Origin of the sequence: Rhodohalobacter halophilus, assembly GCF_001715195.1 — a bacterium.
Classification (GTDB): domain Bacteria; phylum Bacteroidota; class Rhodothermia; order Balneolales; family Balneolaceae; genus Rhodohalobacter; species Rhodohalobacter halophilus.
On sequence record NZ_MDWE01000036.1, the window covers coordinates 1 to 90,143 of the forward strand.

Below are 90,143 nucleotides of genomic sequence, written 5' to 3' on the forward strand. Positions count from 1 at the left end.
GATTATCGTCAAACCGGAAATGACCGACTGATATTACTTGTAATCTTAGTATTTTTGATTACGACTATTTTTATCTAAGCTCTTTTGATGTTTAAAGTCTCTCTGTTATTGCTCATTTTCTCTGTCTTTTCAGACTCAAGGACAGACTATATCCATCAGTTCCTGGACGAGCAAATTAATAGTGAGGTCAGCTCTGAAACCGTATGGGCTACGGGCACACTTTACTATTCAAGCCCGGATGAATATCAGGAAGTGATCCTTGATTACATTAAGGATGAACAAATAAAAAGTAATTTACAGGGGAATACTGAACTAAAAGACTACATTCAGCAAATGAGTTTCCATCTTGAAGATGAACATTTGCTCCTTTCATATCTGCTGCTCGAAGAAGATATCGAAAGACGTACAGAGATTTACGAGAGCTTCTATAACAACTACCCGGGTTTAGGTCTCAGGGAGTTAAATGATCTTGTTAAAGACGGAGAAAAATTAGACGAAAAAAGCGTTGCCAATTCAACCATAGGTTTTGAACATTTCTTGATTTCTTTCCACGTGAGCAACAATAACGTTACGTCAGATGATTTTTTCAATCAGGTTAAAGCTCTTTGGCAACAGACCGAAGGATCATCTGTTATCCCCACAGCGAGTAAAAGCTATCAGATTGCATCCATTCTAAAGGCATACTACGAAACCGGCGAATATGGATCCATCAATAGACTATACAATGAGTTTCATCATCTCCATAACTTACCGCATTCAAAAATTAAATTGAACTTGTTGTGGGGTGCTGAATTTGCATTATATCGATTGGGATATGTGGATAAAAGCCTTGAAACACAGAGAAAATTTACCATCCCAATCAGTAGGTTCCTTGAACTCAACTCCACGTTGAACTCAATCTTAGCTTCCCACGGAGGGTATCTTTATCAAATTGGGAAATATCAGGAAGCCAAAAACACATTTTTATCCATATTAGATCAGGCTGAAAATCTCCCTTTATCATTTCAAGCCAGCTTATACAATAATTTAAGTCTTGTACTCTACAAAACCGGTGAATCCTCAAATTATATTGAAACACAATTAAAAGCCCTTGAAATCGCAGATGAACTTGAAAATCATGATTTCAAAAGTAGGATTTTAAGAAATCTTCACATTTTTTATGCGCAAAACAAAAATTGGAGATTGGCTACTGAATATATTGACGAAGCTGCAAATTTAGCATATAGAGTTGATAATAAAGACGAATTAATTTCAATCCACATATCAAAAGCAGATTTCACATATAATAATCTTAACGATAGTGAAGCAGCCTTTCGATATTTAGAGATAGCAAGTTCATTCGTTGATGACAACACGTCACCTAGATTTGAACTCAGAATTTTATTTCAAAGAGCTCAATTATTAAAACGTGAAAACCGGTTTAATGAAAGTCTCAACGTTTTAAATGAAATAATTGCAATAACAGGTGGTCAATCGGATACTGTTAGATACTTAGAAGCAATGATTCGCTTGGTGCAAATCAACCTGGAACTGGGAGATCCTCTCGAAGCAAGGCAACTTATGCGTGAGGTTCGAGCTCATGATATGTCTGATCTTGATTTTTCTGTTCTTATTTTGGCTCAAACCGTTCAAGCACAGATTGCCCAGCATTTTGGAGATCCCCTGGAAGCGGACCGGTTGTATTCAGAAGCAGCTGATTTAGTGTTTGAACGTTCACGAAATACCTCTGAAGCCGAATCCGGATATTGGACCGTCGAAGAAGATTATCTTTACCTGTTTGAAAAATATGCGGATTTTCTCCTGAGTCACAATCGCAAAGGAGATGCACTGGTCCTGTTTGACCGCATCAAGACGATTAACGATGCCTCACTGACCGATAATCCTTTGGTACGCTCTTCCCAATTAAGTGAAGAGGCACTGACTCGCATCAGAAACCTGACTCGGGAGATGGATAGCGTGAGAAGACGTATTCTTACCGCTTCCGACGACGAAAGACTTTCCCTTCAGAACAGGCTGGAGAGATTGTCTGCAGAGCGCCGATCACTCTCCTCAAAAGTGGATAATACACTTTCCGGAGATGTAAATATTGGCTCTGTACAGAGGCAGTTACGTCCGTCCGAAACACTCCTTCACATTACCGAAGTTGGACGAAATCTCTACTATGCAGAAGTTCAGAGAAACGACATCTCTATCAAAAAGTTGGAGATGAATGGAGAAACTCTCGAGCTTTTCGAGGGCGCATTAGACTCCATTCTTAAAGGCAGAACCGATCTCATGAAGTTTTATCAGATTGGGAAAATGATTGGTATCGATAAGATTTCTGCAAATTCCCGATCCATCATCGTGATGCCTGACAGTTACTTCCATCAGCTTCCTGTCGATATCCTGCCAATCCGTGCGCCGGCCTCTTCCGTCAGTTACGGGTCTGCTGAATATGTGATTGAACATGCCGAAGTGAGAACGCTCAACAGCCTGCAGGACCTCACTACGCGCTACCGCGGTAATAACCACTCAATCGGGTTTTCAGGCTTTGGGGTTGAAGATTTCAATAATGAGAGGACATCCAGAAATTTGGTTTCTCTGCCAAAAGCACCGCAGGAAATTCTCTTGGTAAAGGAGCAGTTAAATCGCCTCAGTAACAACCGCTCATTTATCAATGCAACGGCTACGGCCGATGAGTTTCAGAAGAATGCCGGCCGGAGTAAGATTCTCCACATGGCAACCCACAGTGAAGTATCGGAAAGTGATCCGCTCTTCTCCACACTTCATTTCTACTCGGATGGAAACGAAGAGCAGGATCAGAGACTCAGTGGCCGTTTATTTGCCTATGAACTGTTTGAACTCAACCTTCAAAACGATTTAATCATGCTCAACTCGTGCGAATCGGGCGGTGATCGATTTCTACAGGGAAGCGGCGTGATGGGTATCAGCCGGGCACTGCGTTATGCAGGTGCCAAGAGTTTGGTTTTGAATTCCTGGTCGGTTAACGATCACTATGCGGCCGAATTTGCCGAAGAGTTTTACAGACATATCAACGATGGGAAAAGTAAGTCCAAAGCCCTTCAGCTTACGAAGGTGCACTTTATCAAAAACAAGAATGCCAACCCTCATTTTTGGGGCCCTTACATTCTGAATGGCGATCATCGGCCCCTAGTTCGAAATAACAACTGGTTTGCCGGAAGCTTACTGCTTGCCGCCATTTTTCTCTCCGGACTTGTTTTTACGGGACGAAACAGAAAGAGATCAGCTGCATAAAAACAGCAGCTGCTTATCTTACTAATATCCATAAAACAAAAAAGGCCCGCTTAATAGCGAGCCTTTTGTTATTGTGCCCCGGAATGGAGTCGAACCATCACGGCCGTTAGGCCACACGCCCCTCAAGCGTGCGCGTCTACCAATTCCGCCACCGGGGCTTATCAGTAAATAATTGATTCAAATATTCCATTTGAATCAGAGCTTCTAAAGATAGGGCATTTTCAAACTAAATGGAAAGTGCCTTTTTCAAATTTCCTCACCTTTTCTCCTGAGAGATGAATTGGTTTTTCGTAGTTTTGTGTTGATGAGTAAAAGTAAATAAGTGTACTCGTGGTGCGACTCAAAGGCGTACCACGAGTTTTTGAAAACAAAACCAATATACTCCATGACCAATCAGGAAGTTGCCGAAAAACTCCGAGAAATTTACAATCTCATGCAGCTCGCCGGAGAGAATCGTTTCCGAGCCATCGCATTTGATCGTGCAGCACAAACCATCGAGGGACTCAATGACGAAATTGCCAAGCATATCGAGGATGGCACACTCACCGATATCAAGGGAATCGGCAAGTCGATTGCGGAGGATATCCAGGCGTATGCGGAGACCGGGACCATGCCGGTACTCGAAGATCTCAAAGAGCGAGTGCCAAAAGGGCTGATTGAGTGGCTGAATATCTCCGGACTCGGCCCCAAAAACATTGTGAAGATTCACCAAAAACTGGGAATTACCGAAATCACCGAACTGAAAGAGGCGTGTCAGAGCGGAGCGGTGGCCGATCTTCCGGGACTGGGTCAGAAATCGGCTGATAAGATCATAAAATCGATCGAATACCTGGAGAAGTTTGGAGAGCGGGCAAGGCTGGATCAGGCACTTGAAATCGCTGAACCGGTCTTTGAATTCGTCAAAAATCTGGAGGGGGTGCAACAGTGTGAGATTGCGGGATCGCTCAGAAGATCACGTGAAACCATTGGCGATATCGACATATTGGTTGCCGCAAAACCCGAAGATGCTGAATCCATCTTTGATCAATTTGTGAATCATGAGCTGGTCGTGGAAGTTTTGGGACGTGGAGACACCAAGAGTTCGGTTCGAACCGAGAACGGACGCCAGGTGGATCTGCGGATTGTTAAGCCTGAAGAGTATCCCGCAGCGTTGATGTACTTCACCGGAAGTAAAGAGCACAATATTGTGATGCGCCAGCGAGCCCGTGAGCGCGGCATGGCGCTGAATGAGTATGGGCTTTTTAAGCTGAACGATCAGAACGATACCGATTTTGATCAGCCTGTAAAAACCTCCTCTGAGGAAGAGATCTACGAGAAACTCGGGCTGAATTTTGTTCCGCCGGAGCACCGTGAAGACCGAGGTGAGTTTGAGTTTTATGAAGAACACAAATCGATGGAGCTAGTTTCGGAATCCGACATCAAAGGCGTGGTGCATGCCCACAGTACCCGGAGTGACGGAAAATATACCATCCGTCAGATGGCCGAAGCGTGCATGGACCGTGGTTACGAGTATCTTGGACTGACCGATCACTCCAAAACGGCAGCCTACGCCGGAGGTTTGACGATCGAAGAGGTAAAACAGCAGTGGGATGAAATAGATCAACTCAACAGTGAGTTTGAGTCTGAAGGCAAGAATTTCAAGATTTTTAAAGGGATGGAGTCGGACATTTTAAGTGATGGATCTTTAGACTATCCTGATGAAATCCTCGCCGAATTCGATTTTGTAATTGCAAGCGTACACAGCGGCCTCAGTATGCCTCTCGAGGAAATGATGATGCGTTTCGAGAATGCCATTAAAAATCCATACACACGAATTGTGGGCCACCCAACGGGCCGTTTACTGCTGAAGCGTGAGGAGAGCAAACTGGACCTAAACCGGCTGATTGAGCTTGCGGCTGAACACAACACCGTTATCGAAATCAATGCCAGCCCGTGGCGCCTGGATCTCGACTGGAAATACGGAAACAAGGCGAAAGAGGTTGGCCTGATAACTTCCATCAACCCTGATGCACACTCCGTAGAAGGAATAGACGACATTCGCTACGGCGTGATGATTGCCCGAAAAGCGAAATTTGAACCTGCCCGAGTGCTGAATACGAAATCTGTTGAGGAGTTTGAAAAGTGGTGTAAGGGAGAGTAGATATGAGTCGTGAGTCTCGAGTCGTGAGTTTTGAGGGATGTTTATGCCCTGAATTGGCTTGATGCTCTGACACACCCCTTGCTTGTTCGCTGAACGCTCTCTGCACATTTCCCCTCCCGAGAGGGGACGGATGATGAAGCGTCCAGCGAAATCATCAGGGGTGTGTTGAAAACGTGACTCCAGACGCTGTCAGAGTCAGCCAACGCTGAATTTTGACTGCCCTTCACTCTCATGACTCAAATCTCATGACTCACGACCAAGTTTTCCTATATTCCCCCAAACCTTGAATCTCACTCTCTGCCAAACACATGAGCGAATCGAAAAGCCTGACCTACACCTCCTACCTGAAAGTAAAAGAGCTGCTTGAGCTGCAACAGCCGGAATCGAAACCGGAGGAACACGACGAGATGCTTTTCATCATCATTCACCAGGTGTACGAATTATGGTTCAAACAGATTATGCACGAATTTGACAAGCTTCGGGCTGATCTGGAATCCGGAAATACATGGGGAGCTACCAAAACGATGCGACGCGTGCTCACCATTTTAAAAACGATGGTTTCACAAATTGACATCCTCGAAACCATGACTCCATTAGAGTTCAACAGTTTCCGGGGATTTTTACAGAGTGCCAGCGGATTTCAGTCGGTACAGTTCCGGGAGATGGAGATCGTTTGCGGAATGCGATCAAAACACATTATTGACGTCCACAAAGATCAGCCGGAGCTTCAGCAGAATCTGCTCGACCGAGAGAAAGAGTCCACTCTCTGGGAAAGTTTTTGCAAATACCTTCAGCACCGCGGTCATGATATTGACACGCCGGCCCGGGTAAATGAGCAAGGATTGGTATTTAAACCCTCAGAACACAATCAAACCGAGTTGGTCAACATTATGAACAACGACCCCGAAGCGGCCATGCTTTGTGAGCTCTTTGTGGATTATGATGAGGGACTGATGGAGTGGCGCTACCGTCACGTAAAAATGGTAGAGCGAACCATCGGCACCAAGAAAGGAACCGGTGGATCTGACGGCGCAGGATACCTCCACAAAACATTGAACAATCCCATCTTCCCGGATCTCTGGGCAATACGATCGAAATTTTAGGTATCCATATTCAAACCTGACAACACCTACTGGATTTGTCAACGTTGGCTTTAAGAGCAGATCCCCGACGCATGCAGATCATAATCTCGGCGGATCTCCGCGAAATTATCTGCGCAAATCCGCGAGAACCTATGCTCAGGATTAATTTCTCGACGCTTTCAGGATCAGCTATCGCTGAACGCTGCCAGGTCTCATCACCCGCCAATTTTCTTGAGCAACTTACCCAAAAACTTCCCTCCGTACACTCTCTCCACATGCTCCATATCGGCAATGACCACCAGCTCTTTCCGACTCCTTGAAAAGGCTACATTCAGCAATCGCGGTACACTCAACCCATTTTTCTCCTCGTCGAGCGGACGCACCGAATAGTGACGTTTGGTACCTCTCTGTTTCTCACCGCTCATTACCGTATCAAAGATAATGTAATCCTTTTCACGTCCCTGAAAAGTGTGAATGGTTCCCACTTCCACGTTTCGGATACCGGCTTCATACAGCCGATTCCGAAGATCATAAACCGCACTTCTGAACGGCACGATCACCCCGATATCTTCCATGAAAATTCCGCGGCCACCCATATTTTTCAGAAGCCGCTCCACCACCTCCTGATGAACCATGTTGATCGGCTTGAATCCCCGTTCGCCGGATTTCTGCTCCAGAAAAGGTCCGTACTTTGAAGTGTTGACCAGATGAAAAGCGCGATCGGACAGTTCCCCAAGCGATTGATCCTGAATTTTGCCGGTTTTTAAACGGCCTTCATAAAATACCGTACTGATCACATCGGCAAGTGATTCTTCCAGGCGGTACTGCGTATCAAAAAAGGCGGTAAAATCAGGATGCTCATCGTGCCATCGGAAAAGTGCTTCAGAAGAGTCGGCGCCGGAAACCGTGGTAAAAATATCTTTCTCCAGAAATTCGCGGGACTTCCGGTCGCTCGTCAGCGCAATAGGCGGAAGCTGCATCGGGTCGCCCACCACCACCATATGCCACTTGGCGTGGGCCGCGAGAACCATCATATAGGGTAGGTTTGCCATCGAACACTCATCCACAACCACGGCATCAAATTCAAGGTCGTGAAACAGATCAGACGTACAAACCTTGGCAAGCGTCGTGGCAACAAGCTGTTTTTTCCAGAGCTCAGCGCGATCGTTTACCTGACTTAATTCTTCAAGCTTTGCCTCAAGTTCTTCCAGTCCGCCGGCATCTTTGACCTTCTGATCAATCAGTTTCATCTCCAGCTCCTGATTGTTGGTCGGTTGCTTACCATTTCGCAGCCGCTTCTCAACAGACTGCAGCGCCTGTTTTCTGCGCTCCATCAGCCCAATCCACTCTCCTGCTTCTTCCTGCCTTTTTTGAATGGTTTGTTCAAGCTGATTGGAAAAAAGAATCGGATCCAGTTCGGAAGCATCAAGGGCAGCCTCACCAAATCGAGTAATTCTTTGCTGAGGAATCGTAAGCCCAATTTTTTGAAGTGCATCAAGTGCACTCAGCAGGCCTACATCCACGGCCCGGTTGGTATTTGAGGCAAACAGAACCTTCTTTCCATTTTTCAGGTAGTTGGCGATGATGTACCCAAGCGTAGCCGTTTTACCCGTTCCCGGCGGACCCCAGATAAATGTCGCCCGGCGGTTCATCGACATGCGGATGGCATCTTCCTGCGCTTCATTTCTCAAGCCATCATGGTCCACTTCATCAGGCCCGGGAATGGCCTGACCGTTTGGTTCAAAAAGATGCTCAAGCCGATCCAGCTCACCTTTTTTTCGTCCGTCGAGCTTTACAATTTCTGACAGCGTTCGTTTGAGGATAAAATCGTTCTCCCACTCCACGTGCAATTCTGAAATAGAGATTCCAACATCCTCCGGAAACTGCAGGGTCACCTCCTTGTCCTCGTAAGACACAGGGTGAACCGTCCAGCTCTTCTCCCCGGCCATCGCCTTAATTTCCTCCGCAAACCGGATGGCCGGCTGATGAGATTCAAACTTATAATTCACATTTTCTGAGGCGGTTATTTTATCTCTCTTCCCTTCAAATAGTACGTCCGATGATGGTCTTTCCCGAACCGTTTCTATTTCCGATTCGAGGGCGGTAATGGCTTGATCAAGTAGTTTTTTTATATCCATTCTTTGGGTAAAACGGCAAACGTGAAAAGTGAAAAATCAAATTCTTTCTCACTCCTTATAATTCTTTTCAGAGTTAGAAACTAACGGTTTCAGTACGTACAATCGAATATTATCTGGCAATTTTTCACGTTTGCCGTTTCATTTTTCCGGTTTGCCTTTTGCCTTTTGCCTTTTGCCTTTTGCCTTTTGCCTTTTGCCTTTAAAAACTATTGATCCCACAGTTCAGATCGTATCATCTGTGCACTTTTCTCTGAGATAATATACTCCAGCTTGATCCGCTTCATCTCCGGTACTTTCTGCTCCACAAGACGTGCACTGGCGGGAGTATATACGATCAGGTCGGTATTTCGGACAAACAGCGGAAGGGATTTGCCGTAGGTTGCACCGGCCACAAACGCCCCTTCAAAATTCATGAGCGTTTTCAGCTCGTCAATAATCTTTGAGATCGACTCTTCCTCGGCCGTCACCAGACCAATCGCTTCAATACCCGATCGGTCAACTATCGATAGAAGCACATCCGCATCGTAGTGAAAAACCACCGGCAACAGACGAATGGTGTTACTTAACGAACGAAATTCACTCACCAGATGAATGGGAACAAAGAGTGCATCATACCTTACCAGCTCATCGTAATTTTCTGCAGAAATCGGTACACTTTTCACGCCAATCTGATTTTTGATGGAGTCTGAAAGGAGTTTCGCCAGCTCTGTGGTTTCACCTACGGTTGCGATGCTTTGAATCCGGTCGGGCCACTCCATGTAGCTGATCTGCTCTTCAAAAATCGCCTCAATCTCCTTTTCATCCAGACCGTAACCGATCAGCTCTTCCAGCAGCTCCTGCATCTTCTCGGTTCCCATCTCAATTCGCTGGGATTTATCGAGCGAGGTACTTTGTCGGTTTACTACGAAACCGCGTCCCTGTTCGGGTGTGATCAGCCCCTCATCCGCCAGCTGATGATACGCCTTCCGCACGGTGTGAAAACTGGCGCCAAGCTGACGGCCCAATTCCCGGGTTGAGGGAAGCAGCTCCCCTACCTGAAACTGCTTGGTGGCAATCATTAATCTAATACGATCGGAAATATGTTTGGCGGAGTGTTTCATTCCTGAGGCTTCACCAAACGCTTCAGTTCGCTCAGCATCAGCATCGCTTCAATCGGAGTCATCCGGTTTGGATCGGCGGCTTCCAGTTTATTCAAGAGTGTTTCCACATTGGGGTCCATTTGTGAGCCAAATAACGTCATCTGAGGCAATTCCGCCTGTTTCTCCACCTCTTTTGTTACTTTTTTTGCCGCTTCTTTCTTCTTCGCCGATTGAGCCATTGCCCCGTTTCCGTCGTGACTCACATCCAGCGTGTGGCTCTCCAGATTGGTTAAAATCTCCTTCGCGCGATTAATCACCACATCCGGCAAGCCGGCCATATTGGCCACCTGGATTCCGTAACTGTGATCGGCGCCGCCACGGACAAGCTTCCGCAGAAAGATCACTTTCCCATCGTGCTCCTTTACCTGTACGTTAAAATTTTTGATCCGCTCATAGCGCTCTTCAAGCTCGTTCAGCTCATGATAATGTGTCGCAAAAAGTGTTTTTGCCGCTACTTCCGGTTTGTTGTGCAGATATTCCGAAAGTGACCACGCGATACTCAGCCCGTCAAATGTACTGGTTCCGCGGCCTACCTCATCCAGCAGTATCAAAGATTTTGGTGTGGCGTTGTTCAGAATGTTGGCGGCTTCGTTCATCTCCACGAGAAAGGTACTTTCCCCTGCTGCGAGATTATCGGAAGCTCCCACCCTCGTAAAGATTTTATCCACGAGCCCAATCGTGGCTTTATCGGCCGGAACAAAACAGCCGATCTGCGCCATCAGCACCAGAAGGCCGGTCTGGCGCAAAATGATACTCTTACCGGCCATGTTCGGCCCGGTAATCATCAGAATCTGAAACTCGGAATTATCCAGGTAGATGTCATTCGGAATAAATGGCTCTCCGGCCTCCAAGGTTTTCTCCACAACCGGATGACGGCCTTTTTTTACGTCAATCACATCCTCTTCATTGATCTCCGGCTTCACATAGTTATTCCGAAAAGCCACCTCGGCAAAACTTTGGATGCAGTCGAGTTCTGCAATGGCCGTGGCAATCTGCTGCACATCCTCGGCAAATTCTGCAACATACAGTCGAAGCTCCTCAAAAAGCTCACTCTCAAGCGTTTTACTCTTGTCTTCAGCCGAGAGAACCTTCTCCTCAACTTCCTTCAGTTCCGGGGTGATATAGCGCTCGGAATTCACCAATGTCTGCTTGCGGATAAAATGCTCCGGCACTTTATCCTTGTGCGTGTTGGTCACCTCAATGTAGTAGCCAAACACTTTGTTGTACCCGATTTTAAGGGATGGAATCCCCGCCTCTTTTGCCAGCTTATTTTTAATATCGGCGATATACTTCTTCCCGTTCCGGGCAATTTCCCGCAGTTCATCCAGATCGTCGTTGAATCCCTCATCAAATATCCCGCCGTCGCGAATACTTGCGGGCGGGTCTTCCACCAATGCACCGTTGATGCGCTCCTGAACATCAATCAAAAGCTTTAAACGATTGTTGATTGATTTGATGAGTAAGCTTTCACTCCGACTTATGATTCTCTTAATTGCGGTAATCTGCGCCAGGGAAAGCTGCAACTGTTTTAAGTCACGCGCATTGGTACGCCCCACGCTAATCCGGCTGATCAGCCGTTCGAGATCGCCAACCTGATCCAGCTCTTCGCGAAGCTCTTCCCGCAATGTGTGATCGTTCACCAGTTCATCGACCGACTCAAGCCGGTTCTCAATTGTTTCGGCCTTCTTTAGAGGACGCATAATCCATTTCCTTAGCAATCGCCCACCCATCGCGGTTGACGTGGCATCCAGAATCGAAACCAACGTTCCATCGGTTCCTCCCTCCTGCATGCTGGATGTCAGTTCCAGGTTTCGCTTGGTGGCGCCATCCAGCGACATGTACTCACTGTTTTCGTAGGCATAGAGCCGTTTCAAATGGCCCAGCGAAGATTTCTGTGTCTCCTGCATGTAGTGAAGCAGTGAGCCGGCTGCTGTATGGGCAATTTCCAGATCCTCTACACCAAAGCCTTTCAGGGAGTGCGTATTAAAGTGTTCCGTCAGAATTTTATAGCCGTAATCTCCTTCATACACCCAATCTTCAACAAACGTAATGTTGTGGGATTTCAGAATCTCAGGTACATTGTTCTTGAGCTTTTTCTGAAGCAGAATTTCTGATGGCTGTAGGGATTGAATCAGACTGTCGAGCTCCGATTTGCCGACCTGGCTCAACCCAAACTCACCGGTCGAAATATCCGAAAATGCCACACCCGCGGTTCCGCCTGCCCAGAAAATGGATATAATATAGTTGTTCCGCTTGTGATCGAGCAGCTTTTCCGACATGGTTACACCCGGGGTGGTAATCTCCGTTACCTCCCGGTTCACGATTTTTTTGCCGGCTTTCTTCGCTGTTTCCGGATCTTCGGTTTGCTCACAGATGGCCACACGGAATCCACGTTTTACCAGTTTTGGCAGATAGGAATCGAGGGCATGGTAGGGAAATCCGGCCAGTGGTGTTTGATCTCCACCGTTGTTTCTCTTGGTCAGGGTAATACCCAGTTCTTTACTGATCAGTACGGCATCATCGGAAAACGTCTCGTAAAAATCCCCCACCCGAAATAGCAGAATGGTGCCGGGGTGTTTCTCCTTAATTTCAAAATATTGACGCATCAGCGGCGTCTGTTTTTTCTTCTTTTTAGCCATGAACTCCGTTTACAAACATCGATTCGAATTGCAGGTGAAAGGTATTGAATTTTCCGCTTTTTTAAAGATTTACGACAATCCCGGCTATACTTTTAATCCGAACATTTCACACATCCATTTTGTTGATTGGCTTTGAATTGATTTCCAACTATTTTTCAAATATATGCAATTGTTGGATAAACATAAGTTTCGGGAGTACTGGATCAGGGTTTGGAATTTGATTGTAAAAAAGCATGTTTTTTACAACGCTTCCGCGATAACCTTCAATTTAATTATCTGTTCAATCCCGTTTACACTGATCTTAATTTCCATTATTGGGTACGTTCTCTCTATTGATGCAGCCTTTGACGAGCTTATCAGATATGGCCGGGAGCTTCTCCCAAACCTAAATTATGAACGAGAATCGGGTGACGTAATCGGCAGTGCCATCACACTGGAGACAATTATAGAACCGCTTGTGAATGCTCGTACCATTTTTGGGGTGGCCGGTATCGCAATTTTAATGGTGTTTGCCCAGGGGCTTTTTCATACCATGAAACATGCTCTGTTTGAAATTTTTGACGTTGAAGACCGAAAACATCCGATTATGGAATTGATCCATAACTTTTTCGCTTTTGGCGTTATAGGCGGTGTTTTTCTCTTTTTCAGTATTGCAATCTCCATCATCTCACTTTTCTCATTTAACGAAATATCCATCCCCTACACCGAGATTATTATTGAACTCGGATGGATGGCCGATTTTCTGACCAATGTGATCCCGATCATTTTTATGATTCTGCTTTTTTATGCCATTTTCCGGTACATCAGCGAGCGCCGGATGCAGCCAAAAGTAGCTCTCTTATCAGCCATCACTTACACCATTCTCTTTGAAGTAGCAAAGTATGGAATCGGCTTTTACCTGGAGTATGCCCTCACGGCTTACCGCTATTTTTACCAGGGATACACAGTTTTAATTATCATTATTTTCTGGGTCTTCTATTCCGCCGTTTTATTTGTATTCACTTCCATCCTGGCCAGATCCTACCAGGAAATTTATCTTAAGGAACCCGTATCTGACAGAAACCCATACACCGACATCTCTTGATGTTTACTACGAAGAATCTATTGCCAACAGATTTTTATGCCAATCCCGATGTTGTTGATGCAGCTCAGAAACTCCTGGGTAAAGTCTTGTGCAGCCATATAAACGGGGAATTCACATCAGGAATTATTTCTGAAACAGAAGCCTACTGTGGCCGGAACGACAAAGCGTGCCATGCCAATAACGGCAAACGAACCGAACGCACGGAAGTCATGTTTGGCGAACCCGGTCACGCCTACATCTATTTGTGCTACGGAATCCACCATCTCTTTAATGTGGTGACCAATCAAAACGGACTGGCCGATGCCGTGCTCGTACGAGGCATCTTACCGCTGGATGGACATCATCACATACAGGAGAGGAGAAACATACAAGACAACCGCCAACTGTGCAACGGGCCGGGCAAACTGACACAAGCCCTCGGCATAACAACCAATCTGAATAAAACCAATCTGAGAAAACCGCCTGTCTGGATTGAAGATCGGGGTATTCATGTGCCTGAGAATGAGATCATCCCTTCAAAAAGAGTCGGCGTGGAGTATGCCGGAGACCACGCAGACAGGCTCTGGCGGTTTGAAATTTCTTCTCAGCTCCGTAAGAAAATATAGAACCGTCTCATCCAAAGGTTATAACCGATTCCTCTCCCCCGTTCAATTTTTTTCTGTTTAATCATTATTCAGGAACTGGGTTGAAAGGAATTGAGTTTCGACTTTAACAATCAAAAAAATAAATTCAAGAACCATGTTAAAAAAGCTATCTATTTATCTATCACGTCATTTTTATTTATCACACTAACCGCATTTACCGTTATCGACAGAGATGCAACCGACTGGCAACTTGACAAAGCACACAGTTCCATTAAATTCACCATCACACACTTTTTTACTCCTGTAACCGGTACGTTTGATGATGTGGACGCCACGATCAATTTTGACCCGGAGAATCTCGAAGAGAGCCGTATTGATGTAACCATTCCCGTCGAAAGTGTAAACACACGCAACGAACGCCGCGATAACCACCTTCGGTCTGAGGATTTCTTTAATACCTCACAATGGCCAAACATGCGATTTGTCAGTAGCTCGATTGAGCAAACCGGTGAAAATGAATTTGTAGCCCGTGGTGAACTCACCATTCGTGATGTAACCCGGGAATTTGATCTGCCCTTTCAGCTCCTTGGAGTGATGGATCACCCAATGCAAGAAAATACGCGCGTTGCAGGAATATCTGCCAAAGCCGAATTGATGCGAACCGATTTTGGTGTTGGCGTTGGCGACTGGGCCGCAACGGCAGTGGTAGGCGACAGAGTAAATATTGAACTTAACCTTGAGTTGACAACTTCGATTTGAGCAACACCACTACCTACTTATTTAAGCCCGGATTCATTTTCGGGCTTTTTTTATTTCAGGGATATGGGGAGTGCCTTACCAAACGGTTCCCGATTTCAAGCGAAGAGAAACTTCAACTATTATTGGGAAAAACTGATTTCTCGTTCTCACTTTTGCCAATCAACCCTTATATTTAATCCCGTTGAACCAAAAGGCTACCAGTTACATGAACAAGAATACATTTTACATACTTACCGGTTTCATTCTATTTGCAGCACTCTCGAGACTGCTGCCACATCCATACAATTTTACACCGCTCGGCGCAATTGCACTGTTTGGAGCTGCGTACTTTAAAAATAAAAAGTGGGCGTTTATTGTACCTATGGCAGCATTCTGGGTAAGCGACCTATTGCTTAACAACCTCGTTTATTCATCTTTCTATGAAGGATTTACATGGTTCACCGGTGGATTTTTCTACATTTACGGAAGCATCGCATTGATTGCGCTCTTAGGTTATTACCTTCTCAAAAAGGTTACAATTGGCCGTGTTATTGGAGGGGCATTTGGAGCATCGGCTATTTTCTTCATTGTAAGTAATTTTGGAGTATGGGTAACCAGCCCGCTCTACCCGCTATCAGCAGAGGGTTTAATGGCTTGCTATACTGCTGCTATTCCCTTCTTCCACAACACAATTGGAGGAAACCTGGTTTACAGCGCCCTACTTTTTGGTGCTTACGAGTGGATGAAAGTACAGTACCCATCCCTTCAGACTGTTGAAGCTAACGTCTAAACTCATTTCGCGTGAAGAAACGCATGGTCATTATCGGTGCCACATCCGGTATCGGAGAACAACTTGCCAGACTCGCCATCCGAAACGGATATATTGTAGGTGGTACAGGCCGGAGAGTTGCACGTCTAAAAGCACTGAAGGATGAACTGGGTGACAATTTTTATACCCACCAGATGGATGTCACCCTTTTTGATGAAGCGAAAACTGCACTTCACAACTTGATTGACCGGATGGGGGGGATGGATATCATTGTGCTCAATGCAGGTATCTCAAATCACCCCGCTTCGTCAATTGTAGCTATGGAGCAAAAAGTGATTGATGTGAACGTGAGTGGATTTGTTCAGCTTTTTGGGGAGGCCTTTCAATATTTCAGGAAGCAGGGGCACGGACAGATCGTTGGCATATCTTCCATCGCCGGACTTTTTGGATCGTCGCGTGCAGCTCCCTACAGTGCATCAAAAGCCTTTATATCTACTTACATGCAGGCATACCGACAGAGATGCAACCGCATAAAAGAGGATATCCCCGTTACTGATATTGTTGCCGGATTCATCAAAAGTGAGATGACGGAAGGAAAGAGAGGGATGTTCTGGGTAGCTGAAACAGACAAAGCGGTAGAGCAGATACTGCATGCTATAGAGAAGAGAAAGCCGGTTGCTTACATTACACGGCGGTGGCGCCTGGTGGCTTGGCTCATTCACCTGATGCCCGATCGTCTTATTGACAGGCTTTGGTAACTTCCGTTTTTCTACAGCAAAAGATAGAGCAGAAACAGAATAAACGGGAGTGTGAAGACCCAGTCTGATGATTGATATTTCGTCGTTTCTCTCATTTCCATGTTTTTATTTTCTTTAACTGATTCTACACAATTTTGTTTCACCTTCAGAATTAGATCAGCCTAACCAACCCTCCCGATCAAGGCTTCGATATTGAATTGCTTCGGCAATATGATTCGGAAATATCGATTCCGTTCGATCCAGATCAGCAATCGTTCGTGATACTTTTAGTATTCGATCGTATGCTCTGGCTGATAGTCCTAGAGTATTCATCGCTTTCTTTAACATGCTTTCTCCGGCTTTATCAATTCGGCAGATTTTCCGGGCCATTTTCGTATTCATCTGAGCATTACAGTAAACCCCTTCAATCCCCATAAATCTGCGGCTCTGTATCTCCCTCGCTGCCACCACACGCTCACGAATGTTTGCCGAACTTTCTCCTTTTGTTTTGGCAGATAACTCATCAAAACTGACTTTCTCAACATCCACATGTAAATCAATACGATCCAGCATCGGCCCACTGATTCGATTCAGGTATCGCTGCATCTGCATGGGTGTAGCACCATTCTCATCATCCGGATCGTACCAGTCGCCCGTTGGCGAGGGATTCATTGAGGCCACCAGCATAATTCTGCTCGGGTAGTTCACACTCATTCTTGCCCGCGAAATACTCACGCTTCCATCTTCGAGCGGCTGACGCATCACCTCAAGCGCGCTTCGTTTAAATTCGGGTAACTCATCCAAAAATAGAACGCCATTGTGTGCCATTGATATTTCACCGGGCATCGGTATGCTTCCTCCCCCAACAAGTGCCACGTCTGACACCGTGTGGTGAGGACTACGAAACGGACGGTGTGTAACTAATGATTTACCCGGCTCTAGTATGCCGGCTACAGAGTGAATTTTTGTTGTTTCAAGCGCTTCATCGAGAGTGAGCGGCGGCAGTATAGTCGGCAACCTTCGCGCCATCATTGTTTTACCTGAGCCGGGCGGACCAACCATAATTACATTGTGTCCGCCCGCTGCTGCTACCTCAAGGGCACGTTTCACATTCTCCTGACCTCTTACATCTTCAAAATCCAATACATCAGCTTTTCCGTTTGTACTGAACAGGCTTTTCGGATTGATACTCAATGGAGGTTTACTGTTTTCATTCTCAAACCAATTCATTACTTCTTTCAGATCCGAAAATGGCAACACCTTAATTCCATTCACAACAGCCGCTTCTGCACCATTTTTTTCGGGCAAAATAATATACTCTAGCCCACGCTCTTTAGCCTCTACCGCCATGGGCAACACCCCTTTTACCGGACGAAGTTTCCCGTCCAGTGCCAGCTCTCCGAGTATTAAACTTCGTTCAAGTTTTTCAGTCTCTATCTGGTCCGATACGGCCAATAAACTGACGGCTATTGGCAGGTCAAAGGCGCTCCCCTCTTTTGGCAGATCGGCCGGAGCAAGATTTACAGTAATTCGTCCGCGAGGAAAAAAGGCATCTGCATTTTTAAGAGCCGCATCAATTCTATCTTTCGATTCGCTAACTGCCCGGTCAGGCAGTCCTACTAAAAAATATTTCGGTAACCCACCGCTCCGGTTTACTTCCACTTCAATCAGCCGTGCATCCACGCCGATAGTCGAAGCACAGTATACTCTTGACAACATAATAACTCCTGAATCTTTTTGTTCTCTATCTCGTAGTAAGAAACAGGATTTGTTCAATCCTTACAGGTTAACATCAAAATTGAGGTAGAAAAATGGAAAAAACAGAGAAGACCATACTTGAAGAGCTTCAGGGAACCGTTCAGGAAATTATCGGACAAATCAAATCCCTGATCAAAAAGGGCGATGCAAAAAGGGTCATTGTAAAAAATAAGAGAGGCAAAGTGTTGCTTGAGAGTCGCCTCACACTTGGGTTGGCCGGTACTGCCGTATTAGCTATTTATGCTCCGCTTTTTACAGCGATCACTGCACTTGTTCTCTACGCCAGTGATGTCCGTGTTTTTGTTGAGCGAGATGCAAATAATGAGGAAACAGATGAGTATGAGGTGGATGCAGAAGTGATAGAAATTCAGGATGAGAGTGACGAAGAGTCCGATTCCAAAACAGACAAAACAGTTGGTAAAAAATAAAAAAGCGACAAGCAGCCGAGCCACTTGCCGTTTACATTCGTAATGAAGAGAAGATCACTTCCAGTGCTGCTGGGCAATCGCCTCTTCGCTCTCTTCCATATCGGAAAGAAACCGTTCGGCATCCAATGCAGCACGGCAACCGGTTCCCGCTGCAGTCACAGCCTGACGATAAATAGGATCCATTGCATCGCCGCTGGCAAATATACCGGGAAGATCTGTCTCTGTTGACTCACCTTTGGTCTTGATATATCCAACATCATCCATTGTCAGCACATTTTTGAACAGGTCTGTATTGGGTTTATGGCCAATGGCTACAAACACACCGGTTACATCTTCCAGTGTAGAGATTTCACCGGTTTTATTATTTTTGATCTTCACGCCTTGCACAACCTGGTCGCCCAGAACTTCCTGAAGCTCGGAATCCCAGATAAACTCAATTTTATCATTTTTAAATGCACGCTTCTGCATTGCTTTCGAAGCACGAAGCTCATCGCGCCGGTGAATGACTGAAACTTTGCTTGCAAATTTGGTCAGGAAAAGAGCTTCTTCCATCGCGGTATCGCCGCCGCCCACAATCACTACATGCTGGTCACGGAAAAAGGCTCCGTCACAGGTTGCGCATGCACTCACACCTTTCCCGCGAAGGCGCTGCTCACTTGGCAGGTCAAGCCATTTAGCAGATGCACCGGTTGCAATGATGATTGCTTTTGCAAAAATCTCTGTCTCTTCATCTACAGTCAGTTTATACGGACGCTCATCAAATTCGATATTTGTTACATACCCGTATCGGCAATCAGCTCCAAAACGTGTGGCCTGCTGACGGAAATCCTCCATCATTTTCGGCCCCATTACTCCTTCAGGGTAGCCCGGAAAGTTGTCCACTTCCGTTGTCTGTGTTAACTGGCCGCCGGGTTCCGGGCCTTCAAATACAATCGGGTTCAAATCGGCACGTGCTGCATAAATTGCCGCTGTTAAACCGGCCGGACCACTCCCAACAATTACCACATCAAATGTTTTTCCTTGAATGTCTTCCATTATTCTTAATTGATTTTATTTTTCTTTCCTACAAATGTAAGAAATATTGAACTCAAATTTGGTCAATCTTGTCTATTGAATCTATAGTCATTTACAAATATGACCCTGTAGCCATAACTCTTTATGCGTTGTAATTTATCCAAAATTAACTATGTTTAGTTAAACTAACCGAACGAGGTTTCCCATGAATGTTGGTGTTTTCCGCGAAACAAAACCGCTTGAAAAACGCGTGGCTCTAACGCCTGAAGGGGTTCAGAAGCTGATAGAAAAAGATCTGCGGGTGCATATTGAATTTGGAGCGGGCGAACAATCAAGCTATTCCGATCAACAGTATGAAGAAGCCGGTGCTCAGATGAAATCCAGAGAGGAGATACTCTCACAAACTGATCTTCTACTTGCTGTTCAGGCGCCGGACCCTGAGATTCTTAAAAAAATGAAGAGCGGGGCAGCTACAGTTTCATTGATGTGGCCGCTTCAAAACAGTGACTATGTAAAACAACTCTGTGAGCTGGGCATCTCCGGGTTGGCCATGGATACAATCCCCCGGATCAGCCGGGCTCAATCGATGGATGCGCTCTCCTCAATGAGTAACATCGCAGGGTATAAGGCTGCGCTGCTCGGGGCCAATCATCTGGATCGCTACCTGCCCATGATGATGACAGCCGCCGGAACCATTCCGCCTGCTAAAGTACTGGTCTTGGGTGCAGGTGTTGCCGGCCTTCAAGCCATTGCCACTGCAAAACGCCTTGGTGCTGTTGTAGAAGCGTTTGATGTGCGGCCTGCAGTGAAGGAACAGGTGGAGAGTCTGGGGGCAAAGTTTGTTGAAATGCCGTTTAACGAGAGTGCAGAAACAGATTCGGGATACGCGAAGGAACTATCGGATACCAACAAAGAACGCCAAAAGAATCTGATTCACGAGCATGTCAAAAAATCGGACATTGTGATCACCACGGCTTTAATACCGGGGAAACCTGCTCCTACTCTTATTACCAAACAGATGGTCATTGATATGTCTGCCGGGTCGGTAATCATTGATATTGCGGCAGAGCAAGGGGGAAACTGTGAGCTTACCAAGCCGGGGGAGATCAACCGCGAAAACGGTGTTATTATTGATGGCCCATTGAATATCCCCAGCACCCTGGCATTTCACGCCAGTAAACTATACTCTAAAAATATTCTGTCTCTTCTCAATCTTTTGATTGATGAGGGCCGTTTGAACTTTAACTTCGATGATGAAATCATCGCTAACGCTACGGTAACTCATCAGGGTAAGATTATCTCTCCTTTTGTGAAGGAGAACAGCTAACGGCAATTAACCCAATCCCCTTATGGAAGCATTTATTTTTAACCTGTTCATCTTTGTGCTGGCCTCTTTCGTTGGATTTGAACTGATATCCAAGGTGCCGCCAACACTCCACACTCCGCTCATGTCGGGAGCGAACGCAATTTCGGGTATTACCTTAATTGGTGCACTGATTATTGCCGGCGGTCCTGATTCACTTTATGCACAGTGGATCGGCTTTGCAGCTATCATATTTGCAACAATCAATGTAGTGGGTGGTTTTATGGTAACTGACAGGATGCTCGAAATGTTTAAAAAGAAGGAGGAGGATAAGCAATGAGCCATTTTCTCCCAGAATTCCTTCAAGATGTCTTACCCAATATCATCCAGATTTTCTACCTGGTTGCAACAGGCTTTTTTATCATCGGTATTAAGCGGCTTGGATCTCCCGCAACCGCCCGGTCAGGAAACCAGATGGCCTCCCTTGGGATGTTGATAGGCGTAGTAGTTACCCTTTTTGATCGCGAAATTATCGCCTTTGAGTTTATCATTGCGGGATTGGTTGTCGGGGCCGCAATCGGGATTTTTGCGGCCAAAAAAGTCCAAATGACAGCCATGCCCGAAATGGTGGCCATTTTCAACGGATTCGGGGGAGGAGCTTCGGCACTGGTTGCCTGGGGTGAATTTTCCAGACTGAGTCCTGCCCTTTTTGATACACAAAGCCTGGCTACAACCGGACTGAGTATTCTTGTCGGCTCCATCACCTTTACCGGAAGCTTTATCGCATTTGGTAAGTTGAAAGGCTTTATCGGTGGCGGGCGCATCGCGTTGCCGGGTCAAAACATCATCAATCTGTTACTTACCGCTGCCGCATTGGGAATGGTCGGTTGGTTTACAGTTGACCCTGAACATCAAGTTGTGTTCTGGACACTTTTCGGACTTGCATTGCTTATCGGTGTTTTAACGGTTCTTCCTATTGGAGGCGCAGATATGCCGGTGGTTATTTCATTGCTCAACTCCTATTCCGGTATTGCCGCTTCCATGGCCGGGTTTGTTTTGGGGAATAACCTGTTGATTATCAGCGGTGCGTTGGTTGGAGCCGCCGGACTGATTTTGACCAACATCATGTGTAAGGCGATGAACAGAACGCTTGTCAATGTTCTGTTTGGTGCGTTTGGCGGATTGGAAGACTCAACCGGGCCTGATACCGGAGATAAAACCTATCAACAAACCTTTGCTGATGATGTAGCCATTCAATGTGCATACGCTTCCAAAGTTGTCATCGTTCCCGGATATGGCCTTGCCGTGGCCCAGGCTCAGCATACGCTGAAAGAGGTCGCAAATATTCTGGAAGAAAGAAACGTAACTGTTAAGTACGGAATTCATCCTGTAGCGGGACGTATGCCGGGACACATGAACGTACTGCTCGCTGAAGCTGATGTGCCATACGATCAACTCTACGACATGGATGAAATCAACCCGGATTTCAAATCAACCGATGTGGTTTTGATTATCGGTGCTAATGATGTTGTGAATCCGGCAGCAAAAACATCTCCGGGAAGCCCCATTTACGGAATGCCCATTCTGAATGTCGATGAAGCAAAACGGACTATTGTTTTTAAAAGAAGTATGAGCCCGGGGTATGCCGGTATCGACAATGACTTATTTTACAGTGATAAGAACCAGATGTTTTTCGGAGATGCAAAAAAATCACTTCAAGAGCTGGCTACCGCGTTAAAAGAGCTCGATTAAACAAAAAAACCCCGAAGTATTTCTCTTCGGGGTTTGATATGGTTGTTCATAACCCTGCTTACTCTTCAATAGGGACAATTCGGTTCAGATGTCCGTTCGTTTCATCCAGGAAATAGATATACCCGTCAGGTGCTTCTATTACGTGACGAATCCGTCCAATTCCTTCAACCAGCCGCTCTTCTCTTACAAACTGATCCCCGTCAAGCACAACCCGGGAGATCGATTGATAAGCAAGTGCACCAATCAATGCATTTCCTTCCCATCCGGGATATTTATCAGATGTTACAAACGCCATACCCGCAGGAGCTATGGATGGTGTGTATTGATGAACCGGCTGTTCCATTCCTTCACGCTCGGTCTCTTCAGTAATGGTTGAACCGTCGTAGTTAATACCATAGGTGATTTCCGGCCAGCCGTAGTTCGCACCCGGCTTGTTGTTGATGTTTATTTCATCACCGCCACGTGGACCGTGCTCATTTGTCCAAACAACACCTGTTTCTGGATGAACGGCCATGCCCTGAATATTTCTGTGACCATAGGCGTAGATCTCATCCAATCCGTCTCGCCCTACAAATGGATTATCTTCAGGGATAGATCCATCATCGTGAAGACGCAGTACACTACCGTTCGATTTACTCAAATCCTGAGCAGTATCCATCTCTCCGCGATCTCCAATTGAGAAAAACATGTAACCGTCGTGATCAAACACAATTCGGCTGCCAAAATGGTGGCCCCGGTTTGTGAATGGGGTGCCTACGTAAAGTTCTTCCATATCCACAAGACTATGAGCATCTTCATCAAACCTTACTCGAATAATGGCGGTCTGTCCCTCACCATCTACTGGTTTTGAGTAGCTGATATAAAGCCACCCATTTTCAGCATAATTGGGATGGGGTTCGATATCGAGCAAACCACCCTGATTTCGTGCAAATACTTCAGGAACACCTGAAATTGGATCGCCGTGAAGTTCACCATTTTTAATTTTTCGAAGAGTCCCGTCACGTTCTGTAATCAGCACCAGGCCATCTGGCAGAAAAGCAGCCGCCCACGGCAGATCAAGGCCTTCCACTACCGTTTGAACATGAAAATTGAACTCCTCAGATTCATAAACATCACCGGGATTATCTGATAAAGCGAAGTATTCAGGATTATCGTCCTGAGTTGCTTCACCGTTATTTGCCTCGGTTTCCAGCGATTCTGCACACCCAACTGCAGAAAGCAGCAAAATGGTTGTCAGAATCGATAATAATTTTTGGGCTTTAAGAACTGTCATAGGTTGGGTATTTGAGTTGTGAGTATTGTAAACCGTTCAATTACACATGTATAACTGAAAAAATATTAAAATCAGTCCAGCCTGTACGTTCCGGATAGATCAAATGGAAATGTTTGTCCGTCGCGGAAACCCTGAAGATCAGCAGAAATATCAGCCGACCCTTTCAAGTCATATTCAAAAGAGGTATTCCCGCTCATAATGTCCATCAATGCTGACCCCATTTGCGACGAATTCAGGCGGATAGGTATCGTGATGGTTTGGCGATCTGAGGCACCAATTCTGATATTTTCACCAAGTGTGGTGTCGAGCCATTCACGACCATTTACAGCCAGTTCATAAGCAGTATTTGCAATGGAAATTGCAAATGGGTTTGGATTCTCGACCTGGAAACTAACTTCAATTTCAGCACCACTCAGCGAAATATTTTTCACATCAAAATCGCCCAATGATATTCTTGGCACCTTTGGAATCGGCAGTTCACCGGACGTTCGCACAGGAACTTTTCGGGTTCCAAGAACCGGGACCTCAAATTCGACTTCGGTAGCAATTGCATACGATAGGCTGTCCTGACGTATCACCGACCGGAAAGAGTCATAAACTTCCTGAAAATTTAGCGTTACAGGAACTTGTACAGTCTGCTTCGATTCCCGCCCAATACTGAAATTGTCCTCTTCAACTCCTGATAAGAATGAACTTTCATTGATGAAAAATTCATAATTATAGCCGGATGCAGACACTCCAAAACTGTTTGGGTTATCCACTTCAAAATCAAAAAGGAGCGTTACCCCGTCGGGGGTAATTCGGTCGATCGACATATCCTTAAATGAGACGTTCGGTTCCTGAACATTCGCCGCATCCCGAAGGGTACTGCAGGAAACCGCAAACATTGAGACCAATAAAATTAATAGTAGCTTTTTCATATTGTAGATCTAAATTTTAAAAATAGATAAATGCTTTACCCGCACTTTTGTTTCAATTCAATTGAGTAAGTTCAGATAACTGCCGTCGAAATTTGGGCGCCCCGCCATTTGCAGGATGCCGCACTCCGATGTAATCAACTCCAAGTTCCGACAAACTCTGTTCACACTTCCTGCCTACTGCCACAAGTTTTGGTTTATTAAACAGTCCAATAAACGTTTTTAAATGTTTCAAACCCGCCTCCATTTCACCTGCCAATGGTGTTCGGTTACTAAGCAGTCCTTTGTCGGGGTCATATGGATGCCACGGTACCGCATTCCATAAAACCACTTCGTACGGATTTATATTCATATCCGTTAAAGCACCCCACATAATTGTTGCTGTCGGTTCACTCATACCTTTCTCAATCAGATCGGGACGACTGGTTCGGTTGGGCCTCTCACTTTTAAAAACGTGCGCCGGTTTCACTCCGTATTTCTCCTGCTGGTACCCGAGTAGAATTCGCTCAGAGGTCATAGCAATACCGGTAAAATGTCCGCCCTGATAACCCAGTGCTTCCGCAATAAACAGGTATTTTGCCGTATGTTTGCGTTCCGACAAATACGTTTCGAGTTGTTTCCTCCGAATCTCCGGAGCGTTTGGGACAGCATCATGTTTTTTATCCTGATGGTACCAAGGATTGAACAAACCCTTTGGGGTTCGTTTTAAAGATTTAACAAATTCTGTAATTGCACTCTTTTCAGGCATAGAATAAACAGACAACTTTAATTATGACGATGCATTTTCTGCCAAGTACGCCAGCTGAATTACCCGAAGTTCACTGTAGTCTACGGTTTTATTCAGGTCTTCGTACACAAGCTTAAGAATATCGGCTCCAACCTTGTCCATCGACTCGTACACCTCATCTATTTTGCGCTGTGAAAGTGATGATGCCTCCAGAATCCCTTCCGGATTGAGCTTATTCCCTTCGTCAAGATATTTTTTCAGATTGCTTAAAATAGTAACCGATTTGACGCCAAACTGTTCGGCAAGGTGATCCACGGATTTCCCCTCATTAAACTCTTCCCCCACAAGTTCATGCTTCTTCTTTTCCGCCGTTTCTTGAACTTTTTTCTTAATCGCTTTCGATTTTTCATCCACATCGTGGTTGGCCGTAAATTCACGGATGATTGGCAAAAACTCTTCACCATATCGCTTCAGTTTTACCGATCCCACGCCATAAATGGCCATCAAACTTTCATCATCCTGCGGAAAGTAGTACGACATCTCCATCAGAGTCGTATCCGGGAAGATCGCGTAAGGCGGAATTTCCTGTTCATCGGCCAGTTCTTTCCTTTTTTTACGAAGCTCCTCGAACAGATCGGCGTTGTGCTTATTCTCCACATCAGATGAGGTTCTTGAGGTCTGACCTTCATCTGTTGCCGCCTGAGTTCGATCCAGAATTCCCTCTACACGCTCTTTTCCATCCAAAACAGCCCTAGAGTTTTTTGTCAGTTTTAAACTGCCATACTCCGGATCTTTTCCCAGATAGTCACTTCTGAGAAGAAGTCTTGAGAGCTGAATCCACTGATTTTTTGTCCACTCTCTCCCAATTCCATACGTAGAGAGCTCGTCGTGTTTATTCTCTTTGATCTTCTTCTGTTTTGATCCTCGTAAAATATCTGCAATGTAGTAGGCTCCAAAACGCTCATCTGTCCGGGCAATGCAGCTCATATATTTTTGAGCCTGCTCGGTGTAATCCTGCATGTTATCTTTGTACTTCAAGCAGTTGTCGCACATTCCGCACTCATCATGTGGATATTCCTCACCAAAATATTCGAGAAGTGGTTTTCTTCGGCAATCATCAAACTCAAGAAAGTTCAGAAGTGCATCAAGGTGTTTTTCAGCAACTTTCTTCTCCTCTCCCTCTTTTTGATTTATGAAGTACTGAATTTTCTGTTTATCGGAGTAGCTGTAGAGCAGCATACAATCAGCCTGCAAACCATCTCTGCCGGCCCGTCCAATCTGCTGATAATAGGATTCAATATTCTGGGGCATATCATGGTGTACCACAAATCGAACATCCGGTTTGTTGATTCCCATCCCAAAAGCAACTGTAGCCACGATAATCTGTACATCATCCCGAATAAATGCTTCTTGATTTCGAGTTCTTTGCATCTCCGACAACCCCGCATGATATGGCAGAACTGAGTGTCCTTCGTGTTTCAGATCGCTGTAGAGTTCGTTCACCTGCCGTCGTGAAAAACAGTAGATAATTCCCGACTGTTTTGGCCTGGTATAGAGAAAATCAAGAATCTGCTCAAGCGGTTCCTGTTTATCCACAACCTGAAGCAGCAGGTTTTTACGGTCGAAGCTCGCTACATAGGTCTCCGTTTCATTCATCTCCAGCGTTTTGCGAATATCCTCGCGAACACGCGGTGTAGCTGTGGCCGTTAAGGCCAGGCAAACAGCATCGGGAAAATCTTTTCGCACGGTTGCAAGCTGCCGATATTCCGGCCTGAAATCGTGTCCCCATTCAGAAATACAGTGCGCCTCATCAATGGTAAAACAGTCTACTTTGAGCTGGTTTAACAACTCTCGTGTACTCTGCATCATCAGGGTTTCGGGTGCGAGATAGAGCAGCTTGGCTTCCCCGTTTTTCAGTTTTTGCACGTTGGCAGCGTACTGTTCAGGCGTTAATGTACTGTTCAAAAACAGAGCCGGAACCCCGAATTCATCCAGCTGTTCCACCTGATCTTTCATCAGGGAGATAAGGGGTGAAATCACGATCGTCAACCCATCAAAAAGAAGTGCCGGAATCTGGTAGCAGAGAGATTTTCCGCCGCCTGTTGGCATAATAACCAGTGAATCTTTTTTATTGAGAACGTTTGAAATAACGTTTTCCTGAAGCGGTCGGAATTTGTCATATCCAAAGGTTTGCTTTAGGACCTGCTTCGCTTGCTTAATCATATAAATTGTATATCTGTCTTTTACTAAATTCTAATTCTCGCCTGTTTATCGTATATAAGATACCGTATAGTTCACTCCCTTACATATTTCAATTCGAAAAAATCGAAACTGTTTCGCGGATTATTAGTCATAATGCAGAATCTGACGCCTATTTCTGTCGGGGAATTACGTAAAGCTCTTCCATTCTGCCGTCGATGTAGTAGGTCTTTTCTCCGTCGAACATTGCATCTTCTTCAAGCATAATTCGAATGGATCGGTTCCATTCCGGTATTTCCACTTCTACATTCAGCTCAATAGAGTGTGCTGTATTGGGATAGAGCGGATAATCACCTTTGCCGGGAACTCCGCCCTGCTGATCCCACAGCCCAATGGTGGGACCGGCACCATGCCCCTGATACCCGATCGGATGAGTATAGATCGTGGCGTTAATTCCTTCGGCCTCCGCCTTTTCCAAGGCAGACCGTAATATATCGTTACCCGACCGGCCGGTTTTGAACTCATTTGTCAAAATATCCTGTAGACGATTACCAATTCTGAGAGCATCCCGTAAATCTTTGGGAGCCTCCGTCTCCCCCGGCCTCAGCACATAAGCGTGGCGCTGGGTGTCTGTTGAGAGTCTTAAGTACTCAATCCCAAAATCGATATGAATCAGGTCTCCCGGCATAATTACATCGGCGCCGGCACGATCTGAGAAGTCTCCATCATGCTCTTCTGATTCACTCCTCTGAACCGATACCGAAGGATGAAACCAAGCTGTCAGATTCAAATCCCGTATCCTCTCCCTATACCACCACTGCACATCTTCGGTTGTGGTAACCCCTGGAGTAATCACTCGTTCCGATAATCCTTCGGCTACGATGTTGTGAGCGATCCGGTTAATCTGGCTATAGACCACCTTCTCCTCTTCCGTTCGTGTCTCCAGCCAGCCAATCGCCAGATTTTCTGCGGAAACGATTCGATCCTGTAATTCCAAACTCAGACTGCTTTTCAGGTTGGTGTAGTCTGTATGACTGATTCCATCAGCTAATGCAAAATCCTCCGAGAAGTTAATCCCGATCTTTTCGGGGTTGCGATCTGCAACTATCTGTCCAAACCGTTTCCACTGATCCGGTTCTTCATCCGGAAACCACTGCGTTTCAAAAAAGCCAATATTGTACCGTGCGACTGCCAATCGCTCAACAGGCTCTCCTTCGCCGGGATCAAAAAACACCAGTATGGTTGTTCGTCGCGACGACTGCCAGGTTGCGGGCAGCATAGTGAAAAGTACCGGATCTTCATTGTATTCCCGGGCAACGAGCACCCACATATCAATTCCTTCTCGGCGCATCAATTCGGGAACCAGATTATCAAGCCGGCTCTCTGCCCAACGGTCAATCACCTCTGCCCGCTCCCTCATGGTTAGAATGTGCGGAGTTATATCGTTAACGGGCTGTGACGAAACATCCAGCGTCAGAAATACAGTAATAACAAACAGTAATAAACTTTTTCTCATGACCTGACCGGGAATTAATTGACGATTTGAACCCACGATTTACAAAAATTCGTGTTATATTTAATAGGATTAAAAGTAAATGAAAAACCATTATGAAAATACACATTACCGAAACAGATCAAAGCAGAATCTCTGAAGTAGACTTCAAAAATCTGCAGTTTGGGCGCGTATTTTCTGACCATATGCTGGAAATGGTTTACCGGGATGGACAATGGCAAGAGCCTGAAATCAAACCGTACGGACCGGTTGAGTTTAAACCATCCATGCAGGCGCTTCATTATGGGCAGGCGATTTTTGAAGGGATGAAGGCATATCACGTAGATGATGAAACCATTCATCTTTTCAGGCCAAAAGATCACCACCGGCGCCTGAACAATTCCGCCCACCGAATGTGTATGCCGAAAATTGAGGAGGAGGTTTTTCTGAAAGGCTTGGAGAAACTCATTGCCCTTGATCATCAATGGGTACCTAAAGAGAGAGGACACGCACTCTATGTTCGTCCGTTTATGTTTGCCTCCGAAGAGTACCTCGCTGCAAAAGTGTCGAATGAGTACCGTTTTTATGTAATTACCAGCCCCGTTGCTGCGTACTACAGTGAAGGATTCAACCCGGTAAAGCTCACGACATCTGAAAAGTTTGTCCGAGCAGTAAGAGGCGGAACCGGCGAAGCCAAAGCTGCCGGAAATTATGCAGCCAGTTTCCTGCCTGCCAAAACCGCTCAGAAAAAAGGATTTACACAGGTTATATGGCTCGATGCCATCGAGAATCGATATATCGAGGAGGTGGGAACGATGAACATCTTTTTTCTAATGAATGGGAAGTTGGTCACACCTGAGCTAACCGGATCAGTACTGCCCGGGATTACCAGACGTTCTGTAATCACCGTTGCCAAAGACTGGGGCATAGATGTTGAAGAGAGACGGGTTTCAATTGATGAGGTTATTGAGAGCGATCGAGCCGGCAAACTGGAAGAGGTGTTTGGATCCGGAACAGCTGCTGTTATCTCTCCGGTTGGATTAATTCACCACGACGGAGAAACCATTCGTCTGGATGAAGAGAAGATCGGGCCTTTTGCCAAAAAAATGTTTGATACCATAACCGGCATTCAATATGGCAAACTCGCCGACAAATTTAACTGGACACACCCAATCAGCATCGATTAGCCAACGCAACGTTACTCGGTTCCCTCACCAATGGTGTAGTAACGATCTGAGAGTGCATATTTTTGATTTCGCTCATTAAAACTCAGATCGATTCTGCCAAGCCGCACACCGCCATGCCCCATCTGGGTAATTTGAGTCACATCTCCATCAGGATTAACCACACCCACAGGATAGTCCAGAAACGTATGGGTATGCCCGCCAATAATTAAATCTATTCCGGCTACCTTTTCTGCCAGAGTCATATCGTCCATTCTGCCGCTTCCGTATTGAAAACCAAGATGACTCAGACAAATAATAAAATCGCACTTATGATACTGGCGAAGGCTGTTTGTCATGCCGGTAGCCCATGCAATCGGGTCGCGGTGACGCACACCTCCATGCAAATCGGGTGAAACAACCCCGTTAAATTCAATACCGAGTCCAAATATACCTATACGAAAACCCTCGAATTCTTTAACGATCAAGCGCTGCAGGTACTCATTCATCGGGGTTCCGGATGCATCATAGTTAGCTGCCAAAATGGGAAAGCGGGCTTTTTGTGCCGCCTCGGCAAATCCATCCGGTCCGCGATCAAACTCATGATTTCCAACCGCCATTGCATCGTATCCCATTTCACTCATCAGCTTCAGGTCCACCTCTCCTCCGTAAACATCAAACCAAGGCGTTCCCTGAAATACATCTCCGGCATCGAGTAAAAGGACATGTCTGCTTTCTGATCGGATTTTCTTAACAAGTGACGCTCTTCGTGCAATTCCGCCCAGCCCTGCAAATTCTACCGCATTGTCGGGAAACGGGTCGAGGCGGGCGTGTGTATCATTGGTGTAGAGAATAGTGACATTCGGCTTTGCCGGTGTTAACAGTTTGGCACCCGCTCCAAGCGGAGTCATCAAGCCGGCTGCCATCAATGCACTTTGTTTCAGAAAATCCTTTCGCGATATCATGACCGAATCCTCCCATCCCGATTTGCATGGATATTCCTTCGGCTTTTGAAATAATCGATATAGAGTTCGCGTACATTTACCTCGTGCAGATCAATTCGATCTGAATAATCCCAGAGAGCAGGGAACTGATCTCCCCCATTGGCGGCCCAACTCGTTGTGGCAACCAAATACTCCTCAGCAGGATTAAGTGTCTGTGCATTCACTAATACGCCTCTGGCCCGATCTCCATCAATTCTAAATCGCATCCCGCTTATCGGAGCACCCCCCAGCTCCGCAACTTGATTGGCAAGCTCCATTACACGTTCACCTTTAAGCTTCAAAATCACCAGATGATTTTCGTACGGCATAAACTCCAGAACGTCCATTCGGGTCAGATCACCCGGGGTCAGGTAGAGCCGAAATGATGAATCACCAATCACCCCGATATTTACAAACTGTTTGAGTTCACTTCCGGCCCTAAAACGCAGGGCGTCAGCAACCAGATTTCCAAGGGCACTCTCCGGCTTACTAAAACGAAGCGTATCGTGAATTGTGGCAATCGTCTCACCCATCTGCAGATGCAGCGAGTCTCGGTACGTATTGAGAAGTTTAGAAATTTCGGGATCCGGTTCGGGGTATTGAGTAGCGGTAACTGCTTTATTATCCGGACGCTCTTCTGAAGAGGAGTAATGTGAACAGCCTGAAATGAATCCAATAAATAGCAGGGGGAGGATTATTTTACGAATCAACATTCAGAACCTGTTTACCTCCTTTGCCTGAACATGCTCATCATTAAATCACTTAATCCGAGCAGTTTAACATTGGGTGAGAGCTCTGTGAGTGACCTGTCAAAACCGGATGTATTCACCGTAACTGCCTCGGCACTGAAAATCTTTTTATTACCCGCATACCCTTCAATTAACAAGGGAAAACTATTTGGGTTCATAATCAACTCTACCGGCAGATCTTCATCCAGCTGATTTCGACCTGTTGTCTGCCAGGCGTCATTCAGCAAACCCCATCGAACTTTAATTTGATCAGTTAGCCAAACAGATACTCTTCTGTTATCTGATTCGTTTTTCAGCAAAAACTCGTTTACTGTATATCCCTGAATTTGCCGGGATCGTCCGGTCTCTTCAACATTCTTTTCCCAATCAAAACCCTGTTTGGGTGTATTACCGGACCTGCCGGATACACGATTCATCAGATCTACGAGTCTGTCTATATCGTATTTAGCTATTTTAAATGCTTCCCCCTCACCGGTGTTGAATACAAAATCCTGTTCGTCATTTCGAACCAAAATGCCGTCTGTACTTAAGCCGGACATCACTTCCAAAGAACTGCTTGAACCGATAAAAATCCGCTCAGCGGTGAACACCATGTTCAAATTTGTCTGCTCACTTTCCCCCTCATCTGTATTTACTATTTGATACTGCACCTGACCCTCAAACTGTGCAATCGCATGATCAACTGTCAACAGAAAAAAAAACAGGAATAACAGGGAATGAGATAGGTTTTTTTTCATAGCAGAAATATTATTGTGTGTTCATCACTGTAAACGATCCATCATGCAGTTTGTTTCAGCCTGCCAGTTCAGCGGGCTCATTCATTTCTACATTTACCTTGTTGATCCACCCACCGGCAACCACATCATCTCCCTCGTAGCAAACAATTGCCTGGCCCGGAGTAATTGCTTCTCGTCCGGCCGGAAAGTGAACTTCAATTTCATCGTCGGAAAGCTGTTTGATGGTTCCCATCGCTCCGTCGTCGTTGTAACGGATTTTTCCGGTAATTTCCATCTCGCCATTCGGAATTTTATCATACTTCACCAGATTCAGCTCCTTTGCCCGGCAGGTAGTACTGATCAAATCCTCTTTTTCACCCACGGTAATCACATTCTTCTCCGCATCGATATGCGTTACATAGACCGGTTTACCGAGCGACAGATCCAAGCCGCGTCTCTGACCAATGGTATAAAATGGAAATCCTTTGTGTTTTCCTACAATATTACCCTGTTGATCCACAAACACACCGCCGCTTACCCGCTCTTCAAGATCATCTACTTTATCTTTCAGAAAACGGTGGTAGTTGTTATCCGGAATAAAACAGATTTCGTACGAATCGGGTTTAGTCGCCACGTTCAGCAGGCCGTAATCTTCAGCCATTTGCCGAATTTCGGTTTTGTGATATTTTCCGAGCGGGAAAATGGTTCTCTCCAGGTGTTTCTGCTCTACACCCCAAAGCGCATACGACTGATCTTTGTTGTGATCTTTCCCTTTGGAGATCACATAACGCCCATTTTCCTCTCGTACGTTTGCATAGTGGCCTGTTGCAATAAAGTCACATCCCAGGTTATCGGCCCGTCTTAAGAGTGCCGCCCATTTTATATGGGTATTGCAAAGTACACACGGATTGGGAGTTCGCCCATTGGTATAGTCTTCCACAAATCGGTCGATCACCCAGTCGCCAAACTCATCCCGGATATCCACGATAAAGTGTTTGAAACCGTACTTTACGGCGATGTGACGTGCGTCATTCATCGACTCAACCGTACAGCAGCCCGTCTCTTTCCCGTCATTACCGCCGCTTCGGTGATAATCCCAGGTTTTCATTGTAATTCCGATCACGTCGTATCCCTGTTCTTTGAGCATCACCGCGGCCACGGATGAATCCACTCCGCCGCTCATTGCAACAAGAACACGTCCTTTGGTACTCATATCTGTCGTTTTGATTTTTTATTAGACTAGCTAAAATACGGATTTTCTGTGTAAATCGTATGAAGTTGGTAACGGACAAATTCCGGTGTTCTTATTCAGGCAAACGACATTTACTTAACTTCTCTACATATAGAGATAAGGCTTCCAGTGCTCCTGAACTCCACCCATCAAATTCTGAAAAAATGTAATGTGAATGGGGCGATACGGAGTGGTCTTCAGAGGCATTTTTGCCTCATCGGGTGTTCGGTCTCCCTTTTTCACGTTGCATTTGTTACAGGCCGTAACCAAGTTTTCCCAGGTATCTTTCCCCCCACGGCTCTTGGGCATTACATGATCTAATGTCAGATCCGATTTCACTCCGCAATATTGACAACTGTGCCGATCCCTCTTCATAATATTTTTTCGCGTGAGGACAATTCTGGAATAGGGAATTCTGATGTAGTAGCGAAGCCGGATTACCGAAGGGTATGAAAACTCTTGATCCACAGTTCTTATGACCTTTTCCGGATCTTCATGAAGCATCTCTGCTTTATCAAGGAAAAGCAGTTTAACAGATCGCTGTACAGAGCAGACGCTTAGTGGCTGATAATCCTGGTTTAGAACAAGTACGTTGGAGTTCATCGGTCCGATGCTTTACATGTCTGTAAACAATTCTTTTAAGAGGCTTTTAAACGCCTATTTAGTATGAATTATTTTGATGTAAAATTCAACCGAAAATGAAGTTTACCAGTTCATCCCAAATCATAGGGTTAATGGCAATCGCCAGAACAATGGAAATTACAAGACCGATCATTGCATATCCCGCATCCTTGAAGATCAACTTCATGGCAACCGACATAGTTTTTCCCTTACCTTTTGCATCGGTCAAACTCATGGCAATTTCACGACCTGCAAGTAACCCGATAAACACCCAGGTAGTACTCATCGGAATTGTGCTAATCCCTTTGAAATACCACAAAATCACCGCATAAACTCCATCAATTACCGTAGCGGATCGCACATCCGTTACATCTGATTTTTCTGTGACAATCTGCTGAATTTTATCACCCCTAAGGTAGAATAGAACGCCCAACCCAAGAAAGATGAATCCTGTAAAAATGAAGAACGCATTGACGGATAGAGATCTCGGCAGGTAAACAGCGATATTAGCGGCATCCTGCATCAACCAGACTGCCCATAAGCATCCGCTAATAACCCACTGCACAGGCCGCCATGCCGGATGCGGTTTCCCTTTAAACCACTTAATTAACTGCCGGTTTAAAGAGAACCAGATAATGATTGCCACAATAAATGCTACAAAATAGCCGGACAAACTCTTTTCCAGTACTTGAATAATTCCTTCGGGCTCGGTGGCAAATGCGCTGAGCAAAAGAAAAGTAGTAGAGACCGGCATTTTGAGCCTTGTGATAATCAACAAAAAGAGTGGTGCGGCAACCTGCAAAAACACAAAACTATCGGGTGCCCGGTCAAACCCCTTTGAAGTCAGGCGCTGGTAGGTCACATCACCGTCGTAGGTAAACCAGCTATAGCTCACCGTAACTACAAAAATACCCCCGATAAACAGCCAAAGCACCCACCACTTCTTATCGGCATTGGAAGCTAGAAATGTACCGATCGTCTGGATACTGTCGTTGGCAATGGCCGAGTATGCCGCGAAGAAAAACCCAACCCACATGGCAATGTGAGGAGTTTCGTAGGTTGCGCCGGCAATAAAAAAGAAGATCCCAATCAGAATCAGAAAGCGACGCTCACTCTTAATCAGATCCATGAGCCCGGTGGGAATAAGGCTCTCGAGGTAGCTGATTACTACCTTATTTTTCGTCTTTTTTCTCTTTTTCTTACCCATTTAATGTACTAGCAGACAATTCCGTTTTAATTTATAAACATAACAAGCTCATATTAAGGGAATATTACCGATACGGAATGACCGAAAAAAAGAGTTTCTCCTTGTTCAAAAAGCTTTATTTTGAGTACGAGTAGTTCAATAAAATGCTCATGAAATTTAAATAAAGCTCTACCATAGCAACAGAAATATGTCATCAAAAAAAGAAAGCGGCTCATCTAATTACTATAAAGAGCCAGGCCCAAAATTAAGTGCAGAATCTCCTTTTGAATCGATGATGGAGCGGTTCCGGTTTGCCGCAGATATCTTAAAACTCGATGAGGGAATGTTCCAATATCTCGCCAGCCCGGTTAAACAGGTTATCGTTTCCATACCGGTTGTTATGGACGACGGACGAATTGAAGTATTTGAAGGTTACCGCGTGATTCACGACAACGTGCTCGGTCCGTCAAAAGGAGGCATTCGTTTTGCACCGGATGTAAACCTTGAAGAGGTAAAAGCGTTGGCATCCTGGATGACCTGGAAGTGTGCCGTCGTAAATGTACCGTTTGGTGGCGCCAAAGGAGGTGTTCGCTGCAATCCCAAGGAGCTCTCCAAAACCGAACTTGAACGACTGACCCGCCGATACACCGCTTCACTACTCGAAGTTTTTGGACCGGATAAAGATATCCCCGCCCCCGATATGAACACCAATGAACAGGTGATGGCGTGGATCATGGATACCTTCAGCATGAACTCTCAGCGAACAGAGACTGCTGTTGTTACGGGCAAACCCATTATTCTGGGTGGATCTCAGGGACGGAAAGAGGCGACCGGCCGTGGAGTTGTAACTGTTACACTCGCAGCATTAAACAAAATGGGGCTCATGCCTAATAAGTCTACTGTTGTGGTTCAGGGTTTTGGGAATGTAGGGTCCGTTTCTGCACAACTGATGTATGAACAGGGCGCAAAAATTATTGCAGTCAGTGATATCTCTGGCGGATATTACAACGACGGCGGGCTCAATATCCCGGAGATGTTCGAGTACTCACAAAAGAATGGAAATACACTTGAAGGATATCCCGATGCTGAACAGATCAGCAATCAACATATTTTGGAGTTGGAGTGTGACGTTTTGATTCCGGCGGCCAAAGAAGATCAGATCAGCCGTGAAAACGCGCATAAGGTCCAAGCTAAAATTATTGCAGAAGGTGCAAACGGACCCGTAACCGCAAATGCCGACTCCATTTTAGAGGAGAAGGGTATCATGGTCATCCCCGATATCCTCGCAAATGCAGGAGGTGTAACAGTCTCCTATTTTGAATGGGTACAAGATCGTCAGGGTTATTTCTGGACAGAAGAACGTGTAAATCGCCGGTTGAACCGCATGATGCGAAATGCGTTTGATAATCTCTATGGAGTAAGTGAAGAGCACAAAATCACACTTCGTCAGGCTGCCTACGTCTATGCAATTAATCGAGTGGCTACAACGCTGAAACTGCGTGGAATTTACGCTTAACCCACCCAATTCGAATGACTGATTACAATTACCGCTTCACGCTGAAATCAACTCACGATGAGGCGGTAAAAATTCCCGACATTGTTGATGGTATTCAACTGGAGTCGTCACTTAGCGAGGATGAGACGTCTAACTTTAAACTTCTATTAAGTGAAGCCGTTGACAATGCTATTCAGCATGGGAATGAATATGACCCCGAGAAGAGTGTTGAGGTTGAGATAATCATAACCGGGCATGAAATTAAAGCGAGTATCTCGAACGAAGGTAAAGGATTTGACCCATCTGCAGCGGCACCGACAGATCCGACCGCAGAAGAGAATCTTCTGAACACAAGCGGACGTGGAATATTTCTACTTCAGGAGCTGGCTGACTCCCTTGAATTTATAAACCAGGGAAAAACCCTTCAATTCACTTTAAACCGGTAAAGCGCAACATCAATCCGTTGCTGCAAAAAGCTGTTCAATCTCCCCGGTCAGCTCCAGGAGTTGGGTTTCTGCAATTTTTGCTTCATACATCGCATTGATAAGCCGGTTTTCAGCGGCGATAAACGTCCGCTGCGCCTCTCTAAACTCCAGTGAACTGATGGAACCGAGCCGAAATCTCTCCAACGCAATATCCAGAGTCTCTTCAGCATTTGCCAGGTTCTCCTCTTCCAGATCCACCAGCTCAATGTTGTTTTGATAGGTGCGGTAGATCATTCGAAAATCAGATTGAAGCCGCAGCCTCTGACCTTCAAGGTTCAATTCAGCATTTTTTGATCTGATCTGCGCATTCTGCATACGCCTGTTCAGGTTAAAACCATTGAAAATATTGACTCTTGCCGTCAACCCTACCGAAAAACCGGTTGTCTCATTAAACTGAAAGAAGCCGCCGTCATTTTCGCTTCGGTTAAAACTGTAGCCGGATGTAAGAGACAGCTCCGGCAAGCGTTCGCCCCGAATTTCACGCTCTTCAAGTGAAGAAACTTCCTGCTCAAATCTTGCTATGGCAAGTTGTGCATTATCACTCATCAGACGGTTATAGAGCGCATCTTCCGAAAGCTGACGATTTACCTGAATATCTTGAACTACCGAAAAATCTGTATCGGGATCACGACCCAGCAGCTCATTGAGTAAAATCTTTGCCTCATTCAACCGGTTCGACTCACGGATATATGCCGCCCGGTCTGCATTCACATCTGATCGTGCCTGAAGGAGTTCATACTCCGAGCCTGACCCAAGGTCCACTTTTGTCTCTTCAATTTCTATCCGCTCCATTGACACCTCAATATTGTTCTCCAGAACGTTCATCTGCTCAGCAATCCGGATAATATTGTAGTAGGATGATGCGATCTGACTTACCAATCGCTCCGTATCCAACCGCAATTGTTTGTCGCTAATATCCTTCAACCGGTTCAGTTTCCGATACCGGTTCACAGAGGTAAGCCCATCAAACAGGGTCCAGTTCAAATTGATGGCCGCATTGGTGTTGGTGCTGCGAGCACCCTCATTTGTGCTTCCGGTGCCGTCGGCCGATCTGAACTCACTGTCTTCAATACTTTCCGTACGGCTTGCGGAGAGATTGACGGAGGGCAACAGTCCTGCATTTCCAAGGGTAGAGTTATTATCTGCCTCTTCTTGAAGATTACGGCTGATTTGCAGCCCAAAATTATTTTCCAGCCCAATTTGGATTGCGTTTTCCAGCGTTATGGTCTGCTGAGAAAAAGCACTCCGGGGCTGAAAGATAAATAGGATAAGTAGTGAGAGAGTAAGTCCTTTAAAAATCATCAAACGCTTGCAGTTTCTAATTTTTCAGCTTCTTTTGCACGTTCCTGAATCTCCTGCTTCTGGCTTTTTTCGGAAGAGAAGTAGGAGTAGATAGCCGGAATGATGTAGAGAGTTAAAAAGCTACCGATTAACAACCCGCCAATAACCGCAATACCCATGGATGAACGGCTCTCTGAACCGGCTCCAATTGCCAGTGCAATCGGCAGAATTCCCAAAATTGTTGAGATGGACGTCATCAGGATTGGACGGAATCGAACAGCGGCTGCGTCCATAATTGCGTCCATCACATTCATCCCCTGCTCCTGGCGTTGGTTGGCAAACTCAACAATCAGAATACCATTCTTTGCAATCAGCCCGATCAGCATAATGGCCCCAATCTGGCTAAAAATATTCAGTGTCTGATCAAAGTACCAAAGCGAAACCAGTGTTCCGAAAATTGCAAGAGGAACGGTAAAAAGGATGATGAACGGATCGCGAAAACTTTCAAACTGAGCCGCCAGCACCAGGTATATCAACACCAGGGCGAGTGCAAATATGAATAGAAGACTCGCGGCACTTTCGGCAAAATCCCGTGACGGTCCGGCCAGATCGGTAATTACAGATTCAGGCAGAACTCTATCGGCAATATCATTCATCGCATCAATACCGTCCCCAATAGTGTAGCCGGGTGCGAGCTGTGCGGAGATGGTTGCAGATTTAAATCGGTTGAAGCGATAAAGTTGTGGAGGACTGCTTCGTTCGGTAACGGTTACAAGGTTGTCAAGCTGCAGTAACGCACCATCCTGACTTCGCACATAGATCGTCTTCAGGTCGATCGGTTCATTTCTGTATTGGCGATCCATCTGACCAATTACCCAGTATTGCTTGCCATCCATAATGAAAAATCCAAACCGGCTGCCTGAAAGTGATAGCTGTAGTGTTTCGGCAATATCCCGAACAGATACGCCCAGCGCACGGGCCCTGTCACGCTCAATCTCAACCTGAAGTTCCGGCCGATTAAATTTCAGATCTACTTCGGCAAATACAAAAGCCGGGTTTTGATTCGCTTCCTGCAAAAACTCGGGAATCACATCTTCAAGCTGTCCCAGCGTTTGAGCCTGCAGAACAAACTGAACCGGGAGTCCGCCGCGACGGTTACCGATTGATTGAGGCTGAGAAACAAATGTTTGAGCTCCTGTAAGGTTCGACATCAACCCTGTGAGTTGATCGGCAATCTCCTGTTGAGAGCGATCCCGATCTCCGGCATCTCCCAGATTTATAAAACTAAACGCTGAGTTTATGGAACCTGATGCTCCAAAACCGGGTGAGGTTACCGTATTCATCGCCACAACTTCGGGCACGTTCTGCTGAACAGTTCGGATCATGTCATCAACATAGGCGTCCATGTATTCAAATGAGGCACCCTCGGGAGCTGTGGCAAACAGTCTGATCTGTCCGCGATCTTCACTCGGAGCAAGTTCTTCGGGGATATTGGAATACAGAACACCGATCAACACACCGGCAGCAGCCAGAATTACAAACGCCAGCCATCTTCGTTTCATAAACGACTCAAGAGAACTCCTGTATACACTGTTTATTTTTTTGAAATAGGGCTCCGTGAGCTGGTAAAATCGATTTTTTTCGGCACCGTTTTTCAGGATTTTGGTTGCCAGCATCGGTGTGAGTGTCAGTGCCACGAACGATGAAATGATTACCGCACCGGCAATCACCACTCCAAATTCACGGAACAGGCGTCCCGTGGTTCCGCCCAGAAAGAGGATCGGCATAAAAACCGACACCAAAGCGAGGGACGTAGCCACAACGGCAAAGAAGATCTCTTTGGAGCCCAGAATTCCGGCCTCTATTGTTGGCAAGCCCTTCTCCATTTTAGCGTAGATATTTTCCAGCACCACAATTGCATCATCCACGACCAAACCAATGGCCAATACGATGGCCAGCATGGTAAGCACGTTTATTGAAAAACCGGCCACATACATGATGAAGAAGGCGCCAATTAACGCGATGGGTATTACAATGATTGGGATAAAGGTGGTTCGAAAATCTCTTAGAAAGATGAAAATCACCAGGATTACCAACCCAAGCGCAAGAAATACGGTCTGCTGCACCTCGCTGATTGATTGCTGGATATATTCGGTGGTATCGAACCCTACCGCAATATCGATATCCTCGGGCAGATCCCGCTCAATTCTTTCGACACGAACAAAGAACTCCTCTGCAATACTAAGCTGGTTGGAGCCGGGCTGGGGAATAGCCACCACTCCAACCATTGGAATTCCGTTTCTTTTCAATACCGTTCGTTCATTCTGAGCACCCAGTTCAGCTCGCCCGATATCCCGGAAACGGATCTTTCTCCCATCCTCTTCACGGATGATCAGGTTATTAAACTCTTCGGGTGTCGTTAGACGTCCCATGGTACGGACAGTAAGCTCTGTGGTATTTCCTTCGATTCTTCCTGAGGGAAGCTCAACATTTTCTCGATTCAATGCCTGCTGAACATCAAGGGGTGTTACACTGTACGCCGCGAGTTTCAGGGGGTCCATCCAAAGACGCATCGCGTACTGACGCGATCCCCATATTCGAATCTCACTGACTCCGGGAATCGTCTGAAGCTGCTCTTTAAAAATATTTTCGGCGATGGATGTTAACTCAAGAAGGTTTCTTCGATCACTGTTCACATTCAAAAATACAATCGGAGAAGCATCGGCGTCAGCTTTTCGAACCGTAGGCGGTTCTGCATCGGGCGGTAGATTACGCTGTGCACTGGAAACCCGATCCCGCACATCGTTCGCGGCAGCCTCCATGTCTATCTCAAGATCAAACTCTACGGTAATGGTACTCTGTCCCTGCCTGCTGGTTGATGTGAGCGTTCGGATACCGGCAATACCATTTACCGACTCTTCGAGCGGCTCTGTAATTTGCGACTCAATGACATCTGCATTAGCCCCAACATAACTGGTGGAAACCGTAACGATCGGCGGATCAACAGAGGGGTACTCTCTCACACCGAGATTAAAGAACGAGATCACGCCGAAAAGTACAATCACAATCGACATGACCGAGGCCAGAACCGGCCGGCGAATACTTAGTGACGATAGACTCATAACTCCGCACTTGAATTAAGTTGAACCACATTTACTTCCGTGCCGGGGTTTACCTGAAGCAATCCGGTTGTCAGCACCGTATCTCCTTCAGCAACGCCATTTATAATTTGAACTTTTTCGCTGGTTCTCATACCGGTCTGAACCCGCTCCTGTTCAACCACTCCATTACGGACAACAAACACTTTCTGTGAATTCAATTCGGGAATTACAGCGATGGTCGGCACCATCAAAGCGTTATCAATTTGTTCGAGAATCAGAACAATGTTTGCAAATGCACCGGGATAGAGCAGATTGTCATCGTTCTCACTAATAGCTCTGATTTGAAGTGTTCTGGTTTGCTGGTCAATTCGAGGCTCAATTGCATACACTTCACCTACAAAAGTGGAATCAATACCCTGCACGTTAAAATTAATTTTATCCCCGATATCCACCCGGGAGAGATATCGTTCAGGTACTGAAAAATCGATCTTTACCCGATTAATCTCCTGAAGTGAGGCAATCCGCGTATTCGGGCTGATGTAACTCCCTTCGCTCACATACTTCAAGCCGATACGACCGCTGAACGGAGCATTAATTTCTGTTTTATCAATTTGGGCATCAATCAGGTTCAGTTCAGCACGCAGTACATTCACCTCGTTCAGTGTGGCATCATAATCGTCCTGCGAAATTCCGCCGCGCTCCAATAACCTTCTCTGTCGCTCCTCGCGCTGTTCGGCAAGGTTTAATCGAAAGGTAGCTCGCTGCTTTTGCGCCTGAAGCTCACTGTCATTAATTTTCACAAGCAGTTCACCTCTTTCAACCTCCCGACCTTCCTCAAAAGAGATAGCCGTAATGATCCCGGACGCCTCAGCACTCAGATCCACAACTTCATTGGCCCGAATTGTACCACTGGTAAAAATTCTGTCCTCAATCGATTCCGGCTGCATAACCACAGCCTCAACCTGAAGAACATTTTGCCCTCCCGAGCCGGGCCCTCCCTGTGCCATTGCATCATTCGTTTGAAAAAGAGGCTTCACTTTAGGGTAAGCAAGTAAACCGATGACCACGGCCAAAACCGAAAAAATAATAATACGTTTAGAAACTTTACTCATATCTGTTTTAGAGAGTTGTATAGGTCTTTTGAGTAACGAACAAATTTACAGTATAGTTCTGTCGATTTCGCCCCGTTATTGTAAAATCTTGTAGGTGTTAATGACAACCATTTTTCCGGCGAACCCGGAATTTTGCCTGTTTACTGTTTTATCAGGTCCGAGAAAACAAAAAAGGCGACCCGAATTAAATCAGGCCGCCTCTTCCCTCTGTCAAACAAAGTGTTTATGCCAGTTGGGCATCCAGGTGTTTTTTGATCTGATTCTTCGGAACGGCTCCGATAATTTGATCAACCACTTCGCCATCTTTAAAAATCAACAGCGTTGGGATACTTCGAATACCATACTTCACGGAAACTTCTGAGTTATGATCAACATTTACTTTGCCGATCTTAACTTTTCCTTCGTATTCACCTGCAAGCTCTTCAACAACAGGCCCGACCATTCTGCACGGCCCGCACCATTCTGCCCAAAAATCAACTAATACAGGTTCAGATGCACCTTCTACTTCATCTGAAAAATTGTCGTCTGTGAATTCAATTGGTTTACTCATATCGATTTTTTCTTTTTTTGTTTATTAATCTAAGATCTGAATAATTGTTTAAACTAACACATATCAAATCGTTATTGGTACTATCATCAAAACTTATCGCTTTATCAGGATCCGTTCTTCCGGATCAGCTGAACCGACTTCTTGTCGAGTATCGATCTCAAGCCGTTTAAAAGCTCATTATTCGGTTCAATCACAAATTTTCTGATATTCATTTTCAGCGGTTTCTTTGCCTTCTCACTCCTCACCATCAACTTAATAGGTGTCTCACCTTTGTGAATACTGAACAGTGTTGCCATTTCGGTGAGATCATCTTCAGAAATTTCGGCTGTCTTCAGGTCAATATTGAGCTGAAGCTGAGCCTGAAACTTTTCACGGAGATTTTCAACCCGCTCCATCGATGAAGCCATAATTTTAGGCGGCTCATCTCTTTTAGAGAGATTTCCCTCCAACATTAACACGGTATCCGGGGCAATCAATCCCTGAGGCCGGTCGTACACCTCACTGAAAATCAGTACCTCAGCACTTCCTTCAAGATCTTCAATCTGTGCAAACGCCATCGGGCGGCCTTTCTTGTCGCTGATTCTTTTTACAGACGTAATAATTCCAATCACTCTTACTTTTTCGCGATCTCCCAATTTTGAGAGCTCTTCAACATTGAGTGAGTGGGATGCAAAAAGTTTCACATCCTCCTTAAACTTATCCAGCGGGTGGCCGCTCAGATAAAACCCGATCAGCTCCCGCTCCTTATTGAGTCGTTCAATATTTGTCCATGGCGGGCACTCCCTCAAATTCGGCTCTCCGCCCATACCTCCGCTGCCGGATGACTCACCGAACAAACTCACCTGATTCAGCCGCTCCTCTTCTTGTTTACGAGAGGCGTAGCTTAACACATCTTCGATACTGGCCAGCAGCTGCGCCCTGTTTTGATGAAGAGAGTCGAAAGCCCCGGCCTGTGCCAGACTCTCCATGGTTTTTTTATTGCAGACCCGAGTATCTATACGCGAAGAAAAATCAAAGACGGAACTGAACTTCCCTTTCTTTTCACGCTCTTTCACCAGCTCCTCAATTGCATTGGAACCAACCCCTTTTATGGCCAGCAGCCCGTACTGAACTCTGCCATCCCGCGCCACAAATTTTCCTTCTGCAGTATTCACGTTCGGCGGATCAACCGGAATTCCTATTCGCTGACACTCCTCTATAAAGAAGCTCACCTTTTTGATGTCGTTCATATTATGGCTCAACACCGCGGCCATATACTCAGCGGTGTAGTTTGCCTTGAAATACATGGTGTGATAGGCCACTACTGAGTAGGCCGCCGAGTGCGATTTATTGAACCCGTATCCGGCAAACATCGCCATCTTGTCGAAAACCTCTTTCGCGGTCTTCTTGTCATATCCTTTCTCAACGGCCTGTTTTACAAACTTCTCTTCCTCAGGCGGAAGCAGTTCCGGCTTCTTTTTACCCATGATCCGGCGGAGTACGTCCGCTTCACCGAGTGAATAGCCGCCCATTCGCTGCGCCACCATCATGATCTGCTCCTGGTAGATCATAATTCCATAGGTTGGCTCAAGGATATCGATCAGGTCCTCGTGGTCATATTCAACCTCTTCTTCACCATGCTTCCGCTTAATGTAGTCGGGAATAAACTGCATCGGGCCGGGACGGTACAACGCATTCATGGCAATCAGGTCATCAATCTTGGTTGGTTTTAGCTGCTTCAGGTATTTGCGCATTCCGTCCGACTCAAACTGAAAAATCCCGACGGTTGCACCTTTTTTGAACATTTCAAAAGTGTTCTCATCATTCAGAGGGATATCGTCCAGATGGTACTCTTTCCCGTGATTCTCTTTTACATACCCAATTGCCGTCTTCAGGATGGAAAGGGTCTTCAAACCAAGAAAGTCCATCTTCAGCATTCCGGCATCTTCAATCACCTTGCCGTCGAACTGCGTCACATACAGATCAGCATCTTTCGCTGTCCCGATCGGGATGTAGTTGGTCAGCTTATCCGGTGCAATAATCACACCCGCGGCGTGAATTCCGGTATTCCGAACCGATCCTTCCAGCGTTTCAGCCATCTGAAGTGTCCGGCCTTCCAAAGAATCGGATTCCTTCAAATCCCGGAGTTCCTTCACCTCTTTGAAGGCGTCCTCCAAGGAAATCCCGATCGTTTCAGGAACAAGTTTTGCAAGCCGATCAGCATCAGATAGCGGAAGGTCGAGCACCCGGGCAACATCACGAACAGAGGATCGAGCAGCCATCGTGCCAAATGTGATGATATGCGCAACCTGATCAATTCCATACTTATTCACTACATAGTCAATAACGCGCTGGCGGCCGTCATCATCAAAATCGATATCGATATCGGGCATCGACACACGTTCCGGATTGAGGAAACGCTCAAAAAGCAGATCGTACTTGAGCGGGTCGATATTGGTAATCCCCGTGCAGTAAGCTACCACAGAACCGGCGGCAGAACCACGTCCGGGCCCAACATAAACGCCCATCTCTTTCGCTTCGATGATAAAATCCTGCACAATCAGGAAGTACCCGGCAAAACCCATCGTTTTGATGATGTTAAGCTCGTGATCAATCCGTTCCATCACCTCATCATCCAGCTCGCCGTAATGCTTTTTGGCACCTTCAACGGTAAGGTGGCGCAGATAATCATCTTCCGTTTCAAACCCTTCCGGGAGCTTAAAGTTGGGAAGAATCACATCCCGCTCGAGTTTGATCTCCTCAATTTTATCCACCACTTCCTGCGTGTTGGAGATCGCCTCCGGCACATCCGCAAAAAGAGCCTTCATCTCCTCCTGCGTCTTGAAATAGAACTCATCATTCGGGAATCCGAAACGTTTCTCCCGACCTTTCCCTATCGGTGTGGAGATCGACTCGTTATTGTCGATACAGAGAAGAGCGTCATGGGCTTTTGCGTCCTCCTTCTCCATGTAAAATGTATTGTTCGAGGCGATCACCTTAATGCCGTACTTCTCGGCAAACTTCAGCAGCACACTGTTCACGCGCTCCTCTTCCTCGAGTCCGTGGCGCATCAGCTCGATATAGAGATCCTCGCCAAACAGGTTGTACCACCACTTGAGTGCTTCTTCCGCAACCTCTTCGCCGCGATTCAAAATCAGGTCGGGCACCTCACCCAGCAGGCCGCCGGTTGTGGCAATCAATCCCTCGCGATATTTCTCCACCAGCTCCCTGTCAATTCGCGGAAACTTGTAGTAGTAACCTTCGATGAAACCAAGCGAGCACATTTCCGCCAGGTTTCGGTACCCCTGCATATTTTTGGCCAGAAATATCTGCTGGTACCGCTTGTCTTTATGATCACGGGTAAATTTCTTTTGATGGCGATCTTCCACAAAATAGGCTTCCAGGCCAATAATCGGCTTAACTCCTGCCGCATACGCCGCTTTGGTGAAATGAAATGTGCCGTACATATTTCCCAGGTCGGTGAGTGCAACAGCCGGCATGCCGTCTTCCTTCGCTTTATTCACCAGATCCTTGACACCCGATGCGGCCTGAAGTACAGAAAACTTGGAGTGATTATGGAGATGAGTGAAAGGTGAATCAACTTTAGTTCCCGCTGCTTCTTTGGGCAGGTCGATGGTTGATCCTGTATCATCTTCTTCACCGGTAACCCCTCTGCTGCGGAGTTCCTCCACCTTAGGCATGTAGTGAGACTCATCGATTTTCTGCGCCGGATTTTCCGGGGTTTTGGCCGGGTCCTGTGGATGATTCGGCCTGATCACCTCGATTCGAACAAGCTCCAGGAATGCTCGGGCCGTTGCATCCACATCGGCAGCGGCGTTGTGTGCCTCTTCAAATCCTACTTCAAACAGTTTATCGTGCAGTTCGGCGAGTGTCGGCCACTTATAACGTCCGCGACCACCGGGAATGGCACAGTATTCAGTAGCCTCATCCTTTGTGTCGATCGGCACCCGTTTGGTAAGTGGATTTTCCCGCTCCATCCGGAGATACTCCGACCCCATGATGTTGAGATCGAACTCCAGGTTGTGCCCAATTACAAAGGTACACTTCTCCAGATCCCGGCTGAAGATATCCATCACCTCATTGAGCGGAATTCCTTCCTCGTGGGCTCGCTCAGTAGAGATGCCGTGAACTTTTTCGGAATTAAACGGAATGGTAAAACCATCCGGTTTTACAATGTAGTCTCCCGATGAGATCAATTTTCCGGTTACATCGTGTACCTGCCAGGCAAGCTGAACACATCGCGGCCAGTTGTCAAAATCGGTCAGTGGGGCTGAGTAGTTCTGGGGGAGGCCGGTTGTTTCGGTATCAAAAATCAGATACATAAATGGAAATCTCTGTCAGTCGGGTTATTGCAAAATTCTTATTGCAGAATATACTAACCGAACTGCGAAGTGTGAATTAGAAACCCAAATTTATCTTCACTTTTAAAGCCGATTTATAAAGTCGCTCCAATTCCGTTTAATTGTGCGGTATGATGTTAAAAAAACCCCGTTATGTCCACCTCTCAGCTCTACAAACTGCTTTGGATGATTGGCTGCTTCATAGAGTTTACTTCCATGGCTGAAGGGTACAATCTCATCTTCGCGGCTGTGAAGAATCATTACTGGAATTCCATCAATCTCTCGTATGTAATCAATCGCAGAAAACTTATATCGAACCATCATTGCCGGAACAATCGGGTAGTAATGTTTCGCCATACTCGGCACATCCATGAATGCTGAGTCCAAAACCAATCCTCCTACGGGAAACTTTTTCGCAGCAAAAGCAGCCACCGCACCGCCCATGGATCGGCCATAAAGAATGATATCCTCAGGTTTAGTCTGCTTTTCATCGATCAGATACTCAACAACTGCAGAGATATCCCGGTAAAATCCTTTTTCACTTGGACTCCCTTCACTTTTCCCGTATCCCCGGTAGTCGTATAGCAGTACGGAAACTCCCAGATCCATAAACATCTCTGCAATTTCAATTCTCCCGCTGATATTTCCCGCATTTCCATGGGACAGAACCACCACCCTCTCCGACTCATTACTCAAAAAATACCAGCCGTGAATCTTAACTCCGTCAGAAGTTCCAACCCAAACATCCTCGTATTGAATCCCCAATGAGCCAGGGGTTCGAATCAAATTACGATCGGGTAAAAAGAGTATCTGCCCCTGAAACAGGTAGAGTACAGCCAGCAGTAAAACGTAGACAATAACACCCCCTAAAATAATTTTCCCGACCAGATTCATCCTATCCTCCGCTTTTAGCGTCATATTGTTGAACATTGTGATGGGTGGCACCCTGATGATCTCTCTCACTCCTCACCAAATAAAATTGATCTACTTCGAATGATTCCCCAACCGGAAGGCTACTCAAACGGCCCAATACCTTCTGCTTCGTAATGCCCTGCTGTTTTATTCGAGCAAGGGTGATGTGCGGATTGAAAGCGTGCTCAGACTTCCTTCCGATAACACCGGTTACCGTATCATCAACTGAGTTTTGTAAACAAATCAACGATTCAGACTTTTCAACTCCCATCCATATCACTTTTGGAAACTTATTTTGCGGGAAAAATCTGACCTCACTGAGAGCAAGATAAAATGGAGAAAACTCTACATGGCTGAGATCGTCTCTTAATTTTATGAGCTCTTCATTATCCATTTTCCCTATAAATCGAAGGGTCAGATGTATCTGGTTCGATTTCACTTTTTTCCACCCCTGGGCATCAGGCAAAATAGCCCCAAGTTTTTGCTGAAGCCGTTTCGGGAGAGATACGCAAACAAAGTAGTTCATTGAATTCACTCACCTGATAACCTGAAACGTATCCTTCACATCCTGAGGGTTCTCCTCTTTGTGAACTAATTTCAACGTGTCTACCTTGGCGGTAAGCGGGCCATCTCGAAGAAGGCCTGCCATTTCCAACACCTTCTTCTCCTCCCCCTGAAGGAGCGTCTCCACATCACCTTCAGGAAGGTTCCGAACCCAGCCTGTGACTCCCATTTGCCGGGCGTTTGTTTTCGTAAAGTGCCTGAACCCCACTCCCTGCACTCTGCCGCTAATGAGAAATTTCATTTCTATGAATTTCATATCTTCTGATGTTTAAATTATCCGAAAATTTTGCGAAAACGACATCTCAACCTGTTCCGTTTTCAATGTTCAGCTCTAAGGTTAATTGGTTTTCATCACCATTTCCTTGATCTTATAACAAATTTCATCCATCAGGATATCCTTTGACCTCTGTAAGATTCTAATTCCATGACGCTAACACAACTATCATACATTATTGCGGTTGACAAGTACAGACATTTTGCAACAGCTGCAGAAAAAAGTTATGTCACCCAGCCTACACTCAGCATGCAGATCCACAAGCTGGAAGATGAGCTCGGCGTCACGATATTTGACCGGTCAAAATCTCCCGTTGTACCAACAGAAATCGGTGAAAAGATTATCTCTCAGGCAAAAACCATTCTGAAGGAGTCGAAACAGCTTTCAGATATTGCAAATTTCAAGGAGAATGAGCTACGCGGAACGTTTAAAGTTGGAATTATCCCCACAGTGGCTCCCTACCTGGTCCCACTGTTTATTCGTTCATTTATCAAAAAATACCCCAATATAGACCTTGTATTTGAAGAGCTTCTAACCGGAGAAGTATTGGAGAAACTTGGCAATGATCAGATTGATGCTGGCATTATTGCTACTCCTGCAGAGCAGAGCTACATATACACCGAAGATCTCTATGTTGAGCCGTTTGTCGGGTACCTGTCTCAAAGTCACCCGCTCACCAAAAAGAAACAGCTGGTTATAGACGATCTTGATCAATCCAACATCTGGCTGCTGAGTGAGGGGCACTGCTTCCGGGATCAAACTGTTCAGCTCTGTAAAGAAATCCAGGATCATAAAGATCCCGATATTGAATTTAAGAGCGGGAACCTGGAGACCTTAAAGCGGTTGGTTGAGCAAAACTTTGGAATGACACTGCTCCCGTGGACAGCGGTGAATCAATTGGAAAATCAGTGTTCAAATGCCGTCATCAAAGAGTTCAAGAGCCCGGTTCCTTCCCGAAAAGTGCGGCTGATCTATGGCAGAAAACACCTCAAGAAAACAATTATTGAGGCCTTTAAAGAGTCGATCTGCAGCTCAATTCCATCCGAATTGAAACAGAGCGAAGAGAGGGTATTGGTAGAATAGTATTTACTCTTTTGGTTTGATTTGTTTTAAGATCTTCTTTGCATTATCCAGCTCTGTTTTACTCGCCAACAGCAGGAGTTTATCCTCAGGCTGAATAACGGTGGTTCCTTTCGGCACGATGAACTTCCCTTCCCGGTTGATGAGTACGATCAGCACATTATCGGGTAAGTGGAGGTCTACAATTTTCTGCCCGACGATTTTAAAATCCTCTTCGACCACAATCTCCTTCAGCGCACTTTTGGTATCTACATCGGGTTCGAACTGAATTGGGTAGCGCGTCTGTTTAAAAAACAGAGAGTTGACGTGAAGCCATTTTGCCACAACCGGAATTGTCGTTCCCTGAATAAGCACGGATGTGATTACAACAAAGAAAACAATACTAAACACAACATCAGCATTGTTGAGGCCGGCAACAAGCGGAAATGTAGCCAGAATAATAGGCACTGCGCCTCTCAGGCCGATCCAGGAAACCATCAATTTTGCCCTGCGATTGTACTTAGTAAACAGAAGCGATATAAAAACACTGAGTGGGCGGGCAACTAAAATCAATGCCAGTGCAATAAGTATACTCACTCCGGCAACCGGAATTAACTGACTTGGGAATACCAGAAGTCCCAGCATCAAAAACATGACGATCTGCATCAGCCATCCGATGCCATCAAAGAAGTTGGTTAAACTTCGTTGATGTACAAACCCGGAACTCGACATGACAACCCCTACGATGTAAACCGCCAAAAATCCGCTGCCGTTAACCATATCCGTAATTGCATACACAAATGAGATCAAGCCGATCATCAGTACCGGGTAGAGCCCTTCATAAACCAGATCGATTTTATTGACAATCCATGTAAAAATCTTTCCAAATAGAAACCCGGACAACAACCCAAAACTCATCTGAGTGATAAAAAGAAGGAAAAAATCGAACCAATCTGACTGCTCAGAACCCATAACAGATATCAAACCGATGGTTAGAAAAATAGCCATCGGATCGTTGGTTCCCGACTCCAGCTCTATCAGCTCTTTCAGCCGATATTTAAACGCCATTCCGTTTGATTTAAGTACTGAAAAGACAGCTGCTGCATCTGTAGATGAGATTATGGCTCCAAGTAAAACTCCTTCGATCCAGGAGAAGTTGAGCAGCCAAACGGAAAACAAACCCACAACCACTGCGCTAATTAACACACCAAATGTTGCCATGGATAAAGCCGGGTATAAAACCGGACGAATCTTTTTCCAGTTTGTATCCAGCCCCCCGGAAAAAAGGATATAGGCGAGTGCTACAATACCCAGCGACTGTGCCAGTTGGTAATCATCAAAGAAGATCCAGTTTAGCCCGTCGGAACCAATGGCCATCCCAATTCCAAGAAAAAGGAGAAGCGACGGTATTCCATAGCGAATGGAGAGTTTGCTGGCGAGCACACTCACAACCAGAAGAACTGCACCAACCAATAGATAGATATCTGTGACCATCAATCAATTTGAGTATTAAAAATTTGATTCACCTTAAGATAAAAAAAAAGACCTCTTTTTCTGTTAAGCCCTGAAATATTCTCTACATTTACGACTTGATGAACAGTCCCGACTGAATTTGATTCATTTCAAAGAAAGAGCTCTTTGTTACCATTCTCGGGATAATCGATCTCTCATTGATAAAAAAGAAGTTGATGGAAAATTTTTCAACACAGTGGTTTTTGGCTTATTACGTAGGGTTAGGCGGACTCTTGATCAGCTATGGAGTATTTCTTCTGCTTAAAACCGAACAGATGAAAAGCTATTTGCTCTCTATCGCCGAAGACGAAACACCTCCGGCATCCTGGAGATCTGTTTTAAAATATCTGCTATTGTTTACACTTCCGGGTTTCATCCTCTCCTTTTTCCCATTTTCATGGATTGAGCTTCTGTTTTCCCTCTGGGCTCTTGTCATCATTTACGTTGGCGGACAGCTCATCCTTGTATGGCCGCAAACCGCGAAGGCAATCGTCGATAACAGAGAAACTCTGCAGCGTAAGATCCGATTTGTTGCGGCAAACATGTTGTCTCTCGGGATCGTAATCTTTCTGCTTGCTTACATACTTCTTGAGCGATCCGGTTCGGTGGCATGAAATTAAACAAAGCCGGATATAACGGACTATTTCTGCCAGAATTAAACATCTCTCTGGACGGATACCATCCTGAGGCCAACTACTCTTTTGTGAGTCACGCCCATGCTGATCACATGCCAAGGAATAAAAAAACAAAAGCATACGCATCACGGGCAACTCTTGCCCTCATGAAACGGCGAGGATTTACCGGAGAGGAAAATATACTGGAGTTTTACTCACCCTTTGAAACTGAACACTTTCGGGTTACACTCTTCCCGGCAGGGCATATTCTCGGATCGGCAATGATATTTATCGAAAGTGAGAGCGGATCACTGCTCTACACGGGAGATTACCGAACCCCGCCATCGCCGGCCAGCGAAGGGTTTGATGCCCCCGATCATACCGATTATCTAATTACGGAAGCAACATTCAGCCTGCCAATCTATCGCTGGAAATCGCATACAGAACTCCAGGAAGATATCATCGAATTTGCAGTATCCTCCCTCGAAAAAGGCTACACACCTATCTTTCTCGGATACAACCTGGGCAAGGCACAGGAGATTATGCACTTACTTGCCCCGTTAAATCACCCCGTAATGATTCACGGAGCAGGATTTAAACTTTGTGATGTGTACGAAGAGCATGGAATAGAACTGGGTAACTACTCAGCTTACGATCGTGAGAATTGTCAGGGAAAAATTCTAATCGCACCTTCATCGACCCTTTCGAATGGATTTGCTTCAAATGTGTCTAAAGTTAAAGTAGCCTACTGTTCCGGCTGGGCTGCCAACGAGGCGAGACGTTCACAACTTTCAGCAGATAAGCTAATCCCCCTCTCCGACCACCTTGATTTTTTTGAACTGATCAAATTTTGCAAGAGGCTAACCCCGCAGAAGGTGTTTATAACTCACACTCCCAATCCTGATGTGGTCAAACACTATCTCTCCAATGAAGGGATCGATAGCGGTTTTTTAAAACTTGAAATGGAAAACGAGGATCAATGACTGAACTCTTCGGCTTTTTCACCTCTGCCTGAACGTTCAATATCACTATCTTCTGCAGCTCTCGGAAGTGTAAAATAGAATGTTGTTCCCTCTCCATACACGCTTTCAAACCACATCTCGCCACCGTGCTCCACAACAAATTCCCTGCTGAGATTCAACCCAAGACCGCTTCCTTTTTCATTTTTTGTACCGCGGGTTGAAAAGTGCTCACTCGTAAAAAGTTTGGTCTGATCTTCCGGCTTGATTCCCATCCCTTCGTCAGCCACCCGAATCTCTACAAAATTCCCATCCTGCACAGCCGACAGTGTAACAGTATCTCCTTTTTCACTAAACTTTATGGCGTTCGCCACAAGGTTTCGGATAATCAGTTTCACAAGATCATAATCAGCCTCAACATAAAGACCGCCGAACATCTGAAGCTTCAGCTCAACATCTTTGTGTCCCGCCTGAAAGCGTATCTGATCTATCACGGCTTTTGCAGCTTCATTCAGATCAAAATCTCTTTCATTCAGCTGAATTCCATTCATCTGCGCTTTTGCCCAGGCCAGGAGGTTATCCATCATGGTTGCGTTTTCCTGAATATTTTGATCCAGGGAATCCAGAATGTTATTCAGCTCGCTTTTTGTAAGTTCATGCTCCCGAAGCAGATAAATTAAACTCTGCAGTGAACTGAGCGGACCACGCAAATCGTGGGCAACGATGGCAAAAAGCTTATTTTTGACCTGGTTTACCTGCTCCAGCTCTCTGTTTTTCTCCTGAACAGTTTTATTCGCCTCCAAAATCTTTCGGTTCGACTGCTCCAGCTCAGCGTTAAACTCCCTCACTTTTCGGTTTGATCGGTTCAGGACAAAAGCAACAATGAAAAGAAACCCACCAATGGAGAGGGTAAACGCAAGGAGCCATTTTTGCAGTTCCGCCCTCGCCTGAACCTTTTGCTGTTTTGCCTGTATCACTTCTGCCTGCTGTTCCCTGGCCCTGATATTAAAGAGCGTTTCATATTCGGTCTGTAAACGCATTTTTTCATCCGAATCCAACCGTTCTTTTAATTCGCTGAACGTTTCCAGCCATTGCAAAGCCATGGCGGAGTTTCCGGCCATCTTATACACTTCATACAGATTTTGATACACATCCATTTGCATCCCTTGAAAACCGTGTCCCTCCACCGTGGATTGAGCCCTCGCATACCAGCGGGCGGCTGCGCCGTAATTCCCCCGTTCTTTTTCAATATCACCCAAACTGATCGCGCTGTTGTACTGCCCTTCAATACTTCCCAACGCTCTGCTTTCTTCCAGCGTGGAGTTAAATATCTCCTCTGCTTTCGACAGATTACCGCGTTTTGCCTCCATCCTGGCCATATTATAATGGACTCTTACGGCCGTGAGGCGGTCTCCGCTGTTATTAGTAATATTGAGCGCCTCCGTGTAGTAACCGGAAGCCAAGTCGAACTGATCTCTGCCCGCGTAAAGATTCCCCAGGTTCATATAAACCCGTCTCAGGTTAACAATATGCCCTAATCGTCTGCTTACCTCCTCCGATTTAAGTAGATAGTACTCCGCCTGATCGTACTCCTCCATCTCCACAAAAAGGTGCCCGATATTGTTGGTTACAATGGCAGTCATCAATAGATGATCCGTCTGATCGGCATATATCAAAGTTTCGTATAAGAGCCTCATCGCCTCTACCGGCTCTCCCATCGAGCTGTGGAGTGAAGCGAGATTTAACCGTAATCCCGCGGCCTGTTCATCCTTTCCAAGGGAGTCTGCCACTTCTATGGCTTCCTCAAAAATTGTCGAAGCGAGCATCAACCGGCCCGACATTTGAAGCGCAACCGCTTTCAGGTTTCTCTGGGCATTCATCCTGTCCTCCGGCAAATCGATCTCGCCGGCCGCTTCAAGTATCACAAGTGCAGAGTCGGGCTCTTCTTTGGACAGATGAAGAGAACTCAAATTCAGATACGTGGTAAAGCGGGCTTCATCTCTCTCTTCTTGCAGCTGTTCAGCCACCTGAAGTGCCAGCAAAAACCATTCCTTCGCCTCATTAAACTCACCCCGAGACACAAGAATATCACCCAATTCATTGATCGCCTCTACCATTTCCGGCGACTTATCGGCGGGATTAATCACCGTTCGCAGGCTGTCCGCTTTTGACTGCTGAGCATAAATCCCCGATGAGACAGACGCATTCAACAGAAAAAGGATCAGGATTAGCAAGCGGAGCATGCGGATTGTAGAGTGATTTAAGTTTAAACTCTATAATATAGCGCAATCCGTTAAAATCAAAAGTCAATTCGTGCATACCCATAATTTTTATGGGGATAAATTGAAAGATTCCGTTCGCCGAATTTTAACACGGTTAAAAACCGATTCATGCACTCAGTGCCATCCAGAGAATGAAACCTCCCATAGCTACGGTAAAATATCCCGCGAACCGAGCTAAGCGAATGGCCTTCTTCAGCCCAAACAACTCTGCCGTTTCGGGTGTTGAAATCGGATAGTTTATAATTACGAGGCCGATCCAAACAGTAAGTGCGCCTGTTGTTATAAGAATTGCAGACTCATAGCCCTGCAAAACAATGGCCAAAATACCTGTAAAAATTAAAAGAACGGAAGCCACGGCTATCTGCCTGATCATTATAGCAGCATTGGCGGCCACAAAGCGGTTATACTCCTTTAAGTCATCTTCGTATTGAGGCAGCACAAATAACGTTTTTCTTACCGGGCGGGCAATCCGGTCTACCGTATCCAACTCAACCGGTTTCAGGTCATTTGATTCCTTTCCACTCCAAATACATTTTTTATGACTTTCCCGGAACTCCATCACTCTTCGGTTTCTTTCGATTTATAGTAAAATGAGGGATTGTTCCCCTGAACCCTTCTCTCTTTCTCTACTCTTTGTTGATACAGCATTTCAACATCTTTCAGTGTGTCTGCATCATCCGGCGAGAGATCCCACCTGAGGCGTTTAAATCTTGGCAGGCGCAGCGTATATCCCGCCTTTGTTCTGCGGTTTACCTGAATATCATCAAATTCGAGCTCGATTACCAAACCCGGAAGTAACCCGAGCGTTGGCCCATAACGCTCTACCGTCAGTTTTTTGATCTCCGCGTTCAGTCTCTTCAGCTCCTCATCGGTATAGCCTCCATACGCTTTTCCGATCGGGATAAACTCCTCCTCGTAACGCTCGTCATGCTTCACAGACACCCCCAGGGTGAAGTCCGAATATAAGCCTCCCCGTTTGCCGCTGCCCGCGTGCGCGTACATCATTACCGTATCCAGCGTACCTCCCGGCTTTTTCACCTTCAGCCACGATTTTCCCCGCTGGCCATATTCATACCGGCTCTCCTTCTTTTTGAGCATCAGCCCCTCGTTGCCGTGGGCAAGTGCACGTTTGAACCACTCGTCCAGTTGATCAAAACTGCTCACCTCAAACTGATTGGTAACGGGCAGGTCAAACCGGAGGGAAAGCTCCTCCAGCCGCTCTCTTCTCTCTATCAGGGATTTTTCAAAAAACGGTTTATCGTCCACATAAAGCAGGTCATATGCGATAAAAAGCACCGGAAGTTCCTCCCTGATTTTTTTGGACGGTTGCTTCAGCCCCATTCGTTTTTGCAACAATTGGAACGGCTGAATTTTTTCATCAGAGTACACACAAATTTCCCCATCCAAAACCACATCAGGCAAATTTCTTCTGTTAAAGAACGCTTTCACCTCAGGAAATGATCGGCTGATTTCATTCAAATCCCGAGAATAAATGAGTGTTTTGCTGTCAGAAAAGTGAACCTGAGCCCTCATTCCGTCAAATTTTTCCTCGCCTACATAGGCGGACAAATCTTCAACTTTTCGACTTTCAATCGGCGTTGCGAGCATAAAAGAGAGTGGATGGAAAAGCCTGAATTCCGCCTCACCCAACCGTCCCTCTTTGGCCAGCACCGCGGTTTTGCCAATACTTCCGGTAATCATGTGAACATAACGTACCTCTTCCCTGTCGTACCCGAATGCTGAAGCGATGGCAGACAGAGTGCTTCGCGATTCAAACCCGATTCGAAGGGATCCCTGCCCCAGCATCCGTAGAGAGTATTTGACCTCAACGGGCGTCATCTGTCTCCACAGCTCCTTTAAAATCTCGATTTTATCCGCCCGCGAGGAAGCTTCTTGCAGTCGATGAAAATATCGATTCACCGACATCAGGGAGAGTTGTACCGGCTCTCGTTTTTGGATCGCTTCCGGCACATTTTCGAGAAGCCTTTCAATCGCTTCGGAATTACTCCCCGTAGCAGTTCTGCACGGCTTATACACCAAATCGTAGTCAATTTCACAAAATTCTGAAGCAGCCAGCCCAGCGGTGCGGCTTCCAACCAACGCCCGTTTCCCGCTTACTGCAGAAAATGCCCCCTCACCGAGAAACTGTGCGGCCAGATCCAGTTTTTCAGAAGAGGAGATGGATGAGAATAGATCGGAACAGATTTTAATTTTAGCGTTGGTGCCCCGCGTTTCCCGGATTTTCTGAATAGCTTGGCAGAGATCAAAAAACGAGACAGACATGAATCACCCCTTCGATAGCAGATCCACAATCAGAAGGTCCGCAATTTTCAACCCTTTGGATGTCAGCTTAAGAACATCTCCGCTCTCGGTGATCATTCCGGCCTCCCGCTGATAGTCCAGCCAGTTGAGCTGTTTTTCATTCATCTGATAGCGGTAGCGCTGTTTTAACTCCTCAAAACCAACCCCTCGCCGAGTGCGCAAGCCAAGCATCAGTCGCTCCTCAGCTAAATTTTGCAGTGAAAGTGTTTCTCCCTTAGCATTCTCATCGCTGCCCGCAGGTTCATCCTTCAAATACGCCTTAATGTCCGGCTTATTCTCCCACCGGCCGGCCCCATTTTCGTCCCACCAGAATGAGTGAGCACCCGGTCCGAGTCCCAGATAATTTTTATGGCTCCAGTAGTTACTGTTATGAACCGCCTCTTTACCCGGGCGCGAGTAGTTACTCACTTCATATCGCTCAATTCCGGCAGCCCGGAGTTTTTCGGTCAACAGATCGAAGTGTAGAGAAACGTGCTCATCATCAGGCGGAGAAATCCGGCCAAGATCTACCTGTTTACCAAGCCGTGTTTTCGGTTCAATGGTGAGTGAATACGCTGAAATGTGAGGCGGAGCAAACTGTAGCAGTTGGTCAATATCAGCTTCCAGCATCTCCGGCGTCTGACCGGGGTTACCGTAAATCAGGTCTGCCGTATAGGTTGGAAAGCCTGCTGTGTGAAGATGTTCAAGCGCGCGGATCGCCTCATCCCGGGTATGAGCGCGGTGCATAAATCGAAGTAAATCTTCATCAAAAGACTGTACCCCCATGCTTGCACGGTTAATTCCCAAATCCAGCAAGGAGGCAAGGTAATCGGGCGTTACGTCATCGGGGTTCATCTCCATGGTTACTTCAACCGGACGAAGCTGAAAGCTCTTTTCAAGCGCGTCAAAAATTCGTTTCAGATTAGTGGCCGGAAGTCTTGACGGAGTTCCCCCTCCAATGTAGATCGTGTCGATCTGTTCAGAAGCGTACCGCGTGCCGGAAAATAATTCAATTTCACGGACCAGGGCTTCCGTAAAGGGTTCAATCAGGTTTTTACGGGTAACAAAATAGAAATCGCAGTAGCTGCAAGCCTGTTTACAAAACGGAATATGAATATAGATTCCGGCCATGGATCCTCTGAAATGAAAAGGCACATCGTTTATGATGTGCCTTAATTACGCTTACTTCTTCGGTGTATAGAAAGGATTCTCTTCGTAGGTATCCACCTGGCGATACGTACGCTGATACTTCACATAGTTTTGAGCCGACTCACGGATAGACTCAATCTCCTCTTCCGTCAGTTTACGATGCTTTTTGACAGGAGACCCCATATACATATAGCCCGATTCGAGAACTTTTCCGGGTGGCACCAGCGAACCGGCAGCAACAACCACATCACTTTCGATTACTGCTTCGTCCAATATGGTGGCGTGGATTCCTATCAAAACACGGTCATGAACAGTACAGCCGTGAACCATTGCATTGTGACCGATGGTGACATCATCCCCTATTTTTGTGGGCCCTGTTTGGTTCATCACATGAATGGAGGCATTATCCTGAATATTGGTTCTCTCACCAATTTCTATCCAGTTTACGTCACCGCGTATCGTGGAGTTGAACCAGATGGAACTATCTGCGCCGATCGTAACATCCCCAATGATATCCGCGCTTGGTGCAACAAACACGGAGTCTTCAAATTGAGGAGATTTATCTAAGAATTTATAGACCATCGATCAGGAGCGATACATATAGAGTTCTACCATCGACTTAAACTGGTCGTAACTTTGCGGATTCTGCCGTAGGCGTTGCCCGTTGATAAAAAACGTTGGAGTGGCATTAACCTGACGACGTATTCCTTCCTGGCGCTGACGTTCTACTCTCTGGCGGATTTCGTCGGATGTAAGATCAGCTTGAAACTGCTCCATGTTCAATCCAATCTCCTCTGCAAAATCGTTAAAATAGTCAGCCGCTCCGCCTTGCGACCACGCCTCCTGATATTCAAAAATGAGGTCGTGCATCTCTTTGTATTTACCCTGTTCCCGTGCAGCTTCTGCCGATCGTGCGGCTAATTCGGCAAACTGGTGCCCGCTCAATGGAAAGTGACGATATTCAAATTCAATCATGTCACCAAATTCACGTTTCAGTTCATTCTGAACCGGAACATACGCCTTACAGGCCGGGCACTGATAATCACTGTATTTTAGAATATGAACTTTTTGAGGTTCACCACGCTCCGCAGTTGCATTCCCGTTAGAATCGCCGCTTAAACCGTAGTAGAGCACTCCACCTGCTATTACCACAAAAGCGATGAGAGCTATAATCTGTATATTTTTCTTATTCATAATAGTATTTGAAGAACTTATTCATGATTCGGGGTTAACAACGCTGAATATAAGAAGAGATTATCGAGTGAACCCGATTTTTTACCCGCCGGCTCCCTGCAATTTAGACTTGTACGCCATGGCATAGATTTTCATCTGCTTGACCATCGATGCGAGTCCATTCGATCGGGTTGGTGAGAGATGCTCCTGCATCCCGATTTTTTGAATAAAGTCAGGATTGTGAGTAAGAATCTCGTCAGGTGTTTCTCCTGAGTAAAACCGAACCATCAAAGCAACCAATCCTTTCGTAATCGCAGCGTCACTGTCTGCTTTAAATATTACTTTATCGCCATCGAGCTCTGTATGAAGCCAGACCTGAGACTGGCAGCCACGTACGAGGTTGTCATCTGTCTTGTACTTTTCATCCAGGGGATCCAGTTTCTGACCCAGCTTTATAATGTACTTGTAACGCTCAGGCCAGTCACCGAGGGCTTGAAATTCACGAATTATCCGGTCTTGTTTTTCCGCTAACGTCATAACTTTACTTTTTACCCAAAGTTACAAAATATGAAGGGAAAGATCGGATCAGCAACAGAATTAATTGGACTTGTATTCAGATGAGATCTCTGTAGATGTTGCCCCTTTTATCGCCTCTACCGTTGTTCGATCGGCATCCCAGTCCGGTTTGGCATAATCGATTACTTCAACATACCCGCCATCTTTCGAGCGGATGCGGAACTGCTCCGTATTCGGCTTGCCCTCCAAAACCGTCTCAAGATGATCAAAAAATTTCTCCAGATCATCCTCATGTATTAAATCTTCCAGCTTCAATGTCACGGCTTCGTCGGCGGTAATTCCGGTAATTTTGCTAAAGCTGTCTGAGACATATTCAAACAGATAGGAATCACCATTATGTGGAACAAGCTTATAGTTAAAGTCTTTATCCTGTTCAAAAACCCTGTCAAAATCTGCATTCCGTTTCGATAACATCGCCATGATACGTTTCTGCAGAGACTTATTCTCAAAGGCCATACGTGCAATCTGCTGTCCCTGAACATTCAGCAGACGGCTGTTCACTTTCACTTCCACAGAACTGCCTTTCTTGTTTTTGATGACAAGTTCAAATGTTCGGTTATCGAAATCGCTGGGTTTAAATGAGTCGAACTTATGCTTAAACGACTCAACCAGCTCATCTTCAAGTATTTCCCAAACTTTAAGTTTTTTCAGCTCTTCATCAGCATAACCTGTCAGATCGCGGAATGCCTTATTGGAAGTGGTAATGTTTCCTTGTTCATCCACATCCACGAGTGTCTTTTTACTCTCTTCCAAAAGCTGATCGAACTCCATTTCTGAATCAACCACCTTCTTTTCAGAGCGCTTACGCTCGGTAATATCATGTTGATAAGAAACCCAGTGCGTCAGTTCACCCTTTTCATTGGTGAGCGGATGAATATCCCACTGATTGATAAATTCCGTTCCATCCTTTCGATAGTTCACGGTATGCCCAAAAAAGGTTTTGCCCTCTTTCAGTCTCTGTTTCAGTTTATCCAGAACCTTCCGGTCTGTTTTCTCGCCCTGCAATATTCGGGGAGTTTTACCAATCACCTCATCCCGCGTGTATCCGGTCATTTTCGTAAAACCGTCGTTCACATAAACAATTTTGGGGCCGGGTTTTTCGAGGTTCAGATCGGTAATCAGTATAGAGTCGTAGTCACTGCGAATAGCTCTTTCAAGTAATTTGAGGCTATCCCTGGCCTGGTCTCTCTCTTGTGTGATCTTTTCGAAAATACTTTTCAGCTCTTCAAACGATTGATCATCTTTTGCGAGCGACTTTATTTTCTGTTCTAAATTATCCATCAAACTATACTGATTTTTCTTACTGATTTACTCTTTAAAGCAATAACTGTTGCTTTTCGTTCAGAGTCTTATTTTTAGTCAAAAGGTTTAAACGGTAATTGCACTCCATATCATTCCATTTATTTACGCTTTTCCCATTTTTCTCAAAACATTAATGATAAGAGGGCCTGAAATAGAAAAGACTGCGAAAGTATAACACTCCGCAGTCTTTAAATCACTCTTTTGAAATATTCTAACCTTCTTTAAGAATAATTTTGGCGATGGTTTGCAGCTGCATATTGGACGTTCCTTCATAGATTTTTCCAATTTTTGCGTCGCGATAATATTTCTCCACCGGATACTCTTTCACATATCCGTAACCACCGTAAAGATCTACAGCCATGGAGCTCACTTTTTCCGCCACTTCCGAGCTGTAATATTTAGCCATTGCAGCCTCTTTTAAGAAAGGCTGACCGGCCTCTTTCAATCTGGCTGCGTTATACACCAGCAACCGCGCCATTTCCAGCTGTGTAGCCATTTCGGAGAGCTGGAATTGAACCCCCTGAAAGTCTGCGATGGCTTTCCCAAACTGCTTTCGCTCTTTCGTGTATGCAATGGCGGCATCAAAGGCTCCCTGTGCAATACCAATCATCTGAGCTCCAATTCCAATCCGTCCTTCATTGAGCGTTTCAATAGCCACTTTATAGCCTTTACCTACTTCCCCGAGAACATTCTCCTTCGGCACCCGAACATCTTCAAGCAACAGCTCGCAGGTTGAGCTGGCGCGAATACCCAGCTTATTCTCTTTCTTTGATACGGAAAAACCTTCCATACCGCGCTCTACAATAAACGCCGTAATTCCCTTATAACCTGCTGATGGATCAACCGTAGCAAAAATCAGAAAGATGTCTGCTTCATTTGCATTGGTAATCCAAAGCTTGGTTCCGTTCAGGATGTAATCATCCCCGTCCTCTTTTGCAGAACACTTCAGGGCAAATGCGTCACTTCCCGACCCGGCTTCACTCAGGCAATATGCACCGACTTTTTCAGTTGCAAGCTGGGGTAAAAACTTTTTCTTCACCTCATCGGATCCCCAGTTTAAAAATGCATTGTTTACCAATGTGTTTTGAACATCCATAAACACACCTACTGAGGCGTCCACTCGAGATATCTGCTCAATGGCCACAATGCTCATAAAAAATGAACCGCCACCGCCCTGATACTCTTCGGGGATTTCAATTCCCATAAAGCCCATCTCAAAAAACTGTTTAATGAGATCTTTATCCAGTTTTGCCGCCTCATCCATTTCATGGACTTTTGGCTTAATCATTGAATCTGCAAATTCGGCTGCAGCGTCTCTCAGCATCTGCTCATCTTCGGTGAGTTGTGTGAGCGGAGAAATTTTTCCAGTATCAGACATAATCGAACCTATTTTATTTTTCCGGTAAATTTTTTCCGTGTAAATATAGTGGTTTGTAAGCGCTTTTCCGTGCCCAATTTTGGTTTCAGTTAGCGAAACAGTGCATGGCTCACTATTTTACATCCAACACAAAGTAGAATAAAACGGATTGCAGTGAATAAGCAAGATAAAAGAGACCTATTTTCAGAGTTTAAACCGGTCAGCCGAAAAGAGTGGGAGGATTTAATCCGAAAAGACCTGAAGGGCGTAGACTACAAAAAAAAGCTGAGGTGGAACACCCTCGAAGGAGTTAAACCGCTCCCTTTTTATATGTCGGAAGATCTTGATCCAAATGAGATCATATCCATCAAAACACTTCGTAAATCGGACTCTAAAAATTGGGCGCGCTGCGTACCGATCAATGCACCGAAACCAAAAGAAGCCAACGGGCAAATTGCGGATGCAATCAAAGGTGGAGCCAACTCATTCCGAGTTACATGCGATATCCGTCACAGTGATGGACAAATCGGAGGAAATATGATTGGCACACAGCTGCAGTCTCAATCCGATGTTGACACGCTTTTCCAAAATTTGGACATGAGCGGAAAAACCGTGCTGTTTGAAAGCGGGATGAATACACCCGCAATTCAGGCGATGCTGTTAAACTCCGATATACAGCCTGAGCAAACACTCTTCAGTTTTGATCCGTTTACTTATGTAGCAAAACATGGGCGATATCCATTAGAACAACAATCTCTAAACAACCTGCTCAAGCAGATCGATACACCCAATTCCGGCAAATCCTTTTTGGCTGATGGGCTTTTCTATCACTCAGCCGGAGCCACTATCGTTCAAGAGCTTGGTATTTCACTTGCCATTGCCAGCGAATATCTTGCCCGATCAAAAGATTCTGCTGAGTCTATCTTTTTCAGACTGAGCGCCGGACCCCTCTATTTTCCGGAAATTGCCAAATTCAGGGCCGCCCGAATCCTCTGGGCCAACCTGCTCGATGCTTACGGCCTCGATACCGGAACTCCTGCAATCATTCACACAGAAACAACTTTGCAGAATCAGACCGTTGCCGATCCCCATAACAACATCCTCAGAGCAACAACGGAAACTATGGCCGCAGTGTTTGGCGGGGTTAACTCCATATTGATACACCCACACGATCACCTATTTGAAAATCAGAATGAATTCTCTTCACGCATCGCCCGAAATATTCACCACATCGTTGATCAGGAGTCGCACCTTGGTGAGGTTTCTGACCCGGCTGCAGGCTCATACTATATTGAAAAGCTCACCGAAGAGATTGCAAATGAAGCATGGGATTTCTTTAAACTGATCGAAAAACAAGGCGGATTTATAAAGGCGCTCAAAAACAGGGTCATTCAATCCGAGGTTAGCGCCGCGAAGGATCAAAAGCTGAAAGCCTATGCCACCGGAAAGCGAACGTTGGTCGGTACCAACAACTATCCAAACAGCGAAGAAAAGTTGCCGGATACGGTTATTTCCACAACATTTACCGATGCGCTTCCGTCGACAGATAACGACGTATCGATTGAATTTGACGCTCTGATCGCGTCCCTTTCCGAAGCCCTTAAACAGGGTGCAACCGTGGGAGATCTGTTTCACTCCTACCTGAACCCTCAAAAAGTTTTACTCACTACTCTTGAACCGTTCCGCGCCGGTGAGCTGTTTGAAGAGATCCGAAAACAAACACAACTATTAGACAAAAAGCCGATCGTACAGTTGATTCCTGTTGGTAACAAAAAGTGGCGGAAACTCCGTGAAAGTTTTGCCCACAATCTGTTAGGCTGCGCCGGTTTTGAAATTCAGACATCACTTGGTTACAACTCCATATCGGAAGCCGCTGATAATCTTTCAGAAAAACCGGGTGATATCTACGTTCTCTGCAGCTCCGATACAGACTATCCCGGCCTTGTAGATGAGTTTTCCGAACTGTTTTCAAACCGCGGACTGTTGGTAATTGCCGGCAAACCCGGCGAGAATGAGTCCGCTTACCGAGATGCCGGAATTGAACACTTCATCTACACCGGTATCAACATCCCGGATTTTCTTCAAACCATGCTGGATGAACTCGAACCATCAAATTATTCGTCATGAGACCTGATTTTTCAAATATTGACCTGAAAACCAACATCACACCTGAACATCCTACAGCGAGTAACGGTGTAGCCTGGGAAACTCCGGAAAAGATTACGCTCAAAAATTCCTACTCAAAGGATGATATATCAGAGCTAACTCACCTCAATTATGCAGCCGGGATTCCACCCTATCTGCGCGGGCCGTACTCTACCATGTACACGGTACGACCCTGGACTATCCGGCAATATTCCGGCTTTTCAACGGCTGAGGAGTCCAACGCTTTTTACCGCCGGAATCTCGCTGCCGGACAAAAAGGGCTCTCCATTGCGTTTGATCTGGCAACCCATCGCGGTTACGACTCCGACCATCCACGGGTTACCGGCGATGTTGGAAAAGCAGGCGTGGCAATTGACTCCATTCTGGATATGAAAATTCTTTTCGATCAGATCCCGCTGGACGAGATGTCTGTTTCCATGACGATGAATGGAGCCGTTATTCCCGTAATGGCTTTCTACATTGTGGCAGCTGAAGAGCAGGGAGTTCCCCGCGAAAAATTGAGCGGCACCATTCAGAACGACATCCTGAAAGAGTTCATGGTGCGAAATACTTACATCTACCCGCCCGGGCCATCGATGCGAATTGTCGGTGATATATTCGAGTACACCTCCAAACACATGCCCCGATTCAACTCCATCAGCGTAAGCGGATATCACATGCACGAAGCCGGGGCTACCGCTGATCTTGAGCTCGCCTACACACTAGCAGATGCATTGGAGTACGTACGTGAAGGAATCCGTAACGGACTGGATGTGGACAAGTTTGCACCCCGAATTTCATTTTTCTGGGGAATTGGGATGAACCATTTTATGGAGATTGCCAAAATGCGGGCCGGACGGCTTCTCTGGGCAAAACTGATGAAACAGTTCAACCCCAAAAACCCAAAATCGCTCTCTTTGAGAACACATTCTCAAACATCCGGTTACAGCCTGACCGAGCAAGATCCATTTAATAACGTAGCCCGAACAACCATTGAGGCGTTGGCGGCTGCGTTAGGTCATACGCAGTCCCTGCACACAAATGCTCTTGACGAAGCGATTGCACTGCCAACTGATTTTTCTGCTCGCATTGCCCGTAATACACAGCTCTATTTGCAGGAAGAGACCGGAATTACAAACGCCATCGACCCATGGGCAGGTTCATATTATGTGGAATCATTGACCGATGAGCTGGTTCGGAAGGCTCTCGACTTGATCGACGAAGTTGAAGAGCTGGGCGGGATGGCCAAGGCAATTGAAGCGGGTGTTCCCAAAATGAGAATTGAGGAAGCCGCAGCCCGAAAACAGGCACGAATAGACAGTGGAAAAGAGACGATTGTTGGCGTAAACAAATATCGGCTTGCCAAAGAGGAACCGATCGACATTCTGGAGGTGGATAATGAGGAGGTTCGCCGGGCACAGATTGAACGGTTGAAAGCACTCCGGGATAACAGAAATGAGGAGAATGTACAGCAGTCACTGCGTGCACTTACAAAATGTGCAGAATCCGGAGAAGGCAATCTTCTTGATCTGGCCGTTATCTGCGCTCGCAACCGGGCCTCTCTGGGTGAAATTTCCGATGCTATGGAAGAAGTTTTTGGACGTTATCAGGCAACCATTAAATCAATATCAGGCGTGTATTCATCAGAAATAGATAACAACAACGAATTTAAGAAAGCCCGGCAAATGGCGGACGAATTTGAAAAACAGGAAGGCCGCCGCCCCCGTATCATGGTTGCCAAAATGGGCCAGGATGGACATGACCGCGGCGCCAAGGTGATCTCCACAAGCTTCGCCGATCTTGGATTTGATGTGGACATCGGCCCGCTCTTTCAAACACCTGAAGAGGCCGCGCGGCAGGCTGTGGAGAATGATGTGCACATTCTCGGGGTATCGAGCCTGGCAGCCGGCCACAAATCATTGGTTCCAAAAGTGATGGATGAACTTAAAAAACTGGGGCGTGAGGATATCATGGTAATTGTGGGTGGAGTGATACCCAATCAGGATTATAAATTTTTGTATGATCGCGGCGTGGCGGCTGTTTTCGGTCCCGGCACAGTCATCCCGGAAGCGGCTCAAAAGATTTTGCAGATTTTGATGAGGGATGAATAATTCTGACATATTAAACGGCCAATTAACATCGCAACCTTCGTGAAGTTCATTGTGTCACGTTGTGGTTAATCCCCCTCGAGAGATAATTAAAGTTTTTCTCTTTTAACCACAAAGGACGCTAAGTTATGCACTAAAGGACACAAAGGTTTAACTATATGACAGAAAATGAAATTTCTAAAGTAGTTCTGAATAGGTGATCCAACTCCTCTGGAGGAGAAGTATCTATGACAAAATCCAATAACAAATCACTTTCAATCAATAAAGGAGCTGTTGTGAACGACTCCATCAACCCGAATTATCAATCTAAGCGCCCCTCAGACAAGTCCCTGGATGAGTATGTAAATGGTATACTGAAAGGGGATCGCACAACACTCTCCCAAGCAATCACTCTGATTGAAAGCAGTCATGAAAAGCGGCGCAATCTAGGGCAGCAGATTCTGGAAGCGTGCCTGCCACAAACCGGAAAATCTGTACGGATTGGCATTACCGGCGTACCGGGAGTTGGAAAGAGTACATTCATCGAAGCGATGGGGCAACAGATTATACAAAAAGGGAGAAGACTTGCCGTACTTGCAATTGACCCGAGCAGCAGCCGATCAAAAGGGAGCATTCTGGGCGACAAAACACGCATGCAAAGACTCTCTACGAATGAACATGCATTTATTCGTCCCTCCCCTACATCCGGCACATTGGGCGGCGTGGCCCAGAAAACACGGGAAACACTTCTGCTTTGCGAAGCGGCCGGGTTCGATACGATTTTCATCGAAACAGTTGGGGTTGGACAGTCCGAAACCACCGTGCACTCTATGGTCGACTTTTTTCTGCTCCTGATGCTACCCGGAGCCGGAGATGAATTACAGGGAATCAAACGCGGCGTAATGGAGATGGCTGATTTGATCGCCATCAACAAAACGGAGGAGGAGACATTCCGGCAGGCAAAACGTGCCAAAAAAGATTATGAGAATGCGCTGGCGCTATTTCCACCGGCAGAATCCGGCTGGGAACCGAAAGTTACCACCTGTTCGGCCCTGAAGCAGACCGGTATCGATGAGATCTGGAGTGATATTGAAAGTTACCTCAAGTTGACCCGAAAAAATGATTTCTTTGAAAAAAGAAGAAGAGATCAGGCCGTATATTGGATGTTCGAAACGATCCATCAGGAGCTGAAAAGAAACTTTTACTCCAACCCGAACGTGAGCAAACATCTGAAGAAGTTTGAAGAGAGTGTTAAAAATGGAAGTATAAGTTCCTTCAGAGCGGCAAACGAGTTAATGAGCTTATTCAGAAAGCAGTAAGAGCCGGCTTAATTCATCTCCAGATCGGCTTTTTCTGAACTGAACCCCATATCTCCCTCTTTCTCCTCGCCCAAAGATTTCTCCATCTCAGCACGCAGCTTTTGAATGGAAAGCCCACTGGTGAGTGCGCCATTTTTCGCTACTGAAATTCTGCCTGTCTCTTCAGAAACAACTACCACAAACACATTGTTGGTTTCGCTGACCCCAACCGCTGCACGATGACGCGTTCCAAAAACCGAAGAGATATTTGGGTTTTGCGATATTGGCAGATAACAGCTTGCCGCCACTATCCGGTTATTTCGGATTACAACTGCACCATCATGTAGGGGTGTCTCTTTTTGAAAAATAGTTTGAAGCAGCTGAGCATTTACCCGTGCATCCAGCTTAACCCCCACATCCACCAAATCCTGCAGTGATGAACTTCGGGCAAATACAATCAGTGCACCGGTTTTTGTCTGAGCCATATTTTTAACGGCATCAATCACCTCTTCGATCACATTATCCGCACCGGACCTTCCGATAAAACGATCGAACGTAGTATTCTGGCCAAGGCTGTAGAGTAGCTTTCTAATTTCCGGCTGAAAGATGATAAATACCGCTAAGACACCCACATCGAGAATACTTCGCAGCATAAAATTCAATGTTGTGAATCCAAGCAGGCTCACAACTCCGTTCAAGACTATCACAAACAGCAGGCCAAATGCAGCCTGAATAGCAAACGTACCCCGAATCCACCGGTAGAGATAGTAGAGCACCAGTGCAATCACCAGTGTCTCAAGAAGATCCTTCAGACCAAACTCTAAAAATCCTATTGGAATCACGTTTATTGTTTTTGGGGTTACCGTTAAGGTTGCACGCTCATGATGGAATTAAACACCCGGACTGTATCACAGGCTTCCTGTACGTCGTGCACACGAATGATATTTGCTCCATTCATCATGCTGTGATAGTGCACGGCTAGGGTGCCTGCAAGCCGGCCCGATGCCGGTCTGTCGTTTAAAATTTTTCCGATCATCGACTTGCGGGATGCTCCCATCAGCACAGGGTAGCCAAATTTTGTGAATTTATGAAGCTCTGATATGATTTGCAGATTGTGCTGTAAATTTTTCCCAAACCCGATCCCCGGATCAACGACAATGTTTTGTACTCCGGCCTTTTCAAGCAGCTTAATTTTTTCATCCAAAAAACCGGCAATATCAACAACGGTGTCATCATAATGTGGATTTATCTGCATGGTTTTCGGATCGCCCTGTGAGTGCATCAGAACACAACCCGCATTAAACTCAGCACAAAGTTCAGCAAAACGAGGTTCCTTTTGCAATCCACTCACATCATTGATGATGTGAGCCCCCATTTCCAATGCCGGACGAGCCACATCATATTTTGTCGTATCAACTGAAAAGATAAGGCCGGGATAAGATTTCAATGCCTCTTCCAGAACCGGTAAAACTCGCGAGGCTTCCTCCTCAGCAGAAACCGGATCTGATCCGGGCCGGGTCGATTCCCCTCCAATATCGATAATAGCCGCGCCCTGAACGGCCATCTCCTTGATTCTCTCCAGTGCGGCACTTTGTTGATGAAACTCTCCGCCATCAGAAAAGGAGTCAGGTGTTACATTTAGAATTCCCATCACTTTTGGAGTGCTCAGATCCAGCACCCGGCCTCGCAGATGTAGTGTGTATCGGGACTTCTCAGTTCTACTCAATGGCGGATAGTTTTTCAATCAATCAGAAAAGTCGGAGATTAATCCCACTCTTCCTGAATTAGATCCAGTTTATTCTCTTTTTCAGCCCAGTCATCTGCATCAGGCAGGGCGTCCTTTGTTTCATTGATGATACGATCTTCCCAATTATCAGCAAGACGTTCATTCAACTCTATGTAGTGCTCCCACTCCTCCGGCACCTCATCATCGGGATAAATCGCTTCAACCGGACATTCAGAAACGCACGCATCGCAGTCGATACACTCAAGAGGGTCAATTACCAAAAAGTTTGGGCCTTCACGAAATGCATCTACGGGACAAACCGCTGCGCAGTTGGTATATTTACAGTTAACACATGGTTCGGTTACAACGTATGCCATTTTATCTGTTCAATATTGTTTGGGGTTATCCGCTTTAATTTAATTGCGTATGGTATTTTAATTTCGGCTTAGATGCAATCCAAAATAATGGATTCAGGTCATCAACTACTGCTTTAAAAATTTCAAAACCTCATCCAGGCTTCCATCGTTCTCAGCCGGTTCAATTTGCAGCAAATAGGCCATCAGTTCATACATATGAACAGACTCAACCGGTCCCTCAACTGCACCGGACTTAAATGCAGGACCTTTGGCTGCAAAAAATGTAAACATATCCGGCACCATATTATCAAATCCGTGCATTCCCGGAACCACACCTCGCTCCTCAAAATACTCCCGGTTGGTAATTGTAAATTGATTATCCGCGATCATAATAATCTCCGGAATTCGGTAGTGATTTGAAAAGTGGAACCGCTCCGGCAGCTCATCCCGAAGATACACTCTGTAATTCTCTTCATTCTCTTTCAGAGTGTTATAGATCTCATTTGTCTTCTCCTCATCCGGGCGAATCATTGCCACAGGTGTCCAGTCAATGATATCAACATCATCCAGGTTAATGATCTCATCCAGAATAATCACTTTATCCTCTGATTGTGCCGACATACCGTGGTCGGAAACCAGTAAAATATTGATGTTATCTGTCAGCCCAACCTCCTCCAGTTTTTCCATGAAGTAACCCAGTAACCCGTCCATTTCAATAACCGCCTCATCCACTTCGGGTGAATCGGGGCCATAACTGTGTCCGCGACTGTCCACAAAGCTAAAGTAAAGCGTTCCAAAATCTGCCTGAATGTCGCCGACAGGATCAAGCCAGGCGACAATACTATCAATCCGTGTACTGTCGGGGATTGAGCCGTCGTAGTCTACCCATTTCGTTGATTGCACTCCGTCAAAGGTAGCCTCAGAGCCCGGCCAAAAAAAGTTAACCGATGTTTTTCCCTGCTTTTCGGCTGTCACCCAAATGGGTTCTCCTCCCCACCAGCGTGAATCGTGCTGACCATCGGGTGCCCCATAACTGAAACGGGCATCCAGTTCGTAATCGTAAAAACTGTTTGAGATAATCCCGTGATTTTCAACATAGAGTCCGGTGGCTAGACTCCAATGATTCGGAAATGTTTTAGTTGGAAAAACCGGAATCAGATACTCTGCCTGAACCCCTTCTGAAATAAATTGATCAAAATTGGGTGTCTCATTTCGTTCGATATACTCATTCATGAAACCGTCTATGGATATCAGCAGTACGGGATTCGGATCATTCTCTGTCTCACCCGTATCGGAATCAGCACAGCTACTTAAACCGATGAAGAGAAGGAGAATTATGATTAGACTTAAATATTTTTCTCGAATCATTATAAATGTTGTTTCGCTTTAGCTTTTAAGGCTCTATGTATCAATTGAATTAGTGATCCTCCCTCAAAATAAAGGTAATAAGTATGATGTAAACCAGAATTGGAGGAAATTCTGGGACACCCCTCTTAATCTCCCCTTTTTAGGGGAGATTATCTTTCAGAACTTTTTTTAAAATCATTTAAACTGAGGCTCTAAGATATGAATTAATGAACCAAGTCTCCCGTCGTTTGGAGACGGTTCAAGATCCAGCAGATGAGCCATGAGTTCATAGAGATGAATATTTTGAAAACCTTCTGTTGTTATCCCCTGCCTGAACGAGGGACCTGCTGCAAGAAAAAAGCTATGCATTTCAGGATACCGATTGTCATACCCGTGAGCGCCGCCCGTAACTCCATACTGTTCGAGTCTACCTGAGGTCGTGATACTGTAACCCAAATCTGCAATCAGAATGATTTCCGGAACGCGATCATGTTTTTTAAAATGAAGACGATTCGGAAGATCCTCTTTTTTGTATACCCTGAAATTCTCCTCATTTGCTTTCAGCGACTCATAAATTTCAGCCGATATTCCTTCATTTGGCCGAATCATCGCCACAGGGTTCCAGTCGATCACCTCAACTGTTTCATGGTCAATGAGCTGATCCAGAAGAATTACCCGCTCATCCGACACATCCGCCATTCCGTGATCGGATACAATGATGATGTTGAGATCATTCAGCAAATCTGTTCTCTCTAACTCTGACATCAAGTATCCAATCTGCTCATCCACCTCCCGAACTGCCGCTGCAGTTGAATCCGATTCGGGCCCATACCGATGGCCGTATGTATCCACCTTACTGAAATAGAGTGTCATAAAACCGGGCGATAGTTCCGGCTCCATCGTCATCCAGTGTATTACCGAGTCGACCCTTGCAGTGTAGGGCAGATCGTCATCATAGGGGTACGAGTAGGTTGGAAACTCACCGCCGATTGGCGCTTCTGATCCCGGCCAGAACATCGGTGCCGTTTTTAAACCTTGCTTCTCAGCCGTTACCCAGATCGGCTCTCCCTCATACCATTGTGCATTTCGGACCGCTTCCCGGTTGCCAAGGCTGTAAAATGCATCCATTTCTGCATCATACATGTTATTGGCAATCAACCCGCTGTTTTCTGGATAGAGTCCCGTAACGATGGAGTAGTGATTAGGAAAGGTTTTTGTGGGAAAAACCGGAATCATAAAATCTGCAAGAACTCCGGTTTCGACCAGTTGATCCAGGTTTGAAGTTTCATATCGATCCAAATAATCCGGATGAAATCCATCGATGGAAATCAGAAGCAGTTTTGCCTTCTGCGGCTCTGTCTCTTCAGAACAAGACATTAAAAATCCGGTAATAAACAATAAGACGAAGTAAAGTAAATAGGAGTATTTAGTTGGCATCTGTGATTGAGCATTTAGAACGTTGAAAATTTGATATGCCGGTTTCGAAATATAAAAAAAGGGCATCCGTAAAACGGCTGCCCTTTCTCTGTACATTTAGAAAAATTAATTAAACAGATAACGAATTGTAAACTGAACCTGAAAAACATCATTCAGGTTTGCTGTATCCTCATACGTTTTGCTAATCAACTCGTCGCCAACTCGTCTTAACTGATACTGCATTTCACCATTTCCATCTGCTCCGGTATAGATAAGCGGTTGGGTTGTTACAAATCGTTTACCTGTTCCCCATGAGTTAGAAATGAGATTACCAAAGTTTACAATATCAGCACGGAGTACAAAAGCTTGCCGCTTATTGAAAACATCTGCAAAAAACTCCTGTTCCACAGCTAAATCCGCATTGAATACCATCGGTAATCTTGCACCATTACGCTGTGCATATTGCCCCCTGTTTTTGCTCAAGTAGGCGTCTTGCTCAATAAACGCATCCCAGGCTTCTGCTTGCTGCTGTGCCGTGAATATCACATTGTCATTGCTATCGAGGATTGGAGCAAAGTTCATTTCAGATGTATTGCTGTGGATGTAAATCAGATCCGATCCGGAACCACTTGCACCGGTTGCACTGCCTGAGAATGTATAGCTTGCCGTACCTCCCGTTCTGCCTTCCCAATAAACGGAGAAGGTTGTTGCACCAAACTTAAAGAACTCATTTCGATATGATAATGCAGCAAATACACGATGACCGGCCGTATTATCTGAAAATCCAACACCGGGGTTATTCGGATCTCCAATGTGTGGATTGTTGTTCCATGAACCAAATGCAATGGATCCCGGATTGATCGTGTTTTTCGCAATTCCGTAATTGTAGGCAACTTTACCATAAAGACCATCTCTTACCGGGCGCTCCAGGGAGGCTGACAGGTTCCAGTAGTACCCGTCATTTTGATTCGTTAGTACAATGGCACTCGTCACATTACTGTTGATTCTGTTTCCGGATGTCCACCTTGGACGATCATCCACACCGGAAAATTGTGAATCAGGATTCGAGAGATTGGCATTGTAGTAAGCAATACCATTCACATCCCGACTGTACATAACCTCAACAGTACCGATCAGTCCTAAGAATGGAAGCTCCTGATCCAATGCAATGTTACTGCGCCATACTTGCGGAAACTTGAAATCCTCTTCGGTAAATGCCAATCCATAACTTGATGCGGGATCTCCGGTTACATTAGCCGGCTTGTAGTGATCCGGATCGGGGTGAAAGGGTCGGTCTGTAGTATTTTCAATCTGCTCAAAACCGGTTAACACTCCATTTTCGCCAATTTGATTTGAAATCCACACATAAGCCGGAGGGCCGGTAAAAATTCCTGTACCTCCACGAACCTGTGATCGCAACTCTCCTCCGAGATCCAGGTTAAACCCTAAACGTGGCGACCAAAGGATGTTTGGATCCGGCAGCTTATCTGTAGCAAACTGTACGGCATTTCCACTCGGATCACGGAAAGTGAGGCTTTCTACCTCCTGATTTCTGAAACCGGTGTCACCAAAAAACGGCACATCCGCTCTCATACCTATTGTAAGGTTCAAATTACTATTCACTCTCCATTCGGTCTGTCCAAATAGTCCGGTTGAAAAGACTTCCAGAGGCTGAACAGGTTTGTCAAAGCCCGGCTGGTTCGCCCATCTGACCTGGAATCTTCTAAGCTCAACAGGCGAAGTAGTTCGGTTTGGATTACTCAGGTAGTCGTTTGCATCTTCATAGAAATCATCTAATGAATTATAGACATATGCACTTTGCGATCCGGGGAAAAAGACGTTCTCCGATTCAAAGTACTCTGCGGAAACCCCCAGTGTAATCAGATGATCTCCCCTGTTCATCGTGAAATTATTTTGAAACTGGAAGGTTTTGTAGCGCAACTCATTATTCGGGGTGAACGGCTCAAAACCGAATGAAGTGTATGTGGAACCATCCTGCAATATATCTACCATCGGGAAAAATTCACCTCGGGAGTCACGGCTTTCATCCTGATAGGTGTAGCCGATGATCATGTTATTCGACATATTGGACCCAAGATTGGAGTTCCATTCACCAATAATCGATCGAATATTCTCAAGTATGATGTAATTCGAATTTCTGGGGTTGATCGCGCTAGTACTGGTTCTTCGGCTTCCAAAACCCAGGGACGATGAGTTAGACATCAATACATCGGTCTGTGAATCGAGGTGAGTGTAGCGGAGACTCAGCTTGTTTCGGTCGTTTAAGTTGTAGTCCAGCTTCCCGAGAAAACGGGTTGATGGAGTCTCGTTATCGTACCCGGTGTACGGCCCTGTTTCATAACCAAAGTTTTGACTTAAAAAATTACTGAGCTGATCTAAGTCTGACTGCAATACTCTGGTTATGTTACCGCCAACCGGCTGTCCGCCTTCATTTGGCAAAAATGTAGTTCCCGGAGCTGTTACATTTTGCGTTTCAAAACTGGTAAAAAAGAAGAGTTTATCTTTAATAATAGGCCCGCCCAAACGAACTCCAAACATTCTGTCCTGAAATTCTCCGGCACTTACGGTTTGTCCGCTGGCGTCAGTACCTACGAGGTTATCATTCGTAAACTGGTAGTACACAGACCCCGTAAACTCATTTGTTCCGCTTCTTGTAACAGAGTTAACCCCCGCCCCGACAAAGCTTCCCTCCCGTACATCATAGGGGGCAACATTCACTTGAACCTGCTCAATAGCATCCAGTGAAATTGGAGGAACACCGGTACGCCCACCCGGCTCAGATGTTGACCCCAGTCCAAACTGATTATTAAACGCAGAACCATCCACGGTAAAATGGTTGGATCGATAGTCCTGACCTGCGAAAGAATTTCCGCTTGCCTGCGGTGTTAGCCTTGTAAAATCGGTAATGGACCGGGAAACCGTAGGCAGCCTGTCTAACGATTCACGATTGATGGATGTAGAAGCGCCGGTTCTCTCCGAACTTATGATTGCCCCTCTGCTGCCCACAACAACCACTTCCTCAAGTTCTGTACCTGCCTCTTGCAGAACAACTTCAAGGTCTGTTGTGACCCCGAGACTTAATTGGATATTCTCAAACCTTCTCGTTTCAAAACCTACAAATGAAACGGTTACGGTATACGGACCACCAACTCGCATCCCGGTGAGGCTGAAACGGCCGTTACTTGTTGTTGATGTTCCGTATTGAGTACCTGACGGTTCATGAACGGCACGAACCGTTGCTCCCGGCAATGGCTCACCGGACTGATCAACGACAACACCGCTGATCGACGAAGTTGTTACCTGTGCATTTGAATTTGGCACGACACCAAAAACAAAAACAGCTAATAAAGCTGCCCATATATTTATGTATATGTTTTTCATAACCCTATTGTTTGATTTGGAGAAATTTTCATAACGTTCTTGAAGCTAATTATCCAATATTAACTAATTATTTCTTTGAAATGAATAGACAGCTTATTTGCAGAAAAATTCTAATCAAACATACACCATTCGCAAGCTTAACTGTCTGATCAGGTTGAGGATAGTATTGAAACAAAAAAAGGGGAAGCCTGTTGAGGCTTCCCCTTTTAAAAAATCGGTTTTCAGCAAACTTTAGAAGTTATACTTCACTGAAAACTGCATTTGCCATCTTGAACCGAAGTCGCTGACGTTATATCGCCTATCTTCTGTTACGTTTTCAGGATCAAAGAAAACTACCGGCTTATCCAAATCTGCATTTGTCAGACCTAAGCCCGGATTGTCGTCAATGAAGTCCTGATCTACATACTGTTGAAAGTCAAACGCACGATAGTTATTAAAGCTAACGCCTTTACGCACGCCCCACTCAGAGTTCAGGAAGTTAAGCACATTAATCATACTGGCGCTAAACTCAACAGACTGGCCATTAAAAGTCTCAACTAGTTGACTTACTTTGAAGTCAAGGAAGTTTGTCCATGGCTCTCGAGCTGTATTTCGATCCACGTGTGTTCCACGATAGTCACTCAGTGAACTCTCACTGGATAACCATTCGTCAAACTCATTCCAGTTATTGCTCATCAGAATAACTTCACCCTCTTCTGCCGGAACATAGATCAGGTCGTTGTCAAATCGCCCGTCACCATTTGCATCTCCGTTGTAAATCCAACTGTAAGGTGTTCCGGAACGTCCATCATAAACTAATGAGAAGGTTGTTGCGAAGCGGTCCGCCCATGTTAATCTATAAGATGCAATACCAAGAATTCGATGTCTTCTCTCAAAATCGGCTGTACCAACTTCAGGATTGTTTACATCTACGTTCTCGTTGTATTGCCAGTTAGAAATTGCACGACTGGAAGTACCGTTATTCACGTTTTTCGCTCTGTTATAGGTATATGCAAATTTCGTGAATAATCCGCTCTCAAAACGTTTTTCCAATTCAGCAGTGATGCTATACTGATATCCTTTATTGCTGTTCTTAAGGAGCAGCGCATTAGTGAAGTTAGGATCCTTTCTGGATGGATTACCTGATGCATTTCCGAATCTGGAGTTAAAGAAGATGTCTCCATATATCGGACGTCCATATGCAGATGTTCCTTGCTGAACAAGATTGATGTTTTCAAATACTACATCATTAATTGCTTTAGAAAAAACACCTTCTAATGTACCACGGATACCAAAAGGCAACTCCTGATCAACAGCTAAGTTAGCCTTGAATGATTGTGGATATTTAAAATCATCCGCAATCAGGTTAATCTCAGATGTTTCGATTGGATCAAGAACATTACTGGTGTTTGGTGTCGGTTGGTTATCCGGATCCGGAGAAAACAATCCATCGAATCTACCAAAGTTTGTTCCGGTATCAATACGCCCGTAATCTACTCCGGTGTTACTGTACTGATTAGAGATCCATACAAATGGAGGAGTTCCTGAGAAGATACCTGCACCACCACGAACCTGCGTTGTTCTGGCTCCCTGACTGGCATCCCAGTTGAATCCGAATCTTGGTGCCCACAATATATTCCCTGAAGCAACTTTATCTGTAGAGTAACCTGGGAATGCGACCGGTACCTGTGGATTAAATGTAGGATCGTCTGGCAATACCGGGATATCAATTCTCAATCCGTAGGTTAATGTCAGATCGTTGTTCACTGTCCATTTGTCCTGCGCATATAGACCAAACTGCATACCTGTAAAGTTCGCGGTTGGGCTTCCGCCTGGAAGCAGATAGCTGTGCTGGTAACTTACAGGGTCGCCGGCTTCAAGATCATCGATATCGAAAAATGTATAAGTACCGAATGCATCCTGAACAAACAGGTTATCAAATGTAAAGATCTGATTACTCGTACCCAATGTCAGTTCGTGTGCACCTGAGATGTAAGTGAAGTTGTTTGTGATCTCAATCAGGTCCTGGTCCAAAGCGTTTGCCTGTGAGAAACGCTCAACCCCGGCATTAATAGCACCGAAGTTACCCGGACTTACTGATGGGTCATCGTAAGGAATACTCACGGTTACACTTGGAAATCGCTGTGCAGGAACATCTCGGGAATCACGAATGGCTGTGTAAACTACCCGAGCTTCATTAAACGCATTGTCACTGATTCTACTTGTCAATTCTGCAACAACAGAGTTCTGCTTACTATTGAAGTTGTACTGACGATTGGAGAATGTGAATGAGCTTGATCCACGGCTGATACCACGGTTTGCAATTGCATCTACATAGTTATACCGGAAACTTAGTTTGTGATCCTGGTTGATATTCCAATCAAGCTTAGCCAATACTTTGTCGTTATTTGTATCAGTATCTAAAGGTGATGTAAATGCACCGGGATCGTAATTATATGTATTTATCAACACATCTTTAACTTCCTGAAGAGTTGATGACTCAAATCCGATCACGTTAGGTGCTCCACTGCCTAAAATTCCGCTTGTAATAGGACTGGTTTCACGCTTGAACTCAGCATTCACGAAGAAGAAAAGCTTATCCTGAATGATTGGACCGCCAACATTCAAACCGATGTAACGCTCGGTGAAGTCAGGGAAATCATTGGATTCGTCCCCGTCAATCTCATAATTCCCTACCAGGTTTTGATTTCTGGTCTGGAAATAGACAGAACCTGTATATTCGTTGGTACCACTCTTGGTAATCGCATTAACCTGACCGCCGGTAAATCCGTTATTGGTCACATCAAATGGAGCGATATCTACGTTAAACTCAGCAATCGCGTCGATACTCAGTGGAGAACCTACCCCTGCCTGAGATCCCGGAGTTGCATCACCCAATCCAAAGACGTCGTTGAGGGTCGCACCGTCAACAAGAATGTTGTTGTAACGGTCATTCGCACCACCAAAACTGTTTCCGCTTGTTAGCTGAGGGGTCAGACGGGTAAAGTCTCCCAGAGAACGGAAAACACTTGGTGTGGTTGCAATATCTTCACTGGAAATATTGGTTCTTGCACCGGTTCTGTCTGAGTTAAAAATCTGATCTGCAACCGCTGTCACAGAAATCTCTCCTAATTCAAGTGAACCCTCTTCGAGCTCAAAGTTAAGAGTTACACGCTCACCCAACTCAATTCTGTTGATCTCTTTGATCTGAGAATTAAAGCCGATGAAAGTCACTCGCACCTCATATGGACCGCCTACACGTACATTTCTGAGTGTATATCGACCGTCAACACGGGTGGTCGTACCATATTCTGTTCCGGTTGGCATATGCACAGCAACCACGTTGGCTCCCGGCAACGGCTCACCCGTCACATCTGTAATTGTTCCTTCAATCGACCCGGTTGTGGTACCCTGTGCGAACACAGAAATTGGTAACACAAGCAGTGCGACGAATAGTAGTAAATATCGTTTCATAAGTAGCGATATATTTGCGTTAGCTTTTTGATTTTTAGTAGTAGTCAGGAATATAACAGCTGTATGTTAACCGACTATTAAATTCGGCGAAAAGGTAAAGATTTTTCGGCGTGAATTGAACTGCTTGCACAAGATTATAACATTATAAACTCCCCCTGAAATTTCGCCCCTCTTTTTTCTCCCCTGCACCTTTCTGTCCCGCAACTATTAAGGCGAAACACACCTTCTGTAGAACCTTACAAGATCCTTCTGGCTTGCCCCAAGGTAGTAGCCCAGCCAAATTGCAGAAAAAATGATTTGAAGCTTAATGGGTCCGACTTCTATGTATTTTCTGGCAGAAGTTATCACCTCGCGGCCTGACAGATAAAAGCGCCCACAGCCGTACAGCCGTTTATAAATCTCCTGATCTTCCATTACCGTCAAGTTTTCATCAAATCCACCCGCTCTCTCAAAAACTTTTTTCCCCACAAACAGACTCTGATCACCAAATCGAAGTTCGGTCAGACGAAACCTTGTAAACCAGCTGTAGAAATTGAGCAGCGGATGGTTCCAGTCAAATTTCAGTCGAAAACAGCCAAAAGAGTAACCGCCTTCAATCGCTTCCGAAATCTCTTTGTCAAATCCGGGCGGGGGTTCTGAATCGGCGTGCAAGAAATATAGAACATCCCCTTCAGCAGCTTTTGTGCCGGCATTCATTTGAGCAGCCCTCCCTTTTTTTGAATGTACAATTTTTGCACCTAATCGCTGGGCTTCCTCAACAGTACGATCCGAGCTCCCTCCGTCAACTACAATAATTTCATCAACTAAACCAGACTCCAATCTTTTTAGTGATTGAAACCTCATTCCAATCTGTTTCTCCTCATTAAGTACGGGAATGATCACACTTACTCTTCCGCTCATAGCTTCAGCCGGCTTCTTTTTAAATCTTCCTCGTCATCAATGTCGTTCAACACCGGCAGCAGAGTGTAGGAATCCGACAGTCCATTCAGCCTTTTGATCGTCTCATCCAAGAGTGAACTCACACTCCATTCCATTTTTTCAAAAAGTTGTGGTATACACCTGCTCAACCCGATCAGGTAGTATCCCCCATCTTCTGCAGGCCCAATAACACAATCGCATCTCTTCAATTCTCTAAATCCCTTTTTGATTACACTCTCTGATATATCCGGACAATCACTCCCGATCAAGACAACCTCCTTGCATCCCGAAGAAAAACTCTGCTCAAAAGCATTTTTCATCCGATCTCCCAGGTCACCCCCCGACTGCACCGTTTTCTGATAGTTACTCTCATCAAATTGATCCCCGGTCTCCAAATGTATTGAGTAGCTCACTATTTTGGCGGCATCAATGTTTTCTGTTGCTTGACTCGTCAACTCCAGAAGCCTGTTATAAACCCGAAGAGCTTTTTCATTCCCAACGGTTGCCGCCAACCGGGTTTTAACATTACCGACTGTTCGATTTTTGACAAATATGATCAAATGCCGACGATTTCTATCACTCATATCCAATTTATCTAAATCATAATTCATGAAGATCAAAGCCCCTCAGCCTAAACGATTGCGGAACTTTTATTTACAATTATTGTTTAAATTCTAAATGTTCACTCAATTAACTGAAGTTCTTTCTAACCGGGGATTTTATATTTGTTACTTTTTTATTCGGTTGAATGATCTTCACACAAAGAAAAATAAAACCTAATTCAATGAACAAGACAAAGATTACAATTCTTGCGTTTGCACTTGCACTTCTTTTTGGAGCCGTCTCAACCATCGAGGCTCAATCGCGATACAGCAATACCGAACTCGGAGTCATTTTAGGGGAACCCACGGGTATTAGCTTTAAAAGCTGGCAATCTGACAATACAGCCATTGATGCTGCATTAGCCTGGTCTTTTGGCGAGAGCGGCTCTGTTCATCTTCATGCTGATTATCTGCGCCATAAATGGCTGGATGTAGAAACCGGCAGCCTTGCCTTCTACTATGGTTTGGGTGCCAGAGCGGTGTTTGCTGACGACTCAAAATTTGGAGCTCGTATTCCGGTTGGCCTCCAATACCTGTTCCCTGACACCCGCCTGTCTATGTTTTTTGAAGTCGCCCCAACACTCAATTTAATACCCGATACTGACTTTGGGGTTAACGGCGGAATTGGTGTTCGTTTCTTCTTATAAACGATCAAAATAACTACATACAAAAGGCGACACTTATTAAGTGTCGCCTTTTGTTTTTCCTAAAGCTACTGAAAAATCAGGATACGTTTAATTTGGTGCGATTTACCTTCTTCTCATCCTTTACAATCGGAATCCTGATTTCAGCCCCCTCTTTTGTCAGGCAGATATTTTCAAACGGAGCCCCAACATACTGCTGGAGCCGCCGATCCCTGCTACGTAGAGATTCATCATCCGTATCCGGGTCGTGGTGAGTCAAAAACAGATTTTTAATTCCTGTAGGCTTCACCACTTCAATAACCCGTTCCCATGCAGAGTGCCCCCACCCTTCGCGCTCTTTATACTGCTGAAGGGTATACTGAGCATCATGAATGAGAATATCCGCCCCCTCAATAAACTCCTGAAACTTCTCAATAAAACGGATCGGAGTCGTTTTCAGGGGCAGTTCATTATCGGGAGAATAAATAATCGTGCGGCCGCCAATCTTTATCTTATAAATCGCTGTTTTTGTAGAGTGATTTGCAACAAGGTACTCGATAGAGTAGTGGTCGTAATCCACTCTCTCTTCAGATTGAGTAACATATTCAATCGTTGCATCGAGCATATCAAGCGTTACAGGGAAAAAAGTTTTTGTAAGATGGCCGGATAAAATTTCCTGTGCCCCGCCCCGATACTGCTCCGGCAGGTGGATCGAAAACTTGTTGTTCTTGTCATAAAACGGTTTAAAAAATGGAAATCCCTGAATATGATCCCAGTGAGGGTGAGTAATAAAAATTCTTCCGTTACAGCTGGTTTCATTTCTCCGGGCAAGGTGATTTCCCAGGTTCCGGATACCGGTACCGCTATCAAATATGAGCAGCTCCTGCATTCCGGGCGCGTCGATCTCCAAACAGCTTGTATTCCCTCCGTATTCAATATTTTCAAAATTGGCACACGGGGTGGAGCCGCGAACTCCCCAGAATCGGATACGTACGGATGGCAACAGAAGCTCACGAGCTGAATTGATCAGAGATTCTGTTTCCCGCACGATCTGAAATTGATTAAACAGCGAGAGGGCACCCAGACCCTGATCATCTCTGGTGCCCAAGTAAATTACCGGTACAAAACGGAGCCCCGGAAGCAATTTGATCACTTTTTCAAAACGGGAGCTGTTACCGTCAAGAAAGTTTTTTTCAACAATCAGAATATCAGGCTGCCTGGCTGTAAATACCCGCTCGGCATCATCGATATTATGAGTAAAGTGTCCTTCAACTCCCAAAGACTTTACAACATCACGGAGCGTAGGCTCCGCCGATTTTGCAGCAAGGATGTGAGCGATATTTGAATGATGATTTTTCAGGATATAGCGATGATACAGAGTAACATGTAAGCCCCAATTTATCAGATATTAGAGAGAGCTGCTATGAGTCTTTTTTAATCTGGTCGATCTCTCGCTCCAAATCTGCCAGTGTATCTTCTTTATCAGCCAGATCGTTTTCTGCTTTCTCAATCTTCTTCTTCACATCATCCAATAGAGAGCTGGATCCGCCGGTTGGTTTAAAATAACTTAACGACTCTTTCATTTGCAGAACTTCGCTGTTCAGTTTGCCAATCTCTTTTCGGAGTTTGCTGATGTCGTTCTGCTTTTTTCTGATGTCTGCAATATCATCCGCAGAGAAGTTCTCTACATTTTCCCTGCCAACCACATCAACAGCCGCTTTTGCAGCCCGGAAACGATCATAAATCACATCACAGGTTTCACGATACTCTTTCCACATGCGGTTTTTGTGCTTAATTGGCACATAACCTGCCTTTTTGAACTCCTCCTGAAGCGGTTTAGCTTTTTCAACAGCCTCAATCGGGTCGTCATGATCTTTCAGAGCTTTCAGCTTATCCAGAACATCTTCCTTCTCTTTCAGATTATCTTTCCGCTCCTCTTTTACCTCTTTGAAGTGATCGCGGCGGCGGTCGTAAAAGTAGTCCATCGCCCCTTTGAACTTCTTCCAGATTTTACCGGACTTTTTCTTGGGAACCGGACCGATCTTTTTCCACTTCTCCATCAGGTTCTGGAGTTTCTGGTGGGCAGAGTCCCAATCCTCCGACTCTTTCAATTCATTCGCTTCTTCAACGATCTTCAGCTTCTCCTCATAGTTCTCCTCTTCCTGTTCTCTGAGCAGATCCAGGTTTTCTGATTTCTTCTCGTTGAATGCATCCGTTGCCGCCTTGAAACGGTCCCACATTTCATTCTCATCTTTCTGAGGGAGATTTCCAACCTTTTTCCATCGGCGGTGCAGTTTATTTACCCGTCGTGCAGCATCGGCCAGATCATCCGCATCGAGGAGTGCTTCAGCTTCATCTATCAGCTTTTTCTTTTTGGAGAGAAACTTCTCTATTTGATCACGGTATTTCTTGTCGTGTTTAAACCGCATGGAGTGGAATGTATCCTGAGCCTCGTGGTAACGCCCCCAGACTTCACGGTTTTTATCAGCCGGAACGCGGCCAATTTTACGAAACTGTTTAGTCAGTTCATCAAACTTATCCTCCTGCTCCTTCCAGTTCGATGACTCATTCAACCCGGAAACAAAAGCTTCCATTTTTTCCAGGATTACGAGTTTCCCGGTCAGGTTATCCTCTTCTTTTTGCTTCTTTTTAACCAGGCGATCTACCTTATGTTCATCGAATGTACTGAGCAGGGATTCAAATTTAGACTCCAGCTTTTCAGCTTCATCCGCCGGAACTGATTTGATCTGCTCCCAGCGGCCTTTAATTTTCCCAACCTCTTTTGTGTGGCTCCACTTCTTCTCATCCACAATCTCTTTCAGCTGACTGAGCAGCTCTTTTTTCTTCTCCAGGTTTTCGAGACGTTTTCTCTTCTGTTCCTCGTAGTGAGCCTGCTTTTTCTCTTCAAATTGCTCACGAAGTTCATCAATCTTCTCTTTTATCGGCTTGATGTCTGCCTCGCCCGGGTCCGGCCCCTCAGTCCAGGAGTTGTCAATATTGTCAAACTCCATCGAAACGTATGCCCAGTCGGTCATCTCAATCAGCTCTTCAGCCTTTTCACTAAGCGCTTTGTAATACTCTTCCGGGTCGGTCTCTTCACTTTCCGCGTCTGTCTCATCTGTTGCCTCTTCCGATTCAGCCTCAGCCAACTCTTTCAGCTCCTCAAAGCGTGTTTTCGCAGATTCAATCAGCTTTTCAAAGTCCCCGATCGCTTCAGCCTCTTTAAACTCTTCGATCAGAGATTCCAGTTTCTCTTCAATCTGCTCGGGACTGTCCGCAATCTCACGTTCAGCATTTTCAAAAAAGTTATTCACTTTCTGTTCAAGGTTCGAAAAAGCTTTCTGGAACGCTTCAATTTGAGCCTCCACAGAATCTGCATCAACTGTTGCCAATGTTCGCTCATCAAACAGGCTTGTCTTCTTCAGATTCACATCTCCCTCTGATGTCACATAGACAAAATCGTTTTCAAAAAGATGTTGATTTTCGGCGGGTTGGGTATTCTTTGAATCAGTCAAAACAGATCGGATCTTTTAATTGCAATATTACGGCTCAGGGCCTTCTTACTTAGCTTCTTAGTTTAAACAAGTTTCATTATGGAAGCAACCTCCAATTATGCATCAGGAGTTCGGCAACACGTTTTTCATACATAAAAAGAAAGCCCCGGAAATTCCGGGGCTTCTTGAAACGGATCAACTTTTGATCAATTCTGTTTAAACAGATGTACATCTCGCTGTGGAAACGGAATACTGATTCCGTTTTCGTCAAATCTCTCTTTCACCTTTTTCGTGGTATCAAACCGCAGCGGCCAGACGTTTGCAGTTGCTGTCCATGGACGCACGTTAATATCCACCGAGCTGTCGCCCAGATTTGCCACGGCAATTTGAGGAGCCGGGTCTTCCAGCACGCGATCATCTTCGCTCAGCACCTGCCTGATGATTTCGATCGCTTTATCCATATCGTCACCGTACCCGATTCCAAACTGCATATCCACACGGCGTTTATCAAACCGATTCATATTCTGAATTTCAGACCCCCAAACCTTAGAGTTGGGCATGGAAATACCGATGTTATCGAAAGAGTGCAGTTCTGTTGTAAACAGTCCAATCGCATCCACAACGCCGGTGGTTCCGCCAATATTCACGGCATCGCCTATTTTAAATGGCCGCAAGATCAAGAGCATAATTCCGGAAGCCACATTACTGAGCGTGCCCTGCAAAGCCAAACCAACCGCAAGAGCCGAGGCACCAAGTACCGCTACAATACTGGTAGTTTCTACACCAAACTGGCCCAGAACGGCAAGGATTGTAATAATCAAAATTAATATTTTTGTGGTCTGCCCCAGGATAGGCACCAGTGTGTTATCCACACCTTTCGCTGCCTGCCCCTTTTTCATTACTTTCTTTTTCGCCCAGCCGGCCAGCCACCAGCCCAGCAGCAAAATAACGACCGCTCCCACCACACTCAGGCCGTGTTCTACAAACATCGGAGTTAATTCTTCTATTTGTCCTTCCAGATTTTCCATAGTTAGTTAGATTAAGTTAGTATTGAAATACTTTTCGATGATTCAGTGCTAATCCCCGTAATGCTTCATTTTTCAAAGTATTGCCCTCCTTCATTATATGAAATAAAAATGTCCGGTCTTGAACTTATCAAAACCGGACAAATAACCGGGTATTTATTCCAAATGGCTGCGCAACATCCAGGCTGTTTTAGAGTGGACATCCAGCCGTTCGGTTAACAGATCGATTGTAGCCTCATCTCCGGCCTCTTCGCAAGCCGGCAGCACTTCACGAGCGGTTCTCAAGATGGTTTCATGATCAACAGCCAGTCGCCTTACCATCTCCATAGCATCGGGCTGATCGGAGTCCTCCTCAATAGATGTAATCTCTGAAAACTCCCTGAATGATCCGGGTGCGCGATAGCCGATGGCGCGAATTCTTTCAGCAATTTCATCAATCGCTTCGGCAAGTTCAGAGTATTGCTCCTCGAACATTTCGTGGAGCGAGTGAAAGAGCTGTCCGGTAACGTTCCAGTGATAGTTATGAGTTTTTAGATAAACCATATAGCTATCGGCCAGAACCTTCGACAGACCTTCCGCGATCTTTTTCCTGTGTTGATCCGCGATGCCGATATTTATGCTCATCTTCTCTTTTCCGTTTATTGTTTGAATTTCAGACATGACGTTCATTGATATTTATTCATCTTAATTGTTCTCCAATTATGACAAAGTTCGGCCCGACATCATTCCCTCTCAAGTTCCGGCTTACAGACGAACTTCCGGTCTCATAACTTCTTTAAACAGAAACGGTTACTCAGGCGTCGATTTGATGAACTTCTTTCAGAATGGCTTTGGCGTTTTTGTCTTTGCCCTGCATCACCCGGTGCTGAAGATTGGTGATAATCTCAGGTTCTGCGCGGTCATACGCCATCTCCTTCGCCTCTTTTTCCGTACCGGTTCTCAGTAGGTCATAAATATCATCTGCCCGTACAATGCTGTAAATATCGTCATCATTGAAGGCGTGAGAGCGCAAATCCTCAAACTTTTTGAACAGCTCAGGAAATTCATTGCTATTATCGGCTCTATCTACAACTTCAACATCTTCAGGTCCTTCGGCACTGAGGGGTGTCTTGCAGATATAGTAATATTTTTGCTTATAAATCATCTGTTTGTCTGATATCTTTATATTTTAGGCGAATATACAACAATTGTATCAAAATTCTGACTTTATGGATCATTGAAACGATGGGGTTTCAATATATCCACTTTTATCATCCGTCTTAGTATAGCTATTGAAGCCGGTCAGAATCAACAATCGATTTTCGGGGTTATGAAATTTAGAATAACGGGCTCACTTCTCAGCGCACTCCTCATATTTACCTCCTGTTCCACACAGAGAGAAGTTGCAATATTCAGCCCAAACGAGCCAACACCCGATCATTCAGGCATGTGGCTGATGCCTCAATTAACTGATATTCACACCACGTTCTCGAACAGCTCCATTAACCTCCGCCCGAATGACATCTATAATCCGGAAAATGCCTCTATTCACAATTCAATTGTTCGGATCAACATTGAACCAAATGGCGGCGGAACGGGATCGTTTGTATCGCCAAACGGACTGATTTTAACCAACCATCACGTTGCCTACGATGGAATAGCTACGGCCTCAGGCCTTGAGAACAACTTCTTACAAAGTGGCTTTTATGCCGAAAAACCTGATGAAGAGATCCCGCTTGCGGGTTATACCCTGCACATCCCGATTCTTCAGAAAGATGTAACCAATGAGTTCAACAACCGAATCCCCGACCATCTTCCTTACCGGAATAAGGCACAGTTGCGGGAACAGGTTCGGCAGGAGATGATTGAACACCATCAAACCAACAATCCCGACCTGCTGGTTGAAGTGAGTGAAATTTTGAGCGGTAATCGCTTTATTCTTTCAACCTATAAAGTCGTCCGGGATGTTCGCCTGGTGTACGCACCCGAAGAGGCCATCGGCAAGTTTGGCGGAGATATTGACAACTGGATGTGGCCGCGACACACCGGAGACTACA

The 90,143-nt window shown here is 45.5% G+C and carries 71 protein-coding genes and 1 tRNA gene; 23 read left to right on the forward strand and 49 right to left on the reverse strand.

From position 1 onward, the window contains the following. The first annotated feature begins 87 nt into the window (after positions 1-87). Entirely contained in the window at positions 88-3,255 is a 3,168-nt protein-coding gene (locus tag BG260_RS10035; RefSeq protein WP_083750245.1) for a CHAT domain-containing protein, read from the forward strand. Between the two features lie 74 nt (positions 3,256-3,329). Here the strand turns inward: BG260_RS10035 and BG260_RS10040 are convergent. Next, positions 3,330-3,413, reverse strand: a tRNA-Leu gene (locus BG260_RS10040). Between the two features lie 227 nt (positions 3,414-3,640). Between BG260_RS10040 and polX the strand changes: the two genes are divergently transcribed. Both polX and BG260_RS10050 read left to right on the forward strand, forming a co-directional pair. After that, positions 3,641-5,395 carry a DNA polymerase/3'-5' exonuclease PolX gene (gene polX / locus BG260_RS10045; protein ID WP_069132273.1) on the forward strand — a complete coding sequence of 585 codons (1,755 nt, stop codon included), beginning with the start codon at positions 3,641-3,643 and terminating at the stop codon, positions 5,393-5,395. A gap of 308 nt (positions 5,396-5,703) precedes the next feature. Beyond that, on the forward strand, positions 5,704-6,498 hold the full coding sequence (locus tag BG260_RS10050) for a tryptophan 2,3-dioxygenase (protein WP_069132275.1): 795 nt from the start codon (positions 5,704-5,706) through the stop codon (positions 6,496-6,498). Between the two features lie 194 nt (positions 6,499-6,692). On the opposite strand, the gene BG260_RS10055 is transcribed toward BG260_RS10050, so the two are convergent. The 3 genes from BG260_RS10055 to mutS form a co-directional block, all read right to left on the reverse strand. Next, on the reverse strand, positions 6,693-8,615 hold the full coding sequence (locus BG260_RS10055; protein ID WP_069132277.1) for a DEAD/DEAH box helicase: 1,923 nt from the start codon (positions 8,613-8,615) through the stop codon (positions 6,693-6,695). 206 nt (positions 8,616-8,821) lie between these two features. Next, positions 8,822-9,715 (reverse strand): GntR family transcriptional regulator, encoded by an 894-nt coding sequence (locus tag BG260_RS10060; protein ID WP_069132279.1) that lies wholly within the window; start codon positions 9,713-9,715, stop codon positions 8,822-8,824. Continuing rightward, positions 9,712-12,393 carry a DNA mismatch repair protein MutS gene (gene mutS, locus BG260_RS10065; protein WP_069132281.1) on the reverse strand — a complete coding sequence of 894 codons (2,682 nt, stop codon included), beginning with the start codon at positions 12,391-12,393 and terminating at the stop codon, positions 9,712-9,714. Before mutS ends, BG260_RS10060 begins: the two co-directional genes overlap by 4 nt. A 163-nt stretch (positions 12,394-12,556) precedes the next feature. On the opposite strand from mutS, the gene BG260_RS10070 reads away from it, so the two are divergent. From BG260_RS10070 to BG260_RS10090, 5 genes are all read left to right on the forward strand, one after another. Further along, positions 12,557-13,477 carry a YihY/virulence factor BrkB family protein gene (locus BG260_RS10070; RefSeq protein ID WP_245683945.1) on the forward strand — a complete coding sequence of 307 codons (921 nt, stop codon included), beginning with the start codon at positions 12,557-12,559 and terminating at the stop codon, positions 13,475-13,477. Next, complete coding sequence (locus BG260_RS10075) at positions 13,477-14,082, forward strand: DNA-3-methyladenine glycosylase (protein WP_069132283.1); 606 nt, start codon at positions 13,477-13,479, stop codon at positions 14,080-14,082. The genes BG260_RS10070 and BG260_RS10075 overlap by 1 nt, the downstream gene beginning before the upstream one ends. A gap of 90 nt (positions 14,083-14,172) precedes the next feature. Then, positions 14,173-14,820 carry a YceI family protein gene (locus BG260_RS10080; RefSeq protein ID WP_245683946.1) on the forward strand — a complete coding sequence of 216 codons (648 nt, stop codon included), beginning with the start codon at positions 14,173-14,175 and terminating at the stop codon, positions 14,818-14,820. Between the two features lie 205 nt (positions 14,821-15,025). Continuing rightward, entirely contained in the window at positions 15,026-15,589 is a 564-nt protein-coding gene (locus BG260_RS10085; protein WP_069132285.1) for a DUF6580 family putative transport protein, read from the forward strand. Between the two features lie 11 nt (positions 15,590-15,600). Further along, positions 15,601-16,326: an SDR family NAD(P)-dependent oxidoreductase gene (locus BG260_RS10090; protein ID WP_245683947.1), complete on the forward strand. Its 726-nt coding sequence runs from the start codon at positions 15,601-15,603 to the stop codon at positions 16,324-16,326. 156 nt (positions 16,327-16,482) lie between these two features. Here BG260_RS10090 and BG260_RS10095 read toward each other — a convergent pair whose 3' ends face one another. Further along, complete coding sequence (locus BG260_RS10095; protein WP_069132290.1) at positions 16,483-18,024, reverse strand: YifB family Mg chelatase-like AAA ATPase; 1,542 nt, start codon at positions 18,022-18,024, stop codon at positions 16,483-16,485. 92 nt (positions 18,025-18,116) lie between these two features. Here BG260_RS10095 and BG260_RS10100 point away from each other — a divergent pair, with 92 nt between their 5' ends. Next, positions 18,117-18,491 carry a DUF4342 domain-containing protein gene (locus BG260_RS10100; protein ID WP_069132292.1) on the forward strand — a complete coding sequence of 125 codons (375 nt, stop codon included), beginning with the start codon at positions 18,117-18,119 and terminating at the stop codon, positions 18,489-18,491. 54 nt (positions 18,492-18,545) lie between these two features. Here the strand turns inward: BG260_RS10100 and trxB are convergent, their stop codons facing one another. Next, positions 18,546-19,526: a thioredoxin-disulfide reductase gene (trxB, locus tag BG260_RS10105; protein ID WP_069132294.1), complete on the reverse strand. Its 981-nt coding sequence runs from the start codon at positions 19,524-19,526 to the stop codon at positions 18,546-18,548. A 184-nt stretch (positions 19,527-19,710) separates the two neighbouring features. Here trxB and BG260_RS10110 point away from each other — a divergent pair, with 184 nt between their 5' ends. From BG260_RS10110 to BG260_RS10120, 3 genes are read left to right on the forward strand one after another with little or no spacing between them, the layout of a single operon-like run. Continuing rightward, entirely contained in the window at positions 19,711-20,832 is a 1,122-nt protein-coding gene (locus tag BG260_RS10110) for a Re/Si-specific NAD(P)(+) transhydrogenase subunit alpha (protein ID WP_069132296.1), read from the forward strand. A 22-nt stretch (positions 20,833-20,854) separates the two neighbouring features. Beyond that, the gene (locus tag BG260_RS10115; RefSeq protein ID WP_069132298.1) at positions 20,855-21,148 is read left to right on the forward strand and encodes an NAD(P) transhydrogenase subunit alpha; all 294 of its coding nucleotides are present in this window, start codon (positions 20,855-20,857) and stop codon (positions 21,146-21,148) included. Further along, complete coding sequence (locus BG260_RS10120; protein WP_069132300.1) at positions 21,145-22,560, forward strand: NAD(P)(+) transhydrogenase (Re/Si-specific) subunit beta; 1,416 nt, start codon at positions 21,145-21,147, stop codon at positions 22,558-22,560. The genes BG260_RS10115 and BG260_RS10120 overlap by 4 nt, the downstream gene beginning before the upstream one ends. A gap of 58 nt (positions 22,561-22,618) precedes the next feature. Here BG260_RS10120 and BG260_RS10125 read toward each other — a convergent pair whose 3' ends face one another. The 5 genes from BG260_RS10125 to BG260_RS10145 all read right to left on the reverse strand — a co-directional run bounded on the left by BG260_RS10125 (position 22,619) and on the right by BG260_RS10145 (position 29,192). Next, positions 22,619-23,833 (reverse strand): PQQ-dependent sugar dehydrogenase, encoded by a 1,215-nt coding sequence (locus BG260_RS10125; protein ID WP_083750246.1) that lies wholly within the window; start codon positions 23,831-23,833, stop codon positions 22,619-22,621. 71 nt (positions 23,834-23,904) lie between these two features. Then, entirely contained in the window at positions 23,905-24,753 is an 849-nt protein-coding gene (locus tag BG260_RS10130; RefSeq protein ID WP_083750247.1) for an LEA type 2 family protein, read from the reverse strand. A gap of 52 nt (positions 24,754-24,805) precedes the next feature. After that, positions 24,806-25,351: a uracil-DNA glycosylase gene (locus tag BG260_RS10135; RefSeq protein ID WP_218089759.1), complete on the reverse strand. Its 546-nt coding sequence runs from the start codon at positions 25,349-25,351 to the stop codon at positions 24,806-24,808. A 168-nt stretch (positions 25,352-25,519) separates the two neighbouring features. Next, complete coding sequence (recQ, locus tag BG260_RS10140; RefSeq protein WP_069132306.1) at positions 25,520-27,700, reverse strand: DNA helicase RecQ; 2,181 nt, start codon at positions 27,698-27,700, stop codon at positions 25,520-25,522. A gap of 148 nt (positions 27,701-27,848) precedes the next feature. Then, positions 27,849-29,192 carry a M24 family metallopeptidase gene (locus BG260_RS10145; protein WP_069132308.1) on the reverse strand — a complete coding sequence of 448 codons (1,344 nt, stop codon included), beginning with the start codon at positions 29,190-29,192 and terminating at the stop codon, positions 27,849-27,851. 92 nt (positions 29,193-29,284) lie between these two features. On the opposite strand from BG260_RS10145, the gene BG260_RS10150 reads away from it, so the two are divergent. Then, on the forward strand, positions 29,285-30,355 hold the full coding sequence (locus tag BG260_RS10150; RefSeq protein ID WP_069132310.1) for a branched-chain amino acid aminotransferase: 1,071 nt from the start codon (positions 29,285-29,287) through the stop codon (positions 30,353-30,355). 11 nt (positions 30,356-30,366) lie between these two features. Here the strand turns inward: BG260_RS10150 and BG260_RS10155 are convergent, their stop codons facing one another. The 6 genes from BG260_RS10155 to BG260_RS10180 all read right to left on the reverse strand — a co-directional run bounded on the left by BG260_RS10155 (position 30,367) and on the right by BG260_RS10180 (position 35,838). Then, the gene (locus tag BG260_RS10155) at positions 30,367-31,296 is read right to left on the reverse strand and encodes a bifunctional metallophosphatase/5'-nucleotidase (RefSeq protein ID WP_087148701.1); all 930 of its coding nucleotides are present in this window, start codon (positions 31,294-31,296) and stop codon (positions 30,367-30,369) included. Next, positions 31,293-32,027, reverse strand: a complete 735-nt coding sequence (locus BG260_RS10160) for a 5'-nucleotidase C-terminal domain-containing protein (RefSeq protein ID WP_069132312.1) — start codon at positions 32,025-32,027, stop codon at positions 31,293-31,295. Before BG260_RS10160 ends, BG260_RS10155 begins: the two co-directional genes overlap by 4 nt. 11 nt (positions 32,028-32,038) lie before the next feature. Beyond that, positions 32,039-32,800, reverse strand: a complete 762-nt coding sequence (locus BG260_RS10165; RefSeq protein WP_069132314.1) for a hypothetical protein — start codon at positions 32,798-32,800, stop codon at positions 32,039-32,041. A 55-nt stretch (positions 32,801-32,855) separates the two neighbouring features. Beyond that, positions 32,856-33,992, reverse strand: a complete 1,137-nt coding sequence (mnmA, locus tag BG260_RS10170; RefSeq protein WP_069132316.1) for a tRNA 2-thiouridine(34) synthase MnmA — start codon at positions 33,990-33,992, stop codon at positions 32,856-32,858. A 123-nt stretch (positions 33,993-34,115) separates the two neighbouring features. Then, positions 34,116-34,613 (reverse strand): HNH endonuclease, encoded by a 498-nt coding sequence (locus BG260_RS10175; RefSeq protein WP_069132318.1) that lies wholly within the window; start codon positions 34,611-34,613, stop codon positions 34,116-34,118. Positions 34,614-34,698: 85 nt separating this feature from the next. Further along, positions 34,699-35,838, reverse strand: a complete 1,140-nt coding sequence (locus BG260_RS10180; RefSeq protein WP_069132320.1) for a hypothetical protein — start codon at positions 35,836-35,838, stop codon at positions 34,699-34,701. 187 nt (positions 35,839-36,025) lie between these two features. Between BG260_RS10180 and BG260_RS10185 the strand changes: the two genes are divergently transcribed. Together BG260_RS10185 and BG260_RS10190 are read left to right on the forward strand one after the other, a co-directional pair. Then, positions 36,026-37,333 (forward strand): Glu/Leu/Phe/Val family dehydrogenase, encoded by a 1,308-nt coding sequence (locus tag BG260_RS10185; protein ID WP_069132322.1) that lies wholly within the window; start codon positions 36,026-36,028, stop codon positions 37,331-37,333. Between the two features lie 14 nt (positions 37,334-37,347). After that, a complete protein-coding gene (locus tag BG260_RS10190) occupies positions 37,348-37,758 on the forward strand; it encodes an ATP-binding protein (RefSeq protein ID WP_069132324.1) in 411 nt (136 codons plus the stop codon). 9 nt (positions 37,759-37,767) lie between these two features. On the opposite strand, the gene BG260_RS10195 is transcribed toward BG260_RS10190, so the two are convergent. From BG260_RS10195 to BG260_RS10230, 8 genes are all read right to left on the reverse strand, one after another. Further along, positions 37,768-39,099, reverse strand: coding sequence for a TolC family protein (locus BG260_RS10195; RefSeq protein WP_069132326.1), 1,332 nt, complete (start codon positions 39,097-39,099; stop codon positions 37,768-37,770). Further along, a complete protein-coding gene (locus BG260_RS10200; protein WP_069132328.1) occupies positions 39,099-42,200 on the reverse strand; it encodes an efflux RND transporter permease subunit in 3,102 nt (1,033 codons plus the stop codon). Before BG260_RS10200 ends, BG260_RS10195 begins: the two co-directional genes overlap by 1 nt. After that, positions 42,197-43,291, reverse strand: a complete 1,095-nt coding sequence (locus tag BG260_RS10205) for an efflux RND transporter periplasmic adaptor subunit (RefSeq protein WP_069132330.1) — start codon at positions 43,289-43,291, stop codon at positions 42,197-42,199. The genes BG260_RS10200 and BG260_RS10205 overlap by 4 nt, the downstream gene beginning before the upstream one ends. A gap of 223 nt (positions 43,292-43,514) precedes the next feature. Next, positions 43,515-43,841, reverse strand: coding sequence for a thioredoxin (gene trxA, locus BG260_RS10210; protein ID WP_069132332.1), 327 nt, complete (start codon positions 43,839-43,841; stop codon positions 43,515-43,517). Positions 43,842-43,945: 104 nt separating this feature from the next. Continuing rightward, positions 43,946-48,163 carry a DNA polymerase III subunit alpha gene (dnaE, locus tag BG260_RS10215; RefSeq protein ID WP_069132334.1) on the reverse strand — a complete coding sequence of 1,406 codons (4,218 nt, stop codon included), beginning with the start codon at positions 48,161-48,163 and terminating at the stop codon, positions 43,946-43,948. Between the two features lie 102 nt (positions 48,164-48,265). Then, entirely contained in the window at positions 48,266-49,099 is an 834-nt protein-coding gene (locus BG260_RS10220) for an alpha/beta hydrolase (RefSeq protein ID WP_176719477.1), read from the reverse strand. After that, complete coding sequence (thpR, locus tag BG260_RS10225) at positions 49,077-49,619, reverse strand: RNA 2',3'-cyclic phosphodiesterase (RefSeq protein WP_069132336.1); 543 nt, start codon at positions 49,617-49,619, stop codon at positions 49,077-49,079. Before thpR ends, BG260_RS10220 begins: the two co-directional genes overlap by 23 nt. A gap of 9 nt (positions 49,620-49,628) precedes the next feature. Continuing rightward, positions 49,629-49,913, reverse strand: a complete 285-nt coding sequence (locus tag BG260_RS10230; RefSeq protein WP_069132338.1) for an acylphosphatase — start codon at positions 49,911-49,913, stop codon at positions 49,629-49,631. A gap of 168 nt (positions 49,914-50,081) precedes the next feature. Between BG260_RS10230 and BG260_RS10235 the strand changes: the two genes are divergently transcribed. Further along, positions 50,082-51,014, forward strand: a complete 933-nt coding sequence (locus tag BG260_RS10235) for a hydrogen peroxide-inducible genes activator (protein ID WP_069132339.1) — start codon at positions 50,082-50,084, stop codon at positions 51,012-51,014. Positions 51,015-51,017: 3 nt separating this feature from the next. Here BG260_RS10235 and BG260_RS10240 read toward each other — a convergent pair whose 3' ends face one another. Beyond that, positions 51,018-52,484, reverse strand: coding sequence for a potassium/proton antiporter (locus BG260_RS10240; protein WP_069132340.1), 1,467 nt, complete (start codon positions 52,482-52,484; stop codon positions 51,018-51,020). Positions 52,485-52,678: 194 nt separating this feature from the next. Here BG260_RS10240 and BG260_RS10245 point away from each other — a divergent pair, with 194 nt between their 5' ends. Then, positions 52,679-53,116 carry a hypothetical protein gene (locus BG260_RS10245; protein WP_069132341.1) on the forward strand — a complete coding sequence of 146 codons (438 nt, stop codon included), beginning with the start codon at positions 52,679-52,681 and terminating at the stop codon, positions 53,114-53,116. Beyond that, entirely contained in the window at positions 53,113-54,099 is a 987-nt protein-coding gene (locus BG260_RS10250) for a hypothetical protein (RefSeq protein WP_069132342.1), read from the forward strand. Before BG260_RS10245 ends, BG260_RS10250 begins: the two co-directional genes overlap by 4 nt. Here the strand turns inward: BG260_RS10250 and BG260_RS10255 are convergent. The 9 genes from BG260_RS10255 to BG260_RS10295 form a co-directional block, all read right to left on the reverse strand. Beyond that, entirely contained in the window at positions 54,093-56,318 is a 2,226-nt protein-coding gene (locus BG260_RS10255) for an ATP-binding protein (protein ID WP_069132343.1), read from the reverse strand. The two genes, BG260_RS10250 and BG260_RS10255, sit on opposite strands and share 7 nt — an antisense overlap. Before the next feature lie 145 nt (positions 56,319-56,463). Next, positions 56,464-56,916: a hypothetical protein gene (locus BG260_RS10260; protein WP_069132344.1), complete on the reverse strand. Its 453-nt coding sequence runs from the start codon at positions 56,914-56,916 to the stop codon at positions 56,464-56,466. Continuing rightward, the gene (locus BG260_RS10265; RefSeq protein WP_069132346.1) at positions 56,916-58,640 is read right to left on the reverse strand and encodes an ATP-dependent DNA ligase; all 1,725 of its coding nucleotides are present in this window, start codon (positions 58,638-58,640) and stop codon (positions 56,916-56,918) included. The genes BG260_RS10260 and BG260_RS10265 overlap by 1 nt, the downstream gene beginning before the upstream one ends. A gap of 3 nt (positions 58,641-58,643) precedes the next feature. Then, a complete protein-coding gene (hemW, locus tag BG260_RS10270; protein ID WP_245683948.1) occupies positions 58,644-59,813 on the reverse strand; it encodes a radical SAM family heme chaperone HemW in 1,170 nt (389 codons plus the stop codon). Between the two features lie 27 nt (positions 59,814-59,840). Next, positions 59,841-60,389: a gamma carbonic anhydrase family protein gene (locus tag BG260_RS10275; RefSeq protein WP_069132350.1), complete on the reverse strand. Its 549-nt coding sequence runs from the start codon at positions 60,387-60,389 to the stop codon at positions 59,841-59,843. A gap of 3 nt (positions 60,390-60,392) precedes the next feature. Then, positions 60,393-61,001: a DsbA family protein gene (locus BG260_RS10280; RefSeq protein ID WP_083750249.1), complete on the reverse strand. Its 609-nt coding sequence runs from the start codon at positions 60,999-61,001 to the stop codon at positions 60,393-60,395. 81 nt (positions 61,002-61,082) lie between these two features. Next, positions 61,083-61,517, reverse strand: a complete 435-nt coding sequence (locus tag BG260_RS10285) for a SufE family protein (protein ID WP_069132352.1) — start codon at positions 61,515-61,517, stop codon at positions 61,083-61,085. A gap of 60 nt (positions 61,518-61,577) precedes the next feature. Next, positions 61,578-62,837 (reverse strand): PAS domain-containing protein, encoded by a 1,260-nt coding sequence (locus BG260_RS10290; protein WP_069132354.1) that lies wholly within the window; start codon positions 62,835-62,837, stop codon positions 61,578-61,580. Positions 62,838-63,069: 232 nt separating this feature from the next. Beyond that, the gene (locus BG260_RS10295; protein WP_069132356.1) at positions 63,070-64,236 is read right to left on the reverse strand and encodes an acyl-CoA dehydrogenase; all 1,167 of its coding nucleotides are present in this window, start codon (positions 64,234-64,236) and stop codon (positions 63,070-63,072) included. 153 nt (positions 64,237-64,389) lie between these two features. On the opposite strand from BG260_RS10295, the gene BG260_RS10300 reads away from it, so the two are divergent. The 3 genes from BG260_RS10300 to meaB all read left to right on the forward strand — a co-directional run bounded on the left by BG260_RS10300 (position 64,390) and on the right by meaB (position 69,766). Beyond that, entirely contained in the window at positions 64,390-66,342 is a 1,953-nt protein-coding gene (locus BG260_RS10300) for a methylmalonyl-CoA mutase family protein (RefSeq protein WP_069132358.1), read from the forward strand. After that, the gene (gene scpA, locus BG260_RS10305; protein ID WP_083750250.1) at positions 66,339-68,471 is read left to right on the forward strand and encodes a methylmalonyl-CoA mutase; all 2,133 of its coding nucleotides are present in this window, start codon (positions 66,339-66,341) and stop codon (positions 68,469-68,471) included. Before BG260_RS10300 ends, scpA begins: the two co-directional genes overlap by 4 nt. A gap of 224 nt (positions 68,472-68,695) precedes the next feature. Next, positions 68,696-69,766: a methylmalonyl Co-A mutase-associated GTPase MeaB gene (meaB, locus tag BG260_RS10310; protein WP_069132360.1), complete on the forward strand. Its 1,071-nt coding sequence runs from the start codon at positions 68,696-68,698 to the stop codon at positions 69,764-69,766. Positions 69,767-69,774: 8 nt separating this feature from the next. Here meaB and cdaA read toward each other — a convergent pair whose 3' ends face one another. The 9 genes from cdaA to BG260_RS10355 form a co-directional block, all read right to left on the reverse strand. Next, the gene (gene cdaA, locus BG260_RS10315; RefSeq protein ID WP_069132362.1) at positions 69,775-70,587 is read right to left on the reverse strand and encodes a diadenylate cyclase CdaA; all 813 of its coding nucleotides are present in this window, start codon (positions 70,585-70,587) and stop codon (positions 69,775-69,777) included. 23 nt (positions 70,588-70,610) lie between these two features. Continuing rightward, positions 70,611-71,471 (reverse strand): dihydropteroate synthase, encoded by an 861-nt coding sequence (gene folP / locus BG260_RS10320; RefSeq protein WP_245683949.1) that lies wholly within the window; start codon positions 71,469-71,471, stop codon positions 70,611-70,613. Positions 71,472-71,509: 38 nt separating this feature from the next. Continuing rightward, entirely contained in the window at positions 71,510-71,848 is a 339-nt protein-coding gene (gene fdxA, locus BG260_RS10325; RefSeq protein WP_069132364.1) for a ferredoxin FdxA, read from the reverse strand. Between the two features lie 105 nt (positions 71,849-71,953). Beyond that, complete coding sequence (locus BG260_RS10330) at positions 71,954-73,195, reverse strand: alkaline phosphatase family protein (protein ID WP_069132366.1); 1,242 nt, start codon at positions 73,193-73,195, stop codon at positions 71,954-71,956. A gap of 174 nt (positions 73,196-73,369) precedes the next feature. Continuing rightward, a complete protein-coding gene (locus BG260_RS10335) occupies positions 73,370-74,551 on the reverse strand; it encodes an alkaline phosphatase family protein (protein ID WP_245683950.1) in 1,182 nt (393 codons plus the stop codon). Between the two features lie 165 nt (positions 74,552-74,716). Next, positions 74,717-77,992 carry a TonB-dependent receptor gene (locus BG260_RS10340; protein ID WP_069132368.1) on the reverse strand — a complete coding sequence of 1,092 codons (3,276 nt, stop codon included), beginning with the start codon at positions 77,990-77,992 and terminating at the stop codon, positions 74,717-74,719. A gap of 231 nt (positions 77,993-78,223) precedes the next feature. Then, positions 78,224-81,445 (reverse strand): TonB-dependent receptor, encoded by a 3,222-nt coding sequence (locus BG260_RS10345; protein ID WP_069132370.1) that lies wholly within the window; start codon positions 81,443-81,445, stop codon positions 78,224-78,226. 207 nt (positions 81,446-81,652) lie between these two features. Further along, positions 81,653-82,345 carry a TIGR04283 family arsenosugar biosynthesis glycosyltransferase gene (locus tag BG260_RS10350; RefSeq protein WP_069132372.1) on the reverse strand — a complete coding sequence of 231 codons (693 nt, stop codon included), beginning with the start codon at positions 82,343-82,345 and terminating at the stop codon, positions 81,653-81,655. Continuing rightward, positions 82,342-82,947 carry a TIGR04282 family arsenosugar biosynthesis glycosyltransferase gene (locus BG260_RS10355; protein ID WP_069132400.1) on the reverse strand — a complete coding sequence of 202 codons (606 nt, stop codon included), beginning with the start codon at positions 82,945-82,947 and terminating at the stop codon, positions 82,342-82,344. Before BG260_RS10355 ends, BG260_RS10350 begins: the two co-directional genes overlap by 4 nt. Before the next feature lie 200 nt (positions 82,948-83,147). On the opposite strand from BG260_RS10355, the gene BG260_RS10360 reads away from it, so the two are divergent. Next, entirely contained in the window at positions 83,148-83,612 is a 465-nt protein-coding gene (locus BG260_RS10360; protein WP_069132374.1) for a hypothetical protein, read from the forward strand. A 76-nt stretch (positions 83,613-83,688) separates the two neighbouring features. Here BG260_RS10360 and BG260_RS10365 read toward each other — a convergent pair whose 3' ends face one another. From BG260_RS10365 to BG260_RS10385, 5 genes are all read right to left on the reverse strand, one after another. Next, positions 83,689-84,867, reverse strand: a complete 1,179-nt coding sequence (locus BG260_RS10365) for an MBL fold metallo-hydrolase (RefSeq protein WP_245683951.1) — start codon at positions 84,865-84,867, stop codon at positions 83,689-83,691. Between the two features lie 142 nt (positions 84,868-85,009). Further along, positions 85,010-87,103, reverse strand: a complete 2,094-nt coding sequence (locus tag BG260_RS10370) for a DUF349 domain-containing protein (RefSeq protein WP_069132376.1) — start codon at positions 87,101-87,103, stop codon at positions 85,010-85,012. Between the two features lie 185 nt (positions 87,104-87,288). Then, the gene (locus BG260_RS10375) at positions 87,289-88,110 is read right to left on the reverse strand and encodes a mechanosensitive ion channel family protein (RefSeq protein WP_069132378.1); all 822 of its coding nucleotides are present in this window, start codon (positions 88,108-88,110) and stop codon (positions 87,289-87,291) included. 153 nt (positions 88,111-88,263) lie between these two features. Further along, positions 88,264-88,767, reverse strand: a complete 504-nt coding sequence (locus BG260_RS10380) for a Dps family protein (RefSeq protein ID WP_069132380.1) — start codon at positions 88,765-88,767, stop codon at positions 88,264-88,266. 133 nt (positions 88,768-88,900) lie between these two features. Further along, the gene (locus BG260_RS10385) at positions 88,901-89,251 is read right to left on the reverse strand and encodes a hypothetical protein (RefSeq protein ID WP_069132382.1); all 351 of its coding nucleotides are present in this window, start codon (positions 89,249-89,251) and stop codon (positions 88,901-88,903) included. A 165-nt stretch (positions 89,252-89,416) separates the two neighbouring features. Between BG260_RS10385 and BG260_RS10390 the strand changes: the two genes are divergently transcribed. Then, positions 89,417-90,143: S46 family peptidase (locus BG260_RS10390; protein WP_141691574.1), on the forward strand; the 727-nt coding region annotated here is incomplete at its 3' end.

Excerpts from the sequence above, each read along its gene's own strand:
- BG260_RS10160 (WP_069132312.1), bottom strand. The coding sequence starts at position 32,027 with ATGTTGATTCGTAAAATAATCCTCCCCCTGCTATTTATTGGATTCATT.
- BG260_RS10285 (WP_069132352.1), bottom strand. The coding sequence starts at position 61,517 with ATGACGTTAGCGGAAAAACAAGACCGGATAATTCGTGAATTTCAAGCC.
- BG260_RS10075 (WP_069132283.1), top strand. The coding sequence starts at position 13,477 with ATGTTTACTACGAAGAATCTATTGCCAACAGATTTTTATGCCAATCCC.
- BG260_RS10085 (WP_069132285.1), top strand. The coding sequence starts at position 15,026 with ATGAACAAGAATACATTTTACATACTTACCGGTTTCATTCTATTTGCA.
- BG260_RS10055 (WP_069132277.1), bottom strand. The coding sequence starts at position 8,615 with ATGGATATAAAAAAACTACTTGATCAAGCCATTACCGCCCTCGAATCG.
- trxA (WP_069132332.1), bottom strand. The coding sequence starts at position 43,841 with ATGAGTAAACCAATTGAATTCACAGACGACAATTTTTCAGATGAAGTA.
- mutS (WP_069132281.1), bottom strand. The coding sequence starts at position 12,393 with ATGGCTAAAAAGAAGAAAAAACAGACGCCGCTGATGCGTCAATATTTT.
- BG260_RS10360 (WP_069132374.1), top strand. The coding sequence starts at position 83,148 with ATGAACAAGACAAAGATTACAATTCTTGCGTTTGCACTTGCACTTCTT.
- BG260_RS10120 (WP_069132300.1), top strand. The coding sequence starts at position 21,145 with ATGAGCCATTTTCTCCCAGAATTCCTTCAAGATGTCTTACCCAATATC.
- BG260_RS10340 (WP_069132368.1), bottom strand. The coding sequence starts at position 77,992 with ATGAAAAACATATACATAAATATATGGGCAGCTTTATTAGCTGTTTTT.
- BG260_RS10280 (WP_083750249.1), bottom strand. The coding sequence starts at position 61,001 with ATGAATAAGAAAAATATACAGATTATAGCTCTCATCGCTTTTGTGGTA.
- BG260_RS10165 (WP_069132314.1), bottom strand. The coding sequence starts at position 32,800 with ATGAAAAAAAACCTATCTCATTCCCTGTTATTCCTGTTTTTTTTTCTG.
- BG260_RS10235 (WP_069132339.1), top strand. The coding sequence starts at position 50,082 with ATGACGCTAACACAACTATCATACATTATTGCGGTTGACAAGTACAGA.
- BG260_RS10230 (WP_069132338.1), bottom strand. The coding sequence starts at position 49,913 with ATGAAATTCATAGAAATGAAATTTCTCATTAGCGGCAGAGTGCAGGGA.
- BG260_RS10050 (WP_069132275.1), top strand. The coding sequence starts at position 5,704 with ATGAGCGAATCGAAAAGCCTGACCTACACCTCCTACCTGAAAGTAAAA.
- BG260_RS10175 (WP_069132318.1), bottom strand. The coding sequence starts at position 34,613 with ATGAACTCCAACGTACTTGTTCTAAACCAGGATTATCAGCCACTAAGC.
- BG260_RS10255 (WP_069132343.1), bottom strand. The coding sequence starts at position 56,318 with ATGCTCCGCTTGCTAATCCTGATCCTTTTTCTGTTGAATGCGTCTGTC.
- BG260_RS10110 (WP_069132296.1), top strand. The coding sequence starts at position 19,711 with ATGAATGTTGGTGTTTTCCGCGAAACAAAACCGCTTGAAAAACGCGTG.
- BG260_RS10195 (WP_069132326.1), bottom strand. The coding sequence starts at position 39,099 with ATGATTTTTAAAGGACTTACTCTCTCACTACTTATCCTATTTATCTTT.
- BG260_RS10180 (WP_069132320.1), bottom strand. The coding sequence starts at position 35,838 with ATGGGTAAGAAAAAGAGAAAAAAGACGAAAAATAAGGTAGTAATCAGC.
- BG260_RS10125 (WP_083750246.1), bottom strand. The coding sequence starts at position 23,833 with ATGACAGTTCTTAAAGCCCAAAAATTATTATCGATTCTGACAACCATT.
- BG260_RS10190 (WP_069132324.1), top strand. The coding sequence starts at position 37,348 with ATGACTGATTACAATTACCGCTTCACGCTGAAATCAACTCACGATGAG.
- BG260_RS10265 (WP_069132346.1), bottom strand. The coding sequence starts at position 58,640 with ATGTCTGTCTCGTTTTTTGATCTCTGCCAAGCTATTCAGAAAATCCGG.
- BG260_RS10375 (WP_069132378.1), bottom strand. The coding sequence starts at position 88,110 with ATGGAAAATCTGGAAGGACAAATAGAAGAATTAACTCCGATGTTTGTA.
- BG260_RS10385 (WP_069132382.1), bottom strand. The coding sequence starts at position 89,251 with ATGATTTATAAGCAAAAATATTACTATATCTGCAAGACACCCCTCAGT.
- dnaE (WP_069132334.1), bottom strand. The coding sequence starts at position 48,163 with ATGTATCTGATTTTTGATACCGAAACAACCGGCCTCCCCCAGAACTAC.
- BG260_RS10035 (WP_083750245.1), top strand. The coding sequence starts at position 88 with ATGTTTAAAGTCTCTCTGTTATTGCTCATTTTCTCTGTCTTTTCAGAC.
- BG260_RS10355 (WP_069132400.1), bottom strand. The coding sequence starts at position 82,947 with ATGAGTGATAGAAATCGTCGGCATTTGATCATATTTGTCAAAAATCGA.
- BG260_RS10095 (WP_069132290.1), bottom strand. The coding sequence starts at position 18,024 with ATGTTGTCAAGAGTATACTGTGCTTCGACTATCGGCGTGGATGCACGG.
- BG260_RS10380 (WP_069132380.1), bottom strand. The coding sequence starts at position 88,767 with ATGTCTGAAATTCAAACAATAAACGGAAAAGAGAAGATGAGCATAAAT.
- thpR (WP_069132336.1), bottom strand. The coding sequence starts at position 49,619 with ATGAACTACTTTGTTTGCGTATCTCTCCCGAAACGGCTTCAGCAAAAA.
- BG260_RS10335 (WP_245683950.1), bottom strand. The coding sequence starts at position 74,551 with ATGTCTTGTTCTGAAGAGACAGAGCCGCAGAAGGCAAAACTGCTTCTG.
- scpA (WP_083750250.1), top strand. The coding sequence starts at position 66,339 with ATGAGACCTGATTTTTCAAATATTGACCTGAAAACCAACATCACACCT.
- BG260_RS10275 (WP_069132350.1), bottom strand. The coding sequence starts at position 60,389 with ATGGTCTATAAATTCTTAGATAAATCTCCTCAATTTGAAGACTCCGTG.
- BG260_RS10295 (WP_069132356.1), bottom strand. The coding sequence starts at position 64,236 with ATGTCTGATACTGGAAAAATTTCTCCGCTCACACAACTCACCGAAGAT.
- BG260_RS10350 (WP_069132372.1), bottom strand. The coding sequence starts at position 82,345 with ATGAGCGGAAGAGTAAGTGTGATCATTCCCGTACTTAATGAGGAGAAA.
- trxB (WP_069132294.1), bottom strand. The coding sequence starts at position 19,526 with ATGGAAGACATTCAAGGAAAAACATTTGATGTGGTAATTGTTGGGAGT.
- meaB (WP_069132360.1), top strand. The coding sequence starts at position 68,696 with ATGACAAAATCCAATAACAAATCACTTTCAATCAATAAAGGAGCTGTT.
- BG260_RS10130 (WP_083750247.1), bottom strand. The coding sequence starts at position 24,753 with ATGAAAAAGCTACTATTAATTTTATTGGTCTCAATGTTTGCGGTTTCC.
- BG260_RS10240 (WP_069132340.1), bottom strand. The coding sequence starts at position 52,484 with ATGGTCACAGATATCTATCTATTGGTTGGTGCAGTTCTTCTGGTTGTG.
- BG260_RS10290 (WP_069132354.1), bottom strand. The coding sequence starts at position 62,837 with ATGGATAATTTAGAACAGAAAATAAAGTCGCTCGCAAAAGATGATCAA.
- BG260_RS10060 (WP_069132279.1), bottom strand. The coding sequence starts at position 9,715 with ATGAAACACTCCGCCAAACATATTTCCGATCGTATTAGATTAATGATT.
- BG260_RS10115 (WP_069132298.1), top strand. The coding sequence starts at position 20,855 with ATGGAAGCATTTATTTTTAACCTGTTCATCTTTGTGCTGGCCTCTTTC.
- BG260_RS10345 (WP_069132370.1), bottom strand. The coding sequence starts at position 81,445 with ATGAAACGATATTTACTACTATTCGTCGCACTGCTTGTGTTACCAATT.
- BG260_RS10245 (WP_069132341.1), top strand. The coding sequence starts at position 52,679 with ATGGAAAATTTTTCAACACAGTGGTTTTTGGCTTATTACGTAGGGTTA.
- BG260_RS10330 (WP_069132366.1), bottom strand. The coding sequence starts at position 73,195 with ATGATTCGAGAAAAATATTTAAGTCTAATCATAATTCTCCTTCTCTTC.
- BG260_RS10220 (WP_176719477.1), bottom strand. The coding sequence starts at position 49,099 with ATGACGCTAAAAGCGGAGGATAGGATGAATCTGGTCGGGAAAATTATT.
- BG260_RS10145 (WP_069132308.1), bottom strand. The coding sequence starts at position 29,192 with ATGAGAAAAAGTTTATTACTGTTTGTTATTACTGTATTTCTGACGCTG.
- recQ (WP_069132306.1), bottom strand. The coding sequence starts at position 27,700 with ATGATTAAGCAAGCGAAGCAGGTCCTAAAGCAAACCTTTGGATATGAC.
- BG260_RS10205 (WP_069132330.1), bottom strand. The coding sequence starts at position 43,291 with ATGAGTAAAGTTTCTAAACGTATTATTATTTTTTCGGTTTTGGCCGTG.
- fdxA (WP_069132364.1), bottom strand. The coding sequence starts at position 71,848 with ATGGCATACGTTGTAACCGAACCATGTGTTAACTGTAAATATACCAAC.
- BG260_RS10100 (WP_069132292.1), top strand. The coding sequence starts at position 18,117 with ATGGAAAAAACAGAGAAGACCATACTTGAAGAGCTTCAGGGAACCGTT.
- polX (WP_069132273.1), top strand. The coding sequence starts at position 3,641 with ATGACCAATCAGGAAGTTGCCGAAAAACTCCGAGAAATTTACAATCTC.
- BG260_RS10155 (WP_087148701.1), bottom strand. The coding sequence starts at position 31,296 with ATGATATCGCGAAAGGATTTTCTGAAACAAAGTGCATTGATGGCAGCC.
- mnmA (WP_069132316.1), bottom strand. The coding sequence starts at position 33,992 with ATGAGTACCAAAGGACGTGTTCTTGTTGCAATGAGCGGCGGAGTGGAT.
- BG260_RS10260 (WP_069132344.1), bottom strand. The coding sequence starts at position 56,916 with ATGGAGTTCCGGGAAAGTCATAAAAAATGTATTTGGAGTGGAAAGGAA.
- BG260_RS10200 (WP_069132328.1), bottom strand. The coding sequence starts at position 42,200 with ATGAGTCTATCGTCACTAAGTATTCGCCGGCCGGTTCTGGCCTCGGTC.
- BG260_RS10150 (WP_069132310.1), top strand. The coding sequence starts at position 29,285 with ATGAAAATACACATTACCGAAACAGATCAAAGCAGAATCTCTGAAGTA.
- BG260_RS10185 (WP_069132322.1), top strand. The coding sequence starts at position 36,026 with ATGTCATCAAAAAAAGAAAGCGGCTCATCTAATTACTATAAAGAGCCA.
- BG260_RS10070 (WP_245683945.1), top strand. The coding sequence starts at position 12,557 with ATGCAATTGTTGGATAAACATAAGTTTCGGGAGTACTGGATCAGGGTT.
- BG260_RS10250 (WP_069132342.1), top strand. The coding sequence starts at position 53,113 with ATGAAATTAAACAAAGCCGGATATAACGGACTATTTCTGCCAGAATTA.